Source organism: Olleya sp. AS48 (assembly GCF_038900355.1).
Taxonomy (GTDB): Bacteria; Bacteroidota; Bacteroidia; order Flavobacteriales; family Flavobacteriaceae; genus Olleya.
In genome coordinates, this window is record NZ_JBBMRD010000011.1 from 57,672 (window position 1) to 140,014 (window position 82,343).

The following is an 82,343-nucleotide window of genomic DNA, read 5'->3' on the forward strand; positions in this document are numbered from 1 at the left end:
ACAGCTGTTAAAAAGGTAATGTATAAATAAAAAATAGTATTTTAGATTTATCAAAAGCTTCATTAGCATGATTGTTGATGAAGCTTTTTGTATTAAATAACCATATATGAATAGTAAACTTTTTTGCCTCTTTTTTTTATTCGGAAGTCTTTTTGCAATTGCACAAACAAAAGTAAGTGGTGTTGTGTTTGATGAGTATGATCAACCAGTGTCATTTGCAAATGTAATTTTTAAAGGGTCTTCAATTGGTGTTATTACTAATGAAGAAGGACGTTTTTATATGGAAGATAGTAATACTTGGGAAACACTATCCATATCATTTATAAGTTTTGAAACCCAAGAAATTAAACTAACTAAAAAAGTAAATTACGACTTAAAAGTAATTTTAAAAGAAGAAGTTGCAGCTTTAGATGAAGTCGTTATAGTATCTGGTAAGCAGTCCAAAAAAAATAATCCAGCGATTGATATCCTTCGAAAAATATGGGCAAATAAACGTAGCAATGGATTAAAAAAGTACAAACAATACCAATACGATAAATACGAAAAAGTAGAATTTGACCTAAATACAATCGATAGCTCATTAATGAAAAGTAAGCTATTTAAAGGTATGGAGTTTGTTTTTGAGCAAGTAGATACCTCTAACGTAACAGGTAAAACGTATTTACCAATGTTTATTAATGAGTCCTCTAGCCAAGTGTATGGTGATAATATTATTAATGAAAAACGCGAAGTATTAAAAGGTAATAAAAACTCAGGATTTAGTAATAATCAAATTATAATAGATTTTGTTGATGACCTATACTCGGATTACGATGTATATGATAACTACTTAAAGTTTTTTGATAAAAGTTTTACAAGTCCAATTTCTAGAACCGGAATTCAGACCTATAATTATGTGCTAGCAGACAGTAGTTTTATAGATAACAAATGGTGTTATAATATTATTTACTATCCAAGACGTAAAAACGAGTTAACCTTTAAAGGAGATTTTTGGGTAGCGGACACCACATTTGCTATCAAAGAAATTAACATGCAAGCCTCTAAAAGCGCAAATATAAACTGGGTTAAAGAGATTTATATAGAACAAGAATTTGAAGTCCTTAACGATTCTGTCTTTCTTATAAAACGAGATTACTTCATGAGTGATTTTGCATTTAATAAAAAAGAAAAATCAAAGGGGATTTACGGTAAGCGTACCACACTATATGATAACTATACGTTTGATCAAGTAAAAGATCCTAAATTTTATAAAGAAAAAGTTTACACCTTTGACCAAGACATCTATAATCAAGATGATAGTTTTTGGGATAAAAACAGAATGGAATCTTTAAGTAAAGACGAAAAAGGTGTTTATGTCATGTTAGACTCATTAAAAAACACCCAAAAGTTTAAACGTCTTTATAATCTTGGAAGCATATTAGCCTCAGGTTATGTCGAGTTTCCAGAGCTTAATTTGGATTATGGACCAATCTTCTCAACCTTTGGTTATAACGAAGTAGAAGGCGTAAGACTAAGAGCAGGTGGACGTACATACTTTGGTCAAAACGATATGTGGCGTATCGAAGGATATACAGCCTATGGATTTAAGGATAATAAATTTAAATATGGATTATCAGGTAAATGGTTACTAGATAAACGTAGTCGATTAATTATATCAGGAGGAAACCGACGTGATGTAGAGCAAATTGGAGCAAGTCTAACAACAAGTACAGATGTTTTAGGTCGAAGTTTAGCCAGTAGCTCAGTAGTTGGAACAGGTACAAACGATAAATTAACAAACATCAATTTAAGTACATTATCAATCGAAGCAGAGCCTTTTAGAAATTTGGTAACACGTGTTAGCGGAAGCTACAGGACTTTAGAGTCAGCATCGCCAACCTTTAGTTTAGATTACTTTACAGATGCAACACAAACCACTACCAAGTCGGATCTTAAACAATACGAAACAGCATTTTCTATGTCCTTTTTCCCTAACAGAGAAATGACAGGTTATGGTGTAGAAAGACGAACTAAAAATGATGACTTTGCTAGATTATTTGCACAAGTATCAGTTGGTAATCAAGGGGTTTTAGACAGTGATTTTGATTATACTAAATTACAATTTTCATATACACAACCATGGTCTTTAGGTGGTTTTGGACGATTATACACAACCGTAGAAGCAGGTAAGACTTATGGTGAAGTACCATTAGGTTTATTAAGTGTTGTACCTGGAAATCAAAGTTATTTTTCAATTTACAACACCTTTTCTAATTTAGATTTTTACGAGTTTGTTACAGATGAATATGCAACGTTACATGTCGAGCATAATTTTAATGGACGTCTGTTTTCTCGTATACCATTCTTAAAAAAATATAATTTAAGAGCCATAGTTGGTGCAAGAGGTGTTATTGGAGATGTTAGTCAAGAAAATCGCGATATAAATGCTTCGGGATTAATATATAGAGCGCCAACTAAAGAAGCGTATTACGAGTATAGTGTTGGAGTAGGTAACATCTTTAAAGTATTAAGAATAGATTTTAATTTTAGAGGTAATTACTTAAACGCAGTAACCAACCCAGATGCTAGAAAATTTGGAGTTACAGGAAGCTTTGGCTTTTATTTTTAAATAAAAACACGACACGTTTACTGTATATTGTACAAGGATAAATATTAATTGTACAGGAATTACTAAAACAAATAATTAGGATTATTTTTAATTATTACAAAAGTTTAGCGGTTGATTTTATATTAACTTAACAATTAAAACCTTAATCGGTATTTTTCGTTTTTTATATTTGTCAAAACCTAAATAATCTTGTACTTTTGCAAGCCGAAAAAGTAAAGCAAAATTTAAATTCCGCTTGACGGAAAACTAAAATAATATTATATGAGTCCATCTGGAAAAAAGACATTTGACGTATTAATTGAAATACCTAAAGGAAGTAGAAACAAGTATGAGTACGATTTTGAATTAAACAAAATTCGTTTTGATCGTATGTTGTTTTCTTCAATGATGTATCCAGGAGATTATGGTTTTATACCAGAAACTTTAGCTTTAGATGGAGATCCATTAGACGTTTTAGTAATGGGAACAGAACCTACTTTTCCAATGTGTGTAATGGAAGTAAAACCAATTGGTGTTTTCCATATGGCAGATGAAAAAGGTCCTGATGAAAAAATAATTTGTGTACCAGTTACAGATCCTATTTGGAATAGCTGTAATGATATCGAGGATTTAAATCCACATAGAATAAAAGAAATTACTCACTTTTTTCAAGTGTATAAAGACTTAGAGAAAAAGAAAGTTGATGTTGGTGGATGGGGAGATGCTAAAGAGGCATATGAAATCTTAAACAAATGTGTAGAGCGTTATGAAAATAGCAAGCATAAAACAAATGGAGATTTTACTATCTAAGTAATACATCTAAATTTTAATTAAAACCCTCTCATTGTATAATGAGAGGGTTTTTTGTTTGCAATACTATTTGATTTATCTGTTTTGTAAGGACTTGTGGTTTTGTCGTAATAGTAAATAATAATTCCTGTTTTGTTTTTAAATATTATTATAAATGTAAATTTAATGTTAAAAAATTGCGATGTTAATATTTTGACTTCTGTTTGATTTTGTTACTTTAGCAGTAATTAAAAACTAATCAAACAAACTTATATGGAATCAATGATGATTTATATGCCTATTGCTATGGCAATTTTGGGCTTAATTTACATGGTTATTAAACAATCTTGGGTAATGAAGCAAGATGCAGGTGATGGTAAAATGAAAGAGATTTCGGACCATATCTACGAAGGTGCTCTAGCTTTTCTAAACGCAGAATATAGATTGTTGTCAGTTTTTGTGGTTATAGTAAGTGTGCTACTTGCTGTTGTCGCATATTTTGTACCAACTACAAGTTATTTAATTGTAATAGCCTTTGTATGTGGAGCTGTTTTTTCTGCAGCTGCAGGAAATATCGGAATGAAAATAGCAACTAAAACAAATGTTAGGACTACACAAGCTGCAAGAACAAGTCTACCAAATGCGCTTAAAATTTCGTTTGGAGGAGGAACTGTCATGGGATTAGGTGTTGCAGGATTAGCAGTGTTAGGTTTAACGATATTTTTTATAGCATTCTTTCAAATATTTATGGATGGAGCTTGGACTAATACTATGGATATGACTATTGTATTAGAGACTTTGGCTGGTTTTTCATTAGGAGCAGAGTCTATCGCGCTATTCGCAAGAGTTGGTGGAGGGATTTACACTAAAGCTGCAGATGTTGGAGCTGATTTAGTAGGTAAAGTAGAAGCTGGTATACCAGAAGACGATCCACGTAATCCTGCTACTATTGCAGATAATGTTGGTGATAATGTTGGAGACGTTGCTGGTATGGGAGCCGATTTATTTGGATCGTATGTTGCAACTGTTTTAGCAGCAATGGTTTTAGGTAACTATGTTATTAAAGATATGGGTGGAGCAATCACTGATGCTTTTGGAGGTATTGGTCCTATTTTACTTCCTATGTCTATTGCAGGAGTGGGAATAATAATTTCTATAATTGGAACGCTATTAGTTAAAATTAGTAGTAATGACGCTAAAGAGTCACAAGTAATGGGAGCTTTGAACCTTGGAAACTGGGTGTCTATTGGTTTAGTTGCTGCTGCATGTTATGGATTAGTGACTTGGATGCTACCAGAAACAATGCAAATGAACTTTTTTGGAGAAGGTTTACAAGATATTTCTAGCATAAGAGTGTTTTATGCAACTTTAGTGGGTCTATTTGTAGGAGCAGTAATTTCTTCGGTAACCGAATATTATACAGGATTAGGTAAAAAGCCAATTTTAAAAATAGTACAACAGTCTAGTACAGGAGCAGGAACAAATATTATTGCAGGTTTAGCAACAGGAATGATATCTACATTTCCTTCAGTATTACTATTTGCAGGAGCAATATGGGCATCGTACGCATTGGCAGGATTTTATGGTGTTGCTTTAGCAGCCTCTGCAATGATGGCGACTACAGCAATGCAATTAGCAATTGATGCATTTGGACCAATATCTGATAATGCAGGAGGTATTGCCGAAATGAGTGAGCAAGAACCAATTGTAAGAGAACGTACAGATATACTAGACTCGGTTGGAAACACAACTGCAGCAACTGGTAAAGGTTTTGCGATTGCGTCTGCAGCATTAACATCATTAGCCTTATTTGCTGCTTATGTTACATTTACAGGTATTGACGGAATTAATATTTTTAAAGCACCAGTTTTAGCAATGTTATTTGTTGGAGGAATGGTACCTGTAGTTTTTTCTGCATTGGCAATGAATGCTGTAGGAAAAGCAGCTATGGAAATGGTTGAAGAAGTGCGTAGACAGTTTAGAGATATTCCAGGTATAATGGAAGGTACAGGTAAGCCAGAATACGATAAGTGTGTTGCTATTTCAACTAAAGCATCTTTAAAAGAAATGATGTTACCAGGATTATTAACCATTGGGTTTCCTTTGGTTATTGCTTTTGTTCCTATGATTTTTGGAATGAAACATTTAGCAATTGCTGAAATGCTAGGAGGTTACATGGCTGGTGTTACGGTAAGTGGTGTGCTTTGGGCTATTTTTCAGAATAATGCTGGAGGCGCATGGGATAATGCAAAAAAATCTTTTGAAGCAGGTGTCGAAATTAATGGTGAGATGACTTTTAAAGGCAGTGATGCACATAAAGCAGCAGTAACAGGAGATACTGTTGGAGATCCATTTAAAGATACTTCTGGACCATCAATGAATATTTTAATTAAGTTAACCTGTTTAATTGGTTTAGTGATTGCACCAATTTTAGGAGGTCATACTGAAACTGGAGTAGCTAATACAGACCAAGTAACTATTGAAAAAGAAATGATAGTTAACGATAATATTGCTGAGGCAACAATAACTTATTCTGTAATTATTGATGGAGAAGAGGTTGTTAAACAAGAACGCTTTAGAGGAAGTAAGGAAGATGTAGATGCTAAATTAAGAGACTTTGAAGCGTCTAATAATGTAGCGACTAAACAAAACAAAAAAACAATTAAAAAAATTGATGTCAAAAAAGGGTAATCCATTATCAGAAATTTAAATTTTAAACCTGCTAATGACTTTAGCAGGTTTTTTTTATATTATATTTGATGTGATGAGTTGGTTTAAGAAAGATCCTTTGCAAATTATTTCATTTTTAAGTTATGGTACATCTAAGCGATTATACCATCGTGGTCGTGCGTTGGAAGATGAAACTATTGATTTAGAACAAAAAAGCTTACTAGCTTTAGTTTTAAATACATGGAAAAGATTTGAAACAGATGAGGTTAAAAAGACAAAGCTAAAAATAACATTGCCTAATAATAAAGTCATTTATACCAAGACAGATAAAGATGGTTATTACAAAATAGACAGAGCAATTGAGGATGTTGAGGTATTCATAAATACTGAAGGTTGGTTAAATATTGAAGTCGCCTATGATGATGCTACCCTAAAGCGAACCATACAAAATCAAAATAAGTTTCCTGCGCAAATACTTATCCCTAATTTAAATTCTGATTTTGGAATTATTAGTGATATTGATGACACTATATTACATACAGGAGTGGTTTCTATATTAAAATGGCGTGTACTATATAATACTTTTTTTAAGCATGCTCAAAATAGAATACCATTGGAAGGCGCTGCTGAGTTTTATCATTTATTGCACAAAGGACCAAATGGAGATAAGGCTAATCCTATTTTTTATGTTAGTCATAGTCCATGGAATTTGTATCGCTACTTAGAGTTTTTTCTCAAAAAAAATAATTTCCCAAAAGGCCCTATTTTACTTAGAAGTTTCAGAACTATTTTTAAGAAAAAGTCATCTACTTGTAAGCCAGCAAAACAGTTAGAAATACAAAACATATTAAAGACATATCCAGACTTCACTTTTATATTAATAGGTGATAGTGGAGAGCATGATCCAGATATTTATCTAGAGATTGTTAATACTTTTCCCAATCGTATTAAAGCGGTTTATTTAAGAAGCGTAAACGATAATAAAAAAATTAAACGAGTAAAAAGTTTACTTAACGCTTATAATACAACGCCTGTTTTATTAGTTAATTCTAGCAAGGACGCTATAATACATGCTAGGACAAACGGATTTATTAAGTAGTTACACTTATAGTCATAAAAAAAAGGTCACATAATTATGTAACCTTTTTTATATTTAAACTATTTTTTAAACAAGTTAAGTTATTCTAAAACAACCCATTTATTTCAGCATCAATTTTATTAATTATAGTTCCTAAATCTTCAGGATTAGCAACAAAGTCCATATTATCTACATCAATTACTAATAAATTACCTTTAGTATATCCATGGATCCAAGCTTCATAACGTTCGTTTAATCTACTTAAATAGTCAATACTAATTGAGTTTTCGTAATCACGACCACGTTTATGTATTTGAGATACTAGATTTGGGATAGAGCTACGTAAGTAAATTAATAAATCTGGACCTTCAACAAAACCTTCCATTAAATCAAATAACGATTTATAGTTTTCAAAATCACGATTGGTCATTAAACCCATTGCATGTAAATTAGGAGCAAAAATGTGCGCATCCTCATATATTGTTCTATCCTGAATAATATCTCTTCCGCTTTCGCGAATTTGCGATACTTGTCTAAAACGACTATTCAAAAAGTAAACCTGTAAGTTAAAACTCCAACGCTCCATTTGATTGTAAAAATCGTCAAGGTAAGGGTTGTCTACAACGTCCTCTAATTGAGCCTCCCAGTTAAAGTGTTTGGCTAATAATTTAGTAAGCGTCGTTTTTCCTGCGCCTATATTTCCTGCTATGGCAACGTGCATAGTTAGTCTGTTTTAAGTTGGTATTGATAAAGTAATTTGCGAGTGTAAATATACAGGATTTGATTGGTTACAAAAAACTGACTTATTAACATATTTGGTATATCGATCGCACTTATAGTTTTTGTTTCGTGGTTATAAAAATTTAATATATTTTCTTTCTCAAGTATTAAATTTTCGTTGTAAGCTTTAATGTGTGTGTAGCCATCATTTTTAAACTTATAAACTAAGCTTCCAAAATAATTATAGCAATACAAGTTGTTTTCGGTAAGAAGCCAACAATAATTATAATTACTAGTCAGGTCTAATACTTTGGAGCTAACCGGAATTGTCTTATATCGTGCGGTTTTGGTTTGATAATCATACAACTCTAAGTATTGAAAATCTTGATTAAATAACCATATCGTATTGTCAAAACCCGTTGTAATGTGAGAAATATTTTTATAAGGTTGTAACGTGTTAAAGTCTAATTTAGAGACTTCGGCTAATCTATTATCTAATATAATTACAGTGTTTAAGTCACCATAAAACACATTGATTTTTAATGGATTAAAAGTGTGCACAGATGTTATATTGCCTAATTGGATATTGCTGTAATTAATAGTGTGTTTATCAGATTTTTTAAAAAGTACATTGTTTTGAACATAATACAGGTTTTCAAAATTATTTTTAGAAATAAAAACATCAGCATTAAGGCTGTCCACTGCTATATAATTTGCAGATATTTTGTTTTGAGCGGACAGTGTTAAGCAGCTGATAAAAAAGAAAAGCACTAGTTGTTTCATGGGTTAACAATGTACAAAAACTAAACCAAACCTGTAACAATTAGTTTGTCAAGTAGACTAATATTTTTATTAGTAACTTTTATCTGTTATAGATTAAACTATCTGTAAAAATAAGAGTCTAAAGTGTGGAATATCAAACAATAAAATTTAAATAAAATGAAATTAAAATCAACTTTTAAAAATCTAGCAACACTGTTAGTATTGATTATCACTTCAAGTGTTTTTGCGCAAGATGCTTTTCAGGGTCAGGCAACTTACATGTCAAAAACGACTATGGATATGGATAATTTTGGTGGTCGTGAGTTAAGTCCAGAGCGAAAAAAAATGATAATGGAGCGTATGAAAACAATGCTTGAAAAGACATTTATACTAGATTTTAATAAATCAGAATCTACTTATAAAGAAGATGAAGCATTAGATGCTCCTGGTGGTGGAGGAAGAGGTTTTATGATGGGTGGAATGGCTGCTGGAACAATCTATAAGGATGTAAAAGAAAACGTACTATTACATGACCAAGAGTTTTTTGGAAAGCAATTTTTAATTAAAGATAGTTTAGTAAAATTAGATTGGAAAATGAGTGGCGAGTCTAAGCAGATCGGTAAATACACCGCTTTTAAAGCAACTGCTACTAAAAAAGTAGACGCTGCAGATTGGACAAATATGAGAAGAAGAGGAAATGATAGAGATAAAAAGAAGGACGATAATAAAGAAGTTGCAGAAGTAGAAAAAGATAGCACTAAAACTGATGCACCAAAAGATCCATTTGATGATATTGAAATTCCAGAAGAAATTGAAGTGACTGCATGGTACACAATGGACATACCAGTTAATAGTGGTCCTGGTGAATATTGGGGACTTCCAGGTTTAATATTAGAGGTTAATGCAGGTAGAACAACTATTTTATGTTCTAAAATTGTTATGAATCCTTCTGATAAAAACGAAATTAAAAAACCAACCAAAGGTAAAGAAGTGACTATGGAAGAATACCAGGACATTGTAAAGAAAAAAATGGAAGAAATGCGCGAGATGTTTAGATCACGTGGTGGAAGAGGTAGAAATTAATTTTTTTCAATAAAAACCAATCAAAAATAACAAATGAAACACTTATTTACAGCACTTCTATTTTTAGTAGTAAGTACCACTTTTGCTCAAGTCAAGTTTGAAGGTGTCGTTAAGGATAGTACAGGATATGGACTAGAGTTAGCTAATGTTGTTGCTATAAACCAAGCAACAAAAACACTGGAAGCGTATTCTATCACTAATGATAAAGGACGTTATAAATTAAATTTAGATGTTAATTCTTCTTATAGCATTCAGGTTAGTTATATTGGAATGAAACAAATTTCTGAAACCATTCAAACTAAGGAAGCGGATCTTTTTAAAGATTATGTAATGGCTATGGACAATAGTTTAGATGAAATTGAAATCACCTACGAAATGCCTGTTACCATTAGTGGAGATACAATAACCTATAATGCAGATTCTTTTAAAAACGGAACAGAACGTAAACTTGGTGATGTATTAGAGAAAATGCCAGGCGTTGAGGTTAATGATGATGGTGAGGTAGAAATAGAAGGTAAAAAGGTTGGTAAAGTCATGATTGATGGTAAGGAGTTTTTTGATGGTGATACTAAATTAGCGACAAAAAATATTCCTGCAAATGCTATTGATAAAGTACAAGTGTTAAAAAACTATTCTGAAGTTGGACAGTTAAGTGGTGTGACTAATAATCAAGATAATATTGCTATTAATATTAAATTAAAAGAAGGTAAGAAAAACTTTTGGTTTGGAACAGTAACAGCTGGAGCAGGAGACTCTAGTAGTGGCGAGTTGTACTTAGCACAACCTAAGTTATTTTACTATAGCCCTAAAAAAAGTATCAACTTTATTGGTGACTTAAATAACATTGGAGAGTTGGCATTATCTAGACGAGATATTTTTAATTTCTCAGGTGGTTTCCAACAACCTAGCCAACAAAGCGGAACCAATATTAGCTTAGGAAGTAACGATTTGGGCTTTAGACAACTTCAAAATAATCAAGCTAAAAGTTTAAATACCAAATTTGGTGCAGCTAACTTTAGTTACTCGCCAACAAGTGTTTTGGACGTTAGTGGATTTGCGATTTTTGCTAGTAGCAGAATTGAATTACAAGAAGACAGTCAAGTCTTATATACAGATCAGACATTAGGGATTCCGGATGAAACTACAGCTAGTAATACGCAACAAAAAAGCGATTTAGGACTAGTTAAATTTAGTGCTAAGTATAAGCCAAATGCTAATAATCAATTGGATTATGACATACTTGGACGTACCTCTAAGGATCAGCAATTTAACGGAACTTTTTCTAATGTTGTTGGCGCAATTGAGCAATTTGAAGAAACTAATCCGTATAAAATAAATCAAAACCTGAATTATTATTATACTATGGATGAAGATAATATTTTTGCATTATCTGTTCAACATTTATTACAAGATGAAGATCCTTTTTATAATGCACTATTACAAAATGATCCAACAAGTTCGGCAGATCCATTTGATAATACTGCAGTAGGTTTAGGTTTAGATGGTACTCAGGTTTCTTACGATGTAAATCAACAAAAACGTGTTAAGAGCAATCAGTTAGATGCTAAGGTTGACTATTGGAATATTTTAAACAAAAAAAGTGATATTAACTTTACTGTTGGTACAATATATAGTAATCAACAGTTTGATTCTAACGTGTTTCAGACTTTGGATGATGGTAGTGAGGTTGACACCAACACATCAATACCAGGAGTGTCAGATATAAACGATATTAAATATACATTTAGCGATATATATCTTGGTGCGCATTACCGATTTAAAACAGGTAAATTTACTATTAGCCCAGGTTTATCTGCGCATGCTTATAGTGCAGTTAATGATCAATTTAACACAACAACTAAAGATAACTTTTTTAGAGTGCTTCCTGATTTAAATGTACGTGTGCAATTAAAAGGAACTGAAAACTTAAATTTATCATACAAAATGCAAACCCAATTTACAGATGTAAATCAGTTTGCTCAAGGTTTAGTTTTAAATAATTATAACTCGCAGTTTATTGGTAATCCAGAGCTAGAAAGTGCATTATCACATAATATAAACTTAAGCTACTTTAGTTTTAATATGTTTAATTATACTAATGTATTTGCATTTATAAATTATTCTAAGAATATTGATAACATTAGAAACGTATCAGAGTTTCAACCTGGATCAGTTATTAGAACTAGTACACCATATAATTCTGGCTTAGAGGATGAAAGTTTAAGTGCTAGTGGACGTTTTCAGAGACGTTTTGGTAAGTTACAAGCCAGTGTAAGAGGTACATTTAATTATTCTAAGTTTAATCAATTTATTAATACTCAAATTTCGGTTAACGAAAACTATAACCAAAGTTACACCACAGAGTTGCGTTCAAACTTCAGAGAAGCACCTAATTTTGAGTTACGCTATACGTATGGCTTAAACAACAGTGTTCAAGGAGATAGAACTACTAAAATATATACTAACGCACCAGCTGTTGAGTTTGACGCATTAATATTTAAAAAGTTTACTTTTAAAACTGATTATACTTATAGTCGTCAAACTATTGATGGTAATAGTAATAGTTTTGGATTATGGAATGCTAATTTAGCTTACCGTAAAACTAGTGATAGTAAATGGGAATATGAATTAAAAGCAACTAACTTGTTAGATACAGATTCTAGAATACAGAATAGTAATGGAGCATTTTCAGTTAGCACTAGCGAGTATTTTATACAACCAAGATTTTTAACTGCAAGGTTTATTTATAATCTATAAGCTACATAAAGTCATATTAAAAAGCCCTTTAAATTAATGTTTAAAGGGCTTTTGTTTTGGTCTAGGTTATAGTAAATATAGTCTTAAATAAGTTTAATTATTATTTAGACTTACCATTGATTGATACGATTAGAATCTAACTTAATGAAAATAAAAACTAATATAGTAAATCCCCAAAGTCCAGAACCTCCATAACTAAAAAAGGGTAGAGGTATACCAATAGTAGGTATTAATCCCATAACCATGCCTATATTAATTAAAAAGTGTAAAAACAAAATAGCTCCTACAGCATAACCATACATCCTGCTAAATTGATTCTTCTGTCTTTCAGCTAAAACTAATATTCTTACAATTAAAAGTAAAAATACAACGACTGTTAAGAAGCTACCAATAAAACCCCATTCTTCGCCAACTGTACTAAAAATATAATCTGTGTGTTGTTCTGGTACAAAATTACCAGTTGTGCGTGTTCCTTCTAAAAAGCCTTTTCCTTTAAACCCACCACTACTAATTGCTTTTTCAGACTCGTTAAGGTTGTAAGCAACGGTCTTTTTCATGCGTTCTAGTTTATCAGGATCTTTCTCTAAACTTAACCAAACTGTAATACGATCTTTTTGATGATCAGGCAGTATGTTTTCATAAAAAAAACGGACAGTAAATGCTAAAGACGTGCATAGTAGTATTACAATTAATGGTTGTATTATAGAAGGTTTCTTTTTTCTTGTAAAATAGTATGTAAGTACTACAATTGCAGTAATTAATAGTGTACTAATAACTCCAAATTTTAAAGCAAATATAGATAGTAGTATTAATAAAACACCAATAATTAAGTAAATATGTGGTAATCCTTCTCTATATAAAACAAAGAAAAATGCACCATAAACTATAGCACTTCCAGCATCTGGTTGTAGTAAAACTAAAAGAGCAGGTACAACTATAATAGCAAAGGTTTTTAGTTGATCACTAAATCGTCTTATATCAGTATTTAAATCGCTAACATATTTAGCAACAGCTAACGCAGTAGCAACCTTAGCAAATTCGCCTGGTTGAAAGGTGAATGATCCGATTGGATACCAAGATGTTGCTCCATTTATATTTTTACCAAAAACAAAAAGACCAGCTAAGGATATTAAGGCAATAAAATAAATAATGCTAGAAAACCGCTCGTAAAACTTAGACTCTATGGAGAGTACCAAAACAATTAGTACTATAGATAGTCCTATAAATACAAGTTGTTTACTGTAAAAATGAGAGAAATTTGTAAACTCCAACGCTTCACCAGAATGTGATGCAGAGATTATGTTTACCCAACCAAAAATGACTAGAATAAAAAATAGGAAGATTGTTAACCAATCAAATTTATAATATCTATCAGTTTGCCTCATCTTTTATTTTAGGTGTCACTTCTTGCAATAAGTCGGCATCTTTTAAAGTAGGTGCAGGCACAATTTGCATTTGTGTTTCTCTGTTAATTTTAAAAGGTGCTCCGGATTGTGGTTTAGCATATTCGTTTTCTAGACTATGTGTTAAAATCCAAGTTTCTAAATCTGTTCGTGATATGGTTCCTTTTAAATATTTTTCAATCATTAAGCTTGCCATTCTACCAGCAAATCGGCTTCCCCAATACCCATTTTCAACAAAAACAGCAATCGCTATTTTAGGATTATCTTTTGGTGCAAAAGCAACAAATATGGAGTGATCGGTAAGCTGAGTTTGTACGCCATCAATTTTCGCATAGTTTTCTGCAGTCCCAGTTTTCCCGCAAATTTCTATACCTTCCACTTGAAGACTTGCTGCTGTACCCTTATTATAAACATCAAACATACCTTGTACGACAGGCTCAAAATGTTTTCTGTCAATGGTAGTATATCTTGGTGTTCTATACTTTTCGTCAATTGGTTCTCCTTCAATTTCTTTAATAATATGAGGCGTTATAAAATAGCCACGATTAGCTATTGCTGCAACCATATTTGCAAGTTGTATAGGTGTTGCTTCGACTTCACCTTGACCAATTGCGTTAGAGGTCATAAAGGTAGAGCTCCATCTATTTTTACCATACCATTTGTCGTAAAATTTACTGTCAGGAATGCGTCCTTTTCTACCAACAACTAAATCATATCCAAGATAATCACCTAAACCAAAACTTTTAGCATGGTTACTCCATGCGTCCATTCCTGTGGCTGTATTTGGATATTTTTCTACGATACGTCTGTAGACATTTACAAAATAAGCATTACAAGATTCGTAAATCCCTAAATTCATATCAACAGGACTTCTATGACTGTGGCATCCATGTAATTTTCTACCGTTATAATAATAACCCATTCTGCAACTAAATTGTTCGGTTGGGTTAACAACACCTTCTTGCAATCCTATAAGTGCGTTAATAACTTTAAAAGGAGAACCTGGTGCATATTGTGCCTGTAATCCTCTATCAAAAGTTGGATTAGCTATGGAGTCGTTATAAAGTTTTGTAAAGTTTTTTGATCGATCTCTACCGACCAATATATTAGGGTCGTAACTAGGTCCAGACACTAAAGCTAAAATTTCGCCAGTTTTAGGATCTAAGGCAATAATACCTCCTCGTTTATTAGTCATTAATAACTCGCCATAGGCTTGTAAGGTAGCATCAATAGTTATTTTTATGTCTTTACCTGCTTCTGGTAACGTGTCATGGATACCGTCTTGGTAAGGTCCAAGGTTTCTATTAAATCTGTCTTTTTGTATAAATTTAATTCCCTTTTGTCCACGTAAAGTCTTCTCGTAAGAAGCTTCAACACCTTGTTTACCAATTAAGTCTCCAGATTGGTAATAGCTGTCGTTTTGTATATTTCTATTGTTAACTTCTCCAATGTCTCCTAAAACATTGGCTCCAATAGCTGTTTCGTATTTTCTTAAATTTCTTTTTTGAATATAAAACCCTTCGTACTTACGCATTTTTTCTTGTAATACAGCATAATCCTCTTTGGATAAATGCGATACAAATACGTATGGTAATCGTGGCGAATATCTATAAGCTTTATTATATTTTTCAATAAAAGTTTGCTTGTCTATTTTTAGAAGATTGCAAAACTCAATAGTATCTAAAGGTTTAACCTCTCTTGGAATTACCATGACATCGTATGATGGTTGGTTGGATACTAAAAGTTTACCATTTCTGTCATATACAAAACCACGTTTAGGATAGTCAAAAACTTTTCTAATCGCATTATCTTCGTATAAATTTGTAGAGGTTGCTTTGTATACTTGTAAGTAAAATAAGCGTCCAGTAAAAACAAGGCCTACAATTATTACAGAAAGAAGTAGAAATAATTTTCTCATTTAGATTTTGTGCTAAATATAGAAGTTATCAAAATACATAGCGTTATTGTGAATATACTAGAGAATAACGTGTGTTGAAGGACTAAAATTATTTTTGATATGTTAAATATTTCGAATAAAAAATAAGTAAAATGATGAATAAATGTTAGTATCGTTATATACGTTAGTCTTTGACCAAAATCAATGTTATTAAATTTTAAGGCTTGATGCTCGTAAACTGCTCCAAAACTAAACTTTAAAATAGCAGGTCTTATAAAAGCAACTACCAAAGCAGCTGTAGCATTTACACCACCAGAATCCATAAAAATATCAATTATTAGTCCCATTAAAAAACTTATAAATAAAAACAGAATACGATTGTTTTTAACAGGATATAAAACGATAAAAAGGATATAGATGTAAGGGTTTATATAACCTAAAAAGTTTATTTTACTAAATAAAAGTACTTGCAGTAATATAAGAACAACAAATCTTACAGTATGTATAGATAGTAGGTTATTCATTAGATTGAAGTAAATTATTAATTAGTTTTTTATCCTTATTTTCTATCACACTAACATGCTCAAGATTAGTCATGTCATTAAATAATAGTATTTCTACTTCGTAGTAATTTTTGGTAGCATCTAGTTTAAAACCTTCAACTTGACCTACTAAAATTCCTTTAGGAAAAATGGAAGAGCGTCCAGAGGTTATAATAGTATCACCTTTGTTAAGTTTTGTATTTTTTTGAATATCTGATAACTGAATATATCTTGGTGATTTACCATTCCAGCTTAAAGTACCAAACTGATTTGATTTTTTTAACTGACCGCTAATTTTATTAGTCGTGTTTAAAATTGATACTACAGTTGCATATTTACTATTAGTATTACCAATAATACCAATAATACCTTTAGACGAAATTACCCCTAAATCTGGTTTAATACTGTCTTTACTACCTTTATTGATAGTTAAAAAATTGTTTTGTAACGCGTAGCTATTTTTAATAATCCTTGCGGTTGTAAACTTATATTTAGTGTTGTAGGAGGTCGAGTCTATAAAGGTCTCAGACTTTTCCGCTTGATTATTTAATATAGATCGTAAACGTGTATTTTCCTCATGCAGTTTGTCATTTTCTTCCTTTAAATGAAAATAACTACTAACCGAGTTTCCTATATTATAAACACCACCAGTTACATTATTAGCCGAGTTTATAAACTTACTTTTATGATAAGAATGCGATTGTATTGTCAGTCCTACTGAAACGCAAAGCAACAACAAGAAAAACAAAAACGATTTGTTTCTAAGTATAAAATTTACAATTTGTTGCATTCAGTTTCTGTTACTACTTTATCAATACACTTTTGTATTTCGGAATATTTTTAAGTGTGATTCCTGTACCTCTAACAACAGCACGTAAAGGGTCTTCTGCAATATAAACAGGTAAATCTGTTTTTTGCGACAGACGCTTATCTAGACCACGTAACATAGATCCACCACCAGCAAGATAAATACCAGTATTGTATATATCAGCAGCTAACTCTGGAGGAGTTTGAGATAAAGTCTCCATAACAGCATCTTCAATACGTAAAATGGATTTGTCTAAAGCTTTAGCAATCTCTCTATAACTAATTTGTACTTGCTTAGGTTTACCAGTTAAAAGGTCACGTCCTTGAACGCTCATATCCTCTGGCGGAAGGTCTAAATCCTCAGTAGCAGCACCAATTTGTATTTTAATTTTTTCAGCAGTACGCTCTCCAACATATAAGTTATGTTGCGTGCGCATGTAATAAATAATATCGTTAGTAAAAACGTCACCTGCAATTTTTACAGATTTGTCACAAACAATACCTCCTAAAGCAATGACTGCAATTTCAGTAGTACCACCACCTATATCCACAATCATATTCCCTTTTGGTTGCATAATATCTACACCAATACCAATAGCAGCAGCCATAGGCTCATGTATTAAGTAAACTTCTTTACCATTTACACGTTCGGCACTTTCTTTTACCGCACGCATTTCTACCTCAGTAATTCCAGACGGAATACAAATAACCATACGTAAAGCAGGCGTAAATAATTTCTTTTTTAACGCAGGAATATTTTTAATAAACAAACTTATCATTTGCTCAGACGCATCAAAATCTGCAATTACACCATCTTTTAAAGGCCTAATAGTTTTAATGTTTTCATGCGTTTTACCTTGCATCATGTTGGCTTCTTGTCCAACAGCAATGATTTTTCCGCTAATACGGTCACGTGCAACTATGGAAGGTGCATCGACAACGACTTTGTCGTTATGAATAATTAAAGTGTTGGCAGTACCTAAATCTATAGCGATTTCTTCTGTCAGGAAATCAAAAAATCCCATGTGTTATTTGTAATTATAAGGCGTTATTAAAAAGATGCAGTAAAAGTAATAAAAGTATGGTAATATAAGGATTTAATACCTTACAAATTTTATTAATTGTCACACAATTAGAAGATACGATAAAAAACAAGTTATGGACGTTTAACGCTTTCGCGGAAATTGAGCCAAATGGTATAAAAAAAAGCTTCAGTGTTTAAACTGAAGCTTTTAGCTATTTGATATACTTTCGTTTTAAAATAAAACTAATTAATGTTTAAAATGACGTGTACCAGTCATAACCATTGCAATATTATTTTCATTACAATAATCAATGCTTAATTGATCTTTGATAGATCCTCCAGGTTGGATTACACTAGTGATTCCTGCGTTACCAGCTATTTCTACACAATCCGGAAACGGAAAAAACGCATCACTAGCCATGACGCTATCTTTTAAATCAAAGTTAAAAGACATAGCTTTATGTATGGCTTGATTTAAAGCATCTACACGACTAGTTTGACCAGTTCCGCTAGCACATAATTGTCTGTTTTTTACTAAAACAATAGTATTTGATTTTGTGTGCTTACATATTTTTGAGGCAAAAATTAAATCATCAATAGCATCGCTAGAAGGTTTGCTATTTGTTACATAAGTTAAATCTTCAATTTGGTCCGTTTTATTATTTTTATCTTGTACTAAAACTCCGTTTAGACAAGTTCTAACCGTTGTTGGAGCAAAATCAGTGTCTTTTAAAACAAGCAAGATTCTGTTTTTCTTACCTTTTAAAATTGCTTCAGCTTCTGCAGTAAAAGAAGGTGCAATTACAACTTCACAAAATAATTTATGAATCTCTGAAGCACAAGCCTCATCAATTTCAGTATTACTTATTAAAACACCACCAAATGCAGATACTGGATCACCAGCTAATGCATCTAGATACGCATTTAATACTGTGTCACGTTGTGCAAATCCACAAGCATTATTGTGTTTTAAAACTGCAAACGTAGGTTGTTCACCTTTAAATTCTTGAATTAAATTTACTGCAGCATCTACGTCTAAAAGGTTATTGTAACTTAACTCTTTACCATGTAGTTGTGTAAAAAGTGCATCAAAGTTTCCGTAAAAAAATCCTTTTTGGTGTGGGTTTTCTCCGTAACGTAAGACTTTACCGTTTGTTTCACTTAATTTTAAAGCAGGAATAGTTTGGTCTGCATTAAAGTAGTTAAATATTGCAGAGTCGTAATGCGATGACACGTTAAATGCTTTGGCTGCAAATGCTTTTCTGTCAGCTTCAGATAAATCTCCTTTTTTCTCAGTAATTAATTCTAAAAATTCAGCATAATCGTCTACAGAAGATACACAAATGACGTCTGCATAGTTTTTAGCAGCAGCACGAATTAAAGAAATCCCTCCAATATCAATTTTTTCGATAATATCTTGGTTAGAAGCACCAGAAGCTACTGTTTTTTCAAAAGGATATAAATCTACAATTACGACATCTATTTGTGGTATGTCAAAGTCTTTCATTTCTTTAACATCACCATCATGGTTTTGTCTATTTAAAATTCCTCCAAATACTTTAGGGTGTAATGTCTTTACGCGACCACCTAAAATAGAAGGGTATGATGTCACATCCTCTACAGGAACGACGTCAATACCAAGGTTTTTAATAAAAGTTTCGGTTCCACCAGTAGAGTAGATGGTTACCCCTTGTTTATTTAGCTCTTTAACGATAGGTTCTAATCCATCTTTGCTAAATACTGAGATTAATGCAGATTTAATTGTTTTGTTGCTCATTATAGTTGTGTTAATAAGCAAGCAAATTTAGGTAAAAGGAAATTGTTTTAGTTGAAAAACTTGAGTGGTTTTTCAACTAAAACAAGTAGTTATTAACATCTAAAGTATTTCTGAAACTTTACTACAAACAAACTCTAAAAAGCGCTCGTCAGCTTCTGTAAAAGGATCAGGTGTGTTGGAGTCGATGTCTATCTGTCCTATATTTTCTCCATTTACAAAAATAGGAACAACAATTTCTGCTTTAACAGTTATACTACAAGCAATGTAATTATCTTGTGCTGCAACATCAGGTACTACAAAATTTTGATTACTAACTGCGACTTGACCACAAATACCTTTTCCAAAAGGGATAATGGTATGGTCTGTTGGTGCGCCAACGTATGGTCCTAGTTTAAGCTCGTTTTTATCTCCATTTTTAAAATAAAAACCTACCCAATTATAATAGGATACGTTATCATCTAGAAGTTGGCAAATTTGTAATAATTTTTCGTCTCTAGTGTTATTTGTATTGGAAACAATAGTTTCAATCTGAGGTTTTAAAGTTTCGAAAGCCATTTATTTGAAAATTTTGGTAAAAGTATTTAAAAAGACGTAATTTTAACCATTATAAAAACTTAAAATTTATTCTTTTTTATTGAAAGATTTAATTGTAAAATATCGACTAGTAATCAAGTTTATACTTACTTTTTTGTTGGTATACGGATTTTTATCCCTGGCGTATAACTTTTATTTAGACGCCTCAAAAGGTAGTCTGTATTATCCCGATTACATTACTAATTTGGTCGCTAATCAATCTAAAAACTTACTAGAAAATTTTGGATATTCGACACAAGTTATTCCGCATCCAAATGAACCATCGATGAAATTAATACTAGAAGGTAAGTATTTGGCTAGGGTTATAGAGGGTTGCAATGGTATGAGTATAATTATTCTATTTGTTTCTTTTATTGTTGCTTTTTCAGGAAAAATTAAAACAACAGTTTTATATTTATTATCAGGTAGTGTCTTATTGTATGTAGTTAATCTTTTACGCATCGTTATATTGTCTATTGGATTATACCATTATCCTTGGCGTAAGGAAGAGTTGCATACAGTTATTTTTCCTGCTATAATTTATGGAATGGTTTTTTTACTTTGGATGTTTTGGGTTAATCGGTTTTCCAATATCAATAAGTAGATGAAAAAATGGTATAAATATGGTATAGTAGCTTTTTTATTTATCCTTTTGGCATTAATAAGGTGGTTTGAAAACGAGTTGTTTTATGATCCCTATTTATTGTTTTTTCATAACGATTATTTATATATGGATTCTCCAAGACAAGAAGTGTTTAAGTTAGTGGTTAATACCTCGTTTAGATATTTTTTAAATACAATAATTTCGTTACTTATATTATATGCTTTTTTTAAAGAAAAAAGTTTGATAACATTTTCAGGTATAATTTATTTAGTGTCGTTTATAGTCTTGATAATGTGTTATTTGTATTTTGTTTTAGATCCAAAACAAGAAAACTATTATATCTTTTTTAACCTTCGTCGTTTTTTAATACAACCAGTTATTCTTTTATTGTTATTTCCTGCTTTTTATTACAATAAACTACGTCGATAGTTTAATGCTGTAACATTTTAATGTGTTTAAAGTCAAAGCTTTTTGTCGTTAAAATAATCATTTTCTTACATTTGGTCGGTTATAGGTGTCTTTTGGCGATTAAATGGTTTCAGTCTAAGTCTGTAAACCTACTTTTGCTTCAATATCATTTACTTTGCCCGAGTGATGATATATCCCTCAAATTAAAAATCTTAACCTATGAAGAAAACTACTTTGTTTTTCAGTGCGCTTATGTGTGCGATGTTATTTTTGTCTTTTACAGCCCAAGCGCAAGAATCAGATTTTGATAGTGACGGTATTGTTGATCGATTAGATGTCGATGACGATAACGATGGGATTAGAGATACTGTAGAGTGTCCTGCTATTTCTGGAGCTGCTAATGCACAAGGTGATAAAATTTCTTGGGAATTAAACCAATTTAAAGTGTTTACAATTGGAGCTAACACAAATGGTTTAGGTTACCAAGAGTCTGGTTTTCAAAAAGAAGTTTATGATAGAGGTCAGCCTTTAACAGTTTTAAATGGCGCTTCGGATTATTCTTTTACGCAAACTACAGCAGGTACAGCTACAACTACTTTAGGGACATTTGCAAATGGTACGTTAGATTTTGAACATAATTACATTTACAGACCTACACCAATTCACCAATTTAGAACAACTACTTCTGGTGGTTTTACTTCGGGTAGTGGCCCTTCTAATGGTTTATATGTCCACCCAGAGGTAGGTAATCTAACGGGAGATTACTATACTGTAAACGTTAATTTTACTGAACCTGTAGCATCATTTAGTTTTGATTTTGTAGATATATACGATACTAATGCTAATACTGAGGTTATAAACTACGAAGTATATGCAGACGGAAACTTAATAGCTTATTTTAGTAATTCCTACATTGGAGATGACCAATTAGGAAACATTAATTTATATGATGCTAACGGTACTTTTAGAGGATCTGTTTTAGCTGGACAAAATATTGAAAACACTATAGGTTTTGTTACTAGTGACCCTGTTAGTCATGTGGCTATTAGACACATTGTAGTTTCGGGTCAATTAGGAGCGAGCACACATGATCCTCATGGATTAGATAGTTTAGCTTACAGTTTTTTATGTCAACCACAATTTGATATTGATGTTGATAATGATGGTATTCCTGACAATGTTGAAGCACAGACAACAGCTGGATATATAGCTCCAAGTGGAGTTGTAAATACAAGTGGTGCTAATAATGGTATGTATAATAATTATGGTTCTGGATTTACACCTGTTAATACAGATGGGACAGATTTACCAGATTATTTAGATACAGATACTGATAATGACGGAATTTTAGATATTAACGAAAACGGTCAGGCTAGCTCATTATCTAACATTGATACTGATAAAGATGGTTTAGATAATAATTTTGATTTTATAACTGTAGGATACGACTCTAATGACGAAGTGACTACAGGAGATATTCCAAACCTTGTGTCTTCTTTTGGAGATTTTGATAATGATGCAGCAACAGGAGGTGATTTAGATTATAGGGATAATAATACGGCTATTATTGGATCTAATACCATAGATTTTGATGGTGTCGATGATTATTTAGATGCGCCTAATTTTATTAGTAATTGGACAGAAGCTACAATGATGGCTTGGGTTAAAATTGAAGGGAATAATACTGCGTTACCTAACCTATTTAGCATAGTAGGACAAGAAAATATGCGTTTATACATAAGTAATGGTAGAGTACCAGGATTTCTTGTGTATACTCAGGATCAAGTTACTGCATCAGATAATTATCCAGATACAAGTTTTACAGCATTACCTGACCCTTCACTTAATTTAAAAATTGAAAGTGATTTATGGTATCATATTGCAGGTGTTTTTGATGCATCAACAAATTCTGTTAAACTATACGTCAATGGTGAGTTAGTTGGTACTGAAACAGATCCATTATTAAATTCAGAATTACTAACTAAAAATTTTAATGGAACCTCTCATATTTATTCAAGTAGACCTTTTACTGTTGGAAGATACCCAACCAATACTAGTCCAGCAGGTTTTGGACATTTAGATGGTAATATTGATGAGGTTAGAGTCTTTAAAAAAGCGTTAACTGAAGATCAATTACAGAGTATGGTTTATCAAGAAATTGAAAACAACTCTGGAACAATACAAGGAGCAATTATTGAAAAAGATATTATTGATTTTACAACGTCAACACCAATACAATGGGCTGCATTAGAAGCATATTATCCAATGACAAATATTGTTAATGGTTTGGCTTATGACGAATCTAATGCATCACGTCATTTAAAATTAAATAATATCACAACAGTACAAGAGCAAACCGCACCTATGCCTTATCAGTCATCAAGTAATGGAGCTTGGACAAATGAAAGTACTTGGTTGTATGGTGATGTTTGGGATATTGAAAACTTACCAAATAAAGATTGGTCAATAGTTAATATTAAAAACCGAGTGACTACGAATGCGTCACACACACATTTAGGTTTAATTATAGACAATAATAAAACACTTGTTGTTAATGGTGATAATGAAATTAAAAACACTTGGTATTTAGAGCTAAATGGAGTTTTAAATTTGAAAAATGAATCTCAGTTAGTACAAACTAGATTAAGTGAATTAAAGGTTACAAGTTCGGGTAAGATAATAAGACGTCAGCAAGGAACTAATAATGTTTACAGATATAACTATTGGAGCTCTCCTGTAGGCGCACAAAGTACAGTGGCTAATAATACAGACTTCTCTTTAAATATGTTAAGTGATGCTAATGGAGCAATACAGTTTACTACAGGTTATACACCTCCTGTTACTACTCCTGCAACTTTGAGTACGTATTGGTTATATACTTATAAAAACGGATTTAATTATTATCAATGGGCTCCATTGGATGAAAACTCTGGTATTGAACCAGGAGTAGGTTATTCACAAAAAGGAACAGGAGTAGGGACTACTGATTTTGAATATTTTTTCGAAGGAAAACCAAATAATGGAGATATTTTAATTAGTGTAAATGATGCAGGTGGACCTGGATCTGTAGGAGGTATCTCTAAAACACAGTATTTATTGGGTAATCCTTATCCATCTGCTATTGATGCAAATGCTTTTATAGATGATAATGAAGGTTTAATTAATGGAGCAGTCTACCTTTGGGAACAATGGGCTGGTAATAGCCACGTTTTAAATCAATATGAAGGTGGTTATGCTATTTTAAATAAATTAACAGGAGTTAGAGCATATCAATTTGTAGGTTTAGATGGTGCAGATACAGGTGTGCAAAGCGGAACTAAAACTCCAAAACGTTACATTCCAGTTGCTCAGGGTTTTATGGCTGAAATTGTAGGAAGTGGAAATGTAGAATTTAACAATGATCAACGTGTGTTTAAAACGGAAGTTTCTGGTGAATCTCAATTTTTAAGATCTAGCTCAAATACAACGCAAAATAATGATGCTTCAGAAATGCAAATTATGAGATTAGAATTTGAAACATCTAATCATTTAATTAGAGAATTAGTTTTAGGATTTGGGAATAATACTGGAGATGATGTTTTTGATTACGGTTATGACGCTAAAGCAAATGATTTTTTTGCAAATGATTTATTGTCTACTTTAAATAACGAAAAATATGCTATTCAAGCATATTCTACAATTCAATCTGATAAAGAAGTAGCATTAGTTTTAAATAGTGATGCAACTGTAACTTATTCTATTAGAATGACTGAGGTAGAAAATATTGATGATGATCAAGTAATCTATTTATATGATACTTTAGAAGGTGTATATCATGATTTAAGAACAGGAGATTATAACTTTAGTGCGACATCTGGAGAAGATGCTACACGTTTTAAAATTGTATTTAATTCAGGTGAATCTTTATCAAACGAAGACTTTGAAGCTGCTAACGATATTTCAATTTTTGTTAATAATAATCTAAGCCAACTACATATTAAAGGTTTGAGTCAGGATGTAAAAAGCTTAAATTTAATTAATATGCTAGGTCAAAACGTAATGAAAATGACTAACGTAAATGCAAACCAAGTAAGCTCAGGAGTTAAACTTAGTAACTTAAGTACTGGAGTTTACATTGTAGATGTTACTTTAAAAGATGGAAGAACATTATCTAAAAAAGTTACAATTAACTAATTTAGATTTAAATATATAAAAAAGCCTCAACATTTGTTGAGGCTTTTTTTGTATTTTAATAATAGGTTTAGAATGTATTACATCATTCCTGGCATACCTCCACCCATAGGCATTCCGCCTCCAGCGCTTTCTTCTTTAATATCAATTAAAGCACATTCAGTAGTTAAGATCATTCCAGCAACAGAAGCAGCATTTTCTAATGCAATTCTTGTTACTTTTTTAGGATCTATAATACCAGCTTTAAGCATGTCTACGTAAGTTTCTGTCTTCGCATCGTATCCAAAGTCTTTTTTACCTTCCATAACCTTAGATACAACAACGCTACCTTCTCCACCAGCATTTTCAACTATAGTGCGTAAAGGCGCTTCAATAGCACGCGCTACAATTTGTATTCCTGTAGTTTCGTCTAAGTTTTCAGTAGTAATCTTTTCTAGAACAGATTTTGCTCTAACTAAAGCAACACCACCTCCAGCAACAATACCTTCTTCTACAGCAGCACGAGTTGCGTGTAAAGCATCATCTACACGGTCTTTTTTCTCTTTCATTTCAACTTCACTAGCTGCACCAACATAAAGTACTGCTACACCACCTGCTAACTTAGCTAGACGTTCTTGTAGTTTCTCTTTATCGTAGTCACTAGTCGTTGTTTCTATCTGAGCTTTAATTTGATTAACTCTGTTTTTAATTAAGCTTTTGTCTCCAGCTCCATTAACAACAGTTGTGTTGTCTTTGTCAATTGTAACACGTTCTGCAGTACCTAACATTTCTAAAGTAGTATTTTCAAGAGTAAAACCTCTCTCTTCAGATACCACTGTTCCACCTGTTAAAATAGCAATATCTTCTAACATTGCTTTTCTGCGGTCTCCAAACCCTGGAGCTTTAACTGCAGCAATTTTAAGAGATCCACGTAATTTATTAACTACTAAAGTCGCTAAAGCTTCTCCATCAACATCTTCTGCAATAATTAATAAAGGTTTACCTGATTGAGCAACTGGCTCTAATACTGGTAATAAATCCTTCATTGTAGATACTTTTTTATCGTATAATAAAATGTATGGATTTTCTAAATCAGTAATCATTTTGTCACTGTTAGTCACAAAATAAGGAGATAGATAACCTCTGTCAAACTGCATACCTTCTACAATATCGACGTACGTTTCCGTTCCTTTAGCTTCTTCTACAGTGATAACACCTTCTTTTCCAACTTTGCCAAATGCTTTAGCAATTAAATCTCCAATAACATCATCGTTATTTGCAGATATAGAGGCAACTTGTTTTATTTTTTCAGAAGAGTTTCCTACTTCTTTAGATTGTTTACCTAAATCAGTTACTATAGCTTCTACTGCTTTGTCAATTCCACGTTTTAAATCCATTGGATTGGCACCTGCAGCAACGTTTTTTAAACCTTCTTTTACTATAGCTTGTGCTAATACAGTTGCGGTAGTTGTTCCGTCTCCTGCTAAATCATTAGTTTTTGAAGCTACTTCTTTTACCATTTGAGCTCCCATGTTTTCTAATGGGTCCTCTAATTCTATTTCTTTAGCAACACTTACTCCATCTTTAGTAACGACAGGAGCACCAAAAGATCGGCTAATAATAACGTTTCTTCCTTTTGGTCCTAAAGTAACTTTTACTGCATTTGCTAATGCATCTACACCACGTTTTAATCCATCACGTGCTTCTACATCAAATTTTATGTCTTTTGCCATTTTTATTTTATTTTACTTACAGTTTGAAGAATTATCTATGAACTATAAGATTGATTAATTGTAATAATTTTGTTTTGAAAACTTTTTAGAACGCTTTGTCCTAAATTGTAAGCCATATTAGATAATAGCCATAATGTCTTCTTCACGCATCATTAAATACTCTTTTCCGTCTAATTTGATTTCAGATCCTGAATATTTTCCATAAAGTACTGTATCTCCAACTTTAACCGTTAAAGGTTCGTCTTTTTTACCGTTTCCAATAGCAACGATAGTTCCTTTATGTTGTTTTTCTTGAGCTGTGTCTGGTATGTATAAACCAGAAGCTGTTTGTGTTTCCGCAGGAAGTGCTTCAACTAGCACACGGTCTGCAAGTGGTTTAATGTTTAATTTACTCATAATATATATGTTTAATTAATTAGAATATTTGTGCTTAATAATAAGCTAAAAATGTGCCAATAGAAGACAACTGACAAACTTGCAGAAACAAAAAATGCCAACTGATTAAGTTGGCATTTTAAAGTATATTTTTGAAAAAGGATTATTCTCCAGCTTCAGGTGTAATTTCTTTTGTTGCTTCGTCTGCAGTTGGAGCAGGAGTAGTAGGTGTTGGTAATTCTATATTGTCACTTTCTAAAATTTTAGATTCTCCAGCAGTTCCATTTCTATCAATACCTAAGCTAGAAGCTAAGATTAATGCTAATAAGATAGTTGCTAATGTCCAAGTACTTTTGTCTAAAAAGTCTGTTGTTTTTTTGACACCACCTAATTGTTGTGTTCCACCACCTCCAAAAGAAGAAGATAATCCTCCACCTTTAGGGTTTTGTACCATTATTACGACTACTAGTAGAAATGCTACTATCACGATTAGGACTAAAAAGATTGCAAATGTGCTCATTATAATATGTTATTTATTCTTGTAATTTTTCTATTGCTTTAATTTGGTCTGCAAAGAAACCACTTTTTTCTGGATATTTCAAACTTAAAATTTTATAAGATTGAATCGCTTTTTTATAGTTTTTTTGTTCCACATAAATACGTGCTAAAGTTTCGGTCATTAATGACTCTGGTTGAATCATTTGTTCTTTAGCTATATTGTGGTTTGTAATGTTTGATTTTTTTGCTTCTAACTTTGGGTTTTTAGTAATAAACTTATCAATTAACTCAAACTTTTTAGCACGCTCAATTTCATTTATATCATTACTCTTTTCTGTTTCAGCGGTAGCATTAGTTGTTTTTTTATCAACTGTTTCTCTTTCAATGGGCTTGTATTGCGCTAAATTTAACCATTCGTTAAAACTATGTGTTTCTGATTTTTCAAATTGTAGAGGCGTTCCTATTTTAAGGATAGCTTCTGCTTTTTCAGTATCGTTATTAGTTTTGACGGTATCTAAATTGCTCTCTTCAAAATTATTGTTTTCAGTTTTTGGCTGAAATAATTCTGGATTTATAGTATGTCTAGCGTCTTCAATATGTTGATTAAGCGCAGCGTCATGGCTTGTTATATTGCTTGCAGAAATATCTTCTGTAACGACTTCTATGCTATTAATGTAGTCTAAATTGTGTTTTATGTATTCTGAAACTTCATTTTGATTAAAAGTCTCAGAGGTAATAAAGTCAAATAAAATACTTCGGTCTGTGGTGTAAGCAGCTGTAGTTTTTAACGCTTGATTGTATTTAAAACTTTCTTTGTTTTTTAAACCTTTAAGGTAAATGGCTCTAGCCGATTGAAAATACGGAAACTCTTTAATAATACTATCAAGCAGGTCTGTTTGATCCGTGTTTATTAGCTGAGGCTGTTGAAGTATTTTGGATAATTCTTGGCTAGTCATTTGTTTACCAATTAGCAAGTGATGCGTTAAATATATCTTGTGTTAGACGTTCAAAAATTTCTTCAAAAGCAGTGGTTTTGATTGCGCCTGACAATAGCTCGCTACCTGTATAATCATAGTAAAAAGAGAATTTTTTTTCAAAATCGTTTTCGTCATCTTTTTTATTATAATATCTAACATTTACACCAATAGTTAATCTGTTTTGTGCTGCGGTACTGTTTGCTGTTGCAGTAGTTGGAGAAATACGATATTCTGTAATTTCGCCTTCGTACACTAAATCTCCATTTGAGTTAACTAGGCTTAAACTGGTTTGATTTAGTATTAAGTCTTGTAAAGCTATGGTAAAATCTCTTTCTAATCCTGGCTCTACCAAAGGTGCGTTATTTTGAAAATAATTAACCTGAAACGTTTTAGCATCTCCTAGGTCTTGTACACCTGTAAATGAATATGCACCACAACCAAAAACGGTTGCAATAATGGTTAGTAATAAAATATATTTAAGTGGTTTCATGTAATTATTGTTTTGCTTTAAAACGTTAGATTATAAATCAAATTGTTTGATTTTACGATAAAGTGTACGTTCGCTAATACCTAACTCTTCTGCAGCCAGTTTGCGTTTTCCGTTATGACGCTCTAAAGATTTTTTTATTAATTCTAGTTCTTTATCATGCAATGACAAGGTTTCTTCCTCTTCAATTTCTTCTGCAAAGTGGTATTTATCTTGAGCAGTATCTATTGGATTGGAATTAGAAATTCCAGAATTTTGTGCTATAGATAATACTTCCATGTCTTCTACATGCTCATCAAACTCGGCTTCACTTTCATTTTCGCCATAAATTTTCTGAATTAATGTTTCATTGTTTTTCTGAACATCTTTTGCATTACCTGTTTTCATTAATTCCATGGTCAGCTTTTTTAAGTCGTTTAAATCGGCTTTCATGTCAAATAATACTTTGTATAGTATCTCACGCTCGCTACTAAAATCACCTTCGGACTTGGCATTATTAATAACTGCTGGAAGATTATTTCCGCTTGGTAAATAACTATCTAAAACTTGTGCTGTAATGGTCCTGTTTTGTTCTAAAACAGAAACTTGTTCTGCAACATTACGCAGTTGTCTTATATTTCCGCTCCAGCGATATTTTAATAATAAATTTATGGCATCATCCGATAACTTGATGGTTGGCATTTTATATTTTAATGCAAAATCACTAGCAAATTTGCGGAATAATATGTGGATGTCTTCTTGTCGCTCTCGTAAAGGCGGAAGATTGATGTCTACTGTACTTAAACGGTAAAATAGGTCTTCTCTAAATTTTTCTTTTTTAATAGCATCAAACATATTTACGTTTGTTGCTGCAACAATCCTTACATTGGTTTTTTGTACTTTACTGGATCCAACTTTTATAAACTCACCATTTTCTAAAACACGTAAAAGACGGACTTGTGTAGTTAAGGGTAACTCTCCGACTTCATCTAAAAAAATGGTTCCTCCATCTGCAACTTCAAAATAGCCACTTCTAGTAGCAGTAGCACCTGTAAAGGCACCTTTTTCATGACCAAAAAGCTCGCTATCTATTGTTCCTTCTGGAATTGCACCACAGTTAACTGCAATATATTTACCGTGTTTACGATGCGATAATTGATGGATTATTTTTGGAATACTCTCTTTTCCAACACCACTTTCTCCTGTTACTAAAACAGAAATATCTGTTGGAGCGACTTGAATTGCTTTTTCTATAGCGCGATTTAATGTCGGGCTATTTCCAATAATTCCGAAACGTTGTTTTATTGATTGTATAGATTCCATTTTAACTTTTTAGTTAGTGTAATTAAAATTTTCTTCTTGTACTAAGCTTATGCCATCTAAAGAAAACACACCTGTTCTACTTGTAATTCGGTTTGCGGTATTGTAAGTCATCATAAATGTAACTGTGTTTCCTTCTGCTGTAACAGAATTCCAGTTATTTGTACTATGAAACTGAACTATGATTGGTCCAGCCTCTTCAGTATAATCATCATCCAAAATAGATAACCAATATTGATCACTAAATCCTGCTTTTAAAGGATTGGTAAAGTTGTCGTAACCATAGGTTGTGTTGTTATCATTTTCTCCAGAAGAAATTACAGATATGCAGTTTCCGTTAGCATTATAAGTTAAAATTTCTTGCTGGATGCTAAAACCGTCTTCAAACGATATTTTTTCAATTAATCTACCTGAAGCATCTTTTTTGTATTGGGTCTCCACTGGATTTCCTGCCTCTGTTTTAGTTATAGTATTTCCTGATGTTGTAAAGTTATAGGTGTAATCTTCTGTGTCGTCTTCAAAGTCATCATATGCAATTTGAGAAATATTGTCTGAAGAATAGCTAATATTAGTTTGATTGATTTGAGTAGATCCTTCAAAGTTTTTAACTGTAATAATTTTTCCAGAAGCATCTCTAGTAAGCGTTCCGCTGGCTACTATAGGAAAACCAAAAGCAACAGTTTCGACATCTAAATCTGAGACCTTATTGTTGTCATTAAAAGTAAAATCTGTATTTATGGTTATTGGTCCTAAAAAAGGGACTTCTGTATCAACATCCCAAGTGTAACTTGATAATTGTAAATCATCACTACCTGTTCCTTCTGTTGGGTCAGGCTCGCCTGTAATTGTGTCGTCTGCAGCAAAGCCTTCTAAAGGTTCGTTTTGACAAGAGGTTATAAAGCTAAGTGTTACTAGTAGTATAATTATTTTTTTCATGATATGTTATAATAAGGTCAATACGATTAATTGTTTGCGCTGTTTACGGCTTTACCAATAAGTGTAGCTTTAGTACAATCTGTTACAGTTACGTTTACTAAATCTCCAATTTTATAATGTTCTTTTGGAAAAACAACAACAATGTTTTGTTGTGTGCGACCAGACCATTCTTGGTTTGATTTTTTTGATTCTCTTTCTACTAAAACTTCAACTGTTGTGTTTAAAAACTGTCTAGTTCTATATTCACTATGTATTAATTGTAGTGCTATGATTTCTCTTAGACGTCTACTTTTTGTTTCTTCAGGTATATCGTCTTCAAATTTACGTTCCGCTAAAGTCCCAGGACGCTCAGAGTAGGTAAACATGTATCCAAAGTTATATTTTACATATTCCATTAGGCTTAATGTGTCTTGATGGTCCTGTTCAGTTTCGGTTGGAAAACCTGAAATCATATCTTGACTAATCGCACAATTTGGAATTATTCTTTTAATATTATCTATTAAGGTAAAATATTCTTCTCGTGTATGTAAGCGATTCATTGCTTTTAATATGCGATTACTTCCGCTTTGTACAGGTAAATGTATGTGATTACATATATTATCGTATTTAGCCATGGTTTCAATAACCTCAAGATGCATATCTTGTGGATTAGACGTGCTAAATCTAATACGCATAGTAGGTTGTGCTTTGGCGCATAACTCTAATAGCTTAGCAAAATCTGTAGCAGTCGCTTTTTCAAAATCTGTGGCTTTTTCAAAATCTTTTTTCATTCCGCCTCCATACCAAAGGTAGCTATCTACATTTTGTCCTAGTAATGTAATTTCTTTATAGCCTTTGTTCCAAAGATCATTTACTTCTTCAATAATACTTTGTGGATCACGACTGCGCTCTCTTCCTCTTGTAAAAGGGACAACGCAAAACGTACACATATTATCACAACCTCTAGTTATTGATACGTAAGCGGTAACACCATTACTGTTTAATCTTACAGGACTAATGTCTCCATAGGTTTCTTCTTTAGACAGTATTACATTTATCGCATCGCGACCTTCATCTACTTCGGCTATTAAATTAGGTAGGTCTTTATAGGCATCAGGTCCTACAACTAAATCAACTATCTTTTCTTCTTCTAAAAACTTACTTTTTAAACGTTCTGCCATACAGCCTAACACACCCACTTTCATTTTAGGGTTGATGTCTCTTTTTATAGCATTATACTTTTGTAAACGTTTACGTACTGTTTGTTCTGCTTTATCACGTATAGAGCAGGTGTTAACCAATACTAAGTCTGCTTCTTCTAAAACTTGTGTCGTATTAAATCCTTCGTTTTGAAGGATAGAAGCGACAATCTCACTATCACTAAAATTCATAGAGCAGCCATAACTTTCTATAAAAAGTTTTTTACTATTCTCTTTTTTTTCAGGGATAACTAATGTCTCTCCTTGTTTGTTTTCGTCTATTGTCTTTTCCATAAATATATTGAAATCACTCATCTCCAATAAGCACGCAAAGATAGGATTATTTTAAAATTATGACAATCTGACAGACCTTTAATTTTAGCTAAAAGTTATAAAATTAGGATGATAAATTTTTTTTGATATACCTTTGCACTCACAAAAATCGAAGAATGGCGAAGAATTTAGTAATAGTAGAGTCACCAGCAAAAGCAAAAACAATAGAGAAATTTTTAGGAAAAGACTTTAAAGTCGAATCCAGTTTTGGGCATATTGCTGACTTACCATCTAAGGAATTAGGAGTAGATGTAGACGGAGATTTTGATCCAAAATATGAAGTGTCTTCAGATAAAAAGTCGCTAGTTAAAAAATTAAAAGATTTAGCTAAAAAAGCCGAAATGGTTTGGCTAGCTAGTGATGAGGATAGGGAAGGAGAGGCTATTGCATGGCATTTAGCCGAGTCTTTAAACCTAGATAAAGATAAAACAAAACGAATCGTTTTTCATGAGATTACAAAAACTGCAATACAAAAAGCGGTTGAAAATCCAAGACAAATAGATTACGATTTAGTAGATGCACAGCAAGCACGTCGTGTATTAGATAGAATTGTAGGTTACGAGCTATCTCCAGTTTTATGGCGTAAAGTAAAAGGAGGGTTGTCTGCAGGTCGTGTACAATCAGTATCTGTTAGATTAATTGTTGAGCGTGAACGCGAAATACAAGATTTTACACCAGAAGCATCTTACAGGATTGATGCCGAGTTTTCAAACGAAGCAGGTCAATCTTTTAAAGCTAAACTACCAAAAACGTTTGGTACTAAAAAAGAAGCATTTGACTTTTTAGAAAGTAATGCAGCTGCTAAGTTTAAGGTCGCTGACTTAACTAAAAAGCCAGCAAAAAAATCTCCAGCAGCACCATTTACAACGTCAACCTTACAGCAAGAAGCATCTCGTAAATTATATTTTTCTGTAAGTAAGACTATGACAATGGCTCAGCGTTTATACGAAGCTGGTTTGATTACTTATATGAGAACAGATAGTGTAAACTTATCTGACGAAGCTAGAAAAGGTGCAGAAAAAGAAATAATTGAAGCTTACGGTAAAGAATACGCTAAAGAACGCAACTTTAAAGGTAAATCCAAAGGAGCTCAAGAAGCTCACGAAGCGATTAGACCAACCGACTTTAAAACGCATAGTGTAGATATTGATTATGATCAGGCTAGATTATACGATTTAATTTGGAAACGTGCTATTGCATCACAAATGAGTGAAGCACAATTAGAACGCACAAATGTTAAAATTGAAGCAGATACACATGACCAAACCTTTACAGCAAATGGAGAGGTAATTAAATTTGAAGGGTTTTTAAAAGTATATTTAGAAGGTACTGATGATGAAGATTTAGAGCAAGAAGGTATGCTTCCAGCAATGAAAACTAATGAGACGCTTTTAAATAAATACATATCAGCTACTGAGCGTTATAGTCGTGCACCATATAGATATACTGAGGCTTCTTTGGTTAAGAAGTTGGAAGAGTTAGGTATTGGACGACCATCTACATATGCACCAACCATTTCTACTATTCAAAACAGGAATTATGTAGAAAAAGGAGCAATTGATGGTGTTGAGCGTGAGTACACACAATTAATGGTGGAAGAAGGTAGTGTAAAGGATAATACGTTAACAGAAAAAGTAGGTTCAGATAAAGGAAAGCTTGTGCCAACAGATATTGGTATGATTGTTACAGACTTTTTAGTAAATCATTTTGAAAGTATTTTAGACTATAATTTTACTGCAAAAGTAGAAAGTCAATTTGATGATATAGCCGAAGGGAAGGAAGACTGGAAAAAAATGATGAAAACCTTCTATAAGAAATTTCACCCAGTTGTCGTTGATGTACAAGAAAATGCAGATAGAGAATCCGGAGAGCGTATCTTAGGTAAAGACCCTAAAACAGGTAAGCAAGTAAGCGTACGTTTAGGTAAGTTTGGTCCAATGGTACAAATGGGAACTGTAGACGACGAAGAAAAGCCAACCTTTGCTAGTTTAAGTCCAGATCAACAATTAGGTAGTATAACCTATGAAGAAGCAATGGATTTATTTAAATTGCCAAGAACTTTAGGTAAGTATGAAGATGAAACCGTAGAAGTAAATAATGGTCGTTTTGGTCCTTATGTAAAATATGGTGATAAATTTGTATCCTTAGCTCCTGGTCAAGATCCATTAAATATAGAGATTGAAGATGCAATAGAACTTATTAAAGAAAAAGAAATTGCAGACGCTCCTGTGTATAATTATAAAGGACACGGAGTCACAAAAGGAAAAGGACGTTTTGGACCTTTCATTAAATGGAATGGTTTATTTATAAATGTCAATAAAAAATACGATTGGGATAACTTAACTAATGAAGAAATTGAAGAATTAGTTGATGCTAAAATTCAAAAAGAAATAGATAAAGTTGTTCATAATTGGGAAGATGAAGGCATACGTGTAGAAAAAGCACGTTGGGGAAGACATAATATTTTAAAAGGAAAAATTAAAATAGAGCTTCCTAAGACGGTAGACGCTGCAGCTTTAACTTTGGATGAGGTTAAAGATATGATTGAAAAGAAAGCGCCTAAAAAGAAAGCAGCAGCTAAGAAGAAAGCGCCAGCAAAGAAAAAAACAACTACTAAGAAAAAAACAACAGCTAAAAAGAAATAGTATTATATAATGAATTTTAATTTTCTTACTCCAGTCCCAGATACTGTTTTAGCGCATAATCAATTATTATCGCCTTTAAGTTTAGGTCAAAAAATTAAAATTCATTCTGAGCAGCATGGACTGCCAGATCTTAATAACGTTAAAATTGCAATTGTAGGTGTTCTTGAAAATCGAAACGATGTTAATTACATTGGAGAAGATTTTAATTTGAATGAAATAAGAAAATCATTCTACACTTTATACCCTGGAAGTTGGAGTTCGTCGATTGCGGATATTGGTGATATTCAAAAAGGAGACACTGTTGACGATACTTATTTTGCCTTAAAAGAAACATTAATTACTTTAATAGAAAATAAGATTATCCCAGTAATAATAGGAGGTAGTCAAGATTTGTCCTACGTAAACTATCGTGCTTATGATAGTTTAATGCCAATGGTTAACATTGTAAATGTGGATAAATCTTTTGATTTAGGAGATTCTTCTAAACCAATAAAAAATACTAGCTTCGTCGGGAAAATTATTTTAGACGAGCCTTATAATCTTTTTAATTACGCCATTATAGGTTATCAAACTTACTTTAATAGTCAAGAAGAGATAGATTTAATGGAGCGTTTATATTTTGAACCTTATCGCTTAGGAGAAATATCTAATGATCTTACATTAGTAGAGCCAGTAATGCGTGATGCTAATATAGTTACGGTTGACTTAGGAGCCTTAAAAGCATCTGAGGTAAGTCAAAAACAAAAAGTATCGCCAAACGGTTTGGATGGAAAAGAAATTTGCACAGTAGCAAGATATGCAGGAATCAGCAATAAAGTATCTTCATTTGGTATTTACGAGTATAAACCATCTCAAGATGATGACATTACATCCATGCTAATATCTCAAATGATATGGTATTTTATAGAAGGTGTAAATTGCAGAGTTAAAGATGATGATTTTTCTAATGGTGATAATCATCAAAAATTCATTACTTTAGCGGAGTCTCACGAATTAATTTTTTATAAGAGCACAAAAACAGGACGCTGGTGGATAGAAATACCATTTTTAGCAAATGTTAATAATAAATTAAAAAAACACACGTTATTACCATGCACGCATCAAGACTATCTAGATGCTTGTAATGACAAAATACCAGAGCGTTGGTATAAGGCATTTCATAAAAATAGCGTGTAATCGATATAGACGAACAGATAAACGACAATTAATATCGTTTAAATGTTAAATTTTTACGATGAAATGTATTTTTTTTTGTCGAAAAAGTTGTTTTTTAAAAAATATATAAATATGTTTACGCTCTTAAAAAATTTAAGAGTATAAAATTAACCTCGAGTTTTAAATGAATATGAAGAAGTTTGTATTATTAACAGCGGTTTTCGCACTATTAGTAAGTTGTGGATCAAAAGATAAGGGTCAGCTTGTTGGTGTCAAAGGTAAAAAATGGCACCCAGAAAAACCTTACGGTATGACATTAGTTCCTGGTGGAGCTTTTATTATGGGTAAAGCAGATGATGATTTAGCCGGAATCCAAGACGCACCTGCAAAAACAGTAACTGTAGCATCATTTTACATGGATGAGACAGAAATAACTAATAGTGAGTATCGTCAATTCGTAGAATGGGTAAGAGATTCTACAATCCGTACTAAATTAGCAATATTAGCTGATGAGGTTGGAATGACTCAAGCTGATGGTGGTATTGGAGAATTTGCTTTTAAAGATGCAGATACAACCAATTCTTCAGCTTACGAAAAATACATGCTAGATAACTATAGTGGTCTAGGAGAAACTGGTTATGAAGGTAGAAAACTAAATCACGATGTTGATTTAATTTTTGATACCGCAGACTATCCAGATGAGTATTACGTAGAGGTTATGGATACAATGTATTTACCATTAGAAGAATCTTACAACGGTCAACGTACTTGGGATGTAACTAAATTTAAGTTCCAGTATACTTATATGGACATAGCCAAAGCTGCAAAAAATAAAAACTTACGTCGTAAAGATGTAATCGTTAGAGAAGAGGTTGAAATCTATCCAGATACTACATCTTGGATTAGAGATTTTGCATATTCTTATAACGAGCCTATGCACAATGATTACTTCTGGCATGATGCTTACAGTGATTATCCTGTAGTAGGTGTGTCTTGGCAACAAGCTAAAGCATTTTGTGAGTGGAGAACAAAACACCATAATGATGCAAGAAGAGAAAGAAAAATGCATAACGTAGCACGTTACAGATTACCGTCAGAAGCTCAATGGGAGTATGCTGCAAGAGGTGGTCTTCAAGCTGCAACTTTTCCTTGGGGAGGACCTTATGCTAAAAATGATAGAGGATGTTTCATGGCTAACTTTAAGCCATTACGTGGTGATTACGCAGCAGATCAATCTTTATATACTGTAGAAGCTGATGCTTATGAGCCAAATGACTTTAACTTATATAATATGGCTGGAAACGTTTCGGAATGGGTAGACTCATCTTACGATCCTTCTTCATATGAATATGCTTCAACAATAAACCCAAGTGTAAATGATGCTAATAACAAACGTAAAGTTGTTCGTGGTGGTTCTTGGAAAGATGTTGCATATTACCTGCAAGTAAGTTCAAGAGATTATGAATATGCAGATTCTGCAAGAAGTTATATTGGTTTCAGAACTGTGCAAGATTACATGGGAACAGACGTAACTGCTAACGCAAGACAATAATTAAACTAAACAACTAAATACTTAACAACTAAAACTTAACAACTAAAAAAACTTAGAAATTATGGCACAAAAGAAATTATCAACAATGAATATGGTTTATGGTATTGGAGCAGCAATTGTAATTATTGGAGCTTTATTTAAAATACAACACTGGCCTTATGGATCTCTTATTTTAACAATAGGAATGATTGTTGAAGCAATCGTATTTACTTTATCTGCTTTTGAAAAGCAAGGTGGTGAATTGGATTGGGCATTAGTATACCCAGAATTAGCAGGTGGACAAGCAACAACTAAAAAAGCTGCTAAAGAAGAGCCAAAAGATGCTGAAGGATTATTATCTAAAAAATTAGACAACTTATTAAGAGAAGCTAAAATTGATGGTGAATTAATGAGTAGCTTAGGTGCAAGCATCAAAAACTTTGAAGGTGCTGCAAAAGGAATTTCTCCAACAGTAGATTCTATGGCTGCAACTAAAAAGTATGGTGAAGAAATGTCATTAGCTGCTGCACAAATGGAGTCTTTAAACAGTCTTTATAAAGTGCAAATGGAAAGTGCAAGTCGTCAAGCTTCAATCAATGAAGAAGCTGTTGAAAATGCAACTAAATTAAAAGAGCAAATGCAATCTTTAGCATCTAACTTATCTTCTTTAAACGGAGTATATGGTGGTATGTTATCTGCAATGAACAAAAACTAATTAGTGATTAATATCAACTAATATTAATAAATAATAAACTAATTAGAAATGGCAGGAGGAAAACAGTCCGCAAGACAAAAGATGATTAACTTGATGTACTTAGTATTTATTGCAATGATTGCAATGACTATGTCAAAAGAAGTGCTATCTGCATTCGGGTTAATGGATAAGAAATTTGATAGAGCTAATGAGTTAGCTATCGCATCAAATAATGGTATTTTAACGCAGTTAAAAACACAAGCTGAAGAAAAGCCTGATGAATTTGATTCAGCAAATAAATTAGCTAACCAAATTAGTGCAATATCTGACGATTTTTATAAATTCTTAGGAACTGTAAAAACTAATGATATTGTTAAAAATGGTGGTTATGAGTTAGAAGCAAATGGTGATTTACCTTACGAAGAAATGGATAAAGGTGATAAACTTGATGAGCTTTGGTTTACTGGAGACAGATTAACAAAAAGAGGACAAGAGGTTTTAGACAGAATAGAGAAGTATAAGGCAGATATCAAAGCTGTATTACCTAAAGAAGGTAAATGGCAGCCTGTAGTTCAAAGTTTTGAAGATCGTTTTAGTACTGCACCTGTTAAAGATAATGATGGTGTTGAGAAAAAATGGTTAGATTACCACTTCCAAGGTTTTCCAGCTATTGCATCTTACACTAAGTTAACTGCAATGCAAAATGATGTTAAAGCTACTGAGACTAATATCTACAACGGATTTTTAGGAAACTTAGTTAGTAACGCTACGTCTTTAAAAAATTATACAGCTATTGTTTTAGCTGATAAATCTGCGTTTTTTGCTGGAGAGAAATTTCAAGGAAAAGTAGTATTAGGTAAATATGCAAACGTTGCACCAACTAAAATGAGTGTAGCAGGTAAAGAAGTTGATTTGTCTAAAGCAATCGATTCAACTGGAGCAGCAACATTAGATTTTAATGTTGGTAACGTTGGAGAGCATGATATTGACGGTAAATTTACTTTCGTAGAAGATGGTAAAGAACTAGAAATTCCTATTATTGGAAACTACGTTGTAGTACCAAGACCAAATTCAGCAACTATATCAGCTGATAAAATGAATGTGGTTTATAGAGGTGTTTCTAATCCAATGACTATTTCTTTTGCAGGTGTACCTGATAATAAAGTTAATGCTACTGGAGCAGGATTATCTAAAGCTAGTGGTATTGGAAAATACTCAATGAATCCAGGAACAGGTAAAGAAGTTACTATTAACGTAACAGCTAAATTAGATGATGGTTCAAATGCTTCAGATAGAGCGGTCTTTAGAATTAAAGATATTCCAAAACCTACTGGAACTATTGCAGGTCAGTCTGAAGGTGGTTTACCAAGAAATAACATTGAAATTGGTACAATTAAAGCAGAATTAACTGACTTTGATTTTGATTTACCTTTATCAGTAACGTCATTTAAATTCAAAGTACCTGGTCAAGCTACTGTTAATGTTAACGGTAATAAACTTAATGGAACTGCTAAAGCTGCATTAAGAAAAGCAAGAAGAGGTGACGCAGTACAAATATTTGATATTAAGTCTAAAGCAAATTCTAGCGTTAGAATTAAGCCAGCAAGTCCAATAGCAATTGAATTAGCTAACTAATCAAACTATTTGATTAATTAAAAATTATAAAAACAATTTTCAGATGAATTACAAATCTTTATTAGCAGTCGTATTTGGTGTAGCATTTACCGCACAAATCAATGCGCAATCTAATATTCTTAATGCTAAATCTCCAAAAGAGATTGGTGTTAGAACAGATGAACAAAAAGCGTTAGATAACGATAAGCCTCTAGAATACGGTTATGTTGATGATAGAGATGTTATGTTTGCTAAAATGACTTGGGAGAAAGTTGTATTAGATGAACGTGTAAACTTCCCATTATACTACCCAGTAGATACAAATAACATTGGAAGTGATAGACGTTCTTTATTTGATGTGCTTACAAAAGCTATTGACGAAGGTCAAATCGAAAATGTATACAACGATTCTTATTTTACAGGAAAACGTACTAAAAAAGAGTTAGCTCAAATTAGAACAGCTGTAGATACTATGGACATTGGATACGATCAGTTAAATGCTGATGGTTATGTTGATCCAGAGTATATTACTACAACTACTATTTCATCTTATGATGTTTCTGCTTACTTAATTAAAGGTATGTGGTATTTTGATAAGCGTCAAGGAGAATTAAAATATAGACTTTTAGGTATAGCACCAGCTGCACCAGATGTTAACTATGTTAATTCTAATGACGAAGCTAATAAAGAACCTATTCCTTTATTCTGGATTTTTTATCCAGATGCAAGAGACATTTTACATGAAGCTAAAGCATTTAATGCTAAAAACAGTGCAATGCCTTTCTCTTTTGATCATATTTTAAACGCACGTCGTTTTAGTGGTATCATATTTAAAGAAGAGAATGTTTTTGGAGACCGTAAGGTTGAAGAATATATTGCTGAAAATTCATTAATGCAATTATTAGAGTCTGAAAGAATAAAAGAAAAAATCAGAAACTTTGAGTTAGACATGTGGTCTTACTAATAGCAGTTTGATTTAATTATATAAAAACGTTCACTGAAAAGTGAACGTTTTTTTTTGTTTTTACAAGTTTCTATTTTATTCATTCAGATATTCTATTTTTGCATTATGAAAGTAGATTATATAATTGTAGGATGTGGACTTGCTGGTATTTCGTTTTGCGAAAAGCTTAAAGCAAATAATAAATCGTTTGTAGTTTTTGAAGATAGCTCTCAGCAATCATCCATTGTTGCAGGTGGATTATATAATCCTGTAACTTTAAAAAGATTTACTCCTGTTTGGAAAAGTGAAGAGCAATTAAAAACAGCCTTACCTGTTTATAATCAACTAGAAAAAGATTTTGGTGTTGACTTAGATTATAAGGTTCCAGTCAGACGACGTTTTACGTCTTTAGAGGAGCAAAATAATTGGTTTGAAGCATCTGATAAAGTCGGTTTAAAACCTTTTATAAATACTACACTTATAGATAATGTAAATCCAAATGTAGACGCACAGTTTAAGCTTGGAGAGGTTTTGAGTACTGGAAGATTAGACACTAAACTTTTAGTTCAAAATTATAAATCTGATTTATTATCTAAAGGTTACTTGATTAGTCAGTCATTTAATCATAATAGTTTAGTTTGTAAAGACAATCAAGTCGTATATAATGATATTGAGGCTAAACACATTGTTTTTGCGGAAGGTTTTGGAATTAAGCAAAACCCATTTTTTAAAGCATTACCATTAGGTGGTACAAAAGGGCAGTTGTTAACTATACATGCACCAGAATTAAAATTGGATTATGTACTTAAATCCAGTGTGTTTGTAATACCATTAGGTAATGATACTTATCGTGTTGGGTCTACATACGAACAAAAAGATAAGACCAACACAATTACAACAGAGGCTAGAGATATGCTTTTAGATAAGCTTAAAACCTTTGTAAAGTGTGATTTTAAAGTGTTGACTCAAGTAGCAGGTGTTAGACCAACAGTTAAGGATAGAAAACCTTTGGTAGGTAGACATAAAGATTTTAAAAACATGTACCTTTTTAATGGATTAGGTTCTCGTGGAGTTATGATAGCACCTTATGTAGCTAACCAATTATACAATTTTATAGAAAACAATGTAGCAATAGATGCTGAGATTGATTGCAGTAGGTTTTACTAAATACTGTTATTTATTTGCGCTTGATTTTTCAGCTAAATTTTTGTCATAACTCATAAAAATATTAATCCATATATTTCTTGATAGTCTAACTATAACTGGGTAAAAGACAATCATTGCTGCAATAATAGCAATAAAAGCAGTGTTAAGTGTACTGCCTAAAAATATGTAGCTTATTACAAAAGCAGCAACAGCAAAAGCAATTCCAACACCATAACTAACGTACATTGACCCATAAAAAAAGGATGGTTCTATTTGATATTTAGTGTTGCAATGACTACAACGCTCATTCATACTAAAAAGTTTATTTAGCACATATGGGTTTGGATTTGTATACATAGATTCTTGGTGACACTTTGGACAAGCACCTGTAAAAATAGAGTATAATTTAGAGCCTTTTTTAAACATAATAATTGTGTACTTTTGCAATTCAAAAAAATTGGTAGTGAAGTTTAAAACTTCAACTACAAATTTAAGTTTTATTCTTTCAACATTAAGTAACATAAGTCACAATTCATGCTAAATATTCATAATTTATCCATTTCATTTCAAGGAGAATACCTTTTTGAAGACATCACATTTAAATTAGGAAATGGTGATAGAGTAGGACTTATTGGTAAAAATGGAGCCGGAAAGTCAACGATGCTTAAAATTTTGTCAAAGGAATTAGAACCAGATTCTGGTCAAATTGCAGCAGATAAAACTTTAAAAATTGGTTTCTTAAAACAGGACATAGATTTTGTTTTAGGTAGAACTGTTTTAGAAGAATCGTATCAAGCTTTCACTGAAATTAAAGAGATTGAAGCAAAAATTGAGCATATTAATACGCAATTAGCAGAGCGTACAGATTATGAAAGTGATGCGTATCATGATTTTATGGTAGAACTGAGTGATATACAACATCAATATGAGATTTTAGGTGGTTATAACTATCAAGGTGAAACTGAAAAAATACTACAAGGTTTAGGATTTAAACGTGAAGACTTTAATAAACTAACCGATACGTTTTCTGGTGGATGGCGTATGCGTATCGAGCTGGCCAAATTACTATTACAAAATAATGATGTGCTACTTTTGGATGAGCCAACTAACCACTTGGATATCGAGTCTATTATCTGGTTAGAAGGTTTTTTAAAAAATTATCCAGGTGCTGTCGCAATTGTGTCGCACGATAAGATGTTTTTAGATAATGTAACTAATCGTACTATCGAGATTTCTTTAGGACGTATTTATGATTATCCAAAACCTTATACGCAATATTTAGTGTTGCGAGAAGAAATTAGAACACAACAGTTAGCGTCTCAAAAAAATCAACAAAAACAGATAGAACAAACTGAAAAGTTGATTGAAAAGTTTAGAGCCAAAGCCAGTAAAGCAACTATGGCACAATCTTTAATGAAAAAGCTAGATAAGATTGATCGTATCGAGGTTGATGAAGATGACAACAGTGTAATGACCCTAAATTTTCCAGTGTCTATAACGCCAGGAAAAGTTGTGGTCGAAGCGAATAGTGTTTCAAAAAGTTATGGTGATAATCAAGTTTTAACAGGTGTTGATTTATTAATAGAGCGTGATGTTAAAACTGCTTTTGTCGGTCAAAATGGTCAAGGTAAATCAACCTTGGCTAAGATTTTAGTTGGCGACTTAAAGCATGATGGTCATCTTAAGTTAGGTCACAATGTGCAAATAGGGTACTTTGCACAAAATCAAGCAGAATATTTAGATGGTAGTAAAACTGTATTAGATACTATGATTGATGCTGCTAACGAAACCAATAGAAGTAAAGTCCGTGATATTTTAGGATCTTTTTTATTTAGAGGTGAGGAAGCAGAAAAATATGTTAGAGTATTGTCTGGAGGAGAGCGTAATAGGTTAGCTTTAGCTAAATTAATGTTGCAGCCATTTAATGTTTTGATAATGGATGAGCCTACTAACCACTTGGATATTAAATCTAAAAACGTTTTAAAAGATGCCTTACAGCGTTTTGAAGGGACTTTAATATTAGTATCTCACGATAGGGATTTTTTAAAAGGATTAACTAATACTGTTTTTGAATTTAAAGATGGAAACATTAAAAAGTATTTAGGAGATGTTGATTATTATTTAGAGCAACGTAATGTTGAAAACTTACGTGAAGTAGAAAAACGAACGGTTATTAAAAGTCAGCCTAAAGAAACACCTAAACAATCCTACGAAGACCAGAAAAAAGTTAAGTCCTTAAATAACAAGTTAAGTAATTGCGAGTCTAAAATTAATCAATTAGAAAAAGAAATTAAATCAATTGATGCTGAGTTAGCTACTAACTACGATGAAACCGTTGCTAAACCTAAGTTTTTTGAAAACTATCAAGCTAAAAAAGACCAATTAGCAAAGCTAATGCAAGATTGGGAAGATATCACGTTGCAATTGGAAGCATTTTAGTTATTTCTTTTAGGTTTTTTTTAACATTTAACGTCTAAACTATAGGCTAATTTTGGGGTCTTACTGTCAAAACCAAGTACATGCGCAAAATTATACTATCAATCTTAGGTGTTTTACTTATTATTGCTGCCATTTTTATTTCTAAATCTTTAGTAGATAATAAAAATAAACCAAAGCCCATAGCAGCTAAAGTTATTAAAACTGTATTTACAGATACGGTCAATAATACGACTATACCTATTGTAATTGCTGCAAATGGAAATTTAACAGCTAAGCAACGTGTAGAGCTTTACTCGGAAGTACAAGGTATATTTCGTAATGGTAGTTACCTTTTTAAACCAGGTCAAAACTATCGTAAAGGGCAAACCTTAATTCGTGTGGATGCTGCAGAGTATTATGCTAGTGTACAATCTTCAAAAAGTAATTTATACAACTCGATAGCTGCAATAATGCCAGATTTACGTTTGGATTTTCCAGATGTGTTCCAAAAATGGCAAAGCTATTTGACTAGTTTTGACTTAAACAAAACCACACCAAAATTACCAGAAATATCATCTGATAAAGAAAACTACTTTATTACTGGACGTGGTATTATCACAAATTACTACAATGTAAAAAATTTAGAGCAACGTTTGTCTAAGTATACTATAACTGCGCCTTTTAATGGGATTTTAACAGAGGCTTTGGCAACAGAAGGATCTTTAATTAGAAATGGTCAAAAACTAGGAGAATTTATTAATCCTTCAGTTTATGAGATGCAAGTGGCTATTAGTAAAAGCTTTGCCAATATCTTAAAAGTAGGCGAAACCGTTAGTTTAACTAATTTAGATAAAACAGAATCTTATACAGGTAAAGTGTCGCGTGTTAACGGTAGTATTGACGCAACCACACAAACAGTTACTGCTTTTATTGAAGTTGAAGATAGTAACCTTAAAGAAGGTATGTATTTAGAGGCAAATTTAAATGCTAAAAGTATTGATAACGCTATTGAGATAGACCGAAACTTACTAACAGACAACCAAGAAATATTTGTTATTAAGGACAGTTTGCTGGATGTGATGCCAGCTAAACCAATTCATTTTTCTGATACTAAAGTAGTTTTAAAAGACGTACCTAACGGAACAGTTATTTTAAAACGTACCGTTCCAGGAGCGTATGCAGGAATGTTAGTACAGCCATTTGTTGAAAATAACAAAACAAACAATAGCGCAGAATAATGAGAAAAATAATCACTTATTTTATCAAATATCACGTAGCAGTTAATGTCTTTATTTTAGCATTTGCTGTTTTTGGTATTCTAGGATATTCGTCTTTAAAGTCTTCGTTTTTTCCTTTAGTGGAGTCTAAAATTATTAACGTTAGTATTGCGTATCCTGGAGCATCTCCTCAAGAAATTGAGGAAGGTATTGTACTTCAAATCGAAGAAAATTTAAAAGGTCTTAAAGGTGTTGATCGTGTAACCTCTGTGTCTAGAGAAAATAGCGGAACAATTACTGTCGAGATTGAAAAAGGTGAAAACCTTGACTTTATGCTACTTGAGGTAAAAAATGCAGTGGACAGAGTGCCAACCTTTCCAACAGGTATGGAACCTCTAGTCGTTTCTAAACAGGAAGAAGTCCGTCAAACTATTTCTTTCGCTTTAAGCGGAAAAGACATTCCGTTAGCCACATTAAAACAATTAGGTCGTCAGGTAGAAAATGACTTACGTGCTATTGATGGTATTTCGCAAATTGAAGTGTCTGGTTATCCTGAAGAAGAAATTGAAATTGCTGTAAATGAAGGCAGTTTATTGGCGTATAATATAACATTTAGTGATGTTGCCAATGCGGTATCAACATCTAATATATTAGTAACAGGAGGTAATATAAAAACGGATGCTGAGGAGTATCTGATTAGGGCTAACAATAAACAATATTATGGAGACGAAATGTCTAATATTATTGTAAAAGCTTCAGCAGATGGTAAAGTAGTGCGTTTAAAGGATGTCGCTATTGTCAGAGATCGTTTTTCTGAAACACCAAATGCCACGTATTTTAATCAACAATTAGCAGTTAATATTACTGTAACAAGTACAAATAATGAAGATCTTATAATCTCTGCAGATAAAGTTAAGGATTACATCATTGCGTATAATCAACAACATAATAATGCACAATTAAATATTGTAAGGGATTTATCTATTACATTAAATCAGCGTACAGAGTTACTTGCAGAAAATGCAATAGTAGGTATGATTTTAGTATTGGTATTTCTATCACTTTTTTTAAATACAAGATTAGCATTTTGGGTAGCCTTTGGGTTACCAATTTCATTTTTAGGAATGTTTATTTTTGCAGGACAATTTGATGTTACCATTAACGTATTATCCTTATTTGGGATGATTATTGTTATTGGTATTTTAGTGGATGATGGTATTGTAATTGCAGAGAATATATATCAACATTACGAAAAAGGTAAAACGCCAATTCAAGCAGCTATTGATGGTACAATGGAAGTAATTCCTCCTGTGGTTTCAGCAATTATAACAACATTATTAGCCTTTTCGCTATTCTTATTTTTAGATAGTAGGATTGGAGAGTTTTTTGGTGAAGTTTCCGTCATAGTTATTCTAACCTTAGTGGTATCATTGGTTGAAGCATTAATTATTTTACCAGCTCACTTAGCGCATTCTAAAGCTTTACGACCTTATGTTGAAGAAGAAAATCCATCAAAACTAAAACAGTTTTTTGGTAAAATGAGGTTTATCAATAAAGCAGGAGATAGATTGATGTCCTTTTTAAGAGATAAAGTTTACACACCAACTTTAGACTTTGTACTTGAGTTTAAAATATTGTCTTTAGGTATTTTTATTGGGTTGTTAGTATTAACTTTTGGGTCTATTGGAGGAGGTATTATCGGTGTGACTTTGTTTCCAAGTATTGCTAGTGATACAGTTACCATTCAGCTAGAAATGCCTAACGGAACAAATGTTAAGGTTACTGATTCTATTATTTCTATGATAGAAGAAAAATCGTTTATAGTTAATCAAGAGCTAACAGAAAAGTATTTAAAAGGATCAGATAAACAGTTATTTGAAAACACAATTTTGACACTAAGTAGTAGTTCTAGCGCATCTTTAAGATTAAATATGCTTCCAGGAGAAGAACGTCCAGACGCCATTAAAGCGTCAATGGTTGCTAATAGATTAAGAGAATTAGTTGGACCAGTTATTGGTACAGAGCGTTTGATATTTGGATCTGGAGGAAACTTTGGAGGTAGTCCTGTATCTGTATCATTATTAGGTAATAATATCGAAGAGCTTAAAGCGTCTAAAATAGAAATGAAAAACTATTTAGAAACTAATCCGTTACTTAAGGATATAGAGGATAATGATCCAGCTGGTATTAAGGAAATTAGATTGCAACTTAAAGAAAGTGCTTATCTTTTAGGGTTAGATTTACGTACAGTCATGACTCAGGTACGTTCTGGATTTTTTGGCGTGCAAGCACAACGTTTTCAGCGTGGACAGGATGAGATTAGAGTTTGGGTTAGGTATGATAGACCAAACAGAAACTCGATTAACGATTTAGACGATATGCGTATTTTAACACCAACTGGAGAGCGTGTTAATTTAAAAGATATTGCTAGTTATACAATTGAAAGAGGAGATGTAGCAATTAATCACTTAGAAGGTTTAAGAGAAATTAGAGTATCTGCAGATTTAAAAGATCCTAGCACAAGTAGTACAGATATTTTGGATGATATTAAAGTTAATTTTATTCCACAATTACAATCCAAATATCCAACAATTACAGCTTCATTTGAAGGACAAAATAGGGAAGCAACTAAATTATCAAGTTCTTTAGCGCAAGCAGGAATACCAATTTTATTGTTAATATATATTACAATAGCTTTTACTTTTAGAAGCTACAGTCAACCTATATTACTCTTATTATTAATTCCGTTTAGTTTAACAGCAGTAGCTTGGGGACACTGGATATTAGGGTTTCCGGTTAACATTTTATCATTATTAGGGATAATTGCGTTAATAGGTATCATGGTTAATGATGGGTTGGTACTTATTGGTAAGTTTAATAGTAACTTAAAAGAAGGTATGACGTTTGATGTAGCAATTTCTGAAGCTGGAAAATCACGTTTCAGAGCCATTTTTCTAACGTCTTTAACTACAATTGCAGGATTAGCACCTTTACTATTAGAAAAAAGTAGACAAGCACAATTTTTAAAACCTATGGCAATCTCTATATCTTTTGGTATAGCATATGCAACTGTTTTGACCTTATTAGTATTGCCTTTATTTTTATCGTTTAGTAATACTATTAAGCAAAATGCTAAATGGTTGTTCACAGGTAATGAGGTAACTAAAGAAGAAGTAGAACGTGCTATTAAAGAACAAAATGAAGAAAATGAGCATTAATTACAATCTAGTTATAGCAATATTTTGTTGTGTTACTATAGGTAAAGCGCAGGATGTTTTAACACAAGAACAAGCTGTAAAATTAGCTTTAGAAAATAACTACGGAATTAAAATAGCGAATAACGCAGTTAGAGTTGCCGAAAATAATACAAGCATTTTAAATTCTGGTTTTTTACCTACACTTACAGGTAATGCAGGAGCAACTTATAATTTAGATAATACCGAAGCTGAATTTTCAAACGGAACATCAACCGTTTTAAATGGAGCAGAAAGTGACAGGTATAATGCTTCAGTGAGCTTAAATTATACACTATTTGATGGTTTAGGTAGACGTTATAATTATAAAAGCTTAAAAGAACAATATCAATTGTCAGATTTGCAAGCCAGAGAGACTATTGAAAATACAATTACACAGTTGTTTTCTGTATATTATAGCGTCGCACAGCTTACAGAAAATTTAGATGCCTTATCAGAAACATTGAATGTTTCCAAGGATAGATTAGTACGTGCGCAATACCAATTTGATTACGGTCAAAACACTAAATTAGGTGTTTTAAATGCCGAAGTGGATATAAATAACGATAGTATAAATATAATCTCTGCTACACAACAATTAAAAAATGCAAAGCGTGACTTAAATGTTGTATTAGGTAATGCTTTAGAATCGGATTTTTCTGTTAGTACAGCAGTGGACTTTACTTTACAGTTTCAAAAAGACAGCTTGTTTGAAAAAGCAAAAACTAGAAATGTAGCTTTACTTCAAACAGATAAAAATATTGCAATAAGCCAATTGGATATTAAATCAAGTAAATCAGGCTACCTGCCAACAGTAGGCTTAAATGGAACTTACGGTTGGAATAAAAACAATAATAATGCAGCATCCTTTGTAGCAGTTAGTACAAATACAGGCTTATCTGGAGGTTTAAATTTAACATGGAATTTGTTTGATGGAGGCGGAACAATAACTAGAGTGAAAAATGCTAAAGTTAATCTAGAGACGCAACAACTTCAAAAACAAAACATCCTAATAGGTATTGAAAGAGATTTTGAAAATGCTTGGGAAGATTTCTACAATAAGCTAAATATATATACAATACAACAGCAAAATATTATAACTTCAGAAAGTAATTTTGAACGTACTCAAGAGCAATTCAAAATTGGTCAAGTTAATTCAATCGAGTTTAGACAAGCTCAGCTTAATTTACTTAATGCGGAATTAAGTAGAAATCAAGCAAAATATGAAGCTAAATTAGCAGAATTACAATTGTTACAATTAAGTGGAGAGTTGTTGAATGTGAAGTTTTAAAGTTTTTATTTTCAACCCTTTAAAACGGTTGATTATTTTAGTAAATGAAGAGCTATTGACTTTAGTTTTATAAAATGGAGTTAAATTTCAAATTAAATGTTAATGTTTAATGCATTTAATCGAAATAATTTGTCATTTAACCTCTTTTGTGTTAAGTTTGATGTAGTTAATCCTAAATCATTAACATGAAAACGATAAAATTAACTTTAGTGATGTTTCTTTTTGCTTGTGTAGCATTCGCAAGTGTATCAAATTCTGAGAAAGAAGCTTTAATAGCGCTTTATAATAATACTAATGGACCAGAGTGGAATACTACTTGGGATCTTGATGCCTCAATAGATACTTGGCATGGCGTTACAGTATTAGACTCTAAAATTGTAAGTTTAAATTTGTCATTTAATAATCTACAAGGGTCTATACCTTCAGAAATAGCACAATTAAGCAACTTACAAGTATTAAATCTAAGTTTTAATAAGTTATCCGGAGATTTGCCAGAAACTATGTCTAGCATGCAAAGCTTGTATTCTTTACAATTGTTTTTAAATCAATTTGATGGAGAAATTCCTAATTGGATTGGTAGCCTTTCTAATTTAGAATCGCTAGCATTATACAGTAATCAATTTACAGGTGAAATTCCACAGTCAATTACAAGTCTAACTAAATTACGTAACTTAGAGTTAGGAAGTAACTTTTTAAGTGGATCAATACCTTTTGATATTAGTAACTTAAAAGCATTAAAAAAATTAAGCTTATTAGATAACCAATTAGAAGGTCAAATTCCAGAAAGCATTGCCGAATTGTCAAACCTTGAAGAGTTAGTGTTATCAAGCAATAAGTTATCTGGAACGTTACCTTTTGAGTTATCTCAATTATCTAATTTAAAATTAGTTATGGTAAGTGATAATTTACTAAATAACGATTATCTGACAGTAGTGGACGACTCGCCAAACAAAATGGCATTATTTTTAGAGGACTCAGAAGTTGTTTTAAACCAAGAATAACTTCCTGTTAAAATATATTTAAAATAGTCAACCTTTGGTTGGCTATTTTTATTTTTGATAAAAAGTAAGTTATGTTTGAGCACTATTTTCAATGTCCATATTGTTGGGAAACCATATCAATGTTACTAGATTCAAGTGTAACTAAGCAAACCTATGTAGAGGATTGCGAGGTGTGTTGCAATCCAATTCAAATTTCTCCACAATTTGAGGAGACTGAACTTATTGGTTTTGAAGCTCTTAATATTGAGCAATAAAAAAAGTTGAAATAATGCTTGTAATATGCAAAAAGGGTTGTATATTTGCAGTCCGAAACGATTAGGTCGACATTATGAATCGAAAGTTAAAAGCTAAGATAATCTTCGGAAATACAAATCGCGGGATAGAGCAGTAGGTAGCTCGTCGGGCTCATAACCCGAAGGTCACTGGTTCGAGTCCAGTTCCCGCTACTACCTTAAGGAGATTCAGAAATGAGTCTCCTTTTTTTATGCCCTAAAATCAAAGGATATAGGGTTTTTCAAATTCTAATATAATTTTAAATATGTCTAAATCTTCAAAAATTAGGCATACAATCAGGTGTACCATTTTCTTTTTCAGGTGTACCATTTTTAAACACGTAATGAAATGAATAACAATAGATTATTAATCCTGTTTTTACTTCAAAAGGTTAGGCAGAATAAAAAGGGAGAATGTCCTATAAGGTGTAGAATTACATACGCTAAAAAGAGAAAAGAGTTTTCAACTGGATTCTTTGTAAATCCAAAGATGTGGTACAGTAAAATGCAGAAAACTCAACCATCTAATAAAGAGAATGATTTTATAAATACACAGCTAGGTCTGATTAAGCAAAATATTAATCAGGCTTTTTTATTTCTACAGGTTAACAATATTACTTTTGATGTTGAAGATATATTATTTCAATATAAAGGTGAAAATATCAAGTCTCAGAAAACACTCCTTGAAGTTTTTGATATCCATAATGCTAAAATGAAAAAACTGATAGGTTTAGAATATACTCAGTCTACAATGAATAAGTTTAATGAAGCTAAATCACATATACAGAATTTTATTCGAAGTAAGTATAATCGTAGTGATGTTGCTCTAGAGTCATTAACAATAAAATTTATTGATGATTTTGATTTTTATTTAAAGTCAGAAAAAGAGCATAAGCAGATAACTATAAATAAAAGTATACAAAGAGTACGTAAGATTATCAAACTAGCAATTGCAGAAGAGTATTTATTAAAAGACCCTTTCTTGTTGTATAAGCCTAAAAGATATGAGCGTAAAGTAGTTTATTTAGATACTAAAGAATTGGCAAGACTTGAAGAATATAATATTGCTCAAACTAGGCTAAAGCAGGTAAGAGATATGTTTGTATTTTGCTGTTATACAGGGTTAGCTTATGCGGAAATGTCAGTATTGTCTAGAGAGCATATAATTAAAGGGTTTGATGGGAATGAATGGATTCATATGTATAGAAAGAAAACTAATTCAAAAGTATCTGTGCCATTACTACCGACTGCGAAAATAATTATAGCTAGATATCAGGATATGACCGATGACAAGTTATTACCAGTTATTTCAAATCAAAAATTTAATTCTTATCTCAAAGAGATTGCTGAAATAGTATGTATTAATAAAAGGTTAACACATCATATAGCTAGAAAAACTTTTGCAACTACAGTGCTTTTATACAATGATGTACCTATGGAAATTGTTTCAGAATTATTAGGTCATTCAAAAGTAGATATTACTCAAAGACATTATGCAAAGGTTGTTCAGAAGAAAGTAAGTGAGCATATTATGAACTTGAAAAGCAAATTAAAAGATAGAAAATAACATGTTGAATTTGCATAAGTTGCAGATTCTGCATTATTTGCAATATATGATATATAAATGGAGAGAATTTAATGGACAACACCAAGAATATGGTATTAATTTAAATAGTGAAAATCTTGTTGCTTATGAGGTCAATAGTGTTTCACTTAATTTACAATTGAATGAAATAGCATCTCCATTTGTTACATCTTTCAGTATGCTTAATATTTTTAAGTTTAATGATGGTATTTTAAAAGCATTTTTGGATTCTAAAGGTTTAGTTGATAAACTAGATGATTTTCGAATACTAGGATGTGCTATGCAAGAAAAATTTTCTAATAGTTTTAATGAGCTTTTAGGACAGTCAGGTGAAGATTTTAGTAATCATAGAAGGGATTATGAAAGTTTGTTAGATTTCTTAGAAGTTTATCTTAAAAGTAAGGATAGGTCTGATTACAAGGGTATTCTGTTTAAAAACAAGTCAGGGGATAATCTCTCACTTCAAAATTTTTTTATAGTTGATGATGTTTATAATGCAATAATGGATAATCTTGGAGTTAATGAGATGAATTTTGCAAAGCGTAAATTAGAGATATTGGAAAAGACTAACCCATATAATTTGAAGAAAAATTCAGAACGATTTAAAAGTGAAATTATTAATTTACTTTTTAATTATTTTAAAGACTTTACTATTTCTGGAGATGAATCATTGAGATGTACGGGTGCATTCTTGCATATTTTTTCTATACCTACTAAGCAGAATATTGAATATGTTCAGTTGTATACTAACATTCGAGTACTATTAGACTTTATTGATATTAAATATCTTAGGCATTATATTTCTCGACCTAAAAACTATCATACTTAATATCAGCTTGAAACAAATTCTTATATTTTTTTCTTCTTTTCTGTTTCTTAAGAAGAGCGTATTTCTAATATAATTTTTAAAATCATCACGAAATTTGTAAAAATCACAGGAAAGTCCTGTGACGTAATTAAATTTTTAAAAATGATTTATAAAGAATCTACAGAAGAAAAGAAAGCAATTTTTGAGGGCCCATCAGAAGTTGCTGTAACTATGAGTTCAAAAGAATATATACCAAATGAAGTATATATGAACTTGCCAGAGCCATTAAATCAATTGACTAGCCAATTTGAAGAAAGAGAGAAAGATATTGTTCTTATCTCATCACTAGGTGTTCTAAGTGCTTGTTTGCCGAATGTGAAAGGAAAGTATAGGGATAGTGTTATATCTCCAAATTTATACACATTTATTATTGCACCACCCGCAAGTGGGAAAGGAGCAATGAGATGGAGTAAATTATTGATTCAGCCAATTCACAAAGAAAAACAAGAGGAATACAAAAGAAAGTTACAAGAATACTCTAGAAATCAAGATAGAGAAGCAAATGAAAAGCCGCAAAGAATTTCTAAAGTTATTCCAGGGAATGTGTCAAGTTCTAAACTTTATCATCATTTAAAGCACTCTGAAGATAGTGTATTAATGTTTGAAACTGAGGCTGATTCACTTTCAAATATGCTAAAGCAAGATTGGGGAGATTTTTCAGATTTAATGAGAAAAGCATTTCACCATGAAACATGTAGTATCAGTAGAAGTGATAGGTTTTATGAAATTGATGAGCCTAAATTGTCATTGGTATTATCAGGTACACCAAACCAGTTGCAACCATTAGTTGCATCAAAGGAAAACGGATTATTTAGTAGGTTTATTTATTATTTTTTTGATGAAGTTGAAGGATGGAAAGATGTATCGCCAAGAAATAGAATAGGTAGTATTAGTATGGAGTCATCATTCAAAGAAGCTGGGGAATCTATTAAGGATTTGTATAATAGGCTTATAAAATTAGATAGTATTTATATTGTAATGAATGAATTACAATGGGATAGATTTAATACTGATATGAAGCTTATCAATAATGTGTTTCTCACAAATAAATCAGACTTTATATCAGTAACTAAAAGATTAGGAGTCATGGCATTTAGATTGATAATGATACTAACTATAATAAGAAATACTTCTAGAGTTCAAGAAGAGTCATTAGTTCTGGAGGTTAATAATAATGACTTAGAAACAGTATTATACTTAATTAAATTTTTAACAGACCATAGTTTAAAAGTTTATGATAGCTATTCAAAAAAAGTTAAAAAGCTTACTGTACAGGATAGGCAAATATTAGCAGAATTACCTGAGGTCTTTAAAAGAGGTAGGGGAGTTGAATTAGCTACAGAATTAGAAGTACCTGAAAGAACTTTTGCTGAAATATTAAAAAGATGGCAAGCCGAAGGAATCCTAGAAAAAGTAAAACATGGAGAATATAGAAAGTTAGTTTAAAAAACATTGCAAATTATGTAAAAACTGCAATCATTGCAGTATCAAAGAGCAGGCTTTATGTCTGCTCTTTTTCATTTAAATCTGAAAAATAATTCAGATAAATATTAATCTTAAATTTTTTAAATTATGAACTTAAAACAAAGTAAAAGACAAAATGTGAAACTTAGACTAGGTATTTCTGGTGCAAGTGGTTTTGGAAAAACTCATTCAGCTTTATTGTTAGCTTTTGGGATGACAGGAGATTGGTCTAAAATAGCAGTAATAGATAGTGAGAATTCTTCTGCATCACTCTATTCAAATCTAGGAACATTTAATGTATTAGACTTATCTGCACCTTATAGTCCTGAAAGATATAATGAGGCTATTGATGTATGTGAAAAATCCAATATAGAAGTGATAATTATAGATTCTATAACTCACGAATGGAATGGAAAAGGTGGTTGCTTAGATATACATGCTAAACTCGGTGGTAGATGGCAAGATTGGTCATTAGTAACACCGCGTCATCAAGCCTTTATAGATAAGATACTTCAATCTAGCTGTCATGTAATAACAACAGCTAGAAGAAAAATGGACTACTCTTTAGATGTAGCTTCAAATGGCAAATCTAAAGTTGTTAAACATGGTACTAAAGAAGTTACAAGAGAAGGCTTTGAATATGAGCTTACTGTAAACTTTGAATTATTAAATGACCAGCATCTGGCAAAAGCTTCAAAGGACAGGACTAATCTATTTTCATCATCACACGAATTTGTAATAACATCTAAAACAGGAGAAAGACTCTTAAAATGGTGTAATGCAAAACCTGTTACAACTCAAGAAGTGCTAGATAAGATAAATGGTGCATTGTCTGTTTCAGATTTATCAGAAATTTATAGAGAATTTCCATCTTATCAGCAAAGTCTACAATCTCAATTTATTAAAAAGAAAGTGCAACTAGAAGAATTAATTAACCCTAAAAACTTTAGTCAAAATGGACATGCAAATCATTCCTAAGCCAGTTTTAGAACTTTTGCCTGTTACGCCTGTAATTGAGTTAGAAAGTATCTTAAATCCAGTTATTGAATCTGAATACAATCATAATCCTTTTATTGAAGCTAACACCAAAACAGTAGACTTGTCTCATTTACAAAGAGATTGTATTATACCAGTCTTTTCAAAAGATAATGAACGTACAATAAGTCACCATGAATTTATTGAAGTTACACATAATTGTGCTAGCATAGTATTCAGTCATCATAGTATTGATGTGCCAGAGATTAGAATTAGTCACCAAATTAAAGGTAGGACTCCTTCAGCAATCCATAAGTCAGCTAAAGAATTACTAGACCATGAAAAGACTACGTATTATGAACGTATGGCATTCATAATTCGTGTACCAAGTATTACAGAAACTATTAATGGAAACAAACTAGCTTTAACTATTGGTGGAGTACGCGCATACAATAGAGAAAATCTTTACAGTAAAAAGTCTGTAGAGAAGTTTCAAGTATTTATAGGCTTTCAGAATCTGGTATGCTGTAACTTATGTATTAGCACAGATGGTATTGCTTCAGAAATGCGTGTAGGCTCTGTACAAGAGTTGGCTAGTAAAGTAATGGAGCTGATTAAAAACTATGATTCAGAAAAACACCTGTTTCAGATGAAACAATTAACAGAGTACAGTCTTACAGAAAAGCAGTTTGCTCAATTAGTGGGACGTGCCAAGTTGTATGGGTATTTGCCTAAAGAACAGAAATTAGAAATCCCTAATTTACTTCTTAATGATGGGCAGATATCTACTATTGCAAAAGATTATTATCATGATGAAAGATTTTGTAAAAATAAAGATGGCACTATTAACCTTTGGAATGTCTATAATCTATTCACATCAGCTAATAAGAGTAGTTATATTGACACTTTTAGTGATAGGAATGTAAATGCATTTGAATTTACTAATGGACTAGCACAAACTCTCGGTGATGTTTCTAAACATCATTGGTTTTTGAGTTGAGTGATGCCCAGCTTCTATTTATTTAGAAGTTGGGTTATTTTATGTTTTCTATGCTTTCTTTAGAGTAGAAATAAGCATTACCTCGCTTTTCAAACTTCAATTTACCTTGAACTCTATAATGCATCAAATCACAACTTTTTATTTTAGCAATTTTTATAGCATCCTTACTTGATATCCAATTTTTATTTTCTTTTTCAAGGGACATGTTTTTTTTTATTTAAATAATTGATAATCAACTTGTTGAAATATGTTTGTTATTTTTTATAAAGCATTAACAATAAATAATTTACAAATGGATGAGTTCATCCATTTAGATAAATATAATATATTATCTTGCACTTATAATTAAATTTACACTAAAATTAATGATTTCAGATCAAGAATCTTATAGATTTTCAGGGCACGATACGTTTCATTGCAAGGAGCAATGGATTTTAAAAGGAGCTCAACTAGTTGGTATAGAAGAGGGTACGGATGTTTTTAAAGAAAACAGAGCAATCTCTTTATTAGGTGTTGGTAAAAATATGGTTAGATCAATTAATCATTGGTTAAGAGCTTTTGGTGTTATAAGCAAAGATGATGAGGTAAGTAACTTTGCAAAGTTATTATTTCTTGAAGACAAATTAGATCCTTATTTGGAGAATGATGGCTCTTTATGGTTGCTTCAATATTATTTATGCAAAACTAATCATTCGTCAATTTTTCAATTAATATTTTCAAGTTATTTTTCAGATAAAGCTACTCTGGATTTTTCTGAATATCAAATTTTTAATTACGTTAATAGATTACTTGTAAATAAGGGGATAAAAGAAGTAGCTGAAAAAACTTTTAACTCTGATTTTAAGGTTTTTATTCGAACTTATGTTTCTCCTGCTAAAAATGAAAAAACCGTAGAAGATGATTTTAACGCCCCGTTGCTGAGCTTGAATCTAGTGTCAGATACGGGAAGAAAGAATGCAGCAAACCAAACTATTTATAGGTTAAACAGAGGTGTTCAAGACAGCGTGTCTTGTGAGATTTTCGGGTATTGCATATTAGATGAATTTAAAAATGAAACATCAATTACTTATGATGAAATAAGAAAGAAAATTGGTTCTTATCTGTGTTTATCTAATGAAGGATTAGAAATTCTGATAGATAAGCTTTGTGATGAAAACAATGAATTTATTTATAAAGATGACGCAGGAGTTAGGCAGTTACAAGTGAAAAATAATTCAGAGAATTTTAAAAATATAATGTTGAAAAAGCACTATGGCATACAGTAATAATATTTCAACCAATATAGTTAGGGATGAATCTAAGGAAATAGATTATGTAGTAACGCCTAACACTAAAGAGATTTTTGATAGAATTTTTATTAATAATTATGGTGCTAATAAATCATTTAACTTAATAGGTAACTATGGTACAGGTAAATCGACATTTCTTTGGGCTCTTGAAAAAAATTTAAATAAAGAAAAGATATTTTTTAATGACCTATTACCCAAAGAAAATAGTATTGTAGATTATGAATTTATAAAAATAATAGGCGAGAATAATTCTCTTCTAAATGTATTAAGTAAAGAACTTAATCTTAAAGGAGAAGTTGATAATTCTAGAATAATTAACGCTCTAGAAAAGAGGAGGGTAAAAGCTCTTGCAACTAAAAAAGGGGTTGTATTAATTATTGATGAGTTTGGTAAATTTTTAGAATATGCTTCAAAGAATAAATCTGCTGATGAGTTATTTTTAATTCAACAAATTTCCGAGTGGGCAAATGATGATTCAAATGAAACGTATTTTATTATTACGTTACATCAAAATTTTTCAAGTTATGGTAATAGCTTGTCTAGTCAAGATAAGTTAGAATGGGAGAAAGTTAAAGGGCGATTTGTAGATTTAGTTTTTAACGAACCTGTAGAACAACTTATTTATTTTGCTAGTAAAAAGTTAAAGGAATTTTTAATTCCCGTAAAACATAAATCCGATTTTAAAAACTTATTAAAATTAATACAGAACTCAAAATTAGTAAGTCACAATAAGTTGGTTAATGAAGAATTAAGTAATTCTTTATATCCATTAGATTGGTTGTCATCAAATGTTTTAGTTAATTCCCTTCAACGTTATGGTCAAAATGAAAGATCATTGTTTTCATTTTTAAATGATGACACAGATTATTCGGTTAAGCAATTAAAAGAAAATTTTTATTCTGTTTCTAATGTGTATGATTATTTAGTAAACACATTGTCAACAGAAATTAATAGTTCAGATAATCCACATAGAGCACAATGGCTAACTACATTTAGGGCTTTAGAAAGAGCTGAATTAGTTTTTGAAGAAGATTACTTAAAAGTTTCAGAAGTAATAAAAACGATAGGATTAGTTAATATTTTCTCTAAGGTAGGGGGGCTTTTCGATAAAAAATTTATAGCTAGATATTTTAAACTAACAAGAGGTTCTGATGTTCTACCTATTTTAGATGAACTTGAAAGAACAGGTATTATTAGGTTTTATAAACATAGTAATAAAATAAATTTTTTAGAAGGCACAGATTTAGATCTAGAACAAGAGCTCATTACTGTTAGCAGAGAAATTAATCCTGATTTCTCTATTGCCAATGAAATTAAATCCCTTGTGGATTTGCCTGTAATACTGGTTAAAAGATACTCTTTTGAAACGGGTACAAGACGTTTTTTTGAATACCGAATATTCGACTCCTTTAATGAAGTTACAGAAGCTGAAGGCGTAATAGATGGCTATATTAACTTAGTTTTTGAAGATTTAAAAGTTTCTGATATTAAAAAGAAATCAAAAGATTCTGTTTCTAATATTTTTGTTTTGTATAAGAATTCTTTTCAGATTAGAAATGAGGTTTTAATGATTCTTAAATTTAATAAGCTTTTAGAAAAACATCAAGACGATAAAAATGCATTAAAACTTTTAAATTCTGAAAGGGAGTTTCATTTACAACAGCTAGAAAATCTTGTCATTAACAAGTTATTTAATAATGATAAGAATATCTGGATTAATAATGGTAAAGCTGAACTTATAGTAAGTAAGCATAAACTTTACGAATGGCTAACGGAGATATGTTACACTATTTACGAAAAAACACCAGTATTTAACAATGAACTTATAAATAAGCAATTTTTAAGCACGCCTATTAGTACAGCTAGAAAATATTTGATAAGAAGTTTATTGGAGAATGTTCACTTAGAAAATTTAGACTTTCCTGATGATAAATTTCCTCCTCAAAAAGCTATTTATATTAGTTTATTAAAGGATTCAGGTATACATCAAGAAAATAAAAAATTAGGTTATTATGAGTTAAAGAAGCCAGATAAGATGTCTTACTTGTATAATTTATGGCAAGAATCTGAAGATTTTCTAAAAAGTACTTTATCTAATAAAAAAAACTTACTTGAATTTTATGAGCTATTGGAACAAAAGCCCTATAAACTCAAAAAAGGCTTTATTGACTTTTGGGTACCGCTCTTTTTGATAGCCAAAAAGGAAGATTATGCTTTGTTTCATTCAAATGGAGGGTTTGTTCCTTTTATAACAGAAGATACAATAGATTTGATTCATAAAAAGCCTCAAGACTTCTTGGTCAAAAGTTACGACGTTTCTGGATTAAAGGTTAATCTGCTAGAGAGTTATAAGGAATTAGTGCAAATTGGTGATTCTAATTCAAAAGGTACGCAGTCTACTTTTTTATCGATTTTCGGAAACTTTTTAAGATTTCAAAGAGGATTAAATAATTACACTCTTAAAACCGACAAATTATCTATTAAGGCAGTTAAGTTAAGAGAGGCAATCATGAAGTCTAGAGATCCTGAGGATGCCTTGTTTAATTTATTCCCTACAGCATTGGGTTATCATTCATTAGCTATAAAAGAAGATGTAGAGGTTCTTAATTCATTTACTAATCACATACAGGATGCAATAAGAGAAATACGTAGTGCTTATGATGAATTGCTTAATAGGGTAGAACAGGTTATTATAGATTCACTTTATTGCTCATCTCGGGAGTTTGAAGTTTATAAAAATGAAATTAACTCTAAGATTAATCAAATTAATCCATCGACTTTAGGTAAAGTTCAAAGTGTTTTTTACAAACGGTTGATGTCTCCTTTAGATGATAGAATAAGCTGGATTAAATCTGTTGCAGATGCAGCCTTAGGAAAAGGTCTTGAAGATTTATTAGACGAAGAAGAACCATTATTAATGGATACAATAAAAGATTTGTCTTTAGGCTTAATAAAAGCTTCGGAAATCCGTAATTTTAATAAAAATTCAAATAAAGGGACATTATACTCTATTCGCTTTTTTGGTGAGACAGGAGAATTTGTTGATAAATCCTTAGTTGTAGACACAAATAGTTCAAAAGAATTTATGTCTATCAAGAAAAATATAAGCGAAACAATTAATAAATTAGATGAAGCTAAAAGGAAAGAACTTTTAATAGAGTTGCTTTCAAAAGAAATGCATATTTAGTAATGGAAAAAGTAAAACATCTATTAGGTATATCAGGCGGAAAAGATAGTGCTGCACTATCTATTTACATGAGTCAAAAATATCCAGAATTAGATATAGAATATTATACCTGTGACACGGGTAAAGAACTTAAGGAAACATACGACTTGATAGGTCGTTTAAATTCTGTTCTAGGGAGAGATATTGAGTTGTATAAGTCTATGGATGAGGACAACTCTCCAATGAAGAATCCTTTTGATCATTTTTTAGCTATGTATGGAGGTTACCTGCCTTCTGCTACGGCTAGATGGTGTACTAATAAGATGAAATTACAGCCTTTTGAATCTTATGTAGGTGATGAGCCCACTATTTCCTATGTTGGGATTAGAGGTGATGAAAATAGAGAGGGATATATCTCTAAAAAAGAAAACATCCAAACTATATTTCCTTTTAGAAAAAATATTTGGAGTGAAGATGTTATAAAAAAACTATTAATCAATTCTAATATTGAAATGGTTAAAGCGTATTATACTGAATATTCTAATAAGAATGTATTGGCTAACGCTCTACAGTATATAGAACAACCTATTTCTCCTAAGTTTACACAAACGCAAAAGCTAAATGCTTTAATGGATGTGGATTTAAAACTGTTTAATAAAGTTGTTTTTGAGTTCCTAAAAACTACAGACTATCCAATAGGTAAGCTAGATGTATTTCCGTTAATTGAAAATGATGAAATCATAGGGCTTAACGATGTTTTTCAAATACTTGAAGAATCTGGGGTTGGGGTACCTGCATATTATAAGCCTATCGAATACCAAGTAGAAATTGATGGGGAAATAAAAAAAGGAACCTACTCTAGAAGTCGTTCTGGTTGTTTCTTCTGTTTTTACCAACAAAAAATAGAATGGGTTTGGTTACTAGAGCAACACCCCGATTTATATGTAAAAGCTATTGAATATGAAAAAGAAGGGTATACCTGGATGGCGGAATCTCTGGAGGTACTAAATAAGCCAGAGAGAGTAGAAGCTATTAAGAAAGAGCATTATTTAAGAATGAATAGACAAAAGAAAAAATCTAGGACAGGACAATCTTGGCAAGATGAAATATTAGAAGCTGAAGGAGATGGTTGCGCTAGTTGTTTTATTTAAAAACAAATTTTATGAAATATTTTTTAAAATCATTACCAGTAAAGGACTTGATAGCTCTTATTGATAGAGAGATTCTAGATTTATCACCATCCTATCAAAGGGAGTATATTTGGTCATTAAGTGATCAAAAGGAATTAATTAATACGATATATAAAAAATACCCATTACCTAACCTTTTTTTTAATGTTTTAGATAACGGAAATATTGAAATGGTAGATGGCCAACAAAGATCTCGAACTATTTACAGGCATTATAAAAACGAAATAAAGTTTGCAAAAAAGGACATTCAGCAGAATATCCAGATTGAAGATTTTTTAAATTACGAAATACCGGTAGTTTATATTGAGAAAGCAAACCCTGAAGAAATAAGAGAGTTTTATGTTTTAATAAATAAAAAAGGAAAGTTTTTAAATAACCCAGAGGTTCAGAGGTCTGAGTTTCAAGAAACTAAATTTCTGAAGCTATCTGAAAAACTAACATCAAACCAACAGTTTGTTAATTTAGATCTTTTTACAAATACTGCTGCATTAAGATTAAATGATAGGGATTTCGTTCAAGAACTTCTAGGTTATTTATTAATGAGTTATAAAGATGTAGAAAATAATGTGAACGAGGGGTACGAAGGTATTCGAGACAAAAAGCAATTTATTGATAAAGAAATTTTTCAACAAGATATTTCAGAATTAGAATCAGAAAAACTTGAAAGTAATTTTAAAAAAATAATAAATAAAATCACATTTCTAGATGAGTTTAAAAGAATCAACAGTACTCGTTATAGGCAGCGTAATGATTTTTATACTCTTTTTAATTTTATAAATAAACACGTCTATTTAAGCAATGAAACCTTATTATATCAATACAGAATTCTACTAGAATTTGATGGTAAAGATACTGATGGATATCAATTTATTAGACCTACTAATGAAGATTGTGAGCCTTTTAAAAAATATGCTCAGAATTGTGTTTCTCAAAGTAATTCTAAGATAGCGAGAAGATCTAGATTAGATTTTTTCGAAAACACTTTATTAAATAAAGCAGAAAATATAAATGAAAACGAAATTTTATCAGATATCATTTTTTATTTTGATGAAATATATGGAGAAGAAAAAATTTCTTTGGAAAAGGTAAATCAATATTATTTATTGAATATAGAATTGTTTAATAATTAATTTATGAATTTTAATTTTCCAGATTTCATAAAGTTATCATATGATAAGAAAATTGATAATATTGATTATTCTCAGCCTCAAAATAATTTAATTAACATAAATAATGTAGATTATATTTTTAAAAAACTCAGTGAAGAAGGAAATAAAGGTGGAAATTCAATAATATTAAAGCTTTATTCAGATGCTGAAATTCAAAATGAGGAAGATTATGCTGATTTAGATAGTATAACACCCGATTCGATTTTGAAAATTTTAAAATTCAATTTTAAAAAAAATAGTAGAGGCTCGTCTTTTAAGAAAATTCATAAAAGATTTTTAAATGAGATTCAGGCATTAAATCTTTGTAAGGATACAATTTCACAGAATATAATTGAGATTTATGATAGTGGAGAATGTTTAATAGATGGTAAGTTCTATCTTTTTTATACAATGGAGTATGCTCAGAATGATTTAAAAGATTATGTAGAGCAAAACCATTTAGAGATTGATTTTAATACTAAGATAAAATTTTGCAAAGAAATATTGGAAGGTATTAAAGAATTGTACTTTCATAAAATTTATCATAGAGACATTAAACCTGATAATATCTTTATGGTTAATGGAAAATGGAAGATAGGAGATTTAGGCTTAGTAGAAGGAAGGTATTTGGATCACGAATTAGATAGGGCTTCAGAATTTATAGGGCCAAGGGGGTGGATTTCTCCAGAAGCAATGAATAAGTACTTAACTGAAAACAAGAGGTTTATTTCAGGATTTGACTGTGAAATTGATAATCAATCTGATATTTTTCAATTAGGTAAATTATTTTGGTATATTTTTCAACATAATGCTCCTATAGGGTCAGTGCGCTTATCTGATTTTAATCGTGAATTTAGAGAGGTTTTTCCAATATTAAAAACAATGTTAAGTCATAGTAAACAACAACGGTATAAAGAAGTCGATGAAATAATTCCTTTATTTAAGCGAATAGAGAAAAAAACACTTTTAGGATAAAAAGGTTAGACAAGTTTAAAAAACTTTCTTAAAAACACATATTTACTTCCATTTATTAAACTAAAAAACATGCAGTTATAAGGTTCTTATTATGAACTAATTCTTGTTTTTAAATAATTAGTAAACTCAGTCTTCTTTAATAACTTCAATAATAACTGGCTAATTATTATTGAAGTTATTTTAGTTTTGAGTTCAGTTTTACTCCTAAAATCATTGATTTCCTCATTAATGTCAATTTCAAGATATTCTTTATTAACAAAGACCTTTAAAGGCATTCCTAGATTACAGTTTTTAGTTTTAAAACTATTTTGATGTTCTTTCCATGTCAAGTTAAAAGCGTCCATTAAATCGCCTATTTCAAATGTATTAGATTTATTTTCTGAGTACAACTTGTGCAAAGAAAGTAATAATATAATTTGATGAGGAGCTAAGTCTCCTCTTGCTTTATCTCTTTTTAGATTATCTACAAATTCTTTCATATTAATTTATCTTTTTACAATCTCTATTAAAAAATCATCAGGACTATCAAATTTCCTCTCGTATCCAGGTGTTTGACGAATTTCTAATATGTGTTTTGCTCCTCCTTCAGCATATTCACTAATTATTGTTAATATTTTACGAGATTTTAGAAAATCTTCTGATTTTTCAGCATCGATTTTTCCTATCGCCATTAGTAGTAAAGCGTGTGCTATTGAATCAGATCCATTAGTAATCATTTGGTATTGAAACGAGGATTGATTAGGTAAACTAGCGCCTTCTTCTCTTTTATCGTTTATAAAGCCAATAATTGCAGCCCATGCATACACCTGCCAGTATTTAGAAAAGAACTTATCATCTTTTTTACTTAAAGATTCTTGCTTACGGGCAAACATATCTCTAATCTGCTCAACATTACTACCATAATGAACATTTCTCTTGTTGATTTCTACAAATAGTTTTTCCATTATTTAATTGTATTGATATAAGTTTTTTTGTTAATACGAGAATCTAGCCCTTGCTTATCTATAAGATCATTTTTTAACTCGTAGTATTTACTAATCTTTGCTTTTGTAATAAATCCAGCTCTTTCATCTCCTTTAAGTTTATTATAATCTTTAGACATAATAATAATTTGACCAAAAGAATCTGATAAATTTTCAGTTAGAAAAAGAGTGTTTTCATCATCAAATTGAGAAGTTGGAGCATCCGCTAGTAGCGGAAACGAACGATTCATTTTCTTTTCACTTAAAGATAGAAAAGCATTTGCTACTGCTAGTTTTTGGGCCGTAAGTTCGGCAGTATTTAAATTTGTAAGTGGTTTTTTTGTTTGTTTATCAATTATTCTAACACCTTTGTCTATCTCTATCTCTCCTTGCGGATTCCCTCCTAAATATCTTGAATATAGTGAGTTGCTTTCTTCGTTTATCTCCTTCATTAATTGATCTAAAGCTTCATCTTTCAATTTAATCAATGCTGCATTAATAGTGTCAATATATTTTTTTGCTTGCACCTCTGTTATCTCAATAGAATCATCAATACCCATTATTTTTGCTTTACGCTCTAATAACTCACGAAGGTTTCTTTCTTCAGACTCTTTATCATTCTTATACATCAAAATTCTTCTTTCTGCACTAGCTTTACTTGTATTTAAACTTCTAATTTTATTCAATACTTGTTGGGCGTTTGTTGAACCAATAGTAATTTCAGAAGGGTTTTCAATTCCAGACTCAGAAAATAGGTTTTCTCTACGACTTAATAATTTTTTCCTTTTACTAATAAGTTTTTCTATTTCATTATCATTTTCTTTTACTTCAGTTGAAATACCAGGAAGTTCATTTAATAAATTTCTTTTAAACCTATTAAGTTCTGTAAAATTATCAGATAAAACTTTTTGGATTTGATTATTTTTAAAATCTTCCATGCGTGACTCAAGAGCATGATACGGAGCTGTATCTTCTTCAACTGCTCTTTCACATATATAACAAATATTATCATCTAACATTTTTTGTACATATTCGGGGCCAGGCAATGTAATTGGCACTGGGTTTTCTGATTTCTGAAAAGATTTTATATCCTTACTTAAAACATTAAGGTTTTTAGATGAGTCTTTAATCAAATCATCACACTTATTAAGCATCCATTTCGAAATAAATTTCTCTTTATTTTGTACAGATAAAAAATCTATCTTATCATTAACCGTTTTTATATCATATTCTAATTTATTCAAATTTGCCTTTAACTCCGAATACTTATCAAGCCCTTTTAATTTATCTTCTTCTTTAGATATAGAGTCTGTTAAATCTAATAACTCCTTTTGAGCGTCTATAGTTTTATCTTCAAAAGAGTCAAGTTTTCTTTTTAAGTTATCAATATTAAAAATGATACTTTGTTGTTCCGCAGTAAACTTTTTGATTTTATTTAATTCTTTATCAATTTTTTTTCCGATACTAGACCCTGATGCTTTTGTAATGTTTACTAGATTTTCATAAATAGGAAAATAAGAGATTTCCTTTATGGCATAATTTAAAGTTGAAGGGTTACTAAAATCGTATAAGTCATCAACAGTTTCACCTTGAAACCACATGAATTTTCTAATACTAACAGGGAAAATTTTATCTAAAAACCACTTATGTTCTCCTTTATCTAAGTATTTAGTTTCTCCATCTTTTACATACCAAATTTGTAATTCTGGTTTTGATGTTGGAATAATATCTTCAACTCCCTTTCTGTAAAAAACTTCCTTTTCAAAATGATATTCTACAAGTTCTCCTTTTATCTCTTCATTTTCATGAAATTCGGCGGTTAATGTAATTTTAATTGATGTTTTATTTAAATCATCAATTTTAGACTCAGAAACAATATGATCAGGCAATGTTATTATTCTATCTGCTGATTTCCATTCTTTTTTTGTTGTGTCATCTTCTTTATCAACGTACACGTTGTTAAAAAACGTCCAATGGAAAGCATTAAATAAATGAGATTTTCCTCCAGAATTTTTTGCAGAAACAATATTAAGACCTTCTTCAAAAATAAATTCATTATGTTTCACATAACAAAAAAAGTTATCTATCTCTACTTTGTTGATTATCATACTTAATTGTTTGTTTTAAGATGGTTAATTAAATAATTTTCAAATTCACCTCTTGCCTTTTCTTTTAAATCTGGGCTAGATTTAAATTTTAATAAAACATCAAATGCTTTATTTAAAATAGTTGAATCTAATTTGCTTAATTCTACTTTCTCTGGAAATCCATCTTCTTTTAGAATCTTATTAAATTCTTCTCTTAGTGAGTCGTTTAATGATTTCATATTATTTATAATTTTCAAGTTCTTTATTTGCTAATTCATATATATCTATATCAAGATCATAGCACATGTTTTCTAGCTTTTTTAAGCAAGAATCTTTGTTTTCACTCAAAACGGCGAAATTTACTAAGCGTTTTAATTCTGAGATAAAAATGTTTTTTTCAATTTTAGAAAGTTTTTCATCTGTATTAGTGTGGTCTGTAATTGGTTTGACGATTAAATCATAAATTATGGCAGATTCTTTCCCTTTAAAATTCCGAAGAACCCGCCCGCGTCTTTGTACATATTGTCTAGGGTTTCCTGTTGATGAACAAAAAATCGCATATTTAGTTTGAGGTATATCTACTCCTTCATCTAAACATTTCATAGCTAATAATGCATCTAGTTTTTCAGATTTGAACTGTTCAAATATTTGATCTCTATTTTTAGTTTCACCTGTAAATTTTGCCATTCTTAAACGAAATCTATCATGCAAGACAGAAATATATTGATCTATTAATCTACCATTATCATTTTCTATATTTACGTCTGAGTCATCATTTTCAACATAATCGACCTCTATACCTTCAGGTACATAAATAAAGGCGTTTTTAAAATTCTCTTTACCTATTTCTTCTATAATGGATACTAATTGATTTACTTTTCTTGATGCTTTATGTATTATGTTTTTTCTCCTAATTAATAAATTGTTTACATAATCGGATTCACGATATCTACCTGTTTCAGGATCTATAAACTTAGATAATTCTTTAGAGATTTTTAAATATTCATCCTGTTCACCTTGTTCTAAGCTGACTATTTTAGGGTGATAATAATATTTGCAGAGTATTTTATTTTCTATAGCAGTTTTCATATTATACTCATAGGTGTATTCTTCTTCAGAAACAGAAAAATATTCATTTAGGTTTGTATTACCAACATCATCAAACTGCCTTTCGGGGGTAGCAGATAAGCCAATGCGTTTTTGTAAATAGTTAGGTAAAACCTTTAAGAAACCTTGCGACCCCATAGTATGAGCTTCATCGGCGATAATAGTTATTCTATCAAACTCATTTGAAAATAAATCTTTGAATATTGTTTGAAAATTATTGCCTTTAAAAGTAGCGTAAGTTGTTACTATAGCATAATTACTCTCTCGTTGGAAGACAATGTTTTTTCCTACACTTTTAAGTTCATTTTTCCAATTATTGTTAATACTACAGCAAACAATAGTATCTTGAAAATTGAATTTATGCTTTGTTTCATTAATCCATTGTTTTGCTAAAGCAGTTGTAGGAACTAAAACAATGAATTTATAATAATTATTTTCTTTATAATCATTTAAAACACAATTTAACGACGTAATAGTTTTGCCTGTACCAGTAGCCATTGCAAAGAGACCCTTTCTATTGTTTTTAAGCCATTTTAAGTATGCATCTTTTTGATATTGTCTAGGCTCACATATTTTGTTGTCAAAACGTGGGAAATGTGGTTCCATTTCTTTTTTCTCAAACTTTTCAATCTTTTCAAAAGCGGAATTAATTGATTTTTTAATTTTGGGGTTACTAAAAATTTGATCTTTTTTACTTAGTAATTCCTTCTCTTGAATTAATAATTCTTCAATGTTTTTATCTCCAAATTCATTCTTAATGACAGATTTAATTTGATTAATATTTAGATATTCAACATTTTCAGAATTTCCTGAAAATATCTCTTCAAAATCCTTAATTTGCTTGTCAACAGATATTTTCGATCTTTGATCATCCCAAGATAAACGACACTCTAATTCTTCTAGGTTTTCGATAAAACCATAATAAGTGAAATTGCAAGAAGACTTATAACTTATACTATTTTGTCCATCGGAAAAAACACCTGATTTATAATGAGATATTCCTTTCCCTCCTTTAGGTTTTATAATTTTAATTTCTATTTTATTATTAGAAATCAACCAAGCGAAACATTCAAAAAAATGTTTACCATATGCATCTAAAGATTGATGCAGGCTTTTTATATCTTCAAAGTTAAATACAGTTGAAAAAGATTCTTTATTTTGTCCTTGCTCGATTGCTGCTTTATCCTCTTTCGAAAGTACATTATTAATAACTGCTCTCATCTTTCCTCCAGAATAAATGAAATTAGCAAAGCCTAATGATAATAAGTTAATTGCAGAAGAGCTAAAATAGCCTAAGAGTAAATCAAAAGTTTTACTGTTGCATAATGCATCAAGATAAAACTGTAGGGGTTCGTTATCACTACCGGTTTTATAATCTCTGTCTTCCGCCCATGTTACTTTATTAAGCATATTTTTATATTAAGTGTTTTCTTAGAGATGAACAAAAAACATCAATATCGCCTTTTGAAGAAAACTTATCAAAGGACACTCTTATCGAATTGTTTTTGTTAAAATTTTCTGGTTTGATAGCCTTTAAAACATGAGACTCTTCTAATAATGCTGAATTGCAAGCAGAGCCATTACTTATTGCAATATTTTTTTGACTACCTATAAATATATCCGATTCCAAATTAGGTATGACTAAATTAATAATACTAGGAGACCTCAAATGTTTCTCCGATACCGAATTAAACTTAGTGATTTCACCAACAGATTTTATTAAATAATCGTTTAATTCATTCATTTTTAAAACTACATTACTCATTTCGTTCTTAGATATCTCACAAGCTTTACCTAGACCTACTATTAATGGTGAATTATATGTACCTGCTCTTAATCCCATTTCTTGCCCTCCTCCATGTATTAATGGTGTTAATTCAATATCGCTTCTTTTATAAAGTACTCCAATACCTTTTGGACCATTGATTTTATGTCCAGAAAAGCATAACATATCTATAAAGTCTTCTTCAATGTCAACTTTTACTTTTCCAACAGCTTGTGTAGCATCACAAAAAAAAGTTATATTATTATCTCTACATAGTTCTCCAATCATTTTTATTGGCTGAATAACACCTGTTTCATTATTTACATGCATAATTACAACAAGTGAAGTGTTTTCTTTTACGGAATCCCGTAATTGGTCAAATAAAATGACACCATTTTTATTAACATCTAAATAGGTTACTTCATAACCTTTGGTTTCTAAATATTCGCAAGTAGTCAATACTGCTTTATGTTCAGTTTTTACAGTAATAATATGATTTCCTTTATCGAGATTAGATTCAGTATACCCTTTTATTGCCAAGTTAATGGATTCTGTTGCGCCAGATGTGAAAATAATTTCTTTATTATCACAATTAATAATGTCTGCAACTTGTGTTCTGGCTTTGTCTATTGCTTCATTAGCTAGTTTGCCAAAGTTATGATTACTAGATGCATTACCGAAGTGTTCCGTAAAGTAAGGTTGCATTGAGTCTAATACTCTTTGATCAATTTTTGTAGTAGAAGCAGCATCTAAATAAATTACTTCATTAGTTGAACTCATTGTGTATAAAAATTATTTTTTTGAATTCTGAATAAATAATTGGTTAGAGTATAAATCTACTCATATTAAACTTTAAAAAAAATTTTCATAAAGAAATAATTAAAACTTAATTCAAACACACACGCACTCCACCCCAGAAACTACCCCCACTTATTTTCAGGGTGGAAAACTCCCCCAACCCCAATTTAAAGGTTTTACTTTTTTACAGGCAGATATGATACAAGTTGATAGCTGATATCTTTTGTCTTAAAATGTTTAATCTTTTGTAGGGTTTAATTTCAACTCAAAAATTAAAATTTATGGTACGTATTATTAACTACAAAGAAAGACAAGTAGAGGATGGTAGGACATTCTTTGTTTTAGAGCTACAAGGAGGTGTTGAAATGGTAATGAGCCAAGAGACAAATCAGTTCTATGCAACTGCAAAAAAAGCTTTTATTTCATCAACTTTTGATGAAGAAACTTGTAAAGCATTAATAGGAACTTCTATGCCTGGAAAGATAGAAAAACAAACTTGTGAGGCTTATCAATACACAGTAAAAGAAACTGGAGAAATGATAGTTCTAAATCATAGATATGTTTATATCCCAGAAGTAGAAGCATCAACCAAGGAAGATAAAGCAGTTCAGAAGTTATTAGCTGAAGAGCATACTTTTTCTCAGAATGGTGTTCTAGAGGATAATTAATAGATTAATTAATAACCCGTCCAGAATTGAAATTGTACTTATTTAGTATGACATCAAAACTGGACGAGTTTAATTTTTAAAAAGATGAAGGTATCAGAAATTAAAGTTTCCTATTCTAATGATAATCCTGACAGAGTAAAAATAAAGGATAGTCAAAGTGTATATGAATTAATAAAGTGTCATTGGAATGACGATTTAATTGAACTTCAGGAAGAAGTGAAAGTTGTTCTACTTAATAGAGCTAATATAGTTATTGGTATTTATGATTTAGCAAAAGGAGGTATTACAGGTTGTGTTGTGGATATTAAGTTGATATTAAGTGTTGCTTTAAAGGCAGTATCATCACATATAATATTGGTCCATAATCACCCTAGTGGTAACTTAAAGCCTAGTGAAGCAGATAAAAGGATTACTAGTAGTTTAAAAAAGGCATGTGTCATAATAGATATTACTCTATTGGATCATTTAATTATTTCCAAAGAAAGTTATTTTAGTTTTAAGGATGAAAGAGCTCTTTGCTAATTTGCAAGTATTGCAAAGTTTGCAACTTCTGCAATAAGTAATGTACATGCAGTAGTCAATTATTAAGCCGTAAAGACCTGGTGAGACCAAGTAGATTTATATATAGATTATATATTATAGCTAAATCTTAATGATAAGAGAGTAATTTATCAAATGTTTAACATGTATTATTTAGATACATTTCTAGACCTCTAGTCAATTGAGGGTTTTAATCACTAAATAATAAATAGCTAAATATTAGTTTCACAATCTTCAATATTGAGTAATTCAGAAAGAGAAACTTCTAATGCTTCAGCTATTCTATGTAGAGTATATATTGTGGGATTAGTTCTTCCCGATTCAATTCTAGAAACATTAGTAGTATCAAAGACTCCTTCAATTTTTCCAGCTAAATCAACCTGAGAATACTCTTTTGAGTTTCTTATTTCTTGTATTCTTTTACCTATTATTTTTAATAATTCAGCTTTTTCCATTCTTGACATATTTGACAAGTCAAGAAATGAGTTATATTTGTTTAGTTTAATGCCATATATGGCAAGTTTGACTATTATGGATATAAATCATTACAAGAAGAATGCACTAGAGTTCAGAGATTACTATATAGATTTATATGGGATAGAGCCAAATTTCAAAACTTATCTGGATAATCAAGCTATTGCTACCTCCAAAGAACATGTCAAAGAGAAGTTTGAATTTTATAAAATGGGTTGGAATTTAATTGGTAGAGATGTTTCTGATGCTCAGGAAGTTTATAACTGGTTTTATAATATTGAGGGTGATTTTCAAAAACTTGCAGAAGAAATATCTCTTATTGGTTCTATAGATAAAAAAAAACAGCTAAATAAAATGAGAAATTTAAATGACAGATTAAAGCAAGTTGATAATAATAAAATGAAAGAAATCCATAAAGAAGAAAGTAATAGTTTAATAGATAACTTTGTAATAATACTCATATTTATTAACCTAGTATACTTTATAACTGAATTTGTATATCGCATCTTTTCAAATAAGGCTGGAATCTTTTACATATGGGGATATTATGATGAAACTTATAAACTTTCAGGAATGTTGTTACTTCTATCAATCTTTGGATTAAACCATTACTATTCTAGGTCTAAAACCTTAAAGCAGATAATTGACGATTTATGGATGAATTTTCAGAATTTGAAAAAATAACAAAAGCATTTATTGATGATTTTTTGTTTACTAAATCTAATGTGCCTTATAACATCCATCATATAAATTGGTGGCTTATGAAGTATGAAGATGAGTTTTATAATGCTATTACTAAATCTAATTGTGGTAAGTGGAGTAAATGGATAAGAGATAATTCTATTCATGTATTTCCATGTGTCTGCCAAACTAGAGAGCAAGACTGTATTTTCATAGAACTGTATTTTGAGCTTTTAAAAGTTTCAGAACTAGAGTTAAAAGAAGTGTACTTTAGAGGTGTAATGAATGAATATGACTGTATTAAGAATGAAAAGTTTGCTTTAAAGCAATGGCTAAAAAAACATAAAAACATGTGGGTAAACCTACGGTTAAGTAAAACCATAAGAATTAAACTTACTACAGAGCCTTACAGTAAATTAGAAGTAAATTTAAATGGAAATGATTTTAGAAATTTTATCTCATTCCAGAAAATCTATAATAGGCTACATTATGCTAAAGAGAATTAAAGGATCTTTGAATAGGTAAGAGGTTTTATAAGCAGGAAAACAGGTTTAAAGGCACACTTATAGGCAATGTATATCATAACATATCTCTGCAAGTGTCTTTAATGAAGGGATAACAGTCACTGGTTCGAGTCCAGTTCCCGCTACTAATTGGAATTACTTCAAAAACAACGGTTTGGCTTTCGCTAAGCCGTTTTTTTATGCATACTATTTTTGATTATCTTGCACAAGAATTGCAAATTGAATACGAAATTGAATACGATTTAACTTTGAAAAAAAATTATTCTCCCCCTAAGATTTACTCAGCAAACGGAGACCTCAAAAAACGTTGGTATGTTTATTTTTCTTATCGGGATCCTAATATAGGAAAGTTAAAACGTCAAACTTTACTTTATTCAAATGCTAATAAGTTTAAAACTAAAGAAGAACGACTTTCTGTTTTAGTGACTTATAAAAAAGCACTATGTTAGCTATAGTGTTTTATTCAATCAGTTTTAATTTATATCGAACGTAATGTATGCTTTTAATGGGTTTACCATCTTTTAAAGCAGTTTCAAATTTCAATTTCGACATACTTGCTTTTACTTGTTCATCCAACCACATATTGTCAGCTACCGCAAATTTGATTTCGTCTATAAGTCCTTTTTCATTAACGAATGCATAATATCCATAAAACATAATATGGTCATCTCCATAAGGTTCAAATATTGATGGTTCGGCTTGAAAATTTACTGTCAATTCCAAATCATTTAAAGGTTTTGGGTCATTTTCAGGTAATTGATATTCCTCATAATCTTTGTAGCAACCTTTGCAAATTCTTGAAACAACAAATGTTTTGACTTTAGGGTTTTTAAATTTTCGAAACTTTTTAGTTGAAACAGAATTTCCATTTTCATAGATAGTTTCTTCTTTTAGATTTCCATTATTGTAATAGACCTCCATTTTACCGTGTCGCTTACCATTTTGATAATTTACTAGTCGTTGTAATGTGTCGTTTTTAAGTTCTTTCCAAACTCCGTGTGGAATAAAATTTTTGTATTCTCGATAGTGTAATTCTGGTGTGTCATCTTTGAAATTAGATTTTGAATAGAACTCACTATATCCAGTTCCTGTTATTAGAGTTTGTTCTCCTTTTTCGTTCCAATAATTTTTTAGTATGTATTTTCCATTTATGAATTCAGCTTCTACTTTTTTATTTCCGTTTTCATAGAATTCAAGCCAATCTCCCTCACGCTCATAAGCTGATTTATAAATTCCTGTTTCTGACAGTTGTCCGTTTTCATACCATTCTTTATATTCTCCAATCCTTTCGTTTTTTTCTATCAGTTTTGATTCGAGCTTTTTAGGATTTCCATTGTCATAGTACCATTCTTGTATGAAAATATTTTTTGATGGTTCTTTGGTTACTTGATATTTTAGTTTTCCATTATCATAGAATTCTTTCTGCTCTCCTGTATGTTCACCGTTGAGATAATGAATTACTTCTTTTGGCTTCCCGTTGTCATAAAAGGACTTGAATTCTCCATTTATAAAACCTTTTTCAAGCTGAAACTCTTCTTTGATTTTTTTGTTATCATAGAAGGTCTTACAAAGTCCAGTAAAAGTCATGTCAAATTCTTTTCCATCTTCATTGAGACAAACTTCATTGGGATTTTTACGAATGTAAGATTCAATTAAGGACATTGTCTTTTTATTCATTTCATAGTAATCATCATCAAGTAAGGATAATTCGTCAAGTCTATCATAAAGGTTACTTTCAAACAAATCACTTTCTTGAGCCTTGTCCATTAGCTTTTTGTTCTTTTGATAGATTTTATCTGCTTTTTTAACCAGATTTGCCATTTCATTATCTCCAATATGTTCTAATCCTTTAATTATTGTTGGAATATATGGTCCGTAACCATTGTAGTAGAATTGAACAAATCCACCATTTGAAACTTGGGCATCTAAATACCACCAATAATAGAGAGCTTTCTGTCCGTAAGACAAGGATTTACCTTTCTCAATTTCGTGTTCCTTGTCCTTTACAAATTTTGATATTGGTTCAAGAACAAACCAACCAAAATCATAACCACTTAATTTAAAGAATTCGGCTTTGTTCAGTTCAGGTCGGAAATGTTCGGTTTTATCAAATTCCCAATAAGGGTCATTTTCCTTTTGGGCTTTGCAACCAAATAAGTTTAATAAGTTTATCATTAAGATTGAAATGGTAAGTATTCTTTTCATTTGTGATGTTCGTTCAACATTATAGCTAACGGTTATGTATAAGATTAGTGGCGTGTTTAAGCACTAAAGTTAGCAAATAATCACAGATAGAAAATTCCAGCGAAATTTTCGTAAGTAAGCCTTTACTAGCAATGAATTATACACATTGTAATCTGTAGTTTTTATTCGTCTTCGCAAGCAACTTCATACTTTTCGAAATACTTATCAAAACTTCTATAACTTGATAAATTAATTGAATCAAATTCATCAGATTTTTTTGTTTTCGTTACTCCAATATTACGTAAAGCAGAATTTATATCAACTACATCCATTCCAGAATAATGAGAATAGTAGTTTCCGTTAATTCGAATTTCACGTTTATCTTTGTAAACAATTGCTGCTTGTTCTCCAATGCCACCATTATAATCAGTAGCGATAAGAGCAAAATTTGAAATTTCAATTTCTTTAGCTATACGTTCAATGCTTCTCAGACAGAGTAGGTTAACTCCTCCAAAGCAATCTCCATTCTCATCATAGACATTCCATTTTTTTCCCCAATAGGTAGTGTGACAAACATCAAGAGGAATAATATTAAATCCATTTTCAAAGAAAACAGGTAAATCCAAGACTTCTATTTTAGTTTTATTTGGTTTTTCAGAGGTTATGATTGCTTCAATATGGTGTCCCATTTTTATTTTTTTTCTATTATTTTATCAAGCCAAGATTCATACCAATCTAGAAAATAACCTTCTTCAGCTATATGTGGTTTGTATTCTATTTCATCGTACACATATATGACTTTACCTTTATCTTTTCCATTGAGAATTAAACCTTGATAGTTAGAACAACCACCATAGCTAATAATCATAATTCCAGAAAGAAGTTTATTGTATAACTGTTCAAATTCTTCATCTGATATTATATCAAATTTATCCCAAGTAATACTTCTCCAATCACTTTCGGTTATTTTTGAGTTAAAAAAAACGTCTTTTCTTAAAGTAGAGGATTCAGTAAAAATTTCTGCGCTATCAAATAATTCATATATTCCGTAATATGGTCCAGCACTAGGTTTAAGGTTTCCATTGTCTTCATATTCTAAACCACCATTTCCAACTTCTAATAAAAATTGTTTGTAACCTGTTGGAAGTTCAATACCATATTTAATTTCGAATTCCTCAATTTCTTTTTCAGTAGCCGGTTTGTTAATTTGATATTTGTGCGAACTTGCACCAAATTCTTGATATTCTGAATCTATAATTAGAACTTTCTCAAGTTTTATTTTTATTCTCTCTATTTGATTTAGTTCGTTCAAATTAAATTACAGATAACGGTTTAGCATATGGTTTGTTGCGTGATTTAAGGAACTAAGTTAGCAAATAAATCACAGATAGAAAATTCCGCAGGAATGTTCGTAAGTCGGCAGTGACCAAGCAATTAATTATACACGGCTTAAGTTTGTCTTTCATTAAATTTAACTAATAAATAGAAAGAACAAAAGAGAGAAATAAGATTAGTATACACGGTGAAGCTTTAGACTTCGACAACATTGATAATCCTCTCTCTTTTTCTACTAAGATTTCGTTCAGTTCTGTGAGACCTAGATCTCGTTTTCAAGTTGTTGAAACATCAGTAGCTATGTTCTTTCCAAAATTCAAGTTGTTATGAATAAATATAAAGAAATTTATAGAATAGACATTAGCAAAGATGTCTTTGATGTTTATGGTTCAAAAAGTGGACATAACCAATTTAAAAATGATGCAAAAGGTTTTGTAAGCTTTCTAAAACATTTACCAAAAGATGTTTTGATAGTCATGGAAGCTACAGGCTATTATCATTATCGTTTAGCACAGTTTTTATATAAGTCAGGACTTAGCGTTTCTGTAGTAAATCCATTATCTGTAAAGCGATTTATTCAAATGAAATTAGCCAAGGTAAAAACAGATAAAAGTGATGCTAAAGCAATAAGTGAGTATGGAGAAATTAATGATGTCCCATTGTACACGGCTTTAACAGATGTTCAGAGTGAGTGTTTACAATTGTTTAGACTATTGGATAGTTATATAAAACACAGAACAGCGACAAAGAATAAACTAAAAGGAGAAGAAGTTTTAGGAATTCCTTCAAGGTTTGTTTATCGTTCTTTAACTCGAAATTTGAAGCATTTAAACAAAGAGGTTTTAGTATTGGAATCTCGTCTATTAGCATTAGTAAAACAAGATCAGCAGCATCAATTAACATTAATAAAAAGTATTCCAGGAATGGGAGTTAAAACCGCTTTGTTTTTAATAATAGTAACCGATGGCTTTAAGAAGTTTGAAAACGCATCACAGTTATGTAGTTATGTTGGTATTACACCGACTATACGAAAATCAGGGAGTAGTGTAAGAGGTCGAAGTAGAATAAGTAAAGTAGGCAACAAGAAACTAAGGAATCTATTGTTTTTATGTTCTTTTTCAGCGTGTAAGCACAATAAGGCTTGTAGAGAGATTTATGAACGATTAGTCGCTAAAGGAAAAAGTAAGAATCTGGCATTAATAGCAGTAGGTAATAAGTTATTAAAACAGGCCTTTGCTATTGCTAAAAGAGGGAAGCCTTATGATGAAAATTTTGTTTCAAGATTAGCTTAAAATGGCTTGTTTTTTAACTCAGTTCTTTGTTAGCATTTGTTATTTCGCCAGAGTGTAATTGATTAATTCGTTTTCCTTTTCGTCTATTAAAGTTAAACTTCCATCATTTCCGTAAACATAATTCCAGCCAAAAGGTTCGTTCTCTATTCTATATGTTTTTGATTTAGCACCTGTTTTAATCAATTCAAGCTTTTGGATTCTTCCGTATTTTTTTAAATATACGTTATCATCTGACATTTTTACAATCGAAAATTCGCCTTCGTCAATTCGATCTTGATGATTTTGAAGATACCAACTATTTAAGACAGCGATTTCACTTAATTTGCGTAATTCATTTTGATATTCAAATGATTTTGAAAGTTCACTAATTATATCCTCAGTTTTTATTTTACTCAATTTATTAACGAGATTTTGATATTTTGCTTCCTGATTAAATAGAGAGTAGTTATAAAAGGTTAGCGATACGCTTTCAAGTTGATATGCGGGATATTTTCCTCCAAAACTATCAATCGCACCTCCAATTTCTGCACACTTTTCAATTATAGACCAGTAAGCTAATTGGGATTGTCCTATATAATTATGTGAAAGATTGAGAATTGGTAAAAATCCACTATAACCACCAGAGTTATATCCTTTAGTTTCGTGAATATCAAACAATATAGCAGTTTTAATCATATTCGATATTGAAATACTATCAGCAATTTTTAAATCACTTGTATTGACTAAAATTTCTTGGTCAATTTTATGTAAATCTTTCCAATATTCATTTACTTGAGTATCTGTTTCCAACTGCTCAATTTCTGCACGATATTCTTCAATCGGGATTTGAGAGAAACCGAAATTTACTGAAAACAGTATTGTTAATAGAATTGCAATGTTTTTTTTCATAATAAATGCTAACGTGATTGTGTATGGTTAGTTGCGTGGTTAAGCAACTAATTTAGCAAATAAAAACCGAATAGAGTATTCCGCAGGAATATTCGTAAGTAGGCTAGAAACAAGCAATTAATTATACACGGTGTTGGCACTACGTGCTTTAATTTTTCCGTTTCAGTTTTTCAATCGTCTTTAACATCAACTCACGGTTCTTTTTAGATGTCATCCATTTCGGAAGTCTACTACCAATGCTTTTATTCCGATATTCAATTCCGTTACGTTCTCTCAATTTAGCTTGGATGTGGTTTTCTAGAAATTCAATATGCTCAATGTTATATGCCCAAAATAAATTCCCATTCAGATTTTCAGATAGCCAAAGTGGTAAGTGAAAAAATGGGTCAATTCCGCCACCAACAAAGTAATGTCTTCCGCTTATTATTTTTTCATTCGAGGCATAAACTATAGAACTAGGTTTTTCAGATAGAATTTTGCTATGACCACAATTTGAGCAAACCAGTCTAACATCATACTCATCGGTTTTTCCAAAAGAAAATTCTGATGCTTTTACTATAGCTTTTTGCTCACACTTTGGGCAAATAACTAAAATATCTTTGATGAAATCATATGTCAAAGTTTGATATGAGTCTTTAAATCTTAATTTAGTCATTTTTGCGTTCGAGTTTCGGCATTAGTGCCAACGTTGTTGTATATGGAAAGTTGTGTTTACGAGCAATGAAATTCCGAAGGAATTTCAGCAGTGAGTAAATAAACAACTTCCATTATC

70 protein-coding genes and 1 tRNA gene (1 of these 71 only partly in view) are annotated in these 82,343 nt (G+C 31.2%); 40 read left to right on the top strand and 31 right to left on the bottom strand.

Features of this window, described 5'->3' with window-relative positions; genetic code table 11:
- The 5 genes from WNY60_RS13185 to WNY60_RS13205 form a co-directional block, all read left to right on the top strand.
- Positions 1 to 30 carry the 3' portion of a pyruvate dehydrogenase complex E1 component subunit beta gene (locus WNY60_RS13185; RefSeq protein WP_145003360.1) on the top strand. The gene continues 948 nt to the left of window position 1, outside the view, so the window shows 30 of its 978 coding nt (coding positions 949-978); the start codon falls outside the window, past its left edge; the stop codon is at positions 28 to 30.
- Positions 31 to 106: 76 nt separating this feature from the next.
- On the top strand, positions 107 to 2,608 hold the full coding sequence (locus WNY60_RS13190; RefSeq protein ID WP_145003357.1) for a DUF5686 family protein: 2,502 nt from the start codon (positions 107 to 109) through the stop codon (positions 2,606 to 2,608).
- Between the two features lie 261 nt (positions 2,609 to 2,869).
- On the top strand, positions 2,870 to 3,397 hold the full coding sequence (locus WNY60_RS13195; protein ID WP_342862626.1) for an inorganic diphosphatase: 528 nt from the start codon (positions 2,870 to 2,872) through the stop codon (positions 3,395 to 3,397).
- A gap of 252 nt (positions 3,398 to 3,649) precedes the next feature.
- The gene (locus WNY60_RS13200) at positions 3,650 to 6,067 is read left to right on the top strand and encodes a sodium-translocating pyrophosphatase (protein WP_342862627.1); all 2,418 of its coding nucleotides are present in this window, start codon (positions 3,650 to 3,652) and stop codon (positions 6,065 to 6,067) included.
- A gap of 34 nt (positions 6,068 to 6,101) precedes the next feature.
- Positions 6,102 to 7,145 carry a phosphatase domain-containing protein gene (locus tag WNY60_RS13205; protein ID WP_342862629.1) on the top strand — a complete coding sequence of 348 codons (1,044 nt, stop codon included), beginning with the start codon at positions 6,102 to 6,104 and terminating at the stop codon, positions 7,143 to 7,145.
- A gap of 85 nt (positions 7,146 to 7,230) precedes the next feature.
- Here the strand turns inward: WNY60_RS13205 and WNY60_RS13210 are convergent, their stop codons facing one another.
- Both WNY60_RS13210 and WNY60_RS13215 read right to left on the bottom strand, forming a co-directional pair.
- Positions 7,231 to 7,845 carry a deoxynucleoside kinase gene (locus WNY60_RS13210; RefSeq protein ID WP_145003349.1) on the bottom strand — a complete coding sequence of 205 codons (615 nt, stop codon included), beginning with the start codon at positions 7,843 to 7,845 and terminating at the stop codon, positions 7,231 to 7,233.
- Between the two features lie 2 nt (positions 7,846 to 7,847).
- The gene (locus WNY60_RS13215; protein WP_342862630.1) at positions 7,848 to 8,627 is read right to left on the bottom strand and encodes a hypothetical protein; all 780 of its coding nucleotides are present in this window, start codon (positions 8,625 to 8,627) and stop codon (positions 7,848 to 7,850) included.
- A gap of 156 nt (positions 8,628 to 8,783) precedes the next feature.
- Between WNY60_RS13215 and WNY60_RS13220 the strand changes: the two genes are divergently transcribed.
- Positions 8,784 to 9,689 carry a GLPGLI family protein gene (locus WNY60_RS13220; RefSeq protein WP_145003342.1) on the top strand — a complete coding sequence of 302 codons (906 nt, stop codon included), beginning with the start codon at positions 8,784 to 8,786 and terminating at the stop codon, positions 9,687 to 9,689.
- A 33-nt stretch (positions 9,690 to 9,722) separates the two neighbouring features.
- Positions 9,723 to 12,446 carry an outer membrane beta-barrel protein gene (locus tag WNY60_RS13225; protein ID WP_342862631.1) on the top strand — a complete coding sequence of 908 codons (2,724 nt, stop codon included), beginning with the start codon at positions 9,723 to 9,725 and terminating at the stop codon, positions 12,444 to 12,446.
- A 110-nt stretch (positions 12,447 to 12,556) separates the two neighbouring features.
- Here the strand turns inward: WNY60_RS13225 and rodA are convergent, their stop codons facing one another.
- From rodA to WNY60_RS13260, 7 genes are all read right to left on the bottom strand, one after another.
- Complete coding sequence (gene rodA / locus WNY60_RS13230) at positions 12,557 to 13,831, bottom strand: rod shape-determining protein RodA (RefSeq protein ID WP_292942756.1); 1,275 nt, start codon at positions 13,829 to 13,831, stop codon at positions 12,557 to 12,559.
- Positions 13,818 to 15,767 carry a penicillin-binding protein 2 gene (mrdA, locus tag WNY60_RS13235; protein ID WP_145003333.1) on the bottom strand — a complete coding sequence of 650 codons (1,950 nt, stop codon included), beginning with the start codon at positions 15,765 to 15,767 and terminating at the stop codon, positions 13,818 to 13,820. Before mrdA ends, rodA begins: the two co-directional genes overlap by 14 nt.
- Positions 15,764 to 16,270, bottom strand: coding sequence for a rod shape-determining protein MreD (locus tag WNY60_RS13240; protein ID WP_342862633.1), 507 nt, complete (start codon positions 16,268 to 16,270; stop codon positions 15,764 to 15,766). The genes mrdA and WNY60_RS13240 overlap by 4 nt, the downstream gene beginning before the upstream one ends.
- Positions 16,263 to 17,078: a rod shape-determining protein MreC gene (gene mreC / locus WNY60_RS13245; protein WP_342862634.1), complete on the bottom strand. Its 816-nt coding sequence runs from the start codon at positions 17,076 to 17,078 to the stop codon at positions 16,263 to 16,265. Before mreC ends, WNY60_RS13240 begins: the two co-directional genes overlap by 8 nt.
- A gap of 13 nt (positions 17,079 to 17,091) precedes the next feature.
- A complete protein-coding gene (locus WNY60_RS13250) occupies positions 17,092 to 18,120 on the bottom strand; it encodes a rod shape-determining protein (protein WP_028283484.1) in 1,029 nt (342 codons plus the stop codon).
- A 246-nt stretch (positions 18,121 to 18,366) separates the two neighbouring features.
- On the bottom strand, positions 18,367 to 19,896 hold the full coding sequence (gene purH / locus WNY60_RS13255) for a bifunctional phosphoribosylaminoimidazolecarboxamide formyltransferase/IMP cyclohydrolase (RefSeq protein ID WP_339809187.1): 1,530 nt from the start codon (positions 19,894 to 19,896) through the stop codon (positions 18,367 to 18,369).
- 99 nt (positions 19,897 to 19,995) lie between these two features.
- Positions 19,996 to 20,451, bottom strand: a complete 456-nt coding sequence (locus WNY60_RS13260; protein WP_145003324.1) for a GAF domain-containing protein — start codon at positions 20,449 to 20,451, stop codon at positions 19,996 to 19,998.
- A 79-nt stretch (positions 20,452 to 20,530) separates the two neighbouring features.
- Between WNY60_RS13260 and xrtF the strand changes: the two genes are divergently transcribed.
- The 3 genes from xrtF to WNY60_RS13275 all read left to right on the top strand — a co-directional run bounded on the left by xrtF (position 20,531) and on the right by WNY60_RS13275 (position 25,654).
- Positions 20,531 to 21,073, top strand: a complete 543-nt coding sequence (xrtF, locus tag WNY60_RS13265) for an exosortase family protein XrtF (RefSeq protein WP_145003321.1) — start codon at positions 20,531 to 20,533, stop codon at positions 21,071 to 21,073.
- Positions 21,074 to 21,502: an exosortase F system-associated protein gene (locus WNY60_RS13270; protein ID WP_145003318.1), complete on the top strand. Its 429-nt coding sequence runs from the start codon at positions 21,074 to 21,076 to the stop codon at positions 21,500 to 21,502.
- Positions 21,503 to 21,700: 198 nt separating this feature from the next.
- Positions 21,701 to 25,654 (top strand): LamG-like jellyroll fold domain-containing protein, encoded by a 3,954-nt coding sequence (locus WNY60_RS13275; protein ID WP_342862636.1) that lies wholly within the window; start codon positions 21,701 to 21,703, stop codon positions 25,652 to 25,654.
- Between the two features lie 77 nt (positions 25,655 to 25,731).
- Here the strand turns inward: WNY60_RS13275 and groL are convergent, their stop codons facing one another.
- The 8 genes from groL to miaB form a co-directional block, all read right to left on the bottom strand.
- Positions 25,732 to 27,363 (bottom strand): chaperonin GroEL, encoded by a 1,632-nt coding sequence (gene groL, locus WNY60_RS13280; RefSeq protein ID WP_145003312.1) that lies wholly within the window; start codon positions 27,361 to 27,363, stop codon positions 25,732 to 25,734.
- A gap of 117 nt (positions 27,364 to 27,480) precedes the next feature.
- A complete protein-coding gene (locus tag WNY60_RS13285; protein ID WP_028283491.1) occupies positions 27,481 to 27,759 on the bottom strand; it encodes a co-chaperone GroES in 279 nt (92 codons plus the stop codon).
- Positions 27,760 to 27,901: 142 nt separating this feature from the next.
- Positions 27,902 to 28,258: a preprotein translocase subunit SecG gene (secG, locus tag WNY60_RS13290; RefSeq protein ID WP_145003309.1), complete on the bottom strand. Its 357-nt coding sequence runs from the start codon at positions 28,256 to 28,258 to the stop codon at positions 27,902 to 27,904.
- Positions 28,259 to 28,271: 13 nt separating this feature from the next.
- Positions 28,272 to 29,192 carry a hypothetical protein gene (locus WNY60_RS13295; protein ID WP_342862637.1) on the bottom strand — a complete coding sequence of 307 codons (921 nt, stop codon included), beginning with the start codon at positions 29,190 to 29,192 and terminating at the stop codon, positions 28,272 to 28,274.
- A gap of 4 nt (positions 29,193 to 29,196) precedes the next feature.
- Positions 29,197 to 29,703, bottom strand: coding sequence for an LptE family protein (locus WNY60_RS13300; protein WP_145003303.1), 507 nt, complete (start codon positions 29,701 to 29,703; stop codon positions 29,197 to 29,199).
- Positions 29,704 to 29,733: 30 nt separating this feature from the next.
- Positions 29,734 to 31,002 (bottom strand): sigma 54-interacting transcriptional regulator, encoded by a 1,269-nt coding sequence (locus WNY60_RS13305; protein ID WP_292942796.1) that lies wholly within the window; start codon positions 31,000 to 31,002, stop codon positions 29,734 to 29,736.
- Between the two features lie 9 nt (positions 31,003 to 31,011).
- Entirely contained in the window at positions 31,012 to 31,935 is a 924-nt protein-coding gene (locus WNY60_RS13310) for a hypothetical protein (RefSeq protein WP_145003297.1), read from the bottom strand.
- 26 nt (positions 31,936 to 31,961) lie between these two features.
- Complete coding sequence (gene miaB / locus WNY60_RS13315; protein WP_145003294.1) at positions 31,962 to 33,407, bottom strand: tRNA (N6-isopentenyl adenosine(37)-C2)-methylthiotransferase MiaB; 1,446 nt, start codon at positions 33,405 to 33,407, stop codon at positions 31,962 to 31,964.
- A gap of 155 nt (positions 33,408 to 33,562) precedes the next feature.
- On the opposite strand from miaB, the gene topA reads away from it, so the two are divergent.
- From topA to WNY60_RS13350, 7 genes are all read left to right on the top strand, one after another.
- The gene (topA, locus tag WNY60_RS13320) at positions 33,563 to 36,091 is read left to right on the top strand and encodes a type I DNA topoisomerase (protein WP_342862638.1); all 2,529 of its coding nucleotides are present in this window, start codon (positions 33,563 to 33,565) and stop codon (positions 36,089 to 36,091) included.
- A gap of 9 nt (positions 36,092 to 36,100) precedes the next feature.
- On the top strand, positions 36,101 to 37,267 hold the full coding sequence (locus WNY60_RS13325) for a formimidoylglutamase (protein ID WP_145003288.1): 1,167 nt from the start codon (positions 36,101 to 36,103) through the stop codon (positions 37,265 to 37,267).
- Positions 37,268 to 37,430: 163 nt separating this feature from the next.
- Positions 37,431 to 38,798, top strand: a complete 1,368-nt coding sequence (gene gldK / locus WNY60_RS13330; RefSeq protein ID WP_145003285.1) for a gliding motility lipoprotein GldK — start codon at positions 37,431 to 37,433, stop codon at positions 38,796 to 38,798.
- A gap of 61 nt (positions 38,799 to 38,859) precedes the next feature.
- A complete protein-coding gene (gene gldL, locus WNY60_RS13335; protein WP_145003282.1) occupies positions 38,860 to 39,492 on the top strand; it encodes a gliding motility protein GldL in 633 nt (210 codons plus the stop codon).
- A gap of 48 nt (positions 39,493 to 39,540) precedes the next feature.
- On the top strand, positions 39,541 to 41,106 hold the full coding sequence (gldM, locus tag WNY60_RS13340; RefSeq protein WP_145003279.1) for a gliding motility protein GldM: 1,566 nt from the start codon (positions 39,541 to 39,543) through the stop codon (positions 41,104 to 41,106).
- 43 nt (positions 41,107 to 41,149) lie between these two features.
- On the top strand, positions 41,150 to 42,049 hold the full coding sequence (gene gldN, locus WNY60_RS13345) for a gliding motility protein GldN (protein ID WP_145003276.1): 900 nt from the start codon (positions 41,150 to 41,152) through the stop codon (positions 42,047 to 42,049).
- Between the two features lie 105 nt (positions 42,050 to 42,154).
- Entirely contained in the window at positions 42,155 to 43,195 is a 1,041-nt protein-coding gene (locus WNY60_RS13350) for an FAD-dependent oxidoreductase (protein WP_342862639.1), read from the top strand.
- 6 nt (positions 43,196 to 43,201) lie between these two features.
- On the opposite strand, the gene WNY60_RS13355 is transcribed toward WNY60_RS13350, so the two are convergent.
- Complete coding sequence (locus WNY60_RS13355; RefSeq protein ID WP_342862640.1) at positions 43,202 to 43,600, bottom strand: DUF983 domain-containing protein; 399 nt, start codon at positions 43,598 to 43,600, stop codon at positions 43,202 to 43,204.
- 108 nt (positions 43,601 to 43,708) lie between these two features.
- On the opposite strand from WNY60_RS13355, the gene WNY60_RS13360 reads away from it, so the two are divergent.
- From WNY60_RS13360 to WNY60_RS13415, 12 genes are all read left to right on the top strand, one after another.
- Positions 43,709 to 45,613: an ABC-F family ATP-binding cassette domain-containing protein gene (locus tag WNY60_RS13360; protein WP_342862641.1), complete on the top strand. Its 1,905-nt coding sequence runs from the start codon at positions 43,709 to 43,711 to the stop codon at positions 45,611 to 45,613.
- An 80-nt stretch (positions 45,614 to 45,693) separates the two neighbouring features.
- On the top strand, positions 45,694 to 46,830 hold the full coding sequence (locus WNY60_RS13365; protein ID WP_145003264.1) for an HlyD family efflux transporter periplasmic adaptor subunit: 1,137 nt from the start codon (positions 45,694 to 45,696) through the stop codon (positions 46,828 to 46,830).
- Complete coding sequence (locus WNY60_RS13370; protein ID WP_342862642.1) at positions 46,830 to 50,027, top strand: efflux RND transporter permease subunit; 3,198 nt, start codon at positions 46,830 to 46,832, stop codon at positions 50,025 to 50,027. The genes WNY60_RS13365 and WNY60_RS13370 overlap by 1 nt, the downstream gene beginning before the upstream one ends.
- On the top strand, positions 50,017 to 51,333 hold the full coding sequence (locus tag WNY60_RS13375) for a TolC family protein (protein WP_342862643.1): 1,317 nt from the start codon (positions 50,017 to 50,019) through the stop codon (positions 51,331 to 51,333). The genes WNY60_RS13370 and WNY60_RS13375 overlap by 11 nt, the downstream gene beginning before the upstream one ends.
- A 185-nt stretch (positions 51,334 to 51,518) precedes the next feature.
- Entirely contained in the window at positions 51,519 to 52,334 is an 816-nt protein-coding gene (locus tag WNY60_RS13380; protein ID WP_339809171.1) for a Two component regulator three Y domain protein, read from the top strand.
- Positions 52,335 to 52,405: 71 nt separating this feature from the next.
- Positions 52,406 to 52,588 carry a CPXCG motif-containing cysteine-rich protein gene (locus WNY60_RS13385; protein WP_342862644.1) on the top strand — a complete coding sequence of 61 codons (183 nt, stop codon included), beginning with the start codon at positions 52,406 to 52,408 and terminating at the stop codon, positions 52,586 to 52,588.
- Between the two features lie 119 nt (positions 52,589 to 52,707).
- A tRNA-Met gene (locus tag WNY60_RS13390) sits at positions 52,708 to 52,780 on the top strand.
- Positions 52,781 to 52,955: 175 nt separating this feature from the next.
- Positions 52,956 to 54,173 (top strand): site-specific integrase, encoded by a 1,218-nt coding sequence (locus WNY60_RS13395; RefSeq protein WP_342862645.1) that lies wholly within the window; start codon positions 52,956 to 52,958, stop codon positions 54,171 to 54,173.
- A gap of 1 nt (position 54,174) precedes the next feature.
- Entirely contained in the window at positions 54,175 to 55,020 is an 846-nt protein-coding gene (locus WNY60_RS13400; RefSeq protein ID WP_342862646.1) for a hypothetical protein, read from the top strand.
- 141 nt (positions 55,021 to 55,161) lie between these two features.
- Positions 55,162 to 56,505: a DUF3987 domain-containing protein gene (locus tag WNY60_RS13405; RefSeq protein ID WP_342862647.1), complete on the top strand. Its 1,344-nt coding sequence runs from the start codon at positions 55,162 to 55,164 to the stop codon at positions 56,503 to 56,505.
- A gap of 156 nt (positions 56,506 to 56,661) precedes the next feature.
- On the top strand, positions 56,662 to 57,501 hold the full coding sequence (locus WNY60_RS13410) for an AAA family ATPase (protein WP_342862648.1): 840 nt from the start codon (positions 56,662 to 56,664) through the stop codon (positions 57,499 to 57,501).
- Entirely contained in the window at positions 57,479 to 58,498 is a 1,020-nt protein-coding gene (locus WNY60_RS13415) for a DUF3871 family protein (RefSeq protein ID WP_342862649.1), read from the top strand. The genes WNY60_RS13410 and WNY60_RS13415 overlap by 23 nt, the downstream gene beginning before the upstream one ends.
- A gap of 34 nt (positions 58,499 to 58,532) precedes the next feature.
- Here the strand turns inward: WNY60_RS13415 and WNY60_RS13420 are convergent, their stop codons facing one another.
- Positions 58,533 to 58,703 carry a hypothetical protein gene (locus tag WNY60_RS13420; protein WP_342862650.1) on the bottom strand — a complete coding sequence of 57 codons (171 nt, stop codon included), beginning with the start codon at positions 58,701 to 58,703 and terminating at the stop codon, positions 58,533 to 58,535.
- A gap of 160 nt (positions 58,704 to 58,863) precedes the next feature.
- Here WNY60_RS13420 and WNY60_RS13425 point away from each other — a divergent pair, with 160 nt between their 5' ends.
- Genes WNY60_RS13425 through WNY60_RS13445 form a run of 5 tightly spaced genes read left to right on the top strand, consistent with a single transcriptional unit; the run spans position 58,864 to position 66,266 of the window.
- On the top strand, positions 58,864 to 59,763 hold the full coding sequence (locus WNY60_RS13425) for a DUF4007 family protein (RefSeq protein WP_342862651.1): 900 nt from the start codon (positions 58,864 to 58,866) through the stop codon (positions 59,761 to 59,763).
- The gene (locus WNY60_RS13430; protein WP_342862652.1) at positions 59,750 to 62,974 is read left to right on the top strand and encodes a hypothetical protein; all 3,225 of its coding nucleotides are present in this window, start codon (positions 59,750 to 59,752) and stop codon (positions 62,972 to 62,974) included. Before WNY60_RS13425 ends, WNY60_RS13430 begins: the two co-directional genes overlap by 14 nt.
- Positions 62,975 to 62,976: 2 nt before the next feature.
- Positions 62,977 to 64,104 carry a phosphoadenosine phosphosulfate reductase family protein gene (locus WNY60_RS13435; protein WP_342862653.1) on the top strand — a complete coding sequence of 376 codons (1,128 nt, stop codon included), beginning with the start codon at positions 62,977 to 62,979 and terminating at the stop codon, positions 64,102 to 64,104.
- A gap of 11 nt (positions 64,105 to 64,115) precedes the next feature.
- A complete protein-coding gene (locus WNY60_RS13440) occupies positions 64,116 to 65,273 on the top strand; it encodes a DUF262 domain-containing protein (protein ID WP_342862654.1) in 1,158 nt (385 codons plus the stop codon).
- Between the two features lie 3 nt (positions 65,274 to 65,276).
- Entirely contained in the window at positions 65,277 to 66,266 is a 990-nt protein-coding gene (locus tag WNY60_RS13445; RefSeq protein ID WP_342862655.1) for a protein kinase, read from the top strand.
- Positions 66,267 to 66,355: 89 nt separating this feature from the next.
- On the opposite strand, the gene WNY60_RS13450 is transcribed toward WNY60_RS13445, so the two are convergent.
- From WNY60_RS13450 to WNY60_RS13475, 6 genes are read right to left on the bottom strand one after another with little or no spacing between them, the layout of a single operon-like run.
- Positions 66,356 to 66,745 (bottom strand): hypothetical protein, encoded by a 390-nt coding sequence (locus tag WNY60_RS13450; protein WP_342862656.1) that lies wholly within the window; start codon positions 66,743 to 66,745, stop codon positions 66,356 to 66,358.
- Positions 66,746 to 66,751: 6 nt separating this feature from the next.
- Complete coding sequence (locus WNY60_RS13455) at positions 66,752 to 67,210, bottom strand: hypothetical protein (protein ID WP_342862657.1); 459 nt, start codon at positions 67,208 to 67,210, stop codon at positions 66,752 to 66,754.
- Entirely contained in the window at positions 67,210 to 69,336 is a 2,127-nt protein-coding gene (locus WNY60_RS13460; RefSeq protein ID WP_342862658.1) for a hypothetical protein, read from the bottom strand. The genes WNY60_RS13455 and WNY60_RS13460 overlap by 1 nt, the downstream gene beginning before the upstream one ends.
- Positions 69,337 to 69,338: 2 nt before the next feature.
- The gene (locus WNY60_RS13465) at positions 69,339 to 69,554 is read right to left on the bottom strand and encodes a hypothetical protein (protein WP_282148391.1); all 216 of its coding nucleotides are present in this window, start codon (positions 69,552 to 69,554) and stop codon (positions 69,339 to 69,341) included.
- Between the two features lies 1 nt (position 69,555).
- The gene (locus tag WNY60_RS13470) at positions 69,556 to 71,832 is read right to left on the bottom strand and encodes a DEAD/DEAH box helicase family protein (protein ID WP_342862659.1); all 2,277 of its coding nucleotides are present in this window, start codon (positions 71,830 to 71,832) and stop codon (positions 69,556 to 69,558) included.
- 4 nt (positions 71,833 to 71,836) lie between these two features.
- A complete protein-coding gene (locus WNY60_RS13475; protein WP_342862660.1) occupies positions 71,837 to 72,967 on the bottom strand; it encodes a cysteine desulfurase family protein in 1,131 nt (376 codons plus the stop codon).
- A 299-nt stretch (positions 72,968 to 73,266) separates the two neighbouring features.
- On the opposite strand from WNY60_RS13475, the gene WNY60_RS13480 reads away from it, so the two are divergent.
- Together WNY60_RS13480 and WNY60_RS13485 are read left to right on the top strand one after the other, a co-directional pair.
- The gene (locus WNY60_RS13480) at positions 73,267 to 73,653 is read left to right on the top strand and encodes a hypothetical protein (protein ID WP_342862661.1); all 387 of its coding nucleotides are present in this window, start codon (positions 73,267 to 73,269) and stop codon (positions 73,651 to 73,653) included.
- 84 nt (positions 73,654 to 73,737) lie between these two features.
- Positions 73,738 to 74,175 (top strand): JAB domain-containing protein, encoded by a 438-nt coding sequence (locus WNY60_RS13485; protein WP_342862662.1) that lies wholly within the window; start codon positions 73,738 to 73,740, stop codon positions 74,173 to 74,175.
- A gap of 230 nt (positions 74,176 to 74,405) precedes the next feature.
- Here the strand turns inward: WNY60_RS13485 and WNY60_RS13490 are convergent, their stop codons facing one another.
- The gene (locus WNY60_RS13490) at positions 74,406 to 74,648 is read right to left on the bottom strand and encodes a helix-turn-helix transcriptional regulator (RefSeq protein ID WP_342862663.1); all 243 of its coding nucleotides are present in this window, start codon (positions 74,646 to 74,648) and stop codon (positions 74,406 to 74,408) included.
- A 76-nt stretch (positions 74,649 to 74,724) separates the two neighbouring features.
- Here WNY60_RS13490 and WNY60_RS13495 point away from each other — a divergent pair, with 76 nt between their 5' ends.
- From WNY60_RS13495 to WNY60_RS13505, 3 genes are all read left to right on the top strand, one after another.
- A complete protein-coding gene (locus WNY60_RS13495; protein ID WP_342862664.1) occupies positions 74,725 to 75,351 on the top strand; it encodes a hypothetical protein in 627 nt (208 codons plus the stop codon).
- Positions 75,321 to 75,854 (top strand): hypothetical protein, encoded by a 534-nt coding sequence (locus WNY60_RS13500; protein ID WP_342862665.1) that lies wholly within the window; start codon positions 75,321 to 75,323, stop codon positions 75,852 to 75,854. The genes WNY60_RS13495 and WNY60_RS13500 overlap by 31 nt, the downstream gene beginning before the upstream one ends.
- Positions 75,855 to 76,051: 197 nt before the next feature.
- Positions 76,052 to 76,321 (top strand): hypothetical protein, encoded by a 270-nt coding sequence (locus WNY60_RS13505; RefSeq protein ID WP_342862666.1) that lies wholly within the window; start codon positions 76,052 to 76,054, stop codon positions 76,319 to 76,321.
- Positions 76,322 to 76,331: 10 nt separating this feature from the next.
- Here WNY60_RS13505 and WNY60_RS13510 read toward each other — a convergent pair whose 3' ends face one another.
- The 3 genes from WNY60_RS13510 to WNY60_RS13520 all read right to left on the bottom strand — a co-directional run bounded on the left by WNY60_RS13510 (position 76,332) and on the right by WNY60_RS13520 (position 79,368).
- Positions 76,332 to 78,077: a DUF4375 domain-containing protein gene (locus WNY60_RS13510; protein ID WP_342862667.1), complete on the bottom strand. Its 1,746-nt coding sequence runs from the start codon at positions 78,075 to 78,077 to the stop codon at positions 76,332 to 76,334.
- A 161-nt stretch (positions 78,078 to 78,238) separates the two neighbouring features.
- Positions 78,239 to 78,745, bottom strand: coding sequence for a hypothetical protein (locus WNY60_RS13515; protein WP_145003116.1), 507 nt, complete (start codon positions 78,743 to 78,745; stop codon positions 78,239 to 78,241).
- A 2-nt stretch (positions 78,746 to 78,747) separates the two neighbouring features.
- Positions 78,748 to 79,368: an SMI1/KNR4 family protein gene (locus WNY60_RS13520; protein ID WP_342862668.1), complete on the bottom strand. Its 621-nt coding sequence runs from the start codon at positions 79,366 to 79,368 to the stop codon at positions 78,748 to 78,750.
- A gap of 349 nt (positions 79,369 to 79,717) precedes the next feature.
- On the opposite strand from WNY60_RS13520, the gene WNY60_RS13525 reads away from it, so the two are divergent.
- Positions 79,718 to 80,683 carry an IS110 family transposase gene (locus tag WNY60_RS13525; RefSeq protein ID WP_342862669.1) on the top strand — a complete coding sequence of 322 codons (966 nt, stop codon included), beginning with the start codon at positions 79,718 to 79,720 and terminating at the stop codon, positions 80,681 to 80,683.
- Between the two features lie 39 nt (positions 80,684 to 80,722).
- Here WNY60_RS13525 and WNY60_RS13530 read toward each other — a convergent pair whose 3' ends face one another.
- Positions 80,723 to 81,571: a hypothetical protein gene (locus WNY60_RS13530; protein ID WP_342862670.1), complete on the bottom strand. Its 849-nt coding sequence runs from the start codon at positions 81,569 to 81,571 to the stop codon at positions 80,723 to 80,725.
- 148 nt (positions 81,572 to 81,719) lie between these two features.
- On the bottom strand, positions 81,720 to 82,226 hold the full coding sequence (locus tag WNY60_RS13535) for a hypothetical protein (RefSeq protein ID WP_342862672.1): 507 nt from the start codon (positions 82,224 to 82,226) through the stop codon (positions 81,720 to 81,722).
- Positions 82,227 to 82,343: the final 117 nt, after the last annotated feature.

What these genes read in the sequence shown, in the direction of transcription:
- WNY60_RS13240 (WP_342862633.1), bottom strand. Translation starts at nt 16,270, where the DNA reads ATGAATAACCTACTATCTATACATACTGTAAGATTTGTTGTTCTTATA.
- WNY60_RS13270 (WP_145003318.1), top strand. Translation starts at nt 21,074, where the DNA reads ATGAAAAAATGGTATAAATATGGTATAGTAGCTTTTTTATTTATCCTT.
- WNY60_RS13440 (WP_342862654.1), top strand. Translation starts at nt 64,116, where the DNA reads ATGAAATATTTTTTAAAATCATTACCAGTAAAGGACTTGATAGCTCTT.
- WNY60_RS13200 (WP_342862627.1), top strand. Translation starts at nt 3,650, where the DNA reads ATGGAATCAATGATGATTTATATGCCTATTGCTATGGCAATTTTGGGC.
- WNY60_RS13310 (WP_145003297.1), bottom strand. Translation starts at nt 31,935, where the DNA reads ATGAAAAAAATAATTATACTACTAGTAACACTTAGCTTTATAACCTCT.
- WNY60_RS13505 (WP_342862666.1), top strand. Translation starts at nt 76,052, where the DNA reads ATGCATACTATTTTTGATTATCTTGCACAAGAATTGCAAATTGAATAC.
- WNY60_RS13510 (WP_342862667.1), bottom strand. Translation starts at nt 78,077, where the DNA reads ATGAAAAGAATACTTACCATTTCAATCTTAATGATAAACTTATTAAAC.
- WNY60_RS13220 (WP_145003342.1), top strand. Translation starts at nt 8,784, where the DNA reads ATGAAATTAAAATCAACTTTTAAAAATCTAGCAACACTGTTAGTATTG.
- gldL (WP_145003282.1), top strand. Translation starts at nt 38,860, where the DNA reads ATGGCACAAAAGAAATTATCAACAATGAATATGGTTTATGGTATTGGA.
- WNY60_RS13445 (WP_342862655.1), top strand. Translation starts at nt 65,277, where the DNA reads ATGAATTTTAATTTTCCAGATTTCATAAAGTTATCATATGATAAGAAA.
- WNY60_RS13435 (WP_342862653.1), top strand. Translation starts at nt 62,977, where the DNA reads ATGGAAAAAGTAAAACATCTATTAGGTATATCAGGCGGAAAAGATAGT.
- purH (WP_339809187.1), bottom strand. Translation starts at nt 19,896, where the DNA reads ATGAGCAACAAAACAATTAAATCTGCATTAATCTCAGTATTTAGCAAA.
- WNY60_RS13460 (WP_342862658.1), bottom strand. Translation starts at nt 69,336, where the DNA reads ATGATAATCAACAAAGTAGAGATAGATAACTTTTTTTGTTATGTGAAA.
- WNY60_RS13405 (WP_342862647.1), top strand. Translation starts at nt 55,162, where the DNA reads ATGATTTATAAAGAATCTACAGAAGAAAAGAAAGCAATTTTTGAGGGC.
- WNY60_RS13305 (WP_292942796.1), bottom strand. Translation starts at nt 31,002, where the DNA reads ATGGAATCTATACAATCAATAAAACAACGTTTCGGAATTATTGGAAAT.
- WNY60_RS13490 (WP_342862663.1), bottom strand. Translation starts at nt 74,648, where the DNA reads ATGGAAAAAGCTGAATTATTAAAAATAATAGGTAAAAGAATACAAGAA.
- WNY60_RS13385 (WP_342862644.1), top strand. Translation starts at nt 52,406, where the DNA reads ATGTTTGAGCACTATTTTCAATGTCCATATTGTTGGGAAACCATATCA.
- WNY60_RS13195 (WP_342862626.1), top strand. Translation starts at nt 2,870, where the DNA reads ATGAGTCCATCTGGAAAAAAGACATTTGACGTATTAATTGAAATACCT.
- WNY60_RS13225 (WP_342862631.1), top strand. Translation starts at nt 9,723, where the DNA reads ATGAAACACTTATTTACAGCACTTCTATTTTTAGTAGTAAGTACCACT.
- WNY60_RS13475 (WP_342862660.1), bottom strand. Translation starts at nt 72,967, where the DNA reads ATGAGTTCAACTAATGAAGTAATTTATTTAGATGCTGCTTCTACTACA.
- WNY60_RS13400 (WP_342862646.1), top strand. Translation starts at nt 54,175, where the DNA reads ATGTTGAATTTGCATAAGTTGCAGATTCTGCATTATTTGCAATATATG.
- WNY60_RS13350 (WP_342862639.1), top strand. Translation starts at nt 42,155, where the DNA reads ATGAAAGTAGATTATATAATTGTAGGATGTGGACTTGCTGGTATTTCG.
- WNY60_RS13370 (WP_342862642.1), top strand. Translation starts at nt 46,830, where the DNA reads ATGAGAAAAATAATCACTTATTTTATCAAATATCACGTAGCAGTTAAT.
- WNY60_RS13485 (WP_342862662.1), top strand. Translation starts at nt 73,738, where the DNA reads ATGAAGGTATCAGAAATTAAAGTTTCCTATTCTAATGATAATCCTGAC.
- WNY60_RS13515 (WP_145003116.1), bottom strand. Translation starts at nt 78,745, where the DNA reads ATGGGACACCATATTGAAGCAATCATAACCTCTGAAAAACCAAATAAA.
- WNY60_RS13210 (WP_145003349.1), bottom strand. Translation starts at nt 7,845, where the DNA reads ATGCACGTTGCCATAGCAGGAAATATAGGCGCAGGAAAAACGACGCTT.
- WNY60_RS13495 (WP_342862664.1), top strand. Translation starts at nt 74,725, where the DNA reads ATGGATATAAATCATTACAAGAAGAATGCACTAGAGTTCAGAGATTAC.
- WNY60_RS13525 (WP_342862669.1), top strand. Translation starts at nt 79,718, where the DNA reads ATGAATAAATATAAAGAAATTTATAGAATAGACATTAGCAAAGATGTC.
- WNY60_RS13295 (WP_342862637.1), bottom strand. Translation starts at nt 29,192, where the DNA reads ATGACTAGCCAAGAATTATCCAAAATACTTCAACAGCCTCAGCTAATA.
- WNY60_RS13455 (WP_342862657.1), bottom strand. Translation starts at nt 67,210, where the DNA reads ATGGAAAAACTATTTGTAGAAATCAACAAGAGAAATGTTCATTATGGT.
- WNY60_RS13275 (WP_342862636.1), top strand. Translation starts at nt 21,701, where the DNA reads ATGAAGAAAACTACTTTGTTTTTCAGTGCGCTTATGTGTGCGATGTTA.
- WNY60_RS13415 (WP_342862649.1), top strand. Translation starts at nt 57,479, where the DNA reads ATGGACATGCAAATCATTCCTAAGCCAGTTTTAGAACTTTTGCCTGTT.
- rodA (WP_292942756.1), bottom strand. Translation starts at nt 13,831, where the DNA reads ATGAGGCAAACTGATAGATATTATAAATTTGATTGGTTAACAATCTTC.
- secG (WP_145003309.1), bottom strand. Translation starts at nt 28,258, where the DNA reads ATGAGCACATTTGCAATCTTTTTAGTCCTAATCGTGATAGTAGCATTT.
- WNY60_RS13205 (WP_342862629.1), top strand. Translation starts at nt 6,102, where the DNA reads ATGACTTTAGCAGGTTTTTTTTATATTATATTTGATGTGATGAGTTGG.
- WNY60_RS13215 (WP_342862630.1), bottom strand. Translation starts at nt 8,627, where the DNA reads ATGAAACAACTAGTGCTTTTCTTTTTTATCAGCTGCTTAACACTGTCC.
- WNY60_RS13375 (WP_342862643.1), top strand. Translation starts at nt 50,017, where the DNA reads ATGAGCATTAATTACAATCTAGTTATAGCAATATTTTGTTGTGTTACT.
- WNY60_RS13480 (WP_342862661.1), top strand. Translation starts at nt 73,267, where the DNA reads ATGGTACGTATTATTAACTACAAAGAAAGACAAGTAGAGGATGGTAGG.
- gldK (WP_145003285.1), top strand. Translation starts at nt 37,431, where the DNA reads ATGAATATGAAGAAGTTTGTATTATTAACAGCGGTTTTCGCACTATTA.
- WNY60_RS13430 (WP_342862652.1), top strand. Translation starts at nt 59,750, where the DNA reads ATGGCATACAGTAATAATATTTCAACCAATATAGTTAGGGATGAATCT.
- WNY60_RS13300 (WP_145003303.1), bottom strand. Translation starts at nt 29,703, where the DNA reads ATGAAACCACTTAAATATATTTTATTACTAACCATTATTGCAACCGTT.
- groL (WP_145003312.1), bottom strand. Translation starts at nt 27,363, where the DNA reads ATGGCAAAAGACATAAAATTTGATGTAGAAGCACGTGATGGATTAAAA.
- gldN (WP_145003276.1), top strand. Translation starts at nt 41,150, where the DNA reads ATGAATTACAAATCTTTATTAGCAGTCGTATTTGGTGTAGCATTTACC.
- WNY60_RS13465 (WP_282148391.1), bottom strand. Translation starts at nt 69,554, where the DNA reads ATGAAATCATTAAACGACTCACTAAGAGAAGAATTTAATAAGATTCTA.
- WNY60_RS13260 (WP_145003324.1), bottom strand. Translation starts at nt 20,451, where the DNA reads ATGGCTTTCGAAACTTTAAAACCTCAGATTGAAACTATTGTTTCCAAT.
- WNY60_RS13355 (WP_342862640.1), bottom strand. Translation starts at nt 43,600, where the DNA reads ATGTTTAAAAAAGGCTCTAAATTATACTCTATTTTTACAGGTGCTTGT.
- WNY60_RS13425 (WP_342862651.1), top strand. Translation starts at nt 58,864, where the DNA reads ATGATTTCAGATCAAGAATCTTATAGATTTTCAGGGCACGATACGTTT.
- WNY60_RS13380 (WP_339809171.1), top strand. Translation starts at nt 51,519, where the DNA reads ATGAAAACGATAAAATTAACTTTAGTGATGTTTCTTTTTGCTTGTGTA.
- WNY60_RS13285 (WP_028283491.1), bottom strand. Translation starts at nt 27,759, where the DNA reads ATGAGTAAATTAAACATTAAACCACTTGCAGACCGTGTGCTAGTTGAA.
- gldM (WP_145003279.1), top strand. Translation starts at nt 39,541, where the DNA reads ATGGCAGGAGGAAAACAGTCCGCAAGACAAAAGATGATTAACTTGATG.
- WNY60_RS13395 (WP_342862645.1), top strand. Translation starts at nt 52,956, where the DNA reads ATGAATAACAATAGATTATTAATCCTGTTTTTACTTCAAAAGGTTAGG.
- miaB (WP_145003294.1), bottom strand. Translation starts at nt 33,407, where the DNA reads ATGGAAAAGACAATAGACGAAAACAAACAAGGAGAGACATTAGTTATC.
- WNY60_RS13535 (WP_342862672.1), bottom strand. Translation starts at nt 82,226, where the DNA reads ATGACTAAATTAAGATTTAAAGACTCATATCAAACTTTGACATATGAT.
- WNY60_RS13470 (WP_342862659.1), bottom strand. Translation starts at nt 71,832, where the DNA reads ATGCTTAATAAAGTAACATGGGCGGAAGACAGAGATTATAAAACCGGT.
- topA (WP_342862638.1), top strand. Translation starts at nt 33,563, where the DNA reads ATGGCGAAGAATTTAGTAATAGTAGAGTCACCAGCAAAAGCAAAAACA.
- mrdA (WP_145003333.1), bottom strand. Translation starts at nt 15,767, where the DNA reads ATGAGAAAATTATTTCTACTTCTTTCTGTAATAATTGTAGGCCTTGTT.
- WNY60_RS13360 (WP_342862641.1), top strand. Translation starts at nt 43,709, where the DNA reads ATGCTAAATATTCATAATTTATCCATTTCATTTCAAGGAGAATACCTT.
- WNY60_RS13500 (WP_342862665.1), top strand. Translation starts at nt 75,321, where the DNA reads ATGGATGAATTTTCAGAATTTGAAAAAATAACAAAAGCATTTATTGAT.
- WNY60_RS13450 (WP_342862656.1), bottom strand. Translation starts at nt 66,745, where the DNA reads ATGAAAGAATTTGTAGATAATCTAAAAAGAGATAAAGCAAGAGGAGAC.
- mreC (WP_342862634.1), bottom strand. Translation starts at nt 17,078, where the DNA reads ATGCAACAAATTGTAAATTTTATACTTAGAAACAAATCGTTTTTGTTT.
- WNY60_RS13420 (WP_342862650.1), bottom strand. Translation starts at nt 58,703, where the DNA reads ATGTCCCTTGAAAAAGAAAATAAAAATTGGATATCAAGTAAGGATGCT.
- WNY60_RS13250 (WP_028283484.1), bottom strand. Translation starts at nt 18,120, where the DNA reads ATGGGATTTTTTGATTTCCTGACAGAAGAAATCGCTATAGATTTAGGT.
- WNY60_RS13530 (WP_342862670.1), bottom strand. Translation starts at nt 81,571, where the DNA reads ATGAAAAAAAACATTGCAATTCTATTAACAATACTGTTTTCAGTAAAT.
- WNY60_RS13190 (WP_145003357.1), top strand. Translation starts at nt 107, where the DNA reads ATGAATAGTAAACTTTTTTGCCTCTTTTTTTTATTCGGAAGTCTTTTT.
- WNY60_RS13365 (WP_145003264.1), top strand. Translation starts at nt 45,694, where the DNA reads ATGCGCAAAATTATACTATCAATCTTAGGTGTTTTACTTATTATTGCT.
- WNY60_RS13325 (WP_145003288.1), top strand. Translation starts at nt 36,101, where the DNA reads ATGAATTTTAATTTTCTTACTCCAGTCCCAGATACTGTTTTAGCGCAT.